The organism is Pseudodesulfovibrio sp. S3 (genome assembly GCF_004025585.1).
Taxonomy (GTDB): domain Bacteria; phylum Desulfobacterota; class Desulfovibrionia; order Desulfovibrionales; family Desulfovibrionaceae; genus Pseudodesulfovibrio.
On the sequence record NZ_QTZO01000010.1, the window covers coordinates 1 to 111,983 of the forward strand.

103 protein-coding genes and 2 tRNA genes are annotated in these 111,983 nt (G+C 57.0%); 39 read left to right on the plus strand and 66 right to left on the minus strand.

What is annotated here, in order from left to right; genetic code table 11:
• The 4 genes from DWB63_RS11560 to DWB63_RS11575 all read left to right on the plus strand — a co-directional run.
• On the plus strand, positions 1-260 hold a 260-nt coding region (locus DWB63_RS11560; RefSeq protein ID WP_164879866.1), incomplete at its 5' end, for a biopolymer transporter ExbD.
• A gap of 6 nt (positions 261-266) precedes the next feature.
• Positions 267-1,724 carry a hypothetical protein gene (locus DWB63_RS11565; protein WP_128328999.1) on the plus strand — a complete coding sequence of 486 codons (1,458 nt, stop codon included), beginning with the start codon at positions 267-269 and terminating at the stop codon, positions 1,722-1,724.
• Between the two features lie 121 nt (positions 1,725-1,845).
• Positions 1,846-4,701, plus strand: coding sequence for a PAS domain S-box protein (locus DWB63_RS11570; RefSeq protein ID WP_241648819.1), 2,856 nt, complete (start codon positions 1,846-1,848; stop codon positions 4,699-4,701).
• A gap of 1 nt (position 4,702) precedes the next feature.
• Positions 4,703-5,368, plus strand: coding sequence for a response regulator transcription factor (locus tag DWB63_RS11575; protein ID WP_128329000.1), 666 nt, complete (start codon positions 4,703-4,705; stop codon positions 5,366-5,368).
• Positions 5,369-5,449: 81 nt separating this feature from the next.
• Here the strand turns inward: DWB63_RS11575 and DWB63_RS11580 are convergent, their stop codons facing one another.
• The 3 genes from DWB63_RS11580 to DWB63_RS11590 all read right to left on the minus strand — a co-directional run bounded on the left by DWB63_RS11580 (position 5,450) and on the right by DWB63_RS11590 (position 6,566).
• Positions 5,450-5,818, minus strand: a complete 369-nt coding sequence (locus tag DWB63_RS11580) for an Hsp20/alpha crystallin family protein (protein ID WP_128329001.1) — start codon at positions 5,816-5,818, stop codon at positions 5,450-5,452.
• A 12-nt stretch (positions 5,819-5,830) separates the two neighbouring features.
• The gene (locus DWB63_RS11585; protein WP_128329002.1) at positions 5,831-6,244 is read right to left on the minus strand and encodes an Hsp20/alpha crystallin family protein; all 414 of its coding nucleotides are present in this window, start codon (positions 6,242-6,244) and stop codon (positions 5,831-5,833) included.
• Positions 6,245-6,377: 133 nt separating this feature from the next.
• Complete coding sequence (locus DWB63_RS11590) at positions 6,378-6,566, minus strand: Trm112 family protein (RefSeq protein ID WP_128329003.1); 189 nt, start codon at positions 6,564-6,566, stop codon at positions 6,378-6,380.
• 187 nt (positions 6,567-6,753) lie between these two features.
• On the opposite strand from DWB63_RS11590, the gene DWB63_RS11595 reads away from it, so the two are divergent.
• Complete coding sequence (locus DWB63_RS11595; protein ID WP_128329004.1) at positions 6,754-7,614, plus strand: PHP domain-containing protein; 861 nt, start codon at positions 6,754-6,756, stop codon at positions 7,612-7,614.
• A 134-nt stretch (positions 7,615-7,748) separates the two neighbouring features.
• Here DWB63_RS11595 and DWB63_RS11600 read toward each other — a convergent pair whose 3' ends face one another.
• Positions 7,749-9,143: a peptidase U32 family protein gene (locus DWB63_RS11600; protein ID WP_128329005.1), complete on the minus strand. Its 1,395-nt coding sequence runs from the start codon at positions 9,141-9,143 to the stop codon at positions 7,749-7,751.
• Positions 9,144-9,415: 272 nt separating this feature from the next.
• Here DWB63_RS11600 and DWB63_RS11605 point away from each other — a divergent pair, with 272 nt between their 5' ends.
• Positions 9,416-10,780 (plus strand): NAD-dependent succinate-semialdehyde dehydrogenase, encoded by a 1,365-nt coding sequence (locus DWB63_RS11605; protein WP_128329006.1) that lies wholly within the window; start codon positions 9,416-9,418, stop codon positions 10,778-10,780.
• Between the two features lie 165 nt (positions 10,781-10,945).
• Here DWB63_RS11605 and DWB63_RS11610 read toward each other — a convergent pair whose 3' ends face one another.
• Both DWB63_RS11610 and DWB63_RS11615 read right to left on the minus strand, forming a co-directional pair.
• Entirely contained in the window at positions 10,946-14,182 is a 3,237-nt protein-coding gene (locus DWB63_RS11610; protein WP_128329007.1) for an efflux RND transporter permease subunit, read from the minus strand.
• Positions 14,182-15,318, minus strand: a complete 1,137-nt coding sequence (locus DWB63_RS11615) for an efflux RND transporter periplasmic adaptor subunit (RefSeq protein WP_128329008.1) — start codon at positions 15,316-15,318, stop codon at positions 14,182-14,184. Before DWB63_RS11615 ends, DWB63_RS11610 begins: the two co-directional genes overlap by 1 nt.
• A gap of 167 nt (positions 15,319-15,485) precedes the next feature.
• Between DWB63_RS11615 and DWB63_RS11620 the strand changes: the two genes are divergently transcribed.
• Entirely contained in the window at positions 15,486-16,436 is a 951-nt protein-coding gene (locus DWB63_RS11620) for a hypothetical protein (protein WP_128329009.1), read from the plus strand.
• Between the two features lie 410 nt (positions 16,437-16,846).
• Here DWB63_RS11620 and DWB63_RS11625 read toward each other — a convergent pair whose 3' ends face one another.
• From DWB63_RS11625 to DWB63_RS11700, 17 genes are all read right to left on the minus strand, one after another.
• Positions 16,847-17,506: a hypothetical protein gene (locus tag DWB63_RS11625; RefSeq protein WP_128329089.1), complete on the minus strand. Its 660-nt coding sequence runs from the start codon at positions 17,504-17,506 to the stop codon at positions 16,847-16,849.
• 7 nt (positions 17,507-17,513) lie between these two features.
• Positions 17,514-17,837 carry a hypothetical protein gene (locus DWB63_RS11630; RefSeq protein ID WP_128329010.1) on the minus strand — a complete coding sequence of 108 codons (324 nt, stop codon included), beginning with the start codon at positions 17,835-17,837 and terminating at the stop codon, positions 17,514-17,516.
• Positions 17,827-18,786 carry a metallophosphoesterase gene (locus tag DWB63_RS11635; RefSeq protein ID WP_206613159.1) on the minus strand — a complete coding sequence of 320 codons (960 nt, stop codon included), beginning with the start codon at positions 18,784-18,786 and terminating at the stop codon, positions 17,827-17,829. Before DWB63_RS11635 ends, DWB63_RS11630 begins: the two co-directional genes overlap by 11 nt.
• A complete protein-coding gene (locus DWB63_RS11640; RefSeq protein ID WP_128329011.1) occupies positions 18,776-20,134 on the minus strand; it encodes an AAA family ATPase in 1,359 nt (452 codons plus the stop codon). Before DWB63_RS11640 ends, DWB63_RS11635 begins: the two co-directional genes overlap by 11 nt.
• A gap of 3 nt (positions 20,135-20,137) precedes the next feature.
• The gene (locus DWB63_RS11645) at positions 20,138-21,043 is read right to left on the minus strand and encodes a C-GCAxxG-C-C family (seleno)protein (protein ID WP_128329012.1); all 906 of its coding nucleotides are present in this window, start codon (positions 21,041-21,043) and stop codon (positions 20,138-20,140) included.
• Positions 21,044-21,062: 19 nt separating this feature from the next.
• A complete protein-coding gene (locus DWB63_RS11650; protein WP_128329013.1) occupies positions 21,063-21,803 on the minus strand; it encodes a methyltransferase in 741 nt (246 codons plus the stop codon).
• The gene (gene murJ, locus DWB63_RS11655; protein WP_164879868.1) at positions 21,803-23,356 is read right to left on the minus strand and encodes a murein biosynthesis integral membrane protein MurJ; all 1,554 of its coding nucleotides are present in this window, start codon (positions 23,354-23,356) and stop codon (positions 21,803-21,805) included. Before murJ ends, DWB63_RS11650 begins: the two co-directional genes overlap by 1 nt.
• A gap of 249 nt (positions 23,357-23,605) precedes the next feature.
• Positions 23,606-24,424: a bifunctional DNA-formamidopyrimidine glycosylase/DNA-(apurinic or apyrimidinic site) lyase gene (gene mutM, locus DWB63_RS11660; protein WP_128329015.1), complete on the minus strand. Its 819-nt coding sequence runs from the start codon at positions 24,422-24,424 to the stop codon at positions 23,606-23,608.
• An 88-nt stretch (positions 24,425-24,512) separates the two neighbouring features.
• Positions 24,513-24,956, minus strand: coding sequence for a hypothetical protein (locus tag DWB63_RS11665; protein WP_128329016.1), 444 nt, complete (start codon positions 24,954-24,956; stop codon positions 24,513-24,515).
• Positions 24,957-24,961: 5 nt separating this feature from the next.
• On the minus strand, positions 24,962-25,108 hold the full coding sequence (locus tag DWB63_RS17335) for a hypothetical protein (protein WP_164879869.1): 147 nt from the start codon (positions 25,106-25,108) through the stop codon (positions 24,962-24,964).
• Positions 25,109-25,118: 10 nt separating this feature from the next.
• Positions 25,119-25,898, minus strand: coding sequence for an SDR family oxidoreductase (locus DWB63_RS11670; protein WP_128329017.1), 780 nt, complete (start codon positions 25,896-25,898; stop codon positions 25,119-25,121).
• A 129-nt stretch (positions 25,899-26,027) separates the two neighbouring features.
• Positions 26,028-26,351 carry a metalloregulator ArsR/SmtB family transcription factor gene (locus DWB63_RS11675; protein WP_206613160.1) on the minus strand — a complete coding sequence of 108 codons (324 nt, stop codon included), beginning with the start codon at positions 26,349-26,351 and terminating at the stop codon, positions 26,028-26,030.
• Positions 26,352-26,425: 74 nt separating this feature from the next.
• A complete protein-coding gene (locus DWB63_RS11680; RefSeq protein WP_128329018.1) occupies positions 26,426-27,142 on the minus strand; it encodes a DUF6125 family protein in 717 nt (238 codons plus the stop codon).
• 324 nt (positions 27,143-27,466) lie between these two features.
• A complete protein-coding gene (locus DWB63_RS11685) occupies positions 27,467-28,009 on the minus strand; it encodes an acyloxyacyl hydrolase (protein WP_164879870.1) in 543 nt (180 codons plus the stop codon).
• 70 nt (positions 28,010-28,079) lie between these two features.
• A complete protein-coding gene (locus DWB63_RS11690; protein ID WP_128329020.1) occupies positions 28,080-28,556 on the minus strand; it encodes a hypothetical protein in 477 nt (158 codons plus the stop codon).
• A complete protein-coding gene (locus DWB63_RS11695; RefSeq protein WP_128329021.1) occupies positions 28,553-29,812 on the minus strand; it encodes a ChaN family lipoprotein in 1,260 nt (419 codons plus the stop codon). Before DWB63_RS11695 ends, DWB63_RS11690 begins: the two co-directional genes overlap by 4 nt.
• 417 nt (positions 29,813-30,229) lie before the next feature.
• Complete coding sequence (locus DWB63_RS11700; RefSeq protein WP_128329022.1) at positions 30,230-31,495, minus strand: AMP-binding protein; 1,266 nt, start codon at positions 31,493-31,495, stop codon at positions 30,230-30,232.
• Between the two features lie 198 nt (positions 31,496-31,693).
• Between DWB63_RS11700 and DWB63_RS11705 the strand changes: the two genes are divergently transcribed.
• Positions 31,694-31,769, plus strand: a tRNA-Lys gene (locus tag DWB63_RS11705).
• A 4-nt stretch (positions 31,770-31,773) separates the two neighbouring features.
• Positions 31,774-31,849: transfer RNA gene (locus DWB63_RS11710), tRNA-Glu, on the plus strand.
• 113 nt (positions 31,850-31,962) lie between these two features.
• Here the strand turns inward: DWB63_RS11710 and DWB63_RS11715 are convergent.
• A complete protein-coding gene (locus tag DWB63_RS11715) occupies positions 31,963-32,967 on the minus strand; it encodes a site-specific integrase (RefSeq protein ID WP_128329023.1) in 1,005 nt (334 codons plus the stop codon).
• 168 nt (positions 32,968-33,135) lie between these two features.
• Entirely contained in the window at positions 33,136-34,032 is an 897-nt protein-coding gene (locus tag DWB63_RS11720) for a hypothetical protein (protein WP_128329024.1), read from the minus strand.
• A 347-nt stretch (positions 34,033-34,379) separates the two neighbouring features.
• Here DWB63_RS11720 and DWB63_RS11725 point away from each other — a divergent pair, with 347 nt between their 5' ends.
• On the plus strand, positions 34,380-34,820 hold the full coding sequence (locus DWB63_RS11725; RefSeq protein WP_128329025.1) for a hypothetical protein: 441 nt from the start codon (positions 34,380-34,382) through the stop codon (positions 34,818-34,820).
• A gap of 56 nt (positions 34,821-34,876) precedes the next feature.
• Here the strand turns inward: DWB63_RS11725 and DWB63_RS11730 are convergent, their stop codons facing one another.
• A complete protein-coding gene (locus DWB63_RS11730; RefSeq protein ID WP_128329026.1) occupies positions 34,877-35,452 on the minus strand; it encodes a hypothetical protein in 576 nt (191 codons plus the stop codon).
• Between the two features lie 17 nt (positions 35,453-35,469).
• A complete protein-coding gene (locus DWB63_RS11735) occupies positions 35,470-35,757 on the minus strand; it encodes a hypothetical protein (protein WP_128329027.1) in 288 nt (95 codons plus the stop codon).
• 170 nt (positions 35,758-35,927) lie between these two features.
• Here DWB63_RS11735 and DWB63_RS11740 point away from each other — a divergent pair, with 170 nt between their 5' ends.
• The gene (locus DWB63_RS11740) at positions 35,928-36,176 is read left to right on the plus strand and encodes a helix-turn-helix transcriptional regulator (RefSeq protein WP_206613161.1); all 249 of its coding nucleotides are present in this window, start codon (positions 35,928-35,930) and stop codon (positions 36,174-36,176) included.
• A 32-nt stretch (positions 36,177-36,208) separates the two neighbouring features.
• Here DWB63_RS11740 and DWB63_RS11745 read toward each other — a convergent pair whose 3' ends face one another.
• The 3 genes from DWB63_RS11745 to DWB63_RS11755 all read right to left on the minus strand — a co-directional run bounded on the left by DWB63_RS11745 (position 36,209) and on the right by DWB63_RS11755 (position 37,854).
• Entirely contained in the window at positions 36,209-36,454 is a 246-nt protein-coding gene (locus DWB63_RS11745; protein WP_128329028.1) for a hypothetical protein, read from the minus strand.
• Positions 36,455-37,111: 657 nt separating this feature from the next.
• Positions 37,112-37,324, minus strand: coding sequence for a hypothetical protein (locus DWB63_RS11750; protein ID WP_128329029.1), 213 nt, complete (start codon positions 37,322-37,324; stop codon positions 37,112-37,114).
• A gap of 206 nt (positions 37,325-37,530) precedes the next feature.
• A complete protein-coding gene (locus tag DWB63_RS11755; RefSeq protein ID WP_128329030.1) occupies positions 37,531-37,854 on the minus strand; it encodes a DUF2958 domain-containing protein in 324 nt (107 codons plus the stop codon).
• 302 nt (positions 37,855-38,156) lie between these two features.
• Here DWB63_RS11755 and DWB63_RS11760 point away from each other — a divergent pair, with 302 nt between their 5' ends.
• Genes DWB63_RS11760 through DWB63_RS11780 form a run of 5 tightly spaced genes read left to right on the plus strand, consistent with a single transcriptional unit; the run spans position 38,157 to position 46,922 of the window.
• Complete coding sequence (locus DWB63_RS11760; RefSeq protein ID WP_128329031.1) at positions 38,157-39,635, plus strand: class I SAM-dependent DNA methyltransferase; 1,479 nt, start codon at positions 38,157-38,159, stop codon at positions 39,633-39,635.
• Positions 39,632-40,807, plus strand: a complete 1,176-nt coding sequence (locus DWB63_RS11765; protein WP_128329032.1) for a restriction endonuclease subunit S — start codon at positions 39,632-39,634, stop codon at positions 40,805-40,807. The genes DWB63_RS11760 and DWB63_RS11765 overlap by 4 nt, the downstream gene beginning before the upstream one ends.
• Before the next feature lie 12 nt (positions 40,808-40,819).
• Positions 40,820-42,634, plus strand: a complete 1,815-nt coding sequence (locus DWB63_RS11770; protein ID WP_128329033.1) for a DUF4209 domain-containing protein — start codon at positions 40,820-40,822, stop codon at positions 42,632-42,634.
• Between the two features lie 35 nt (positions 42,635-42,669).
• Complete coding sequence (locus tag DWB63_RS11775) at positions 42,670-46,029, plus strand: DEAD/DEAH box helicase family protein (protein WP_128329034.1); 3,360 nt, start codon at positions 42,670-42,672, stop codon at positions 46,027-46,029.
• 38 nt (positions 46,030-46,067) lie between these two features.
• A complete protein-coding gene (locus DWB63_RS11780) occupies positions 46,068-46,922 on the plus strand; it encodes a GIY-YIG nuclease family protein (RefSeq protein ID WP_128329093.1) in 855 nt (284 codons plus the stop codon).
• 147 nt (positions 46,923-47,069) lie between these two features.
• Here DWB63_RS11780 and DWB63_RS11785 read toward each other — a convergent pair whose 3' ends face one another.
• Positions 47,070-47,348, minus strand: a complete 279-nt coding sequence (locus tag DWB63_RS11785; RefSeq protein WP_241648822.1) for a type II toxin-antitoxin system RelE/ParE family toxin — start codon at positions 47,346-47,348, stop codon at positions 47,070-47,072.
• Positions 47,335-47,580, minus strand: a complete 246-nt coding sequence (locus DWB63_RS11790; RefSeq protein ID WP_128329035.1) for a ribbon-helix-helix protein, CopG family — start codon at positions 47,578-47,580, stop codon at positions 47,335-47,337. The genes DWB63_RS11785 and DWB63_RS11790 overlap by 14 nt, the downstream gene beginning before the upstream one ends.
• Positions 47,581-48,111: 531 nt before the next feature.
• Here DWB63_RS11790 and DWB63_RS11795 point away from each other — a divergent pair.
• Together DWB63_RS11795 and DWB63_RS11800 are read left to right on the plus strand one after the other, a co-directional pair.
• Complete coding sequence (locus DWB63_RS11795; RefSeq protein WP_128329036.1) at positions 48,112-48,999, plus strand: alpha/beta hydrolase; 888 nt, start codon at positions 48,112-48,114, stop codon at positions 48,997-48,999.
• Positions 49,000-49,086: 87 nt separating this feature from the next.
• Positions 49,087-49,254 (plus strand): YqaE/Pmp3 family membrane protein, encoded by a 168-nt coding sequence (locus DWB63_RS11800; protein WP_128329037.1) that lies wholly within the window; start codon positions 49,087-49,089, stop codon positions 49,252-49,254.
• Between the two features lie 251 nt (positions 49,255-49,505).
• Here the strand turns inward: DWB63_RS11800 and DWB63_RS11805 are convergent, their stop codons facing one another.
• The 10 genes from DWB63_RS11805 to DWB63_RS11850 all read right to left on the minus strand — a co-directional run bounded on the left by DWB63_RS11805 (position 49,506) and on the right by DWB63_RS11850 (position 64,805).
• A complete protein-coding gene (locus DWB63_RS11805; RefSeq protein ID WP_128329038.1) occupies positions 49,506-50,429 on the minus strand; it encodes a polysaccharide deacetylase family protein in 924 nt (307 codons plus the stop codon).
• 574 nt (positions 50,430-51,003) lie between these two features.
• Entirely contained in the window at positions 51,004-54,459 is a 3,456-nt protein-coding gene (locus DWB63_RS11810; protein ID WP_128329039.1) for a response regulator, read from the minus strand.
• A gap of 236 nt (positions 54,460-54,695) precedes the next feature.
• Positions 54,696-55,784 carry a hypothetical protein gene (locus DWB63_RS11815; protein ID WP_241648823.1) on the minus strand — a complete coding sequence of 363 codons (1,089 nt, stop codon included), beginning with the start codon at positions 55,782-55,784 and terminating at the stop codon, positions 54,696-54,698.
• 19 nt (positions 55,785-55,803) lie between these two features.
• A complete protein-coding gene (locus DWB63_RS11820; protein WP_128329040.1) occupies positions 55,804-57,060 on the minus strand; it encodes an alpha/beta hydrolase in 1,257 nt (418 codons plus the stop codon).
• A 9-nt stretch (positions 57,061-57,069) separates the two neighbouring features.
• The gene (locus tag DWB63_RS11825; RefSeq protein ID WP_128329041.1) at positions 57,070-58,791 is read right to left on the minus strand and encodes a prolyl oligopeptidase family serine peptidase; all 1,722 of its coding nucleotides are present in this window, start codon (positions 58,789-58,791) and stop codon (positions 57,070-57,072) included.
• A 54-nt stretch (positions 58,792-58,845) separates the two neighbouring features.
• Positions 58,846-59,997 carry an ABC transporter permease gene (locus DWB63_RS11830; RefSeq protein ID WP_241648825.1) on the minus strand — a complete coding sequence of 384 codons (1,152 nt, stop codon included), beginning with the start codon at positions 59,995-59,997 and terminating at the stop codon, positions 58,846-58,848.
• Between the two features lie 26 nt (positions 59,998-60,023).
• On the minus strand, positions 60,024-60,692 hold the full coding sequence (locus DWB63_RS11835; protein ID WP_206613162.1) for an ABC transporter ATP-binding protein: 669 nt from the start codon (positions 60,690-60,692) through the stop codon (positions 60,024-60,026).
• Between the two features lie 8 nt (positions 60,693-60,700).
• A complete protein-coding gene (locus DWB63_RS11840) occupies positions 60,701-62,440 on the minus strand; it encodes an efflux RND transporter periplasmic adaptor subunit (protein ID WP_164879872.1) in 1,740 nt (579 codons plus the stop codon).
• A gap of 2 nt (positions 62,441-62,442) precedes the next feature.
• The gene (locus tag DWB63_RS11845) at positions 62,443-64,053 is read right to left on the minus strand and encodes a TolC family protein (protein WP_128329044.1); all 1,611 of its coding nucleotides are present in this window, start codon (positions 64,051-64,053) and stop codon (positions 62,443-62,445) included.
• Positions 64,054-64,403: 350 nt separating this feature from the next.
• Positions 64,404-64,805: a hypothetical protein gene (locus DWB63_RS11850; protein WP_128329045.1), complete on the minus strand. Its 402-nt coding sequence runs from the start codon at positions 64,803-64,805 to the stop codon at positions 64,404-64,406.
• 307 nt (positions 64,806-65,112) lie between these two features.
• Here DWB63_RS11850 and DWB63_RS11855 point away from each other — a divergent pair, with 307 nt between their 5' ends.
• A complete protein-coding gene (locus DWB63_RS11855) occupies positions 65,113-66,189 on the plus strand; it encodes a hypothetical protein (protein WP_128329046.1) in 1,077 nt (358 codons plus the stop codon).
• 74 nt (positions 66,190-66,263) lie between these two features.
• On the opposite strand, the gene DWB63_RS11860 is transcribed toward DWB63_RS11855, so the two are convergent.
• From DWB63_RS11860 to DWB63_RS11870, 3 genes are all read right to left on the minus strand, one after another.
• Positions 66,264-66,647, minus strand: coding sequence for a hypothetical protein (locus DWB63_RS11860; RefSeq protein WP_128329047.1), 384 nt, complete (start codon positions 66,645-66,647; stop codon positions 66,264-66,266).
• 15 nt (positions 66,648-66,662) lie between these two features.
• Positions 66,663-67,034 carry a hypothetical protein gene (locus DWB63_RS11865; RefSeq protein ID WP_128329048.1) on the minus strand — a complete coding sequence of 124 codons (372 nt, stop codon included), beginning with the start codon at positions 67,032-67,034 and terminating at the stop codon, positions 66,663-66,665.
• A gap of 71 nt (positions 67,035-67,105) precedes the next feature.
• Positions 67,106-67,666: a DUF1566 domain-containing protein gene (locus DWB63_RS11870; protein ID WP_164879874.1), complete on the minus strand. Its 561-nt coding sequence runs from the start codon at positions 67,664-67,666 to the stop codon at positions 67,106-67,108.
• A 271-nt stretch (positions 67,667-67,937) separates the two neighbouring features.
• Here DWB63_RS11870 and DWB63_RS11875 point away from each other — a divergent pair, with 271 nt between their 5' ends.
• Entirely contained in the window at positions 67,938-68,363 is a 426-nt protein-coding gene (locus tag DWB63_RS11875; protein ID WP_128329050.1) for a hypothetical protein, read from the plus strand.
• Between the two features lie 140 nt (positions 68,364-68,503).
• Here DWB63_RS11875 and DWB63_RS11880 read toward each other — a convergent pair whose 3' ends face one another.
• From DWB63_RS11880 to DWB63_RS11920, 9 genes are read right to left on the minus strand one after another with little or no spacing between them, the layout of a single operon-like run.
• Positions 68,504-69,802 carry a (Fe-S)-binding protein gene (locus DWB63_RS11880; protein ID WP_128329051.1) on the minus strand — a complete coding sequence of 433 codons (1,299 nt, stop codon included), beginning with the start codon at positions 69,800-69,802 and terminating at the stop codon, positions 68,504-68,506.
• Between the two features lie 45 nt (positions 69,803-69,847).
• Positions 69,848-70,756, minus strand: coding sequence for a universal stress protein (locus DWB63_RS11885; RefSeq protein ID WP_128329052.1), 909 nt, complete (start codon positions 70,754-70,756; stop codon positions 69,848-69,850).
• Positions 70,749-71,699 carry a CoB--CoM heterodisulfide reductase iron-sulfur subunit B family protein gene (locus tag DWB63_RS11890; protein WP_128329053.1) on the minus strand — a complete coding sequence of 317 codons (951 nt, stop codon included), beginning with the start codon at positions 71,697-71,699 and terminating at the stop codon, positions 70,749-70,751. Before DWB63_RS11890 ends, DWB63_RS11885 begins: the two co-directional genes overlap by 8 nt.
• On the minus strand, positions 71,696-72,265 hold the full coding sequence (locus DWB63_RS11895; RefSeq protein ID WP_128329054.1) for a 4Fe-4S dicluster domain-containing protein: 570 nt from the start codon (positions 72,263-72,265) through the stop codon (positions 71,696-71,698). The genes DWB63_RS11890 and DWB63_RS11895 overlap by 4 nt, the downstream gene beginning before the upstream one ends.
• 33 nt (positions 72,266-72,298) lie before the next feature.
• The gene (locus DWB63_RS11900) at positions 72,299-75,730 is read right to left on the minus strand and encodes a 4Fe-4S binding protein (RefSeq protein ID WP_128329055.1); all 3,432 of its coding nucleotides are present in this window, start codon (positions 75,728-75,730) and stop codon (positions 72,299-72,301) included.
• 16 nt (positions 75,731-75,746) lie between these two features.
• Positions 75,747-76,895, minus strand: coding sequence for a 4Fe-4S dicluster domain-containing protein (locus DWB63_RS11905; RefSeq protein ID WP_128329056.1), 1,149 nt, complete (start codon positions 76,893-76,895; stop codon positions 75,747-75,749).
• A 24-nt stretch (positions 76,896-76,919) separates the two neighbouring features.
• Positions 76,920-77,345: a hydrogenase iron-sulfur subunit gene (locus tag DWB63_RS11910; RefSeq protein ID WP_128329057.1), complete on the minus strand. Its 426-nt coding sequence runs from the start codon at positions 77,343-77,345 to the stop codon at positions 76,920-76,922.
• A gap of 10 nt (positions 77,346-77,355) precedes the next feature.
• A complete protein-coding gene (locus DWB63_RS11915) occupies positions 77,356-79,389 on the minus strand; it encodes a CoB--CoM heterodisulfide reductase iron-sulfur subunit A family protein (RefSeq protein WP_128329058.1) in 2,034 nt (677 codons plus the stop codon).
• A 22-nt stretch (positions 79,390-79,411) separates the two neighbouring features.
• Positions 79,412-79,681, minus strand: a complete 270-nt coding sequence (locus DWB63_RS11920) for a transposase (protein ID WP_128329059.1) — start codon at positions 79,679-79,681, stop codon at positions 79,412-79,414.
• A 573-nt stretch (positions 79,682-80,254) separates the two neighbouring features.
• On the opposite strand from DWB63_RS11920, the gene DWB63_RS11925 reads away from it, so the two are divergent.
• The 7 genes from DWB63_RS11925 (at position 80,255) to DWB63_RS11955 (ending at position 89,026) form a co-directional block, all read left to right on the plus strand.
• Positions 80,255-81,661, plus strand: coding sequence for a sigma-54 dependent transcriptional regulator (locus DWB63_RS11925; protein ID WP_128329060.1), 1,407 nt, complete (start codon positions 80,255-80,257; stop codon positions 81,659-81,661).
• Positions 81,662-81,849: 188 nt separating this feature from the next.
• A complete protein-coding gene (locus DWB63_RS11930) occupies positions 81,850-83,136 on the plus strand; it encodes a hypothetical protein (RefSeq protein ID WP_128329061.1) in 1,287 nt (428 codons plus the stop codon).
• A gap of 298 nt (positions 83,137-83,434) precedes the next feature.
• A complete protein-coding gene (locus DWB63_RS11935; RefSeq protein ID WP_164879875.1) occupies positions 83,435-84,190 on the plus strand; it encodes a GntR family transcriptional regulator in 756 nt (251 codons plus the stop codon).
• Positions 84,178-84,453, plus strand: a complete 276-nt coding sequence (locus tag DWB63_RS11940) for an apoptosis regulator Bcl-2 (RefSeq protein ID WP_128329063.1) — start codon at positions 84,178-84,180, stop codon at positions 84,451-84,453. The genes DWB63_RS11935 and DWB63_RS11940 overlap by 13 nt, the downstream gene beginning before the upstream one ends.
• Before the next feature lie 68 nt (positions 84,454-84,521).
• A complete protein-coding gene (locus tag DWB63_RS11945) occupies positions 84,522-85,940 on the plus strand; it encodes a hypothetical protein (RefSeq protein WP_128329064.1) in 1,419 nt (472 codons plus the stop codon).
• A gap of 18 nt (positions 85,941-85,958) precedes the next feature.
• Positions 85,959-87,116 carry a twin-arginine translocation signal domain-containing protein gene (locus DWB63_RS11950; protein ID WP_128329065.1) on the plus strand — a complete coding sequence of 386 codons (1,158 nt, stop codon included), beginning with the start codon at positions 85,959-85,961 and terminating at the stop codon, positions 87,114-87,116.
• Positions 87,117-87,187: 71 nt separating this feature from the next.
• The gene (locus DWB63_RS11955; protein WP_128329066.1) at positions 87,188-89,026 is read left to right on the plus strand and encodes a GTP-binding protein; all 1,839 of its coding nucleotides are present in this window, start codon (positions 87,188-87,190) and stop codon (positions 89,024-89,026) included.
• Between the two features lie 111 nt (positions 89,027-89,137).
• On the opposite strand, the gene proX is transcribed toward DWB63_RS11955, so the two are convergent.
• The 9 genes from proX to phnF all read right to left on the minus strand — a co-directional run bounded on the left by proX (position 89,138) and on the right by phnF (position 97,622).
• Positions 89,138-90,142 (minus strand): glycine betaine/L-proline ABC transporter substrate-binding protein ProX, encoded by a 1,005-nt coding sequence (gene proX / locus DWB63_RS11960; protein WP_128329067.1) that lies wholly within the window; start codon positions 90,140-90,142, stop codon positions 89,138-89,140.
• A 23-nt stretch (positions 90,143-90,165) separates the two neighbouring features.
• On the minus strand, positions 90,166-90,996 hold the full coding sequence (locus DWB63_RS11965) for a proline/glycine betaine ABC transporter permease (protein ID WP_206613163.1): 831 nt from the start codon (positions 90,994-90,996) through the stop codon (positions 90,166-90,168).
• 2 nt (positions 90,997-90,998) lie between these two features.
• Positions 90,999-92,216: a glycine betaine/L-proline ABC transporter ATP-binding protein ProV gene (gene proV / locus DWB63_RS11970; protein ID WP_128329069.1), complete on the minus strand. Its 1,218-nt coding sequence runs from the start codon at positions 92,214-92,216 to the stop codon at positions 90,999-91,001.
• A gap of 616 nt (positions 92,217-92,832) precedes the next feature.
• The gene (locus DWB63_RS11975; protein ID WP_128329070.1) at positions 92,833-93,942 is read right to left on the minus strand and encodes a DEAD/DEAH box helicase; all 1,110 of its coding nucleotides are present in this window, start codon (positions 93,940-93,942) and stop codon (positions 92,833-92,835) included.
• 575 nt (positions 93,943-94,517) lie between these two features.
• A complete protein-coding gene (locus DWB63_RS11980) occupies positions 94,518-94,661 on the minus strand; it encodes an Hsp20 family protein (protein WP_241648826.1) in 144 nt (47 codons plus the stop codon).
• A 105-nt stretch (positions 94,662-94,766) separates the two neighbouring features.
• Entirely contained in the window at positions 94,767-95,333 is a 567-nt protein-coding gene (gene phnN / locus DWB63_RS11985; RefSeq protein WP_128329071.1) for a phosphonate metabolism protein/1,5-bisphosphokinase (PRPP-forming) PhnN, read from the minus strand.
• Positions 95,333-96,034 carry a DUF1045 domain-containing protein gene (locus DWB63_RS11990; RefSeq protein WP_164879876.1) on the minus strand — a complete coding sequence of 234 codons (702 nt, stop codon included), beginning with the start codon at positions 96,032-96,034 and terminating at the stop codon, positions 95,333-95,335. Before DWB63_RS11990 ends, phnN begins: the two co-directional genes overlap by 1 nt.
• Positions 96,034-96,675: a DapH/DapD/GlmU-related protein gene (locus DWB63_RS11995; RefSeq protein WP_128329073.1), complete on the minus strand. Its 642-nt coding sequence runs from the start codon at positions 96,673-96,675 to the stop codon at positions 96,034-96,036. The genes DWB63_RS11990 and DWB63_RS11995 overlap by 1 nt, the downstream gene beginning before the upstream one ends.
• A 230-nt stretch (positions 96,676-96,905) precedes the next feature.
• A complete protein-coding gene (gene phnF / locus DWB63_RS12000; RefSeq protein ID WP_128329074.1) occupies positions 96,906-97,622 on the minus strand; it encodes a phosphonate metabolism transcriptional regulator PhnF in 717 nt (238 codons plus the stop codon).
• Between the two features lie 88 nt (positions 97,623-97,710).
• On the opposite strand from phnF, the gene phnG reads away from it, so the two are divergent.
• From phnG to DWB63_RS12055, 11 genes are all read left to right on the plus strand, one after another.
• The gene (gene phnG / locus DWB63_RS12005) at positions 97,711-98,190 is read left to right on the plus strand and encodes a phosphonate C-P lyase system protein PhnG (protein WP_128329075.1); all 480 of its coding nucleotides are present in this window, start codon (positions 97,711-97,713) and stop codon (positions 98,188-98,190) included.
• Between the two features lie 10 nt (positions 98,191-98,200).
• The gene (phnH, locus tag DWB63_RS12010) at positions 98,201-98,800 is read left to right on the plus strand and encodes a phosphonate C-P lyase system protein PhnH (protein ID WP_241648829.1); all 600 of its coding nucleotides are present in this window, start codon (positions 98,201-98,203) and stop codon (positions 98,798-98,800) included.
• Position 98,801: 1 nt separating this feature from the next.
• A complete protein-coding gene (locus tag DWB63_RS12015; protein WP_128329076.1) occupies positions 98,802-99,896 on the plus strand; it encodes a carbon-phosphorus lyase complex subunit PhnI in 1,095 nt (364 codons plus the stop codon).
• Positions 99,893-100,855, plus strand: a complete 963-nt coding sequence (locus DWB63_RS12020; RefSeq protein ID WP_128329077.1) for an alpha-D-ribose 1-methylphosphonate 5-phosphate C-P-lyase PhnJ — start codon at positions 99,893-99,895, stop codon at positions 100,853-100,855. The genes DWB63_RS12015 and DWB63_RS12020 overlap by 4 nt, the downstream gene beginning before the upstream one ends.
• Positions 100,852-101,634 carry a phosphonate C-P lyase system protein PhnK gene (gene phnK / locus DWB63_RS12025; protein WP_128329078.1) on the plus strand — a complete coding sequence of 261 codons (783 nt, stop codon included), beginning with the start codon at positions 100,852-100,854 and terminating at the stop codon, positions 101,632-101,634. The genes DWB63_RS12020 and phnK overlap by 4 nt, the downstream gene beginning before the upstream one ends.
• A gap of 8 nt (positions 101,635-101,642) precedes the next feature.
• Positions 101,643-102,341 (plus strand): phosphonate C-P lyase system protein PhnL, encoded by a 699-nt coding sequence (phnL, locus tag DWB63_RS12030; RefSeq protein WP_128329079.1) that lies wholly within the window; start codon positions 101,643-101,645, stop codon positions 102,339-102,341.
• 2 nt (positions 102,342-102,343) lie between these two features.
• The gene (locus DWB63_RS12035) at positions 102,344-103,504 is read left to right on the plus strand and encodes an alpha-D-ribose 1-methylphosphonate 5-triphosphate diphosphatase (RefSeq protein WP_128329080.1); all 1,161 of its coding nucleotides are present in this window, start codon (positions 102,344-102,346) and stop codon (positions 103,502-103,504) included.
• 155 nt (positions 103,505-103,659) lie between these two features.
• Positions 103,660-104,481 (plus strand): phosphonate ABC transporter ATP-binding protein, encoded by an 822-nt coding sequence (gene phnC / locus DWB63_RS12040; protein ID WP_128329081.1) that lies wholly within the window; start codon positions 103,660-103,662, stop codon positions 104,479-104,481.
• Positions 104,482-104,557: 76 nt separating this feature from the next.
• Positions 104,558-105,436, plus strand: a complete 879-nt coding sequence (phnD, locus tag DWB63_RS12045; protein ID WP_128329082.1) for a phosphonate ABC transporter substrate-binding protein — start codon at positions 104,558-104,560, stop codon at positions 105,434-105,436.
• 5 nt (positions 105,437-105,441) lie between these two features.
• On the plus strand, positions 105,442-106,545 hold the full coding sequence (phnE, locus tag DWB63_RS12050; protein WP_128329083.1) for a phosphonate ABC transporter, permease protein PhnE: 1,104 nt from the start codon (positions 105,442-105,444) through the stop codon (positions 106,543-106,545).
• Between the two features lie 154 nt (positions 106,546-106,699).
• Positions 106,700-108,094 (plus strand): class II fumarate hydratase, encoded by a 1,395-nt coding sequence (locus tag DWB63_RS12055; protein WP_128329084.1) that lies wholly within the window; start codon positions 106,700-106,702, stop codon positions 108,092-108,094.
• Here the strand turns inward: DWB63_RS12055 and DWB63_RS12060 are convergent.
• A complete protein-coding gene (locus tag DWB63_RS12060; RefSeq protein WP_128329085.1) occupies positions 108,091-108,684 on the minus strand; it encodes a LysE family translocator in 594 nt (197 codons plus the stop codon). The genes DWB63_RS12055 and DWB63_RS12060 overlap by 4 nt on opposite strands.
• A gap of 106 nt (positions 108,685-108,790) precedes the next feature.
• Here DWB63_RS12060 and DWB63_RS12065 point away from each other — a divergent pair, with 106 nt between their 5' ends.
• Positions 108,791-110,155, plus strand: a complete 1,365-nt coding sequence (locus DWB63_RS12065) for a PLP-dependent aminotransferase family protein (RefSeq protein ID WP_128329098.1) — start codon at positions 108,791-108,793, stop codon at positions 110,153-110,155.
• A gap of 51 nt (positions 110,156-110,206) precedes the next feature.
• On the opposite strand, the gene DWB63_RS12070 is transcribed toward DWB63_RS12065, so the two are convergent.
• A complete protein-coding gene (locus DWB63_RS12070) occupies positions 110,207-110,848 on the minus strand; it encodes a DUF2959 domain-containing protein (protein WP_128329086.1) in 642 nt (213 codons plus the stop codon).
• A gap of 73 nt (positions 110,849-110,921) precedes the next feature.
• A complete protein-coding gene (locus DWB63_RS12075) occupies positions 110,922-111,815 on the minus strand; it encodes a LysR family transcriptional regulator ArgP (protein ID WP_128329087.1) in 894 nt (297 codons plus the stop codon).
• Positions 111,816-111,983: the final 168 nt, after the last annotated feature.

A 111,983-nucleotide genomic window follows, 5' to 3' on the forward strand; every position in this document is an offset into this window, starting at 1 on the left:
ATTCCGAGCATCTGGTGCTCAGCGTGAAAAAGGACGGCACCCTGTTCCTTGACGAATACCAGGTGGGCCTGGACGAACTGGAAGAGCACCTCAAGCGGTTGGTATCCAAACAGAAAAAGCAGCTTTTTCTGCGCGCTGACAAGGAGGTGCCTTACGGCACGGTGGTTCAGGTCATGGGCGAAATCAAGGCCGCCGGCATCGACAGGCTGGGCATTGTTGCGGAACAGCCCATTGACCGGAAAAAGAAAGGCCAAGAGTAGGAGTCCATGCGAAAGGCGTTGAGTTGGTTTCTCTCCATCCTCTTTCACGCCGTGCTGGTGTACGGGTTGATGCAATCAATCGACCTGGAACCGTTTTCGTTGGAAAAACTCATGGAGGTGGACCTGGCCGAAGTGCAGGAACCCGAAATCATCACTCCCATGCCTGCCCCCCTGCCTGTGCCGCCCCCCGAACCCGTGGCCGACCAGGCCGAAACCGAGGAACTGCCCGCAGCCGCCCCCCTGCCCATGGACAAAACCGTGGTCCTCGACGATTCGCCTCCCCCGCCCGCACCTGCGCCCGAACCGGAACCGGTGCCAGAACCCGAGCCTGAACCGGACGTGGTGGAGATCAGCCCGGTCAAGACCCTGCCGCCCGAAGTGGAATTGGCAGAGGACGGCAAACCGAAAAAGATCATCGTCCGCAAAGATTTCACCGTACACAGAGGAGCGGAGGCCCGCTTCGGACGGGCCTTGATGGGCGACTATTTTTCCTACTCCTCCAAGGAGTTTTCCGGTCAGTTCAAGACCCGGGACAACCGCACCATCTCCATTATCGACGCCCGGAACACCAAGTACGGCCGGTTTTTGATTTACGACTCCAAGAACAAGACCCTGCGCCGACTCAAACAGGCCTTCGGCAAATACGTCTACACCATCGGGCCGTCCCTGTACGCGGACGAACCGGTCACCGGCTCCATCACCTTCCTGGCCAAGAACGACCGTATCGAACGGTTCATCCTGCTCACGGACGACGACCGCATCGCCCACTACCCCATCAAGGTGCACGTCAGGGAGGAGGAGGTCTCCTTCAAAGGGCCGGCCGGCAACATACAGGCCAACCTGTCCCGCCCCCCCTATGACGAGGGCCACGCCGGGGTGGTGGTCATTCACGGACCCGACTGCGTGGACCCGGGTCTTGTCCAGGGGTTCACCCGAACCCTGTCCATGCAGAACCTGGCCACGTTGACCTTCACACCCCGAGGGTGCAACGACGAGGAACAAGCCCCCGGCACCACTGACGAACTGGTTCAGGACACCCTGGCCGGACTCGAATATCTGACCAACCACCCCCACATTGATGCCGGACAAGTCGGCATCTGGGGCAATGGACCGGGCGTATCCGCTGCCATTGAGGTAGCCGTGCAGGCGCATCCGAAATACCTGATCTGCCTGCTCACCGACTCCATGGATGTCAAAGATGTCCCCGGCCGAAACGTCCTGACCGCTCTGGACATTCCGGTGCTGTGGCTGATCACCGGCAGAAACATAACCAGATGGGCCCCCCTTGTCCGCGATCTGGAAGCGCTGCGTGACAAGAACAAGCAGCCTTTCTCCATCATCAAGGCTCCTCTCAAAGCCAGCCAGGAAGTGCTCAACGCCCAAGGCGACCAATCGGGCTGGGTTGAACAGGTCACCGACGACCATGCCTCGGTGGCACTTTCCTGGATTCAGACCCTGAAATAACCTCCCGGCCACAAAGATGCAGGAGATTTCCTTTCCAGCCTTCCCATCGGCAAACGATTGCGGTAGGGTAATACTATTGTTGCAAATCTTCTGAAACCATTTCCACTGCGCCGGATATACCGTGAAAAAAGCGTCCAAAACCCGCCTGGAAACAGAACCCTTCGCCCGCAACCTGGACAATGATCCGCACCTCTTTCGACGACTGATCGATGCCACGGGAATGGCTGTCTCCATTCACGACAAAAAACTCGTGCCCCTGTACGGCAACGCAGCCTACACAAAATTATGGGGTTATCCCATCGAAGAACTTCAGCGCACTCCTATGGAAACCGTCTTGCCGAAAAAAACGCTGGAAATATACCGAAACGAGGTAGAGCCTGCCATTGCCGCCGGTCGGCACTGGCAGGGTGAATACGGTATCCGCTCCAAGAACGGGCAGCTGCACAACATAAGAAGCCGATTCGATCCGATACCGGACGGTTCGGGCGAAATCACCCACGCCATCTCCATCAATCAAAACGCCCCCGACCTCGAAAGGCCCAGAACCGACATGGAAGCAGCGCGGGAAAGCCTGAATTTCATCTCCAACTCCTCCAGCGACATCTTTTTCCGGCTGAAACTCCCAGAAGGAACCTACGACTATCTCAGTCCCTCGGTGGAACGCTTTTCGGGCTACAGCCTGGAGGAGTATGATGCAAACCCTCTGCTCATCAGAAACATCATTCATCCGGACTGGCAGGGCTATTTTCAGGAAACCTTCGAAGAACTGCTCAGGGGCGAGGTCAGGCCGGAATATGAATTCCAGTTCATCCACAAATCCGGTGAACCCCGATGGGCCAGCCAGAGGGTCGTCCTGCTCAAAGACAATGCCGGAAAAACCCTCGGTATCGAAGGCATTGCCACAGACGTCACCGCCCGCAAACACGCTGAGGAACTGCTCAGGGCCAGTGAAGAAAAATACCGCTTCCTGACCGAGAACATCACGGACATCATCTGGACCATGGACGACGACTACAAACTGACCTATGCCACGCCGTCCATTGTCGACATCCTGGAGTATTCCTTTGAGGAACTTCAAGATATTCCGCTGACAAAAATACTCACCCCCGGCTCCGCCAAAGCCATGGAGCGGGCCAAGGAGCAACGGCGCAAGGCCGAGGCCCGAGGCGAATTCGGCCTGATAAACCAGGTGGAAATGGAGTTCCTCCTCAAGAACGGCGAGACACTGTGGGTGGATACCGTGATCAAACGGTTGTTCGATGCAAAAGGCCAGCCCAACGGATACCAGGGAGTATCCCGCGACATTACCCAGCGCAGGGAAACCAGGATCGCCATGGCCAAGAGCGAAGCCAGGTTCCGCACTCTTTTCGAGGATTCACCCATCTCCCTATGGGAAGAAGACCTTTCCCGCCTCAAGACGTATTTCGACGAGCTCAAGGCAGGGGGCGTCACCGATTTCCGCCAATTCTTTTACGACAACCCGGACCGCTTGGCCTACTGCGCCACCCTGGTCACGGTGGTGGACGTGAACAAGGCCACCCTGGACCTGCTCGGCGCCTCATCCAAGGAGGACTTGCTCGGCAACCTGGAAAAAGTCCTGACCGACAGTTCCATGGCCGCCTTTACCGAAGAAATGATCCTGCTCGCTTCCGGGGGCTGCGAATACTGCGGCGAGATCACCAATCGCACCCTGCACGGCGAGACCATCTGGGTGATGGTCCACTTCTTCGTACCTGATGAATTCAAGGATACACTGTCACGCGTCATCGTTTCCCTGCTCAACGTCACACCCCGAAAACGAGCCGAGCAGGCACTCATGGATTCCGAGGAGCGCTACCGAGTGCTGGCGGAAAACTCGCAGGAAGGCGTTGTCGTCCAGCAGGACGGCAAGCCCATCTACATCAATGAAAGCATGGTGGAAATCGTCGGATACTCCCTGAATGAGCTGAAAGAAATGCATCTCCCGGAGCTGGTCCATCCCCAGGACAGGGAATCCTTCAACTACCAGCTTGCGGGCCTGACGGCCGGTGAGGAAAAAGAGGCATTCGCATCATTCAGGATCATCACCAGGCACGAACAGGTCCGATGGGTGATGCTGAACGTCAAGCCCATCATGTGGGAAGGCAGAGAGGCGAAGATGGCCATCCTGACCGACGTCACGCATCATAAGGCTCTTGAAGCGGAACTGCTGACAGCCCACGGACAGATGGAGGACCGGGTCAAGAAGCGGACAACGGAACTGTCCGAAGCCAACACCCAACTCAAGGCCGAAGCCGAAGAACGGAGCAAGGCCCAGGAACGCATTCTGTCCCTGACCCAAGAGATAATTCGCGTGCAGGAAGACGAACGCCAGCGCATTGCCCGCGACCTGCACGACAATGTGGCTCAAGACCTCTCCTCCCTCATGCTGAGAATGGAAACCCTGTTCGACGGTCACTCCCGCGTCGACCTGGAGCTTCACAAACGGGGTATTACCGTTATGCACGTTCTGCGCGGCGCCATCGCCTCTGTTCGGGACATCGCCTACGGCCTGCGGCCCCCTGCCCTGGACCAACTGGGTCTGGTGAAGGCGCTGGAGAACCTCTGCACGGAGGCAGGGAGCAGGCACTCTTTCGACGTTGACTTTTTTTCCACAGGAATTCAGGATATTGCCTTGGACTTTGACACGGAAATCAACATCTACCGCATGGTCCAGGAGGCGGTAAGGAACATTGCCCGGCACGCCAGGGCCAAGACAGCCACCATCCGCCTCGTCAAAAGTCACCCCGATATCCTCATCCGCATCGAGGACAACGGGCAAGGCTTCCTGGTACAGGAACGTTTGACCACAAGTGATTCTGAAAAACGCATGGGGCTGCGGAGCATGGAAGAACGGGCCCGCCTGATCGGCGGCTCAATGGAAATCCAATCCCTACCCGGAACCGGGACCCGGATCATATTTAAAGTTCCAATCGATAGCGCCAGGAGGCAGGGTTAACATGAACATCATGATCGTCGACGACCATCCCCTCTTCAGGGAGGGACTCAAGGCCATAATCAGCCGGGATGACAAATTTTCGGTCTGTGCCGAGGCCGGCAACGGATTGGAGGGCATCCAGCTTGCCAGGACGCACCGGCCCGACATCATGCTGGTGGACATATCCATGCCTGACAAGAGCGGCATTCAGATGATCCGCGAACTCAAGGAAGAGCTGCCCGAAACTCGATTCGTCATCATCTCCATGCATTCCGAGGCAGACTACATCGTGGAGGCCTTCCGGGCAGGAGCCACGGGATACATGATCAAGGAGTCGGCTTCGGCCCAACTCATTCTCGGCCTGAACACCGTGGCCACGGGAGAACTCTTTCTGGACAAGGGCCTGTCCCAGGAGGTGATCTTCAAGCTGCTCCAAAGCAAGAACGACTCCGCCAGCGAACAGGACGACCCCTACTCCACCCTGACTCCCCGCGAGCAGGAGGTGATGCGCATGTTGGCAGAAGGCCTGACATCCAAGGAAGTCGCACAACAATTGTACATCAGCCCCAAGACCGTGGAGAACCACCGGACAAACCTGATGAAGAAACTCGGACTGAAAAGCTCGGTGGAACTGGTCCGGTACGCGGCCAGACTCGGACTCATCGATATCGAGACCTGGGCCATCTAGAAATCACGGCAGACAACAACAAGCCCCCTGACAGCAATTGCTGTCAGGGGGCTTGGCTTTGGAAAAAGGGCTGACAGAATCCTATCCTGCCGAGATGGTAATCCTCTTGGGCTGAACCTTTTCCACCTTGGGCAGATACAGCTCCAGCACACCGTTTTCAAGGTTGGCCTTGATCCGTTCCCGGTCAACGATATCCGTTATGGAAATGGAGCGGACGTATTCGCACTCGCCGAACTGCATTTCCACGAATTTTTCGTCCGGGCTGCGATCCAGGCCGGCTTGGCCGGAGATGGTCAGTTCGCCCTCCTGAAGGTCGATGGCCAGATTCTCCCTGCTGACGCCGGGCATGTCCATGAATATATGGAATCCGTCTTCGCGCTCCAGGATGTCCGTGGCCGGACGGAAACGGGGCAGTTCCTGCCTGTCTTCTTTCTTCATGACTTCGCTCATGACACCCTCCTTCTATCCTACGTCGATGCTGATGGTGCGCGGCTTGATTTCCTCGGACTTGGGCAGGACCACTGTAAGGACGCCGTCCTTCATGGAAGCGGTCACCTTATCCCTGTCCACCGGCACAGCAATGTTTATAACCCTGTGGAAAACACCCTTCTGGCGTTCCTGTCTGAAGTATTTTCCTTCGGGCACATTGCGTTCGCCCTTCATGACCAGGGTCTTGTCCGTCAGGGTCAGTTCCACGTCGTCCATGGAGACTCCGGGGACTTCCGCGCGGACGTAAATATGCTCGTCGTCATTGCTTAAATTGAGTGGTGGGTAAGCCATACGCCTGTCGTCACCCATGGGTGACCGCAGGAATTCCTCAAACACACGGTCCAATCTGGACGGGAAATTATACAGCGTATTGAAATCGATAACCATGAACGGCACCTCCTTTTCATTGGTTCAAAATGAAAATAGGCACGTTTCATTTGGCGTCAAGTCCGTCTGTGGAAAAAAAATTCCGCACCCGAAATCGGGTGCGGAGCATCAAGACGTCAAGGGTGTTTATCCGCTATTTCGAGCCGGCCCACTCCTTTCCGGGAACAGCCTGGTCCACCAGCATGATCGGTATATCATCCTTGACGGGATAGACCAGGTCGCAGGCGGCACATTCCAGGCCGTCCTCACCAGGCTTGAACGTCAACGTCCCCTTGCACTTGGGACAGGCCAGAATATCCAAAAGTTCTTTCTTCAGTGTCATGATTTTCTCCTTGCATATTCCAGACTACATTTTGGTTCGCCAATTGGCAATATTCGCCCGACGATCAGGCAGGGCCCAGCGCATCCGCTCCGTGCCAGGGTTTCTCGCTTTACCTGAAGCCCGCGAGGCTGTACCATTCTTGTTGAAAACGCTTGAAAAAGACACACCAAACAACAAGACACATATCATGAGCATAGATCTGCACACCCACACCACCGCTTCCGACGGCACGCTCTCCCCCACCGAACTGGTCAAGCTGGCCAAGGAATCCGGCCTCGCCGCCGTGGCCATCACCGATCACGACACCTTTCAAGGCGTATCCGAGGCACTTGAGGCAGGGAGAAAATACGGCATCGAAGTCATCCCCGGCTCGGAACTCAGCCTGGAATCGCCCGAAGGCGCAGGCTGGATTCATGTGGTCGCCCTGTGGCTGCCCCAAGAGGCCCCGGAGCTGCAAAAGGCCTACGACTGGGTCCAGGAGGGACGCGCCAACCGCAACCATGAAATCGTGGACAAACTCCGCTCGCTGGGCGTGAACATCACGTATGAAAACGTGGCCGCCCGCGCCAAGGGAACCATCGGCCGTCCGCATTTCGCCCAGGAGATGATTGCACTGGGCGTGGTCTCCTCCATGGACGAGGCCTTCAAGGTCTGGCTCGGCGACAACGGCAGGGCCTATGTGCCCAAGCGCAAACTCACGCCCGAGCAGGCATTCCCACTCCTGAACGCCATTGGCGCAACCTCCATTCTGGCCCATCCCTTTGCCATGAACTTGAGCCATGGAGATACGGAAGAGGTCATCAAGGACCTCATGAAACTCGGTCTCGACGGCATGGAAGTGTACTACCCCGAACACTCGGACGCTGACACCAAGGCCTATGCGGAAATGGCCGACCGGCTCGGCCTGCTCAAGAGCGGAGGCAGCGACTTCCACGGCGCAAACAAGCCCAAGATACGCCTGGGGGTCGGCAAGGGCAGCCTGCACGTGCCCACGGAACTGCTGGATATCATGAAGAAGGACCGCCAATCCAAGGGACTGCCCGTCTAGAGCATCCTTTCCTTTGAAAAAGAGGAGGTGGTCTGATGTCTTTTCCCGGGATACTTGAAGAGTATGCCGGCATCGGGTGATGTTGCAGGCGAATATGTGCTCAAGGGCTTCCGTTCGAATCGATCTCCCGTTCCCTAATCCTCGCCGTCCATATTCCAGGGTTTCCTGATGAACATGCCGGCCTTGATGCCCGGATAGTCGCAAATGAACACACCGCGCTGGCCGGGATGCGATACGTCCAGGCCCGTGCCGTGGTCGTTTTCCAGACCGTAATCTTCTGCGGAAAGACGGGGACGGATAAGTCCCGGGATGAGCAGTTCAACGTCATCGGATGTGGTCCAGCGGGACTTGGTCTGAACCAGCCAGCGGCCTGAAGCCAGCGGGGTGAGGATGCGGGCCAGAACCGAACGTTTTTCGCCGGGATCGGGCGGTTGGGCGATGACACCCCGGTTTGCCGGGTCAAAGAACCCGGTGGTCAAGGGCCGGGTGGCGGCATTGACCAGCTCTGAAAGGTATTTTTCAGGCTGGAACTGGCCTGCAGCGGCATCCACCAGAGCGGTCTTGTACGCGTCCACCACCTGGGCAAGATAGGCGGAACTCTTGGTCCGGCCTTCGAGTTTCACGGAGGCCACTTTCATGCGCATGAACCATTCCAGGTAATGGAGCAGGCAGAGATCCTCCGCCGCAAAAAACTTGGTCCAGGAGTCCGTGTCCAGGGCCAGGGACAAGGCCGGGTCGGCCACCGGCTCAGGCACGGGGTCTTCATCATCGAGCGGGGAAAAGGTGAAATCCTCCGGGGCGTCAAAGATGAAATCGTCCGTCTCCGAACCGTATTCGCGGATTTCCCACATCTTTTCGCCCGGTCGGGTGCGCTCCTCAAAGGTGATGGAAGCCGGTCGATATTCGTACCGGCAGGGGTGGGAGCATTCGCCCAGATTGCCGGGTCGGTCGTTGAGCAGGGCGGACATATAGCATCGGCCGGATATGGCCATGCACATGGAACCGTGCACAAACACCTCAAGCTCCATATTGGGCATCTGTTTGCGCACCGTATCCAGCATCTCCGACAGCTCGCCGGAGCGCAGTTCCCGGGCCACGTTGACCCGTCTGGCCCCGTTCTCCCGCCAGAACCGGACAGCTTCGGCATTGGACGTGTTGGCCTGGGTGGAGACATGCACCGGGATTTCGGGCAATTCCCGCCTGAGCATGCGGATGATGCCGGGGTCAGCGGCAATGACCGCGTCGGGCTTCAGTTCGCCCAGGGCCTCGATGTGTTCCCGGACCTGATTCATGTGCGACTGGCGCGGGTATACGTTCAAGGTGTAGTAGACCTTGACATCCGCCTTTCTGGCCCGCTGAATGGCGATGGAAAGACTCTCCTTGTCAAACCCTCCGGCTCCGGCACGCAGATTCAGCCCCTCGCCGCCCAGATAGACAGCGTCCGCACCATACAGAATGGCGGTTTGCAACTTCTCCATGTCGCCCGCAGGGGCAAGGAGTTCCGGTCTGAAAGGACGAGCATTGGGCATGGGGCGAGACTACATGAAACAAGATCGATCCGCCAGAGGTGAATCGCGTTCTGCCGGGATGTTCCAATCTCCCGGGGAATGACGCCTTTTTCGGCATAAAAAGGCTTGTCTGGCACGACCGCCGTACGATACAGCCAAGCAATCGTGGACAACACCCTTGCCTCCAAGGCGGTTCCCGTCCCCATTGCGCTTCATGCCGACCGTCACCAGCCGCTCCATTCGGCAGATGACATCTGCGATCCATGCTTCTTTGACCTATACAGGAGTCCTTCATGACCATCCAAAGTTTGAACCCGGCTACGGGACAGGTGCTCGCCACCTTTGACGAATACGATTCCGCACAGACCCAAGACATCCTGGCCTCCACGGCAACGACCTGGAAAACATGGCAGGCAACGGCGTTCGACGAACGCGCCGCCTGTCTGCGGCGGGCCGCTGAAACGCTCCGCACACAAAACGGACATCTGGCCGAACTCATGGCCCTCGAAATGGGCAAACCCGTGCGCCAGGGCAAGGGCGAAGTCGAAAAATGCGCCGCCGTCTGCGAATATTACGCCGAGGAAGGCGCTGCCATGCTCGCCCCGCAGCCTGTGGAAGGGCCGGGACGCAAGGCCTTCATCACCTTCCAGCCGCTGGGCACGGTACTCACGGTCATGCCGTGGAATTTCCCCCTGTGGCAGGTCTTCCGCATTGCTGCGCCCTCCCTCATGGCAGGCAACACCGTGGTCCTCAAACACGCCTCCAACGTGCCCCAATGCGCCCTGGCCATCGAACAGGTGTTCAGGGAGGCAGACTTCCCGAAAAATGCCTTCCGCACCCTGCTCATCGGCGCGCGTCAGGTGGAAGCCGCGCTGGACCACCCGTCCGTATTCGCGGTCAGCCTGACCGGAAGCGAACCGGCAGGCAAGAAAGTAGCCTCTGCCGCCGGAGCCCGGCTCAAGAAATCCGTCATGGAGCTGGGAGGCAGCGACCCCCTGCTGGTGCTCCCCGATGCGGACCTCGACGAGGCCGTCAGGGTCGCCACCCTGTCCAGATGCGGCAACACCGGCCAGACCTGCATCGCGGCAAAACGCTTCATCGTTTTCAACGAGATATACGACGACTTCCTTTCCCGCCTGGAAACCAGCATGGCCGCCCTCAAGGTCGGTGATCCGCTCAGTGAGGACACGGACATGGGGCCCATGTCCTCGGCCGCCCTCCGCTCGGAATTGCAGGAACAGGTCGACCGCTGCGTGCAGGCTGGCGGCACCGTCCGTATGGGCGGAACCCTGCCCGAAGGCCCCGGATTCTACTATCCGCCGACCATCATCACCGACATCCCCAAAGATGCCGCGGTCTGCCAAGAGGAGCTGTTCGGCCCCGTGGCCATGATTTTCCGGGTATCCTCGGTCAACGAGGCCGTGGATCTGGCCAACGACACGCCGTTCGGCCTGGGGGGCTCGGTCTGGTCGCAGGACGAGGAAGCAGCCTTTGCCATCGCCACACGCATCACCGCCGGCTGCGTCTTCATCAACGGCCTGGTCCGCAGCGACGTCCGTCTGCCCTTCGGCGGCGTGGGCAACTCCGGCTATGGTCGCGAACTCGGCACTTACGGCATCCGCGAATTCGTCAACGTCAAACCGATCTGCATAGGCTAGTGAAGAATGCCTCCGGCGGCCAGAGGGGGAAACTCTTGAAAGAGTTTCCCCCTCCGGACTCCCCCTTCAGAACTTTTTGGTGCCGCTTCGCGGTTGGTGTGCGAGCTGGTTGGTCAAACACCCGCCCCGAACGCAGCGGGCGATGGGATGCTTGAGGCGCTCCCCCTATTCCTTCCCTCCGTACAGGGCGTAATATCCGCTGGGCACGACCACCAACGTGAACAGCGTCGATGCCACCAACCCGAAGATGAGCGCCCAGGCCAGGCCCGAGAAGATCGGATCCAGGGTGATGGGCCAGGCTCCCAGGGCAGTGGTCAGGGCGGTCAGCACGATGGGGCGCATACGCACGGCCCCGGACTGGACAATGGCTTCCTTGAGCGGCTTGCCCGCCTGGACTTCGGACTGGATGAATTCGATGAGCACCAGCGAATTGCGGATGACGATGCCGCCCAGCGCGATCATGCCGATCATGGACGTGGCCGTAAAAAAGACCGGATCGCCAAAACCGCCCACAGTGCCGCCCGCAACAAGATTGAGCAGCCAAAATCCGGGCAGGATGCCGAGCATGGTCAAGGGGATGGCGGACATGATCAAAAGCGGCATGACAAACGAGCCGGTCTGCCCCACCAGCAGGATGAAGATGCCTATCAGGGCGGCGGCAAAGGCCAGGCCGAGATCACGGAACACATCCAGGGTGATCTTCCATTCTCCCTCGCCAGCCCATTCGGCCTCGACGCCGGGCGGCAAGGGGTCAGCCTTCAGCCTGGCCTTGAGGTCGAGCACGGCCTCGCCCGGCGGCACCCCGGCGGTGTCGGCGAAAACATAGGCCACGCGCTTCAGGTTCTTGTGGTAGATGGGCTGTGCTGACGGAACCTCGCGAAAACTGCCCAGTTCGGCCAGGGGGACCATGCTCCCTGACGCGGTCTTCATGCGCAGCTCGCCCAGGGCGTCCGGGCCGGTACGCAGGGAAACAGGCAGGACCATGCGCACGGGCAGGGCCTGGCGTTCATGGGCCATGTGCACCGAAGCAGGCGAGGTGCCGGTCAGGGCCAGGCGCAGGGTTTCCACCACATCGGCCGTGCTGACTCCATGCAAGGCTGCCTTTTCCTTATCTAAAACAAAATCGATCATTGTCCGATACGTTTCCGATGAATCGTCCAGATCAACCAGGCCGGGCAGGGTCTCCATGAGCGATTCCACATGCTTGGCACCGAGTATGAGCGCCCCGTAATCCAGACCGGGCCGACCGTATATCTCGGCGGTCAGGGTGGCTATGACCGGCGGGCCGGGGGGAGCCTCCACGAGCTTGAGTATCGCGCCATGGTTTCGGGCAATGGCCTGCAAATCGCTGCGTAACCTGAGCCCGATACTGTGGGACTGCATGTCCCGGTCGGCCTTGTCGGCCAGATTGACGCGAATGTCGGCAAAATTGGGTTGTTCGCGCCAATAATAGTGACGGACCATGCCGTTGAAATCCATGGGCGAGGGCGACCCGGCATAGGTGACGAAGTTGGTCACCTCGGGCACCGAGCGGAGGTACGCCTCAAAATCACGCACGGCCCTGTCGGTCCGTTCCAACGTGGTGCCTTCAGGCATGTCCACCAGGAGCTGAAGCTCATTCTTGTTGTCAAAGGGCAGCATCTTGAGCGGCACCAGGCGCAGGAGCACCAATCCCGCGCACAGGCCGAGACCCGCAAGTATGGCAAACAACAGCAAACGGCGATGACGCGCCTTTTCCAAAAAAGGCGTAATGACCTTTGCATAGGCAGCCTGGAGGCGGGAACTGACTTTCTTTTCGGGTTTTTTCTGCTGTCCAGCCCGGTCAGGGGCACGATTTCGAAGCAGCAGATAGGCCATCCACGGCACCACGGTCAGGGCGGCCACGGTGGAGAAGGTCACGGTCAGGGGCACGTTGGCGGCCATGGGAGCCATGTAGGGTCCCATCATTCCGGTAATGAAGAAGAGCGGCGTAAAGGAAACGATGATGGCCAGTGTGGACATGATCACCGGCGGCAGGACCTCCTTCACGGCATGGAGGGTGGCCTCAAGGGGGGTGCGCAACCCCATGCGGATATGCCGCTGGATGTTGTCCACATTGGTGATCGGGTCATCCACCACCAACCCCAGCGACAGGATCAGGGCGAACAGGGTCACCCGGTTAATGGTGTAGCCGAAGAGATAGTTGACAAAGAGCGCCAGGGAAAAACTCATGGGCACGGCCAGGGCCACTACCAGGGCTTCGCGCCAGCCCAGGGTAAAGGCGAGCAGGGCGATCACGGTGATGACGGCAAAAAACAGGGAAGAGAGCAGTTCATTGACCTTGGCGTGGGCGGTTTCCCCGTAGTTGCGGGTCACGGTGGCGGTCACCCCCTGCGGCAGGACCTTGCGCTCCAGTTCCCGCAGTTTGGCAATGACCGCATCGGCCACGGCCACGGCATTGACCCCTTTCTTCTTGGCCAGGCCGATGGTCACGGCCGGACGCGACACGGTCTCGGCCTGCTGCTTGATGTCCATCATATAGACATCGGAAAAGCCGATGCGCGAATAGCTTGCCGGTTCCTGCGGGCCGTCGATGATCTCGGCCACGTCGCGCAGGTAGACCGGTTTGTTGCCGAACACGCCCACCACCAGGGAGGCGGCATCGTCCGCCTTGAGCAGGAAGGACTGGCTGACCACCTGGGTCTCCACGTCGCGCACCACGAAACGGCCTGCGGACAGGGAGCTGTCAGCCCCCTTGAGCGCACGGAATATTTCCTGCGGCGACACGTTGAAGCCGGCCATGCGATCGGGCTGCACCTCCACGCGCACCTCGCGCGACCGCCCTGAATGCAGGGAAATGCGCGAGACATCCTCCACCTCGGCCAGCCGGTGGAAGAGTTCCTCGGCCATGCGCCGCAGATCATAGTCGGAATAGCGGTCCTCATATCCGTGTTCCGCATGCAGGGTCAGGGCCACGATGGGAACGTCGTCGATCTCCACGGGCTTGACCACCCAGCCGGATACGATGGTCGGAGCAAGATCCTGGTTCTTGAGGATGGTGTTGTGCAGTTTGATGAGCGAATCCTCGCGGTCCTCGCCCACAAAAAACCGGACCGTGACCGCAGTCCGGTCCTTGCTGGACATGGAGTAAACATACTCCACCCCGTCAATCTGCCAGAGCAGCCGCTCCAGAGGCGTGGTCACAAGCTTTTCCACCTCCTCTGCGGAAGCGCCCGGCACCTGGACCAGGACATCGGCCATGGGAACCACTATCTGCGGCTCTTCCTCGCGCGGGGTGACCATGATGGCGGCGATTCCCATCAACAGCGCGGCCATGGCCAGGATGATCGACATCTGCGAAGTCAGGAAATATCGGACAATGGCCGGCAGAAAACCGGTGACCTTCGTGGAATCCGCACCCATCACCGGCCTCCGTCAGCAGCCGGACCGATGCCCACGACCTCGCCGCCGGACAGGCCGGACAGGATCTCCACCCGGTGGTCCACGAGTTGGCCCGTGCGCACGTACATCGGCTGCCAGCCCTGCTCGGTCTTGACCATGACCGTCTCCAGTTGCCCCACGCGGACGACCGCCCCCTCGGGAACGAGCACCGTCTGTTCCTCGCCCAACGGAACCATGAGCCGTCCGAACATGCCGGGATACAGTCCGGGGCGCTCGGGCAGACGGACCTTGACCAGGAAGGAACGGGTCAGGGGATCGGCCAGAGGCTCGATCTCCTCCACCACGCCGGACAGGGGCTCGTCACCGGACAGGGCGTCCACCCTGACGGCCAGGGCCTGGCCCAGCCTGATCTGGGCTATGAGCGATTCGCGCACCATGGCCTCCAGGTGCAGGGAACCGCCCGTATGCAGCGTCAGCAGCTCCTTGCCGGGAAAGGCCAGATCACCTGGCTCGGCCAGCCGTCTGGCGACCTCTCCGGAATCCTGGGCCGTGACAGTGGTATACCCCAAATCAATCTCGGCTTCCTGAACCAGTTTGCCTGCTTCGCGGGCCCGTGCCTGGGCAGCGGTCACGCCCTGCTCGGCCTGATTCAACCCCGCCTTGGCCTGAAGGTAGTCTGATTCGGCCTTTTCCACTTCCTCGGCCGTGACCACCTTCTGCTCGAAAAGCTGGCTCATGCGCCTATAGGTTGATTCGGCCTTGTCATGGGCGGCCTTGGCCGAGGCCAGGGCGTCTTTGGCCTGCCCCGTCATGCTGGTTGCAGAAGCCTGGGCCTGGCGGGAACGTTCAAGACGGGTTCGGGAGGCCCGGTCATCCAGCACCACAAGCTGGTCGCCCTTGGCAACCTTGTCGCCGGGCCGCACCAGAACCTCAAGCACCCTGCCGGTCACCTGAGCCTCCACCCGGACGTCGGTCTTGGCCTGGACCGTGCCCACGGCATCGTACAGCCGGGGCAATGTGGTCAGCTCGGCTGTGGCCGTGCTTTCCGGTTCAGCCAATATCCCCTTCTGTCCGGTGGGGGCCGGGTCCGAACCGCAGCCCGCCTGCAAGGCAACAACCACGACAATCGACAACATGTTCATGATTATCTTTCTCATGCGCCTCTCTTAACACAAAAGGCTTTGCGTCCGCCACGGTCAACTCACGCGAGCCAAGGTTTTCACGGCCAGGACCTGTGCATTGAGACCGCGGGGCAAATTGCCCTGGCCCGAAAATAAGGCTATTGAAGATATTCCGACAACCAAATCACTCCGCGAGGGACTCCATGGACCATTTTTCCGTCACCCTGAATCAGGTACTGCCCATCCTGCTGCTGATCATCCTCGGCAACCAGCTCAGGAAACGGCAGTGGATCAAGGAATCCACGGTGGAGGACCTCAAATGGCTGGCCGTGAACATCGCCCTGCCTTCGGTCCTGTTCACTTCGTTCCTCAATCTGGAACTCAAAATATCCTACCTGGCGGTCATGGGGGTCATCTTCGGATTATGCGTGGTCATGTACGGGCTGGGCTGGGGAGTGCAGCGTCTTTTCAAGATCAACCACCCCTATTTCCCGCTGCTGGTCACCGGGTTCGAGTTCGGCATGCTCGGCGTATCCCTGTTCGGCACGTCCTACGGCATGGAGGCTATTGGCTATATCGCGGTCATCGGCCTGGGGCACGAATTCTTCATCTGGTTCCCGTTCTTGTCCATCCTGTTGATAAAGAGGGACAATGTCCGGGACGTGACCAAACTGGCCACGGCCTTTCTCAAGGCGCCGCCCATCATCGCCATCATGCTCGGCGTGGCCCTGAACCTGCTGGGCGCCCGCGAACCGCTCTACGCCTGGCCCGTGATGGGCGGGGCCATGGCCACCCTGAAATTTACCGGCCAAATGACCATCCCCCTGATCCTGATCATCGTGGGGTACGGATTCAGGCTGGAGGCCCACGGATTGCGCGATGTCCTGGCCACGGTGGCCTTCCGCATGGTCTGCCTCATCCCCCTGGCCCTGATGCTCAACGCCTGGTTCCTGCGCGACATGCTCCACCTGCACCCCGCTTTCCAGGCCGGGCTGTTCACCATGCTCATCCTGCCGCCGCCGTTCATCGTCCCGTTGTTCATGCGGCCCGAGGACCGGGAGGAACGGCGGTACGTAAACAACGTGCTGACCGTGAACACCGTGGTCTCACTGGCGGTCTTCGTGGTGTACCTGACCTTCAATCCCACGCTGTAGCCATTCGGATGTAAGGATTTTTCCAGCCGGGAAGGGGCTGACGCAAGGCGCAAAAAAAGGCCAGTCCCCATGCGCATTCCGCAGCCGGAGATGGCTTTCCGCGGCACTGGCTCATGGCCCAAGGCCGCAAAAAAAGTGCGCTGCCCGATTTCCCGGAGATCCCTGGCTGTTTTCCCCTCAGCCGTGGGTATCATGCGCACACTAATGTTTTGCTAAGAGCGACTCGTTTCGCTGATATATGGTTTTATGTGGCTTAACGGGTCTCACCCTCCGTTGAGGTTATCCTGCAATATGTCATGGGCCAATCCCTTGCGGGCTTTTTCCTTATGGTCACTTTTGGACATACATAAGATAAGCATCCAAAGGCGAATGTCCATACCCGGCAAAACGAAAACCAAGGATGAGGAGGGTTATTTGACCCGTTTGATGACGGCCCCGGCCTCTCTGTCGGGCACCAGTTCGAAGATACGGTCTGCTGACCCGGCGAACAGGTCCAGGGGGTGGTGGCTGATGATCAGGAGCTGCAAGTTCAGCCGCACGGCGATTTCCTGAATCAGCTTCATGAATTTGGGGATCAGTCCGGGCTTGAGCCAGCAGTCCTGCTCGTCCAGGACCAGGAAGGGGCGGTGATTCGCTTCCGGCAGCTGGGACAGGGCAATGAGCCGCAACCCCACGGACAAGATGTTGCAGACAGAACCGCCCTGGCCGGTCATGATGTCCTCTATCTCATCCTCGCGGCCCTGGTTGCGGATCAGGAAATGGATGTGCAGCCGATTGGACTTGACCTCGCGCTCGGACACGACCACCCGGTCCTGACCGAGGATTTCTCGGATGGCGTGGGTTAGGTTGGCCTCCACCTCGTCCAGGATCTTGCCGAACAGGGCCGTGGACAACTCTTCCAGGGTATCCCGCGCCTTGGGAGCAAGGACCAGAAAGTCCCGTACTGAGGCAAGGGACCGGCGCACCCGCCCGTGTTCGGAGTGCAGCCGTTCTGCCAGGGCGGACAGGCGGTGTATGCGGCCCTGGGCCTGCCTGCGCGCCTCGCGAAGGTCAATCAACTCCTGACGCAGGGGCACGCTAGTCTCCCTCCACCGCGTTCTCAACCTCGGCGAGATCGGTTTGAATCTGTTGGATATGCTTGCGGTACTTGGCAACAACCTCTTCATTTTGTTGCCTCTTATCCTCCAACAACTGTTGCAGAGCCTTGATATCGCTGGTCCCGTACTCGGCCTCGGCCTGGGTTTTCAAGGCCTGCAACTGGTGGGAGAGCTGGGCCACGGCCTCCTCGGTGCGGACCTTGCGGTCACGCAGTCGCTCATACTGCTCCCGCAGCTCATTAAGCTCCCGTTCCACCTGGGAATCCCTGTTTGTCCCTGTTTGGTTGGGGTTGTTATTCACCATGTATGACCTCCTCATAGAGTTCCCAGATGAGTTTGCCTTCCGGGGTCTTGTTGCTCAAATTTTCTTCCAGAAATTGCTTCAGGCCGGTCCCCTCATGGGTCCGCTGCCACGCAAGCCGCTCCAACCCCTTGATGAAATTGGATTCTCCTTCGATCTCCTGCTCCTCCGGCGGCAGCTCCTGATCCGGGAAGACCTGATCAAAGGGGAGAAAGGGCACGACCCACCGCTCCAGCTCGGAGCATCCGGGCGTCCAGATGGCGGCGGCTGGCTCGCGCTCCATGGACCGCCGGGAAAAGGTCAGCCGGGTGATGTTGCCGGGGTTGGCCCAGACGGTCTGTCCCTTGACCACGGTCGGCTGGGGGCGGTGGATATGCCCGTTCACCAGCCAGTCGATGCCGGGCAGTTCCTTGATGGAATAGGCCCGCTCGATGAACTCGGGAAACTGGATATTATGATGGGTGAGCCAGATGACCGTTTCCGGATCACCCTCCTCGCGGTCATACCCCTTGGGCAAAGGGGTGCCGTCCGGGCTGGCGCAGACCATGACCGGTCCTTGCCCGGTCTCAAGCACGAACTGAGGGCCGCCTTCCTTCATGAGCCGGACCACGCCCGCCGTCTCCAAGACCGCAAGGGACACGTCATCGGTAAACCGGGACTGGTACTTGTCATGGTTGCCGACCAGTATCCAGACCGCCCCATCGCCGGTGCGCGCAGCGAAAAGCCGGATCAAATCCACAAGCATCTTGTTGGAGTTGTCGCGGGGCCAGTGAAAGAGGTCCCCCAGGATGACCGGAACCATGCCGAGCGCCTCTGCACGGTCCAGGCAGGCCGCAAGCTTGCTCATGATCTGCTCGAGATAACCAACAAGGCGCTGGCCCGGCGGATGGTCCGCCAGATGCGGGTCCGCGACCATGAACAGTCCTTTGCCCCGTATCCTGTCAAGCATCATGTCGGCACCCGTGATCAAGGAAGGTTGCGGTTGTCAGATCGCCGCCGCAGGTGGGGCAGCAGCCGAACTCCTTGATGCGCCTATCCATGGCATCCACAATTTCCCGCAAGTCTTTCTCCAATCCATCCAGCATCTGCTGTCGCTCACCCAACCCGGCTTCGAGAGCAGCCAGTTCGGCAACGGTTGCGCCCAATGCGCCGACCGGTTCCGGCAACGGTGGTTCCGCAACATTCCGCAAAAGCTCGTCCCATCGGGCCAGACGGGTGTGGCGGTAGTACATGGCTATGAATTCATCCAAAAAATCAGCGAGTTCCTTTGATTCTTCCCTGGCGGGAACATCAACCAGACCATCCAGGACGGTCTTCTGATCCGCAGCCTTCCGCAAAACCCGTCCCTTGGCAGAGACGGATTCAACAAGCCGGAGCAGGGAACCGGTGTCCTCGGTCTCGGGCAGACCTGCCAGGGGAGCCAGAACGGCCCTGGTTTTCCGGGCCGCTGCAAGCTGCCGTTCCGCAAAGGACATGGAGTGAATTGCACCATTCAACGAACTGACTTGATTGAGTTTCGGCGGCGCGCCGGTCTTTGCAAGAACCCTTGCGGCAGCCGAAGCTCTCTGCACGCTTACGGTCAAATTTCCACGCTCGGCCAATACTGATTCAAGAGCCGGAACCGCACTTTCAAGGGTGATGGCCGCCTGTTCCAGCTCCTGGACCGTTTCCATCTGCAACTCGATGTCCGGCAGGGGCGAGAGTTCGTCGACTTCAGCGAAAATCCGCTGAACCCGAATCTCCAGATCGCGCTCCTCCCGCTTGGCGTCCTGGGTCCGGCGCTTGAGCAGGTTCTGCATGGCCAGCAGATGGGCGCTTTCCGTGGACGCAGCGAAAAAGGCGGCCATGGCCGAATCGGACTTGTTGAGCAAAAAAATAGGTTCACGCTGATTGCCGATATGGATGTCCACGGGATCCTTGCCGTTCTCCAGTTCCACCAGATCGAGCCTGAGGGCCTTGGATATATCTTCGGGCACCCTGCCCTGGAGCTTGTGGTACTCCTCCGGTTCCTCGGCACCCGGCGTCCACAGCTCATACATGGCCCACCGCTTGGTACGGACCCAGGCCACTCTGGTGCCGTCGTCCAGCACGACCTCCACCCGCGCCTCCTTGGCACCGTGACGGATGTACAAGGCGGGGTTGGGATTGCGGGCAGGGTTGGTGGCCACGCAGCGCAACGCCTCCACCACAGCGGATTTCCCGGTGTTGTTGCTGCCTGTCAGGATGGTCACGCCCGGCCCGAGTTCCATCTCGGTGTGTTCGTGAGCCATAAAATTATCGATTATGATTTTTTCAATCATTATTTATGGATATCTTGGCTTATCTTTGAGTTTCCGAAACCATTCGTCCACGCCGGACGTTTGCATTTTCTCGTTGTTCCCACGCCAGATTCCGGCCAGCCTCTCCGGCATGCCATGCTGGTCGCAGGGGAACTCCTGGCACTGAAAGCAATACGTCACCCCGTGCTCTTTGACGCAAGGGGCGACCTTGCAGGCCTGGAACAGACATCCCTGCTCCCGACATCCGGCGCACGACCCCGAGGCCAAAAAGTCGAGCAGTTCGGCAAAGACGGGATACTTCTTGAAAACCGGGTTCATCCCCTCGAATCGCCGGGCGTACCCGCTGAAGTTCGGTCCCAGTTCACGCCGCAATTCCGAACCCAAGTGCCGGACCGGACCGTCCGAAAAGGCGACACATTTGCCGCACATGAGCCCACATGGCGCCAGCCGTGACCGGATGAAAGCATCCTCTGCAGGAAGGTAGCCGTGTTCCCGGAGAATGGAAAGGGCGGATTCAGCGGCGTGAACGGCCATGCTGCGACATTCCCGCTTGAGATCATTGGCTTTATAGCGCTCCTTGCCCTCCACCGTGGTGAAGTCGCATCCGATCAGCTCAAAACAGTTGCTGGAACCGTATTGCTCGCTGAACCGCGCCAGGAATTCCTGGACCATGGCATAGCAGGATTCGTGATCCCCGCCCGGTTCGGCCCGGCCCGCATACAACCCGATGCCCATGACGGCACCACTTACCACGCCGCACTGGCCGCAGGTACGCGAGACACCGCTGCAAAATCCGGTGGCCGCACGAGTAAGGTCGTCCGACTCCCTGCCTCCTGCTTCGGCGATCACCTTGACCACGGATTCTGCGCACAGCAACCCGCCATCGCCAAACAACTCGTGTATCCTGTTGTTCACATACTCGCTCGCCATACCCTTTTTCTCCGGCTTATCACTTCAGAAACGGACAGAATTCCACGGCCTGTGCGGTCAACCGGGTCTCTTTCCCCCGGCCTTCATGCAGTATCAGCGGCGGCTCCACCTTGAGGCCAGCGCCCCCGGCCTTCATTGTTTCCACCAGCACAATCTTGGCGTTTTCATCCGCCCGGCCATGGACCAGGCGCATGCGCTTGGGCGTCAACCCGGCTTCCGTCACCTGGACCAACAATTCGGGCAACCGCTCGGACAGATGCACGAAGGCAAACCTGCCTCGGGTCTTGAGGGCCAGGGCCGCGCACCGGGCAAACTGGGAAAAGGTGGCCGCGTCCTCGAAGCGCGCGGTCTTGCGGTCCTGATCCCGGCTCGACCGCCCCCTGCCAAGCTCACGGTATGGAGGGTTGGACACCACAAAATCCACCACCCGTTCCGGCCGCCAACCCGCCACATCACCCTGCTGCACCGTAAACTTATCGGTAAGATGCAAATTAACCGTATTCTCTTCGGCAACTATTACAGTTTCTGGATTAATCTCCAATCCAGTTATTGACAAATCAGGCTGACGAAGCACCATTCCCAAGGCAACCACCCCGCAACCGCAGCCCAGGTCCACGCCCTGCTGACCCCGACCGGCATGGGCGAAACAGGCCAGAAGCAGCGAATCCTGAGAGAAACGGAAGCCGTTTTCGGGCTGGACCAGACCGCGCGGAAAAAACTCACGCCGCTCAAGGATTGCCTGGGTATCAATGGAGTTCATCACGCGCCCCTGAGCTTACGCCGCACCCTGGACCGAATCAGTTCCACGAACAGGCGGGCCTCATCCAGCCTGAGCAGGAAGGCCAGAAGGACATACACGACGATCCACACAGGGATGAGCAACAGCCACCAGGGGTGCCACCCGGCACTTGCATAAGCTCCCCAGCCGACGAGCGTTGCGAGCGCCCCTATCTTGAGGGCGGCAACCACAGGCAGTATTCGGGAGCCTCGCTTGCGGGCCAGAAGCAGATACAACAGCGTAAAATTGAGCAACGATGAGAGACTGACGGCCAGGGCCAGGCCCACGTGGGCCATGAACTGCATAAGCAGAACGCCTATACCGATGTTGGCGGCCAGACAGGCCACGGCAATCTTGACCGGGGTGCGCGTGTCCTCCAGGGCATAGAAGCCCGCCACCAGGGGACGGGAGAGGGCTATGAAGGGAAGGCCCACGGCATAGGCCACCAGGGCCGAGGCCGTGGCCGCCACGGCTTCACTCGTGAACGCGCCCCGCTCGAAAAGCAGGCCGATGATCGGTTCTGCCAGCCCGACAAGCCCTGCTGCGGCAGGCAGTGCAATGAACAGCGTCAGCCCCATGGCCGAGGACATGGTCCCGTCGAACTCCTCCATCTCGCCCTTGGCCGCCAGCCTGGACAGGGACGGCAGGGCCGCAGTGCTGACCGCGATCCCGAACACCCCGAGCGGGAATTGCACCAGCCGGTCCGCATAATAGAGATAGGACACGGACCCGACCGGCAGAAACGAAGCCAGCAGGGTGCCGAGCAGGATGTTGATCTGATAGACCGCGGCCCCGAACACCGTGGGCAGCATGAGCAGTCCCATGCGGGCCACACCCTTGTTGTGCCAGGACCACGAACCGCGCCAGGAGAAACCCACCTTTGTCAGGAAGGGCTGTTGCAGGAACCACTGGGCCACGCCACCGATCAGCACACCGTAGGCCATGGAATAAGCCACATTAAAACCGGTGAAATAACCGAACAGCGCGGCCCCGATCAAAGCCGCATTCAAGGCCACCGGGGCAAGAGCCGGAGCAAGAAAATGGTTGCGGGAGTTCAGGATGCCCATGCACAGGGCCACTCCGCAAATGAATATGACATACGGGAAACAGATGCGGACCAGGTCAACGGTCACCCTGAACTGTTCGGCATTGTCCAGAAAACCGGGGGCAATGGCCATGGTCAGAGGCCGGGCCAGCAACTCCACCAGCACGGTGATGCCGACGAGTACCGCCACGAGCCAGATCATGGCCGAACGGGCCATGGCCTGGGCAGCCTCTTCGCCCTCGTCCTCCATAATCCGCGAATAAATAGGTATAAACGCCATGGTCAGCGAGCCTTCACCAAAGAGCCTGCGCAACAGGTTCGGAATGCGGAAGGCCACGAAAAAGGCGTCGGCAAACAACCCGGCCCCCAAGGCAAAGGCCACGATGATGTCTCTAACAAACCCCAAGATACGTGAAACCAGGGTCGCGCCAGCCACCACAGCGGCATTTTTCACTATGCTTCTACCGTGCTTACTCACTTTTATTCCCATTTTGAGCTGTTTTGCAACCCATTGAAATCATACATGTCCAATTGTCTAGATCTTTTATAGAGATTTCCATTTCACTCTGGAATAATTCATTATTCATTCCATAAATCCTGAAAAGCCCCCTGGTCGGCAAAACCACCCATCAGCCCGGTTTGAGCCGAACCGAAAGCATACGGCCCAAACGCCATCGGTCCGGCCGAATGACCGCCCCGAAACCGCAACCGTCTACAAAAGTGATTGCGGTTGAAAGAATCAGCGCTTGGACTGGCATTCCGGACAAAAGGTGGAGGTTCTGCCCGCCACTTTCACGGCCTGCAACGTGCTTCCGCATTCTTTACATTTCTGCCCTTTCCTGCCGTACACATTGAAACTGTTCTGAAAAGCCCCGGCATCCCCATGGGCGTTCACATAGTCGGAAATGGAACTGCCATTTTCATTGATGGCCTGCTGCAACACCGCCTGCAATTCGGTGAACAGCCTCACGGCCCGGTCCTTGCCGATGCGGCTTCCCTTGGTCTGCGGGTGTATGCCCGCCCGAAACAGGGATTCATCCGCATAGATGTTGCCCACCCCGGCCACCACGGACTGGTTGAGCAGCAGCCCCTTGACCGCGGTGTTGCGTCCCTTGATCCGCCCGGCCAGATCCTCGGGCGATGTTTCCAGCGGTTCCGGCCCGACCTTGGCCAGGAAATCCCAGTCCTCCAGTTCCTGCGGCGTGAAGGAACAGACATAGCCGAATTTGCGCATGTCGGAAAACGTGAGCTGCGTTCCGTCGTCGAGCATAAACAGGATGCGATCGTGCTTATGCACAGGCCGACGCGGGCCATGGACCACCCGTCCGGTCATTTTCAGATGAAAGGCCATGGTCGAGCCGTCATCCATTTCAATGAGCAACACCTTGGCCCGGCGGTACACGCGCGCGAAAGTGCGCCCCAATGTCTTCGGCACCAGGGTTTCAGCGCATTCACTGAGCCGCGTCAGTCCCGGGACTTCGGCTGTTATGACGGATCGCCCGTGCAAGGTCCGGTCAAGACCGCGGGCGATGACTTCCACTTCAGGCAATTCCGGCATGGTTTGGTGAGTACCTGAAAACGGCAGACGTGAAAAGCTCCCGACCGCTGTCTGCGGTCGGGAATTTTAATGAAGGGTGTTGGTGAAATCAATTCCGTCCGGACGAACAGCGGCAACACGGAAGCAGGGTCAGGGCCGCAGCAAAAAGCAAAACACCGCAGGTCACCAAAACCATGGTCATCGGCGGCCGGGCCGTAGTATGTTGCATGATGGAGCACATCATGACAACCAGCATGCCCGACACGGCCAACCCGATACCGGGCAGGGTAAGGTCTGCCCATCGCTCTCCCCGTCTGAAGGGAACAAACAGCATGACGAGCATGGCTGCGGACACGCAAATAAAACCGACGCCCACACCGTTCATGAACAGCAGAAACATGAACCGAAGCGTTTCCGGCAGGGTCTCCCACGGAACGCCGATGGCCTCCAGATGATAGGGCATGAGCTCCCCTCCGAAATAGTACCTGATCCCGAAGCCCATCAGCAACAGGCTCACGCCCAGGTAACAGACAAAGGCTATTCTGCGTTTCATCGTCATCATGATGCTCCTTTCACGGAACGGCATTTTCCCGCCCCGGCCAAATTGAATCGTGAAGTGTCGGACACAACAAACAAGACGGACAACCATTGCAGCAAGGCAACAACGGCTATGCCCAAGATGGCGATCAAAATGATATCGGTCATGAATACCCTCCTAGGCGTTCATGTAAAAACGGGTCACAGCATGAACAACGCAACGGGGCAGCATGGAAACCAGGCGCATCTGCAAGGCGTTGAAGCACCCCGCAACGACCACGGAACGTTTGCGGACATACGCCCTGTACCCGATCCGGGCCACGTCTTCGGCTGTCATCGGCATGTATCGGGCCACGCGCGTTTGTCCTGTGCCGGCCCTTGAGGAAAAGCCGGTGCTGGTGTTTCCGGGCAGAAGGGCCGTTGCCTGCACCCCGGATCCGCGCAATTCCACGGACAACGCCTCGGAAAAACTGAGCACGTAAGCCTTGGCCGCACAATAGACCGCCAGATTGGGGCAAGGGAGCAACGAACCTGTGGAGCCCACGTTGATGACGCCCCCCCGACCGCGTTCCAACATGCCGGGCAGGAAAAGGTAGGCAAGCTGCGTCACCGACGCGACAAGAACCCGAATCATGGCCTCGCTCTCTTCGGCATCGATTTCGATGAAACGACCGTATGCACCGAACCCTGCGTTGTTGACCAGAAGGTCCACCTCCATGCCTGCATCGGAGCAGGCCTGCTGAATCCGCCCGGGGGCATCAATGTCCGCCAGATCAGCGGCCACCCAACGGACCTCCACCCCACTGTCCCGCCCCAGAGCCCCTGCCAGTTCGGCAAGCCGCCTTTCGCTGCGCGCCGTCAGCATCAGGTCAAAGCCCTTCCCGGCGAGCAGCCGGGCAAACGCCGCACCTATGCCGTTGGATGCGCCAGTGACCAGCGCAACTCGTCTGTTCTGCATCGACTTCTCCTTTGTACACTTCGACAACTGTCGAATGGTTTGCCCACACGCATTCGCCACATTTACAAATGCGCCTATCTTACAATGACATTTCGACAACAATCAAACTGTTTGGCAAAAAAAGGGGAGCTACAGTCTGCAACCGAGATTCTCAAGCAGGTCCTGGACCTCGCCCACCACCTGTGTATTCACACGGGCCACCAGGAACTTTCCCTGACGCTCCGTTTCGATAAGCCCGGCATTGCTGAGCTCCTTGAGGTGGTGCGACACCGTAGGCGCGCCGATCTTCATGCGCTTGACTATTTCGCTGACAAAACAATCGCACTCGCACCCGGCCTCATAACTGCGTTCCCCGCTCCCGTTGGCTATTTCCAGAAAAAGTTCCAGCCTGTTGGGATTGGACAAAGCCTTCATCACGGCGGCCATCCGCTTTGTGTCTACCACTGTCTTCATTGCGTCCTCGTCATAACAATTTGATACCTGTCGAATTGAACCCCGTCAAGCACAGACTCAGATCTCTTGCCGGCCTATTCGACATCCGCCAGGGAAAAACGCCAGGCACAGGCAAAAGTTTCAGGATGCGGGTCGGGCGGACAGGCAACACACTCGCAACGCAAACGGCTGTCAATCTCACGGGCAAAACCGGTATATTCCGTGGTGCCGCCGGATTTGCATGGGTAATCGTCAAGGCCGCGTCGTTTGCGCGCCGTCTGCACACGACAATCCGTCATACGAAAAACAATACTATCAATAGTCTCTTCTGCAAACTCCCACTCATTGAGGTGGCCGTACATGCGCGCGGCCAGCCCGGCCTTCAGGGCCGGGATGCCCCCCAAGTCCGGAAGCCCCAGCCGGGCCTTGATCCGCCGGGCCTCAAGGGGCGCGAACCGGGCCCAGCAGGTGTCGTTCACCCGCTTGGCCGCATCCATGCCCGCCTGCCGCTCAACGGCCTGGAACCAGACTCCGTCCGCAGCCAGCCAGGCCGTGCGCAACGCCTGGGCCGTCTGCTCCAGAACCTCGAGGTCCACATCGGCAAGGAGCCCCCCCGGCTCATGCCCGAGCGTCCGTTCCAGCTTGCCGGTCAGGATACCCACAAGCCTGTCCCCTGCCACGGCCTCGGCATCCAGGGCCGCATCCAGACCGAGCTGGTGCACGGTTTCAGCCAGCCACAGGCCATAATGCGCCGCCAGTTGACGGATGATCTCGGCCAAAACAACGGCTTGCTCCTCATGTGTGTCTGCCATGCATACTCCTTGGGCTTTCCGGGAGCACTACCCGGAATCAACGCCCCAAGGCAAGGGGTGATCCGATCAAAGGGCATCCGACTCGCACACGTTCGGAGAATTCCTTTTCGGGAGCCAAGGCGCAAGGGGCATCGACCCGCAACATTATTTGCGCGGGGACGCGGATTGCCCGCAGCAACGCAGGCATCACCATTCTGCCGATGAATTTTAGCGAGCATAAATTCGGGAGGCCAAGGCGCAAGGGGAATACGAACCGCAGCGTATTCTTTTATACGCGAGGATGCGGATTGCCCGCAGCAACGCAGGCATCACGGATTTATGCCGCTAAAACCGGTAGCCCAGGCGGAGGCCGACATTGTCCATGCCTTCGTTCTCGTTGGCGAGATAGGCGTTTGACATGTGCTCGAACTGGATGGATACGTTGACTTTTTCCGTCACATTATACCCCAGGGCCGCGCCCAGGCGGAAGAGGACGGGCGAGCCCAGGGATTTGCGATCCGGGTCGTCGGTGTCACGCCGGCCGTCGTTCACGGACAGGCCGAGGTTGCCGTCCACAAAGAAGCCGCTCGAAAACAGGGGGTATTCCCAGGTCAATCCGGCATAGGCGTGGGAGGTGTTGCCCGAGGTATTGACGGTAGCCCCCAGGTGGGGACGCGGCGACCAGAGGCATTCCAGAAAGGACGGAGACACGAACAGGACTTCGCCATTGACGTCAATGCCATCCTCACGATGAAAGCTCCAAAAGCTTATGTCGTGGGCATAGAGACCGCCACGGACCTCCGAAACGATCTTTTCCCCGGCAAGAACCGGAGAAAACATGAGGGTTACGATCAACGCCAGGGCGCATGTGACAACGCTTTTTTTCATGTCGGCCATCCTTTCTCACGAATTACGCCATCATTACAGAGAAAAGCAGCATGCTGTCAACGTGGAGCGGTCAGCGGCAAAATGCGTCCAGAAGGCGCTGCCCGTCACCCGGTTGCGCGCTCACCCACCAGGCCAGATCGCCGCTGGCCCAGAGGAGATGGACCTGGCCCATGCCTGAAAACCGGTACACGGCTACGCCGTTGTGCTCCAACCGGGCCGGATTCCTGAAGGGCGACTTCGGATTTTCATACATCCTGTGCACCATAAGCCCGATCTGGCGCCGCGCCTCGGCTTCTGATTCCACACGGGAAATCCAGACCTCGGCAGGACGCTCCCCGGAACGGGCATACCGGCCGACGGCGCTGGCCTCGGCCTGAAGCGCCTTGCCGTGCAGTTGATCCACCTCGGCCTGGGCCGCAAGCCCGGTCAGGAGTTGCGTCCGGCTGAGGTCGCCCACGTTGTCAGGCAGCAAACCGGAAAGATCGTCTGCGGAGACAGGAGTGCACAAAAACAACACGCACATCGCGGCAAGAAAGACTCGTTTCATCTACTCCCCTCCGCTGCCGGGGCAGTGTCCGGTTTTTTCTCGGCTGCGGGCACTCCGAGTTTGCCCACGTTGGCCAAAAAGGCCTGATCGCCCCGTTTGACCGTGAAAACCAATTCTTCATCCGCTTCATGCACCTTGGTCCCGGCCATGTGCAGGCTGAAAAGGTGTTCGAGGGGCACGCCCGAGGCATCCACAAGGATATCGCCGGGGCGCAGCCCGGCCTCGGCCGCACGCGATCCCCGCTTGACGGACTCCACCAGGATGCCCCCAGTGGACAGGCCCGTCAGGAGCGCGCCCATGCGGGACTGGTACGAATCCGGGGAATAGAAAAAGACGTCGCCCTCCTCGGGATCGAATTCGCCTCCGCGCCAGGGCATGACGGTCAGGACACGCGCGCCCGGGTCAAACCACTGTATGCGCTTGGCAATGCCCCAACCCAACTCCACATGGGCGGACCCGGCAACAACCAGGACCGGCCAGTCATACTTGCGGCGAATCCGCACAGCCTCCTCGGCCATTTTGGAATCCCATATGGACTGCACCAGATAAAATCGCTCCCGCTGCTCGGGATCATCCCCATCCAGTCCCTCATGCTGCCCGAAAACCGTATCCAGAAAGGTCCGCTGCCCGGTTGAAGGCGGGACTATCTCATTGGGAAGAAAAGCTTTTTCCTCATCGGAAAGGCTCTCTATACCATCCTTGGATATCTTCCGGGTGATCTTTGTCGGCACGTTCAACCCGGCCACAGGCACACTGTAGCGCAGGGCAATGGCAAAATGGTCGCGGAACTGGGAAAAGTCGTATCCCCACCTTGAAGTCCATTGCAGCTCCTCCGCCAGATCGTCCAGCTCGACCTGGCCTTGGCCGAAATCATCGAGCACCGGCTGCATGTCCACGGCCACCATCTCCAACCCCAGCGAGACCCCGTTCCCGGACTCGGAAAGCGCCTTCAAAACAATTTGCTGAACCTTGTGGTCCCATGGATTCCGATGCCCTTCTCCCATAAGGATATAATCGTAACCATCTGCCATCGTTGTGATCTCTTCAATTGTGAGTTGATCACCATACTTGGAGATGAATTCGCCCTTCTGCGGGAGGAAAGTCACGGTCAGCGGCGGGTGGTTCACCACCTCGGGCGCTGTTTCGGGCATGGTTTCTGGCGCATTTTTCACACACGCCCCCAAAAACAGCAGGCACAGCAGACCAAGCGGGATCACGCCGCACATCTTTGCGGTTCGAAGATTGTATTTCATCATGGCGTCCTCGGATACACTCTTAATGTCATCTTTCCACGGGCTGTACCCCCAAGGCTCAACCCGTGCTGTCCCATTACATATACTCCATACGCGCCCAAAACGCATTATGTCAGCACCCATCTCCCCGTCTGCCCCAACAGGATAAAGATAACCCTTTAAAAAAAACAGCAACACCTCAACATAAAAACTCATTTGACCAACCGCAAAGTTACCGATCATAATAAATCATCCAGCTCGCTCCCTGCCAAGCGGAAAGAAAAAGTTTCGGAGGGGAAAGGGGATGGGGTACGGGGAAGGGGAGAGCGGGACCCCTTCGAAAAGGGCTTCCACACTCCCCTTCCCCGGCCGCCGGAGGCATATAAAGACCCCGCCCGACACATGCCGGACGGGGTTAATACCTTTTAGAGCGCGGGAGGGTTAGTCCCAGGTGCGCTTATCTTCGATGGGCCGGATCTGCGGAGGCAGGGTTCCGGGGGCAAGCACCTTGAGGATGGGACGCAATTTGATCTTTTCGCGGAACAGATGGAGCAGCTCGTCTTCCTGGTTGAACTGACCGGCCTCGATGGACAGAATCATCTCGTCGATGCCACCGGGGTTGGTGACTTCGATCTGCCAGCGCTTGACCTCTTCAAAACGGGCCATGACCTGCTCGACCTGATGCGGGTACACGAACATGCCCTTGATGCGGGCAGTGGTGTCCACGCGACCGACAATGCCGCCCAGGCGAGGGCTGGTACGGCCGCAGGCGCAGGGCGAGCGGTCCAGATACCCGAGATCGCCGGTAGCCAGACGGATGAGCGGATAGGTGCGGTTGAATGCGGTGACCACGATTTCGCCGACCTCGCCGTCCTTGAGCGGAATGCCGGTGTCGGGATGGCAGATCTCCACAAAGGCGCGGTTGGACAAATGCAGACCATTTTTGTGGAAACATTCGTAACCGATACAACCCACGTCCGCCGTGCCGTAACCCTGGCGCATGATGCAGTCGAATTTCTTTTCCAGTGTGGAGCGCAGCTTCTCGGAGAACTTCTCGCCGGTGACGAACGCCACTTCCAGAAAGAGGTCACGGCGCAGGGACAGGCCTGCCTCCTCGGCCTTCTGGGCCAGATGCATGAGATAGCTCGGCGTGCCGACATAGCCGGTGACGCGCAGTTTCTGCATGATCTCGATCTGGGAGTTGGTGTTGCCGGGACCGGCGGGCACCACGGCACAGGAGAGGTTGCGCAGGGGTTCTTCGAACATCAGCCCGGCGGGTGCCAGATGATAGTTGAAAGTGATCTGCGCCAGATCGCCGGAACGGAAGCCGGCGGCATAAAAGCCTTCAGTCCAGCCCCAGTAGTCCTCGGAACGGTCTTCGGGGTCGAAGATGGGGCCGGGAGACAGGAACACGCGCTGGAGTTCACCCAGATCCTTGGTCAGCAATCCGCCGAGGCGGGGGCCCATGGACTGGAGGAAAATGAGTTCCTTTTTCTTGATGATGGGAATATGCTTGAGGTCGTTCAGTACGCGGAACTTGTCCACGTTGAACTGCGAACGGTCGAACCGCTTCTTGACGTCCTCGGAATAACGGTAGGCATAGGAGAGCAACTCCTTGAGCTGTAGCTGGCAATACTGGCGGCGCTCGGATTCATCGAGCACTTCGCGGCGGGAATAAATCCCCTCGGTGCGGTCTTTTCTGGTCATATGTAGACTCCTTGGTGACTGATTTCCCATTCAGGACAGGGAGCGGGACTATAACACGGCAGACGAATTTTGCAAGAAATATTTTATTTCGACTGGCATTCCAAGCGTTTATCTGGCATTTTACCATCCCTGTGCCAAATTCCAATTTGTACTTGACACTTGAATTTCAAATGGATAGTGATACCCTTCTTTGAACGCGGGTCGTTAACTCAGTTGGTAGAGTATCTGCCTTTTAAGCAGAGAGTCACTGGTTCGAGCCCAGTACGACCCACCAAAGTGTCCCCATCGTCTAGTGGCCTAGGACTCCGGCCTCTCACGCCGGCAACAGGGGTTCAAACCCCCTTGGGGACGCCATTGAATTTCAACGGGTTACAGTTAACGCTGTAGTCCGTTTTTCTTTTGCGTGTCGATTTACGTGTCGATAGACGCGAAAAAGCCCCGGAATCCAGTGACTCCGGGGCTTTTCATTATTCTTCGTCTTCACCGAAGATGTCTTCAAGATCATTTTCCATGATACCCAATCGGTGAATGTAGATGGTAGTGGTCATTAGGTTCTTATGTCTCAGAATCGCCTGAATCTTCGCCATATCCTTACCCCCCTCCGCCATTAATGACGCTGTTAGGTGACGAATTGCGTGAAAGGTGAAGTGTTTAACCCCGGCCCTCTCACACAGGATCTTCATGAGATGCTGCCGCCACTTGTACGGAGAGCCATCAGAACGGCAAAACACCAACTCGGACGTCCTATCCTTGAAGTGTTCCTCAAGCTCACGCCGGAGACGCTTAGTCAGAGGTAGCCAATCGTACTCCTTGCCACCTGTGCGCTTCCGGGTCCAAAGACGAATCTTTCCATTATCAAGGTCCACGTCATCCCATTTGAGTTTAAGCAGTTCTCCGCGCCTTGCTGCTGTATGAAGCATGGTCAACAAGAACACCTGATCTTTGGGACGTGCAACCGCGTGTGTCTTCCAGAAGTCCTCAAAAGGCGGTACATACTTGGGTTGTTGCTCCACCGGAAACAGGTCCACGTCAGCGAAAGGGTTGTCCTTTGGCAACTTCAATACCTTTATACCCCAATTCCAGGCCGCCAGCAGGTTCTTGCGGTCCTTATTAGCTGCATTGCCGCTCCGGTGCTTGGCTTGGGTCATAAGCATTCTCTGACAGTCGGCCACGGAAAGCCTATCCACAGTAAGGGCTGATGACACAAACTCAAAGAGCCGATTGAACGCTGGAACCTTTTCCTCTTTTAAGGTCTTCGGAACGAACTTCTCTTCTGCATATTCAAGATATTCAACACTCCATTCAGCCAGAGAGGGATAACTTATATTTTCTTGCTCGGTCTTCCAGAGTTCGACGGTCTGATCTTCTTCCCACCGGATTGCCTGCCTTTCGGTTTTGAAGGTCTTTGTTCTTTTTTCGTAATCGATTATCTTGACTCCTCGCCACTTTCCGTTCTTTTCTCTGTAGGCCATTATTATTCCTCATGTATTCCTTAATGTCGTTTTCAAAGAACAAGATTTTACCTCCCTCACAGGCCTGGAAGCCGCCAAAGAGGTTCTTGTATTTATAGACGTAGTTCGTGGACACCTCTAGAAATGCTGCCACTTCCTTGGCTGTCAATATAGCGTCAGAGGAAGTCATCATTTCTTCCTCCTTTTTGACTGCTTGAGTCGGGCCAATTTGCGCTTGATCTTTTTAGCTAGGGTCGGATCATTAATGATGTGCAGACCAGAGCCAGCATTCATTACCTTATGGTCGTGGTCGCACAGGTATGAATCAGAAGTGCGCTTGCTATCCTCGTGGGTGTTTAAGGCTATGAGTTTCCGAATCTCTGGGAAATCACCCAATGAGACATTTAGGCTCTCAGACCGGGCGTATTTAACATTGTGCTTATTGAAACACCCAAAGGAATGCTTGTTTCCCAAGTGACTCGTAACGCGAAGATGGTCGTTAAACTTATCGCCTTTGAGCAGGTATGAGCAGGCCTTATGCGAAGCCTGCATAGTGCGGAGACGGCCAACTTTTATTAAATGCTTCTCAGTGGATTGAAGACGACTCGTCCACCATTGAGGAAAGGCCTTCTTAATTCGGAGCTTTTTGAGCTTACGTGGAGCCTTTCCGGCCCGCCCGAATAGATGGATGTGAAAACCAGCATCACCAGAGTAGTCAATCAGATAAAAGAAGTAGCCCTTGGGGTACTCTTTCCGGATTTTTCTACCAAGGTACGCAAGGTCGCTTTTGATTTTCTCAGGCGTGACTTCATACGCTATACTGTATGGGTACACGAGCGAGATCATCCAAAAAGGTCTCCTTTTTAGTGCGAACAGACACTTGAGAAGTCCCTTGCGTCTGCGCTTGGTTTTCAGAATCATTTTTACAGCGGCAGGATGGTTCGCATATTCACCACCACCCGCAGGGACGCATGGGCGTTTTTTACGAGATTTCTTGTAGTACCAAGTTAAAACTCTCCCACGGGTTTCAACCACAAAACTCTCAGATTCGGGTTCAATAATCTTCCATGGATTTTTCCAAGCCATATTGGGCCTTTCACACATGAGTAAAAGTGACGAATGCACGACCCACACCTCAGTGTGCGAGGTGAAAATCTACATCGCTACCCACAACAATTGTGAACAGGCGCATTCAAACGAAACGGCTTGAGTGCGGATTTCAGGTCAAAATCCGACTAGAATGGGTGATTCCGTGGAAATTCATTATTTATATATTCATGCAAAACCTCTAAGAATTGGCAATGCACCCTCTCTTAGAGCCAGCCCTTACCTTCCACCCCTTAGAACTGCACAAAGAGCACATCTTAGATATAAATATTGACAGACAACATTCTAAGAGAGACAATAAGAGAGATTCTAAGAATGGAGAAACTATGAAAGAAATGAAACCAACCAAGAGCTACATATTAACCCCGGAAGCGATCGAAGCGATTAATGCCCTTGATGAGAAAATTGAAGGAAAATTCAAATCCGAGATCGTCAGTGAGGCCATTGTCCAATACGCCCTTGCCCATAAGATCAAGGTAAAAGGGCGTAAAAAGAAGGATACAATCGAGGGGGTAGCCAAGCGAGCTGCGGAGCTTGAGCGGACAGTTCGGGCCTTATGCAGAGTAGTCTTTGATTACGAATGCGATCTTCAAAAACAACGAGACGAGGCCAAAAGAGTTCTCACTGAAGCAGTCGATTCGGACACTCCACGGAATGCAGAAGTTTTGTGGAAGGAAAAGGAGGAATATCTCCCCGAGTGTATGCAGGATAAAAACATATTCATGATCTACCTTGGTGGCTACGGCATACCCAAAAAGAAGAGCTGAAAGAAGGACCTGCGCCGGGGCAGCCAGCACAGGCCCCATTCGATACTGTCGCCTAGTTATTTATATATGGCATTGAGGATGGCTTCGTCATTGTAGACGTAGTTCTTGTCAGCACCATAGGGACGGACGAGAGGTCCCCACACATCGTTGTCAATGTATGCTAGGGAGAAACGTTCACCGTCTGGTGTGACAAACCACTGGAAAACCGCTTCCTGCCCAACAACCTTGCGGAGGGCAGCGTCAAACAGAATTCGATACACTTCATTTACTGGCGTAGTCCCTTCCCCTGAAGACCCCTCATATATTTGTTGGTACTCTGGTTCAGACAGTACCGCCTGTGCATAGCTATGCTGAATGTTCGGGTCATTTGCTATGCCTCCCATCAAGTCCAACAGAACCGCTTTCGTGATCTTCCCGGAAAACTCCACGACCCTTTTGCCTTTTTCACCAACAAACTCAGACCATTTCGGGTTATCGAAACTGGCATCAAATGCAGCCCCGACCGTAGTTGCCTGGTAGCCGTTCATAGTGCCGTCTTTGACAATATCGACATCATTCTGGGTGCAGGCCACCATGAGCAGGACGAGCAACGAAAACATGAGAACATTTCGTTTATTATGAAAAGTATTCATATCTATAAGTCTCCAGATCATTTAACAATAATGGCGATTATTCCAAGCGTAGCCATATACACAACGGCGTGGACAAATGCCACGCAAATGGCTTTGGGCCAATCAAAGGGCTGCTTTCCAACAGGAAGGTCTTTCTTCCCCTTGATTCCTGCAAACAGGTGCACAAACAATCCCGGAACCAGGAATAGTCCGGTGATTGCCCCCATGATGATGCCTTTGCCTAACTCACCATATCCGGCGTAGTAGGCCCCGCCGAAAAGCAGTCCCATCCAACTGAACCCTTTTTTCTCCTCAACCTGAGTCATAAAGCCTCCTTTTGCCCCGGTCACGCAGCCGGAACATGATTAATGATACGTCGAGACTGCCCCGCACCATGCGGGACATTCTCTATAGTTTTGATCGTTATGTAGAATATATTCTGTAGTTATATATTCTACAAGTCAAGCACAGTGAAACCCTTAGAAAAGGAGTCACGGTGCCTACCAACAATTCTCAAAAATACTCTGCGAAAGAGCAGGAAGTGATGAAAAGGCTTGGGATTCGAATGCGCCAGCTTCGGGACGAGGCCGGCCTGTCCCAAGAAAAACTCGCGGAATTGGCCGAAGTTCATCGAACCTACATCAGCACGATTGAACGGGGGCAACAGAACATCTCCCTGACCGTGATGATCAAACTCGCGAATGTGTTCCAAATCAGCTTAGATGAACTCTTTGCGGAAATATAAAAGAAGGGGAAGCCGGAGCCTCCCCATTCTGATTAGATGATTTCGAGGTCTTCAAGCAGTGACTCTACAGCATTACGAACAGCGGTAGCAACGGCTCTGTCCGGCTGTTGTTCGCCAATGACCAGAGCATTTTCAAAGCTATTGGCAATAATAGTATTGCCCGGACTAGTGCCTTGCCCCCGGAGTTTCGCCAACCCACGTTGCAGAGTTTTCACGTTTGAACCTTTGTCTTGCTGACCGACGGAGATGTCGTCAGCGGAAACAGAAACCATTTTCATAGCTCCTCCGTTGTTGTCGATGAATAACAAGTATGTCCGTCACGCTATGCAACCGACATGCGACCACTTCACGACAATAAACTGCCGCCAGTCAGAATAAGGACCGTGCTGTACACGAAGAGGAAAGGGTTAAAGCTTTATAATGTTCGCGTAACTAATTGGACGGAGCCTCCACCAATCACGCCGCCGCTCGGTTTTCACGTCTGGAAATGGATCAAGAACGTACCTGTCGAGGGCGCACTTGATAAGCAACACCCAATGATTGTAAATGCCAGATCGTTCAATCTCCAACACACATAAAGGGCTGACCGAATCGTATGACTTGAAAGGTGTCCACCGAAGCACCCCATACCCGTACCAATCAAGCATGTATCGAAGGTCGTCCAGATCAGTGTAGAATGGACCGATCGAATCAAAGCCTAGATGTTCGACGGCAAGACTGCGGACCTCGGCATAAGGCACCCTCGCCACCATCGCCACACAAGCAAGGCCGCATCCAGTAGCATTTTCTTGAATTACGCGCTCCATGACCATCGCAATCGGCACGTTGCCAGATTCTCGGCGTTCTTTGGCGGGGCCAACGAGTCCTTGCACCAACACGGCGGCATGACAGCGAGGACTGACCAACACACCCTTAGGACGCAAATACGGCACATTTCATCTCTCTCCGGGTATGATGATCAACCGGAACGCACTACCATCCAGAAATTCAACCTCAACGCCATCAATGGCTACTGCGCCACCACTATCACTAAGGCACCAAGCGTATCTAATTTTCCCGGCATCCATGAGGATATCAGCCTTCTCAGAGTCCGTAATTTGCGGATCAAACAGACTCACCAGAAGGTCTTCCATGTCGCGTATTTCCATGAACTTTCTCCAAATATCGGGCAATTGCTTGTTTTCATACAATATTCACAATGCGGCATTGAGCTAGAGTGCTGCAATTTCCATCTTTTCCAGAGCCAGGCGCACCTACCCCTACCAGCACTATTTTTTACAATTTCGATTTTCATAAAATCCGGAAACTGAACATCAAAACGGCTTTTCTGGCAATTTCCACGTTCCAACATTCATCATGAATCCCTCCAAATATCGGGGATTTCACTGGCACGCTTCACGGCCCAGATCTGCTCAGTTTCACAGTCGACCTCGACCCAGCCAACCCGTAGCCGCTTAAGTTCTTCGAAAGAGATGTATCCCCACTCAGCATTCCAATAGTCACCATTGAGGATGGCGTAGCCAAAGAAGATATCCTCACCATCAAACTCGGCCACGTACCAATCGCAGCCGCCAATGAAGAAATGCAGATGAATCGACTTGTTTTCGAGCAAAATATCCTCGGTTGCATACAGCCGGGGAATCTTATCCAGCCGCGACTGTGAAGGTTCGTTCCACATGGGAAGCCTCCTGTTCGTAGGACGCAACAAAGCCCACGGCTGCCGCAGCAGGTCGAAGAGTGGTGTTCGTCCGGGTTATGGAATGGGATGCCGAACCGTGTTTATGGTTCGGTGAAAAATGACGTATACATTATAGCATAAATTCAAAAAAAGTCAATGTGTTTAAACACATCAGAGTGGTGTCGTGGTGAGATATGACGGCAGACGCCTGCCTATACGATACGACATCACCTGTTTCCTTCCGTTGCTATTCAAGCTACAACCTCCCCCAACATTCATTCACAAGCATACAGGAAACTCATATGGTTACCGGGACACTGAAATCCAAGATAGATAACGTTTGGAATGCCTTCTGGTCGGGGGGCGTTACCAATCCGCTGACGGTTATTGAGCAGATTTCGTATCTGCTGTTTATTCGCAGGCTTGATGAAATGCACACCGCGAAGGAGATGCAGGCAAGCATTCTGGGCGGTGAGATCAAGAACCCCATCTTTACGGGCGATCAGGAGGAATTCCGATGGTCCGCATTGAGGGATAAAGCTCCTGCCGAGATGTTCGACATCATGATCCGGCCGGAAGGATTGTTCCAGTTCATCAAGACCATGAACGGCAATGGTACGGCCTATGCCCGGTTCATGAAGGATGCCGTGTTCGTCATCCCCAACGCGGGGCTGCTTTCCAAGGTTGTGGACCTCATCGACGATATCCCCATGGATGACCGGGACACCAAGGGCGACCTTTACGAATATCTGCTTTCCAAGCTGACCACGGCCGGAGTGAACGGGCAATTCCGCACGCCGCGCCATATCATCAAGATGATGGTCGAGATGCTGGAGCCGACGCCGGAAGACACCATCTGTGACCCGGCCTGTGGCACGGCTGGTTTCCTCATGGCTGCCGGGGAATATATGCGCGAGACGCACCCGGAACTGTTCCAGGACGACCGGCTGCGCAAGCACTTCAATGGCACAATGTTCGCGGGTTTTGATTTCGACTCATCCATGCTGCGCATCGCGGTCATGAACATGGTCCTGCACGGCGTGGAAAATCCACACATTGAGGCGCGGGATTCCCTGACCCAGGAAAGCGAAGGCATCAGCGGTATCTGCACTAAGCTCTATGCCAACCCGCCTTTCAAAGGGTCGCTGGATAACGACATCGTGGCCTCGGACCTGCTCAAGCCGGTGTCGAGCAAGAAGACGGAACTCCTGTTCATCAACCTGTTCCTGCGCCTCTTGAAGATCGGCGGGCGTTGCGCGTGCATCGTACCGGACGGCGTGCTGTTCGGCTCGACTAAGGCGCATATGGCTATCCGTAAGCGGCTAGTGGATGAACAAAAATTGGACGCGGTCATCTCCATGCCTTCGGGCGTGTTCAAGCCGTATGCGGGCGTATCTACGGCCATCTTGATTTTCACGAAAACCGACTCCGGGGGCACGGACAACGTCTGGTTCTACGACATGCGGGCCGACGGATTCAGCCTGGACGATAAGCGCACCCCGCTCACTGGTGGCAAGCATGAGAACGACAACATCCCTGATATCCTGACACGCTGGAAATCACTGGTAACCGAAGCGGAGCGGGCGCGCACCGAGCAGAGCTTCCTGGTCCCGCATGAGGAGATCGCCGGGAACAAGTACGACTTGTCCATCAACCGCTACAAGGAACTGGTCTACGCGGAAGAGAAGTACGACCCGCCCAGGGAGATTCTGGGACGAATGAAGGAGTTGGAGCGCGAGATTCTGGCAGACCTTGATGAGCTTGAGGGGATGTTGGGATGAAGATGGTTGAGCTTGGAAAAGTTATAGACATCAACCCCCGGCTGCCGCGTGGGACAGACCATAATACCGAGGCCTCCTTTATTGCGATGGCAGATGTTGGGGAGGACGGCAGTTGGAGCGTTTCCGAAACCAAAACAGTAGGCGAGTTGAAAAAAGGATACACGTATTTTGCCAAGAATGACGTTGTATTCGCTAAAATTACCCCTTGTTTCGAGAATGGTAAGGCTGCCTATTTTTCAGGCCTTCCAACAGAAATAGGATTTGGTTCTACAGAGTTTCATGTACTACGCCCTAACAAAGACGTGGATGGACAATATCTTTATTATACGGTTTGGAATCCAGACTTTAGAGCTTACGGTACATGGCGGATGTCTGGAGCCGTTGGGCAAAAACGAGTAACAACTGATTTTCTCAAGAAGTACGAAATCCCCCTTCCGCCGCTCTCCGAGCAGAAGCGCATCGCGGCCATTCTGGACAAGGCGGACGCTATCCGGCGCAAGCGAAAAGCCGCGCTGGACATGGCGGACGAGTTTTTGCGGGCTACCTTTCTGGATATGTTTGGTGACCCTGTGACGAATCCCAAGGGGTGGGATGTGAAGCCGTTGGGGAGACTCATAAAGTCTAACCCTAAAAATGGCACTATCACCCCGGCAAAAGAGGGTGGTGCTTTGCAGGTGGTAAAAGTCGGCCAGCTTGGAAGGTACTGGATTGATCAAGAGAACTGCCAAGAGATTGATTTGTCGGATAAAGATCGAGACCGATTCTCCCTTGAAATTGGAGACATCCTGCTGGCACGAGCAATCGGCAGCCAGAGCCATCTTGGGAAAGCGTCAATAGTATCAGAAGATGAAACAAATTTGGTCTTCGACTCACATGTTATGCGAGTCCGTTTTGATCATGAACAAATTAATCCAAGCTATTTTTGGTTCTGGCTAAAAACAAATGGTGGTCGGACCCTTTTCCTGAAGCAGTCGAGTCAGACAGCAGTGCAATTTAATATCAATGGGAAGCAAATAGCTAAACTCCCGGTGACAACACCTCCAATGAGAGAGCAAGAAAAATTTGTTGGCATCCTGAATAAGGTTTTTGAAAGATTCAATGTCGGCGAATCAGGAGAAGAGGATGACCTCTTCGCCTCCCTCTCTCAACGGGCATTTCGCGGCGAACTCTAACCTCTTCAAGCCATGGATCACATCATCACAAAAGCAGAGCTTGAAGCCTGCCCCTGGAAAGACATCTTGTCGGAAGCTGATGAAGAGCTTTCCGACTACTTCCACGCAGCCTTCAGCGCAAGATTCAACGATTACAAAGGCACAGATCACGAAGGAGCCGTGCACCTATTGATGCACATAGCTTCCATGATGCTCCAACGAGACGATGATGGGGCGCCGCACCTTGGCCCAATCTGGATCGGCCCCAAAGGTCGCTCTTTCCTTCCTGAAGACCTGAGCGAAGAACAGGCTCTCGCACTCCATGAGTTCTTACCTTCCGTTGACATACCGGAATTCAAAGCTCGAATCGCAGACACCCTCTGGACCGCCAAGGTCCACAAAGACAAGCATCTCGCCGCAATTGAAGCGGCAAAATCCTATGTTGAATCTGGAATACTGTTAGCCAAGAAGCATCAGTTTGGTTTTCCTAAACGCTTTGCGCGCGCAACAACAATTGCCCTCCAATTAGGCAAAGGAGCAGCGGACGAGTACAAGGCTGCCATAGCTGCAATCGAAGAAGCCCTGGATGATTATAAATCCCAAGAGCCAAGTGCGACTCAGATTCAACTGTTGCAGGAGATGCTCAAACGGCGCGAAGGTGATGTGGGCAAGTACATCGCGTACTGTGACGGCATGGCAGAACAAGCTGAAAAGGATAAACACATACACCTCGCTCGGGACTTCTGGGAGCTTCATGCAAAATGGTGTGTGCGAGCATCAAATGAGGAGTGTGAAAAATACGCACGCAAAAGAATCGCTGAAACGTATCTCACAGAAGCCAGCATGGCAGGGAATGCCATAGTAGAAGCCAAGGCTCTCCAGTCTGCAATTGAATGCCTTCGTCAATTAGGACAGGAGACCGAAGAGCTACATAAGCGTTTATTGTCCGTTCAGAAGAAGGCCGTCGGCGAGATGCAGACTCATGAAAGCGAGCCAATCGACATTTCAGAAATCGTCTCTCGGTCTATCGCCCAGGTCGCGGGGAAAAACATACGCGATGCACTTGTTGCGCTTGCCATTATCACGCACCCAGAAGACCCGACACGCTTACGGGCACAAGTCGAAGAGCTTGCATCGAAATATCCACTGTCTCGAATTGTCGGTGCTACGCATATGACAGGAAAAGGGAAAACGGCTGCCACCACTCCCGCGATAGGCGATGATGAAGACGCCAATGAAACAGCCACACTGCACGATATGCACAAGCATTTCGGAATACACGTTGGCCTTGCTGTCCAGGGTGGCATTCGGCCAGCACTAGATCAGTTTAATAAAGAACACGCCATACAGGTGGGCGACCTCTTTCACATTGTGTCCAACAATCCATTTATACCTGAGGGTAGAGAGATCATTTTCGCCAGAGGGCTTAAAGCAGGGTTTGATGGGGACTACCTTGTTGCATGCCACTTACTGATTCCACAAATCGAAAATTGCTTCCGACACGTTGTTGAAAGAGGAGAAGGCATCACATCATCCCTCAACTCCAATGGGACCCAACGCGAGCAAGGCCTTGATGTCATGCTAGAAAAAGATGTCGTTAAGCAGCAATTCGCACCCGCGACTTTATTCGCCCTGAAAACTCTTCTTATTGAGCAAACAGGATCAAACCTCAGACACGAAACCTGCCACGGCCTATTACACCAACAGGCTTTCTACTCTGATCCAGCGATATACACATGGTGGCTCGTCCTGCGAATTTGCTGCTTGCCTCTCATCAATCACGCGACCCAAGAGCAGGAAACGGCGGAACCTGCAACATCTATTGAAAAAAACGGGGAAGACGGGTAGACACTTCTTAAACTGTTTATTGAAAGGTCGGTATAGTGTCGAACTTCTCCTTCCTCAAATCTGAATGGCCAGACCTTTTTGATGCCGCCCGCGAAGCCGAGCAGCAGGTGCAAACCGCCCCTCGTTCTTGCCTTTTTTCCTGCCGTTACGCCCTGGAACGCGCCACCCACTGGCTATACAAGCACGACGACTACCTGAAACAGCCCTACAACGACAATCTGGGCGCGCTCATCCATGAGCCGACGTTCCGCGAGAACATGCCGCCCGAATTGTTCGCCAAGGTCAAGGTCATCCATACCAGCGGCAACCTTGCGGCCCACAGCGGCAAGCAGCCCTCTGCGCTGGACTCCTACCGTTGCCTGAAAGAGCTTTTCCATTTCCTGTACTGGCTGTACCGCAGCTATTCCGAGGTCGAACCGCAGGAATTCGAATTTCGCTCCGACCTGTTGCCAGTCAAGGATACGGCCAAGGCTGACCGCACTCAGGAGCAAGTTCTAGCCCTGAAAAAGGAGATGGAGGAGCGGGACAAACAACTCGCTGAAAAGGAAGCCGAACACACCGCCGCCCTTGAGGAGCTGACCGAACTCAAGAAGCAGATTCAGGCCGCTAAGGAACGCAACGCCGAAATCCCGGACACCCACGACTATTCCGAGGCCGATACCCGCGCCTACATCATCGACCTGCTGCTCCGTGAAGCCGGATGGGACATCGAAGCCAAGGACGTGCGCGAATTCCCCGTGACCGGGATGCCCAACCAGAGCGGCAAGGGCAACGTCGATTACGTGCTCTGGGGCGATGACGGCAAACCGCTGGCCGTGGTCGAGGCCAAGCGCACCACCGTGGACGCCAAGAAAGGCAGGACGCAGGCCGAGCGGTACGCCAACTGCCTTGAAGCCATGTATGGACGCCGCCCGTTCATCTATTACACCAATGGGTATGAAACGAATTTCTGGGACGATACCGCCTACCCGCCGCGCCCGGTGCAGGGTTTTCACAAAAAGGTCGAATTGGAGCGGCTCATGCTCCGCCGCACACAGGTCAGGGAACTGGCTAGCGTCGAACTGAACAAGGATATAGCAGGCGGCAAGCGGCCATACCAGGAAGAGGGCATCCGCCGCGTTACCGAGGATTTCACGGACAAACGTCGCAAGGCTCTGGTGGTCATGGCGACCGGAACCGGCAAGACGCGGTTCTCCATTGCCTTATCCGACATCCTGCAACGCGCTGGCTGGGCTAAGCGCATCCTGTTCCTGGCCGATCGCAACGCATTGGTGAAGCAGGCCAAGAACGCTTTCCTCCAACACCTGCCGGACAGCAACCCCGTGGACATCCGTCAGGCTCGCGGCGAAGGCCAGACCGCCCGCGTGGTGCTTTCCACCTACCCAACCATGATGGGCGTCATTGACGAAATGGAAGACGGGGAACGGCGATTCGGCATCGGTCATTTCGATCTCGTCATCATCGACGAGGCGCACCGCTCGGTCTATCAGAAATACCGCGCCATCTTCGAATATTTCGATTCCCTGCTCCTCGGTCTGACCGCTACTCCGCGCGACGAAGTGGACCACAACACATACTCTCTTTTCGAGCTGGAAGACGGCGTGCCGACCTTCCACTATGAACTCGATAAGGCTGTGGATGAAGGCTGGCTCGTCCCGCCCAAATGCATATCCGTGCCGCTCAAGTTTCAGCGCGAAGGCATCAAGTACGACGATCTGAGCGATGAGGAGAAAAAGGAGTTCGAAGCGACCTTCTGGGACGAGGAAGGCAACGGCGTCCGCGAAGTGGACAAGTCCATGCTCAATAAGTGGCTGTTCAACAAAGATACCGTAGACAAGGTGCTCAAACACCTGATGAGCAACGGCCTCAAGGTTGAAGGTGGCGACCGGCTCGGCAAGACCATCCTCTTTGCCGCCAACCATAAGCACGCCGAATTCATTCAAAAGCGGTTCGACGCCAATTTCCCTAAACACGCCGGAAAGTTCGCTCGCGTCATCGACAGTCACGACGCCTGCGCCCAAGACCTGCTGGAAAAATTCGAGGTGGCAAACAATGCCCCACACCTCGCCATTTCCGTGGACATGCTCGACACTGGGGTGGACGTCCCCGAAGTGCTGAACCTCGTCTTTTTCAAGCGCGTCTACTCCAAGGTCAAATTCCACCAGATGATAGGACGCGGCACCCGGCTGTGCGAAGACCTATTCGCACCGGGCGAGCACAAAGCTGAATTCCTGATCTTCGATTTCTGCGAAAATTTCGAGTTCTTCAACGCGCAACCCGATGGTTTCATCAACACGGCCAGTGCGCCCCTGCATCAACGGATATTCCTCAAACGACTGGACCTGTTGCTCTCCCTGTCACGCCAAGATTCAGAACCTGAATTCAAGAAGTCCGTGAAAGAGTCTTTGTACCGCACGGTCAGCGGCATGAACCTCGACAGCTTCATGAATCGCCCGGCGCGCGAATACGTGGAGCGATACGCTGACCTGTCCCGCTGGGACTCCCTGACTCAAGAAGACGAGGCGAACATCGTGGAGCACCTCGCCCCCCTGCAATCGGAGTTAGCCGAGGGTGACATATTCTGCCGCCGCTTCGATCTACTCATCCTCAACGCCCAGACCGAACTGCTTGCGGGAGACAAGGCTTTCGAAGGCCGTAAAGCCGCACTCATGGGTATTGCTGAAAAGCTGGTCGAAAAGCGCACTGTCCCGCAGGTTGCGCAAAATATCGACTTGCTCGAAGCCATGCAGGATGCAGATTTTTGGGCCGAACCGTCATGCAGCCTGTTGGAGCAGATACGGCTCATCGTCCGGGAACTGGTCCGCTTCCTCGACAAGTCCGATCAAAAGCCGGTGTATACTGACTTCGAGGACAAAATCGGCAAGGGTAACGAGGTAGAACTTCCCGGCAATGCGGGCAGCATGGCTCGCTACCGTCTGAAGGTGCAGCAGTATCTCCGCGAGCACCAGGACCACATCACCATCCACAAGCTCCGCATGAACAAGCCCATCACAGGCTCGGACATCAAGGAGTTGGAGCGTATGCTCGATGAGGCCGAAGAGGTGGGTGGCAAGGATCGCCTGGAGCATGCGTTTAAAAACGGGAGTTCACTTGGAGAATTGATACGCGGTTTGGTCGGTCTGGATCGAGCTGCGGCTCAGGTGGCTTTCGCCGACTTCCTGGAGGATGGCCGATACAACTCCAACCAGATTCATTTCGTCAATTTGATCATCGACCATCTGACCCAAACCGGTACTATGGACCCAAAACTGCTTTTCGAGTCTCCGCCGTTCACTGATGACCATTCGTCCGGGGTGGCCGGGGTATTCCCGATCGAGGATGCCAGAAAAGTGGTGGAATGCTTGCAAAACGTGAACAGTAACGCCGTAGCATAACTATATCTTCTCGTGAGGTTTCTGTGCACAATACCCCCCTGATGCAACCTTATTCAATCAAAATATTCTTGCCGGATGGAGACCCCGATGGCCTCCGGCTGATCGAAAAATCAAACTGGACAGGCCTCGGCGTGGTGTTTTCCCGGTCTGGGTATAAAGATGCATTAAAACGGGAAGAGTTCCAGCGTACAGGCGTATACGTTTTGGTCGGCTCGTCTGAGGACAGTAGCTTGCCAACCCTCTACATTGGTGAAGGCGATCCCGTGCGTCCGAGACTGGATAACCATTATGCAAAAAAAGATTTTTGGAACTGGGGCGTATTCTTCGTAACTAGCAATCTAAGCCTGAACAAGGCACACGTTAAATACCTGGAAAGCCGCCTCATCCAGTTGGCCAAGGACGTCAAACAGTGCAACTTAGATAACTCCAACGACTCAAGCCAACCGAACCTGTCCGAAGCCGATGTTGCGGACATGGAGAGCTTTATCCAAGATATGCTCAAGGTCTTCCCTCTCCTAGGCCTGTCAGTTTTTGAAAAGCCGGACCAGGTGCAAGGGGAAAGGCATCTGCTTTACATCAAGACCAAGGGAATCAAGGCAAAAGGCTATGAGACCAGTAAAGGCTTTGTTGTCCTTGAAGGCTCGGAGGGAGTGATCGAGGAAGTACCGTCCATCCACCAATATCTCACCAGCCTCAGAAGCGACCTCGTCAAGAAGAATGTCCTGCAAGTTCAGGATGGACACTACATTTTCACTGAAGATTACGCCTTCTCCTCTCCTAGCACCGCAGCGGGGGTTATCCAAGGCCGAAGCTCAAACGGTAGGACATGCTGGAAAGACTCAAAGGGTAACACCCTTAAGACAATCCAAACGGCGAGCACAATGGAAAGCTAGTCACCGAGAGTTCCCTTGTGTGTAAATCTACGTGTAAAACACTACGCCAGAATATGGACGATTTAGATTCACAAGACCACAAATCCCTTGCAGCAAGCCGCTTAACGCCTGAGCTACCGTAAAAATCCGGTCTTTCTTCTAAGCCGACTATCGCTTCTGCGCAGAATGAAAGATATTCAGAATCTCAACGCAATCGTCTTTGATTCGGTAAGGGATGATGTAGGGAAGAGCCAGCACTTCGCGGGTCATGGGGACTCGGCCGGGACGACCGCTTTCGGGGAACTCTTTGAGGCGTTGGCAGCCATCCCAGATGCGTTGAGCTTCGGAGAGGACAACATCCTCGCCCGCACTCTCTGCTAGGTAGACTCGGACTCGATCAAGGTCTTGGAGGGCGTTGGGAGTCCACTTAATTCTAGTCAGCGTCAACGGTCAGCCCCCACTTGGCGAAGGCTTGCTTGACCTCAGAGTCAGTTGCAAACTCGCCAGCATCGGCTTGGGCAACACTTTCATTGATTCTGGAGACCTGCCATGCCTGTTCGTCAAGGAATTGCTCCAAGGCGTTGGCAACAAGAAATGACTTGCTGCGATTGGTGGCCTTGGCCAGATCGTTCAACTTAGTGGCTGTCTCTTCCGGGATACGGGCTGTAACTGTACTCATGATCAACTCCTCGAATACAAGATAAACATTGTGTACATTGTAGTCAACGCCTTTCTGCTTCGTTCACTTGAGATCGGTCACGTGTCGATTACGTGTCGATCAGACTCAAAAAAGAAGGGTAAAACGGCAACACAAGATTATAAAACCCTTGCAGTAAGCCGCTTAAGGCCGTGAGTGCCATCCAGAGCGACAGTTCTCTCACGCCGGCAACAGGGGTTCAAACCCCCTTGGGGACGCCAAGCTATTTCAACGGGTTACAGTGAAAGCTGTAGCCCGTTTTTCTTTTGTGTATAAAAATCCCGAGAACCAATACCCACGCGGCTTCTCTCTTTATTTGTCTCGCTTGATAAAATCAGGAAGGTCTCCCCATTTTTTGCCATAGAATGACATCGCTCCGGCCAAGAGGTTGCAGAATCCTAGAGAAAGAGGCATGGGGAAAGCCTGCGCCAGAGAGCGGAGCCAAGCCAGGAAAGGCCGCCGCAAAATCAAAAGAAGCTGGAAGGAATTCCAGCACAAGATGGGCCGTTATTCATGAATAAAATAATAAAAACCGAATCTGTTGAAATCTGCGCCAAGGCATTCGGCAACCTTGACAACACCCCCGTATTATTGATCGCAGGGGCAATGGCGCCAGCAGTTTTTTGGGAAACAAAGTTTTGTGAATCACTGTCCGCCCGTGGATATTGCGTAATACGATTTGACAACAGGGACATTGGAAGATCAACACATTTTCCTCAAAATGCGCCCGGAAGTGGGATTGAATTGCCATATACGATTTATGATATGGTTACTGATGCAAAAAATGTTCTTGAAAGCATCACAGACAAAAGCTGTCATATCATTGGCCACTCTTTGGGTGGGGCGATCGCACAATTGTTTGCAGTAACATATCCGGAAAAAATCATTTCGCTCACAGCCATTTCCAGCCCAATACTGGCGAAAGGAAATATCCCTTTTGTCGAAACCGACCCACGCATTACAGAGGAGCTATGGGGTATATTGATGGCAAACCCGATGTATCAAGACGTTAACAAAGGGCTTCGAGAATTCCAAAAAATTTGGCGGGCATTAAATGGTGATTGGGTTTTAGACGAAGAGATGGCTGAAAAATATACCCGCACCATTTACGAAACGGAAATTATTGGTCCCGCATGGAATCATACCAATGTTCAGTCGGGGATTCGAGATATTTTCCAAGAGCTAAAAGAAATTGATAAACCACTTTTATTTATACATGGAGAAAAAGACTATTTGCCATCAAATCCAGAAAACACAAAAAGACTTGCCAAGTCTTTGCCAACTGCCGATTTTTTTCTCCTGAAAAAAGCTGGCCACATGTTTTTCAGCAAGGATATTTGGCTAATTCTTATTGAACGAATCCATGAACACCTGCAAAAAGGGCATAACAAAACCAATTAAATCGGATGCGAATTTCGCTACGCTCCATTTACATCGTTTTTTACGGTGTTAGTGGAGATATTCCAATAAGCAAAAGAAAGAGGGAACATGAAAGATCTTGTGAAAATCATATGCGCAATAATATTCCCACCTGTGGCTGCTTTCATCCAAGTCGGTTTTGGAAAACATTTTTGGATAAATATTATCTTAACAGTATTGGGCGTTGTCCCTGGAATAGTTCATGCTGTTTGGATTATTGTTAAAAACAAAAAATGATTTAACCAAACCCTTAACGCACCTTTGCTTAAATTCTCATCAGAAAATCCAACCATCAAAAGCAATCTGATGCCGCTCGAATGTACCATCCATGCCGGGCAATTGCCCGGCATGGATGGACCTGAAAAACAGGGAACCTGCATAAAGCCCTGGCCCTAAAAAAGGAACCCATCAAAGCCAAGGATCTTAAAGGACTTCCTGTTTGTTGGGGCGCCAAATCTCCAAATTAACTGCTGATTTTGATAAGCCTCCTACAGCCCAAGCTTATCCATCAATGGTTTTTCGTATTCGTCACTTTCTGCAGGATAACGCAATCCATTAACACCCTGTTGTTTTGCCAAAGCCCAAAGAATACTCTCGCCTGCAGGTAACCCTGTCAATTCCATGGCGTAAAGAGGGTCTTCGTATGCTGAGTCTGGAGAGATAATCTCCCATCCATTTGATTTGTACATAGTAATGATATCGGGCAAAAATGCAGCGTTAATGGCGTTGGTATGTAAAAGAATAATATGTTTTACGCTTCTCTTCAGCGTTTTTTCAGATAAAGAATCGTAATACATAGTACGGTTCCACAAGTGTTTTAGATAGGCAGTGCGAAACGAAGACACATCTTCGTCAGGGTGAGCTTTAATCCACTCCAGATATCGTTTGTTGTAGTACCAGTCGCTGGCGTCAACACTGACAGCTCCTGATTTATATCCGTGATTCGTCAACCAACTTTTGAATCCGTCACGTTTCGATGCCGTTTCGCCTTCTTTAAGATAAGGAAAACGAAATCGCTTTGTCCAACCTGGAATACCTTTTAACAACACTTCATTTTTTTCTGTGTCAGCAATGAATTGCTCAAGCGTAACCTGCTTTGATCCAAAGTTTGCATGGGAATAGGTGTGATTGGCAATCACGTGACCTGCATTGCCCCAGTCTTTTACCAACCTGAGGCCAGCGGGGGAGTCGACTCGCTTTCCTGCAGCAAACAAGATGGACGTAACTTGTGCTTTTGACAACGCTGTTAAAATGGATGAATTCCACGAAGCGGCCATCGGCTGACTCCGTGGGTCCAGGCCGTCATCGAATGAAAGAGCTATACTCTTTGCCTGACCAATTGCGGGCAGGCAAAGTGAGAGAACTGTCAGGAATGTGATCAATAGTCTTTGTGGAATATGTACTTTTTTCATTTTTTCCTCTTGATAGGCTCTGCTGAATCTCACAAGTACGGAGCACTGTGGAATTTATCTTCGAGTAAATCCTGTCCGGTTGGCATTAATGAATTATGTGTTCTCAAAAAAATGAATGTTATATAAACACTCTCTTGAATAAGCATTCCTCCCACTTTGAATGTAGATTCATCACATCACCTTAAAGGTGAAGGGGCATTTCAACTCAAGAATTCGCGAGTTCGATTTTATCCAGATCAACCGCATAAAATCATCAAGGGCATGGAATATAATAAAAAACGAAACAAGTCTAACAACGTGAACGGTGTCCCCCCCGCAAAAAAGTAGTTCTGAAAAGTAGAATTTTCTCGCAATCAAAATGCAGGAGATTTTACAGGAAGATGACAGCCAGATTCTGAGTATTCTGAAACAAGCCGAAAACAACGTACCAGTGGTTGCGCTTCGGATTAGGAGGACACACTACCGAATTCAAATTTATCAATAATATCAAAAGAATTTCCCAATCCCATTTTCCTCAGGCACTCCGCATCAGTTCACGGACAGAAGCATTCTACCGTATGCCAAGGGGGTGGCGTTAAAAAAATGCCCGCAAGGTGGTGGCGGCGGCTTCCAGTTCCCGACGGAGGGGCGTGTCTTCAAGGCAGTTGGCCAGTACAAAGTCAGCAGTGACCAGGACCTTCTGCCAGCGGGGTTTTTGGGGCAGAAGCTCGGAGTCGAGGTACTTGTCCAGGGTTTGCGTTCTGAAGTATCCGTCCCGTTCCATATAGACATTCCACAAGCCGGACTGTTCTGCCATGTCGGCCTTGGTTGTTCCGGTGGCTGCCGTCCAGCAGTTCACGGCAAGGTTCACCACATGGACAGCCATGGAACGTTTGTCCTGCATGTCCGCACGGGAGCCGAGGCGTGAACTGAGGCTTGCCAGAAGCTCGTCGAACGCCTTCACATTCTCCAGGACATGATGCTGGCTTTCGAGGTCCTTCGAATCCAGCGAAAGCATGGTCTCTTCCAGGCTCAAAATCCGCTGTCGATTCTCGCTCAGCTCACGGATCAGTTTCGAAGAGAGCGCGCCCCCGCCATCCCTGTCACGGATTCCCTCGGGATATACCGACAACAAGAACAGCGTTTCTTCCTCAATCTCGACCACATTGCACCAGATGGAGGCCTCAATCTCTTCCTTCTCGGAAACCAGAGGGACCTTGTCAAAAAGCGCCGGGCTTCCGTCCCCTTCGAATCCGCCCGCCATGAACTCGAGAAAGGCCGCTGTCTGCCGTTCTCCGGCGTCGATCAATATGGATGTCAAGGGATTGCCGAGAAGGGATTCACTGTCTCTGCCCACAAGGGCTTGAAGGGGCTTGTTGCAAAAGGCGATTTCATTGCTCAGATTCACCCCGACAATGGCTTCGTCGAGTGAATCGAGAATCGTGGCCAGCCGCGCCTGCATGAAACGAAGGCCGCTCTCCGTCTTCCTGCGCAGCTCCAATTCCCGCTTGAGTTCCAGGTTCTCTTCCAAAACCCCATAGGCTTCCTTCAGTTTCAGCTGGATTGCGACACGCGCACCGAGCTCTTCCCGTGCGAACGGCTTGGTAAGATAGTCGTTGGCCCCGGCAGAAAACCCTTCCACAATATCTTCAACGCGGTTCTTCACCGTCAAAAGGACCACGGGCAGGACCGAAGCCGGGTATTGCCTGCGCAGTTCCCGGCAGACCGCATAGCCGCTCATGTCCGGCATCATCACATCAAGCAGGACCATATCCGGCCGGTCGCCGTTCTCAATCATACGCAGGGCCGTGGAGCCATTTTCCGCAGTGCGAAAGGAAATGCCCTCGATATTCAGTATGGAGGCCACCACTTGCAGGTTCACCGGCTCGTCGTCCACCACAAGCACTTGGTATTCACCGTTTGCGGTATCGGCTGAACTCGACAACGATTCAGCGGAAACAACGGAAGACAGATTGTCCCTCAAGGAAGATTCGTGGAGGGCCGAAAACGGCACGGAGGAAGTACCCGAAACGACGCACTGCTCAACGGAATCCGGCACAAAACCTTCCGCCGGAGGAAGTGTAAAGAAGAACCTGCTCCCAACGCCCCTTTCCGACTGCACGCCAAGTACGCCGCCGTGCAACTCCACAAGATAACGGGAAATGGAAAGCCCCAGGCCGGTACCGCCGGCGCCCGGAGATGTCCCTTGCTCATAGGCGTTGAAAATGCGTTCCTGATCCTCCGGGGCAATACCGCATCCGGTGTCGGTGACTGCGACCTCCACGCGGCCACCCTGACTGGCTGCTGCAATGGCAATATGCCCGCCTTCCGTGCACTTGAGACTGTTCCCTATCAGGTTGAACAACACTTGCTCCAGACGATCCGGGTCAGCCATGACCTTGGGGAAATCCACAGGAATCTCGTTGATGAGGAGCGTGTTCTTCCCTCCCATCATCGCCTGGGCCAAGGCCAGGACGCGCTGGGCGGAAGCGTAGAGACTCACGACCTCCAATTTCAAGGCAATGTCCTGATGCTTCAACCTCGAGAGGTCCTGCACGTCGTTGATAAGGTTGGAAAGACGTTTCCCGCTGTGGGCGATGACATTCAGATGGGCGGCGGCAGCCTCGGACATCCCCCCTTCTGCCCCTGCTATCAGGGACTCGGCAATGCCGACCATGCCTGCAAGGGGCGTCTTCAGCTCGTGGGTAGTGTTCGCCAGAAACTCGTCTTTCAGCCTGTCGAGCTGCAACAGACGGATATTCTTCTGTTCCAGCTCCCTGGACAGGGTTTCCGTCCTGGTAAAAGCACTGGAAAAACGGAACGCAAGGTAGAACGCATAGGAAAGGATGAAAATGAACACCCCGAGCGGACGAAGCGATGCAACATCAATGATGTTGAGGTCAAAGAACATGTCATCCAGCTCCGCGAACCCAAGCGCCAGGTATCCCAGCATAAGGATGGCAATGCCCCTCTCCCCTCGGACCAGGTCCAATGAATAGCAGGCGAACATGTACACCAAAGCCAGGCCGCTGACACTAAAATAGGCAAGCAGAACCACATCGTATGCATTGGGCGGCGTCGCGAGGATATAGGCCATGTACACCAGGCCGAAGCCCAAATACACCCGCTCCACGATCTTCCCGTATTTTTTGGGGAACAGGCTGTGGTAAAACAAGAGCATGAACGGGATGGTCACCCCATACGGCAAGATGGACCAGGTGATATACCAATCCCACGGGATTGCCGGGACAAGAACCGTCATCAGGAACCCGGAAGACGGACTGAAGAGAATAGCCATGCACCAAAACAGACAGAACAGCCCGAAGTACAGATTCTCTCTGCTCGAACGACGCATGTAGAAAAGGGTGACATACAAGAGGGCCAGACAAAACAATGCCCCGCCCATGCACGCCCCGAGGAGTCGCGGTATGCCGTAAAAGCCGTTAATCTGCGGGGACAAACCGAGCAGGACATCGCCGTTCAGCCCGCCCTGCACATTGTGGTGATTCGAAACCCGGAGCATGATATCCATGAGCCGCCAGGATTCCGGGCATTCTGCGATCACATAATGGTCTCGAGGCTTTTCACTCTGTTCATCAAAACCGACCGTCCCGCTGGCCGCCATTTTTGAACCGTTGATCCATATCTCGCAGGTCGACAGCCCACCGGCCACCAACACCGCCATCTGCTCGGGATGATTATCAGGCATGCGAACCCGCAAACGATACACCGCACTCCCCATGGGAGCCAGCTCGCGACCCTCGGCGGTCCGCCCATGCCACAGGCTCGGAACCGGAAAAAAGTCTTTCTTCTCGCCGTCTTTTGCGAGCCTTGCAGGGTCGGCTTGCGCATCCCACTGGAATTCCCACTCACCGAAAAGACGCACCGGCCCACTGGCACTGAAATCCCAGGAGGAAAAATCAATCACTCCAGCCACGACTCGCGGGGGATTCTCCTTCGGGGAACAACCGACAAGAAAAAGCGTCATGCTCAAGACGAGCAGGATGAAACAGATTGAGGGCAGCCGAGACTTCATTGCAGACAGGATCATGAATCGTTCCGATGGTACTCCGTTGAATCTTCGCAACAGTTTAACTCCATGGCGTGCAAACACAATAAAGTCCAGTTTTTCAAATAGAAAAATGATAAAAAAGTGAAATGAACCATCCCCTGCCGCGTACTCGGTGCACAAGAGCCACCGGACATTCGCCCGGTGGCTCCTACTCTTCACTGACAATCCGACACGGTTATCCGTTTCATGGAAAAGATATCCACCATCGACCCAACTTACTGCGTCGGAACAGTCAGTTGGAGTTGCGAATCTTGCGAACCTTTGTCCATCAAAGTAAAAGCGAGCATAATAAATGAGAATACCTTTTTTGTTCTGAGATCGAAGTCATCGACCCAAAACCAGTTTCCTCGATATTGCACCGATACGAAAGCTTCTTCAGGCTTGATCTTCGATGACCGGACCATACCCTCTCTGAACAGTCCGTCATCTTCCGATGTGGGCATTCCTGGCAACGCCCTATGTGAGGCCACATCGCCTTCGGGCATGTCCACCCGCCCGGAAACCGAAGCAAGCACCTGCGCAAGCGAATACGTTTGCAACATAATCGTCTTGTCGCCATTGGCGGTTGCCCCGAATCCTAAAACGAAACTGTTCGTGTCCGGATCCAGCCCAAGAAGCCCTTTGAGATCTTTCACCTGAGCCGCTTCCACAAGGTCTTCATTATTCGATCCAAAACGGAGTCGAAGGCATGGAGGGGCACCAGGTTCTGAGATTGCCCGATCCACATGCAGGGCATTGGCACTTTGCAGGCTGGCAAGAAGCTTCACGGCCTGGACGAATCGGGAATCAACCGCCCGATATCCAGTCGAGGTTATGGTTTCATTGCGCAGTCCGTTAATGCTGCGAACGCCCAAACGGAGCAGGAACTCTACAGAAACGCCGGACTCGATGCTCATAAGCACGTGCAGCAGCGGCATGGGCGACATTATTCCCCTGAAAAATGCCAGCCCTGTCAATGGACGATATGTGATGGTAGGCCGATCCGTGTATTTTGCTGTGGCGCCAAGGTCAAACAAGGCGGTGTCACCCGCTCCCGAGAACAGATTAAACGAGCTTCCGGCACTTCCCCCGGTCTCCAAGGAATACGCTGAGACTATTTCACCGACATCAATGAATGAAAGAGGTTCAACATACCGAATCCTTACAACATTCAGAAGAATCTGTCGCTTCCAGGAATCAGCCATCGACAGAGTGTATTCGATGCGATCTCTTTCCACATGCTTCGGGCCAAGTCCGGCACAGCCGGCCACCAGGACCGACATCAGCATTCCGAGCAAGGCAATACGAGAGAGACGTTTCATCATCCGACTTCCCCTTCAATGGCTATTGAAATACCGTATCCAGCCAGTCGAACAGAACCAGGCCAACCATGCTGCGATTCTCCATAAGACAATGGTTTGTAGCCCCTTCATCGGAAGGAGTGACAATTATTGTGCTCCGGGGATCACGGAAACCAACCAATGCAATCTTCTGCTGACGTTGTACTTCCTTGCTGCGGTATTCCCCTTCACCCATCAGGAGCAGGGCCGGTGCCGCGATCTTCGTTGAATCAAAGACATTGCCTCGATTGGCTTCAATGAGCTGCGATGGCTTGTCCACGCCGTATCGCCAGCAGATGGAGCTGACAACGCCTGCATGAAACGGGGTCCACGACTGCATCTCTTTTTGCGACGCAAAGGCCGCAGGCATGGTGGCAAACAGAGCATGGGCATCCACAACCGCAGAACTCATGGCTATGGCCTTGAAGCGGGAGTCGTGCATGGCCGCCTGCGGGATGAACAGTCCTCCACCGCTGAAGCCATAGGCAGCGAATTTGTCCGGATCGACTTCAGGACGACTGAGGGCATAGTCCACAACCGCCTTCATCGGAACATTCGTATCGGTGCGGAAGACATGACCGGAATGTGGCAACATGCCCTGGCCCGGCAGATCGACAGTCATGAAATTATACCCTCGATCATGCGATTGCGGGGCGATGTAGAAGAAAAGATCTTCGATGTATGTCTCGCCCCCGCCAATCATCAGCAGTGTTTTTGCGGGTTTGCCGGAATTATCCGCCTTGCGGAAAAACCCCGGAAGCACCGTATCCTCGAAAGGTATTTCAAAATACTCAAGGGGCGGATCAAAAAGCGCTCCTGCCTGTTTCATGAGGCTGCGGCACTTCAGCCCCCGCTTCTCCATCTCGGGGTTGTCCGCCTGCATGGCCAGCAAGGAAATACGGTAGTAATAGGCGGCTCGAAGCAATTGGTCACGCGCGCTCACGGTGTGACCGTCTTTCAGCGCCTTGGCACCACGGGCTTCCACTCGCCCTGCAAGCTCATACCATGCAGACTGCCAGCTTGCCGCATCGCCGTCCTTGATCTGCGAGGCGGCATAAAAGGCCTCGCCGATCTCGACGCCCCCGTTCTTGGCTGACCCGAGAATGAGATTGCCGAAATGAAAATCCATATCCGCATCTTTGAAGAAATAGCTGAAACTGGTGGCGTGAGCGTCAAAGGCCTTGCCGCCTTCCTCTGCCCGAACACCGCTCAGGGGCATGAGCAGGACCGCAACGCTCGCTATGAACAGGATTAACCTCATGGTGCCCTCCTACCGCAACTGCGGCATGGCCCGTTCATCGAGCCAGTTTAAAATGCGTTCGCTGGAAACAAAAGGCGCGCCGGACTGACAATGGAACTGCGCCCCCTGGTCGGCGGTGAATTCATGGTAGGTCTTCATGGATTCCAGGCCGTTATAGAATTTCTTTGCCTGTGCATTGGACCCGGCTATCTGGTCGTCACTTGAATTGAGCACGAACATTTCAGTGTCTATTTCTCCAAGGACTTTTCCCATGCTGTATTTCTTCAACTCGGTGAACAACTCGAACGGGGAATCCGCATCAAAGGTCCAGAGCATCTGGTTGATGAACTGCTTCAGGTCGGGATGCTTTTCCATTTCCGCATAGGCCAGCGCGTTCACCTTCTCCTTGCGACTTGCTTTGCCGACATCTTCTTTCAATTCTGCGGGAAACTTGGTCATGGTGCCGTCAAATACACTGTAGACGCCGCCGTCGACAATGCCCCAGCGGATACGCTTTTCATGGGCAAGAGCGCGTGGCACAAGGTACCCGCCCATGGAGTAGCCGATAATGGCGAGACGATCGGCATCGACTTCTGAACGGGTCAGGGCATAGTCAACCACAGGGGTGACGACCTTTTCCCAGTCGTGACGGAACGGCAGTTTCTGCACGGCGATGGCTTCACCCTGCCCCGGCCCTTCGTAGATAAGACAATTGTAGCCACGCTTGGCGGCGTGCACACCAAGAACCAAATAGAGGTCTTCGGCAGTACCGTCGAGCCCGGTCTGGATGAGCAACAGCGGGCGTTTCCTGCCGCTATTGTCTGCCTTGACAAAATATCCGGGAAGTGTGGTTTTCTCGTAGGGAATTCGAACTGGTTCGATCAAACCACCCGACAGCTTGGCAGCCTTGAGAAAGGTATTTCGCCCCTGTTCCCAGGCCACATGTTTGCGCGGATCATTTGGCGGGAGATAGACTTCACTGGCGCGATAGTAGTTGGTTGCCCGGAAATACGCCTCCCTGGCACTGCGGGCATGCAGTGTTGATGCAAACTCATCACCCATGGCACGCACTTTATCTGCCATGGAAGTCCACGACGTGTACCAGCTCTCCTTGTCGAAATCCTGGATACGGCTGGTGACGGTCAGAAGTTCGCCAAGGTCGGCTCCCCCCGAGGCAATCACGCCGAACCGCCAGAGACACTGAAAAACAAAGGAAGCATCGTTGAACTGAAATTTGTTCAGGGCACGCTCTTCAATGGCACGGGGGGCATTGCTGGGCTTGCCCCGATACGTATCCCAGTTGGTGACGGAGCCACTGATGTAGACCTGTCCCGGCAACGGGAAATGCGTATGGATAAACACCCAATTCCGCTCGATGCCAGCATGCTTCACAAGGGCGTCCGCTATGGCATTGAGCATGCCCCGGACGTCGGCGTCACTGAAAAAGCCAGGGACATACAGATCGACGAACAACGGCTTGGTTCTTTCCTTGCCTTCATACACGATGTGATCGAACGTCTGCCAATAGTAGGTTATGAAGGATTCCCCGATACCCGTGTCTCTACTGACGTCCTTGCTGACAGCGGCCAAAACCTTGTGGATATCCAGATCACAGGGTGCCGAAGTGACCCTCACCATAGGGTCGGCAGGGTCGATACCCCCGGACGCCAGGACCACTGCGTGGCACAATACGACTGCGACGCACAGCACAAGAGGCGCAAGCCATTTCCCTGAAATATTACGATGATCCATTTGGAATCTCCTCTTCCGTAAAAAACATGTTTAACAAATTTTTATGAGTACTTATTAAGACCGCAGGGCATCAATGGGACTCATGCGAGCCGCCTGTCGGGCCGGATAATACCCAAAGAACACACCGACAGCCGCAGACACGCCGATGCCAAGAATCGCCGCTATTCGGGAAACAAAGAATTCCCATCCTGTAAAACGGCAGATGATGGCGACGGCCCCGACACCCAGCGCCAGTCCGATGATCCCGCCCGCAAAGGACAACAGCACGGATTCGATGATGAACTGGAACTGGATGTCACTTTGCTCGGCCCCGATGGCCCTGCGAATGCCGATCTCCCTGCGCCGTTCGGAAACAGAGACCAGCATGACGTTCATGACCCCCACCCCGCCGACAATGAGTGAAATCGATCCGATGGCCCCCAGCAACAGCGTGAACATGCGCATCTGCCGATCCATCTGGGCCACCAGTTCCTCGGCACTGGTCATGCGAACACCCTGCCGGGAGGAATACTGAAAATACTCCTTCAATTGACGGTCGGCCTCACTGCTGACCCCATGCCCGGTCATGCGCGCGCCGAACATATTGACCTGTGGACGATCCGAACTGCGCATGGCCGCACCGATGGGCACCATGACACCTTCATTGATCTCATAGGGGCTGAATGTCCCTGAGGGGACCGCTCCGGCAACGCCGACCACAATGAACAACTTGTCGGCAAACACGACCTCTTTACCGACGGGATCATCCACCCCTTGTTCTGCCAGCCACTGGGCCTTGCTGCTGCCCAAAACACAAAAATTCGCATTCCCGTCAAGATTGGAAATGAACCGGCCCGACACAACAGGCACCTTGAATATATCCTTGAACTCTTCCGTCACCCCCAATCCGGGAGAAGAGGTCCTTTTGCCGCCATAGGTCAGCCGGGAATACAGCGAAACATAGGGAGCCGTGGTCTTGATCGTCGAGCATCGCTCCGGGACATTGAGAACAGCCTCAAGGTTCATGCCTTTGCTTTGGACACGCTGCCCACCCGCCACTGCCAGCCGAACCAGACAAACATCCGTGCCCATTTCTCGAAACTGCCTGATGGCTTCGTTTTCAACGATCTGCCCTACCGTCACCATGGCGATGACCGAACCGATACCGATAACAATACCGATCAGCGCAAGCAGGGAGCGCTGCTTGGCGCTCCACAGCGAACGCATTGACTCCTGTACGTTCTCACCGAAAATCATCGTGGTTCCACCAATCCATCCTGCATGAGCACGGACCGACCGCACAGCCTGGCGAGTCCCGGGTCATGAGTGATGATGATGACGGTGATGCCTTCATCGGCGTTCAGCGAAAGAAACAATTCCATGATTTCGGAGCTGGTGACAGTATCCAGCGCCCCGGTAGGTTCATCCGCCAGAATGAGCGACGGACTGCCGCACAAGGCGCGCGCGATGGCAACCCGCTGCTGCTGGCCGCCGGACAACTCGCCGGGCCGGTGGTCCTCCCTGTCGCTCATGCCCACCTTGGAGAGCATTTCACGCCCCCGCTCCACGCGATCCTTCATGCGTATGCCCCGATACAGCAAGGGAAGGCAGACGTTATCCAGGGCCGTCAGCTTGGGGAGCAGGTTGAATTGCTGGAAGACAAAACCGATCCGGCTGTTGCGGATACGCGACAGCTCGTTGTCGGCAAGGCCGTCAGCGCAACGCCCTTCAAAAAAATACTCGCCGGATGTCGGCTGGTCCAGGAATCCGAGGATGTTCATCAGCGTGCTCTTGCCGCAACCGGATGATCCCAGAACAGCCAGCATCTCCCCCTGGTCCACGCGCATGTCCACGCCTTTGAGGATCTCGACATCCATTGAACCAAGCCGGTACGATTTATGGATATTCTTGAGATCAATCACGACAATCCCTACTGTGCCGGACCAATGAGGATGGTCGCACCGGGCTTGAGTCCGGAAACGATTTCAACCTCGGTCAGTGTGGTGTATCCCGTCTCCACGGCCGTCTCCGCCACGTTTCCGTCACCCTCCACAACGCGGACCATGCTGCCCTCACCGGCCCGATGGACAGCAGTCAAAGGCACAAGCAGCGCCTCCGGATTGGAGTAGGTCTCAACCTGCATATTGGCGGTCATGCCCAGGCGTACCGTCTTCTCCACGTCGTCGGGAAGATCACGCAGCCGTATGGTCGTGGTAAAGGTCGGCACCTGCCCATCATTGGCCTGTGAGGATATCTGCGAAATACGCCCCTTGAGTTGGATGCCGGGAAAGGCATCGCCCGACACCAGCACAGGCTGCCCTTTCTCAAGGTTGTTGATATCCAGCTCATCGACTTCGGTGGTGATGGAAAGCCCCTCAAGACTGCCGACGGAAAGCAGGGCCTGCCCCTCGTTCACGGACATCCCTGCAGTAACGTTGTTCGCATCCTTGTCCTTGGAACTTGGCCGAATGGCTATCCCCGAAACCGGCGCCCTGATCTCGGTCTGTGCCAGCTTTTCTTCTGCCGCCTTCATCTTTGCCTCGGCGTTCTCCATTTCCATTTGGGCGATCTCGCGATATTCGTCGTCCCCCTTGTCCAAAGTCGACTGCAGGCTCTCCTCACTGGCCACATATTGCATCTTCTTGTCCTGCACATCCTCAACCGAAGAATCGTACTCGCTTCTGGGTATGATTCCCTGTTCATACAGCGTCTTGTCCTCAAGGACCTTGTCCTGCGCCTTCCTGAGCTGACTTTTGGCCTGGCTCAAGGCCCGTTTGGCCTTGGCGACATCAGGCGTCCTGTCCCACCCTTCGAGCTCCAGGGACTTCTTTTTGGCCTTGATATACGCTGCGCGTGCATCCCGAACCTTGGCGGCCATATCCGCTGTATCCAAAACAAGGAGGAGCTGATCACGCTCCACCCTGTCGCCATAAAAGAACAGCTTGCGCTCGACCTTGGCCTGAAACGGGGCCGCCAGGATCACTTCTTCCAAAGGAGCCACGATCCCGGAAAGGGAAATGCTCCGCGTCACTGGACGGGGGTTGACGATCATGGAATTCTGCTGCCCGGAATCGCCGCTTCGCGCAGCGGTCAACGCCCCGGAACCAAAGGTGGAAGGACTGCCTACCCAATAATATATCCCGAGGCCGAGAAACAGAATCAGGATGGCCGCAGTGAGCCAATTGCGAATCTTTTGCCCCTGCTGGAGAGATGCCTCCAACGCTTTTCCGTTCTCATCGGCCTGGCGCAGGGCGGCTTTCAGTTCGTCGTTCAAGGCACACTCGCTCGCCTTGAGTTTCTCCATCTCCGTGGCATCGCGCAGGACCAGGAAGGCGCCCTCTATTTTCCCGGTCTCATTGCGCAGGTGGGAGGCGGTCACGGCGAGAAAACGCGTTGAGCCGTCCGGGCGGACATAGTCGAGAAACCGGTCGCGTATCGCGGTCCCTTCGTAAACAGAATCCAGCAGAACCTGCAAAAAGGCGTCGTTGCCTTCTTCTTCAAGGACTATCCTGGCAAGGGTCAGGTTGCCCTCTCCCAGGTCGATCCCCATAATCGAGGACGCAGCGGCGTTCCCCCCGACGATCTCCCCTTCGGCGCTGAGGACCATGACCCCTTCACCCATGTGTTGCAGGATGCTGTCTGTAACAACTTTTTTCCAATCAATTCCCATTATTACCACCATGTCCATACGAGCGGTCTGACCTCGTCGTTCAACTCTTTTTCCAACGCGGCATCGTCATGTTTGAATTCTACCTTCCACGTATCCATGGTCGTGCCGAGCAATTGATCCAGTTCCAGAAGGGACTGAAGGTAGGAGATGGAACTGGCGACTTCATCCTGTTGCGCCTGAACCAACTGGTCCTGATAGGTGACCACCTGAAAGTTGGTGGAACGCCCTGTCATGAGCTTGGTGTTCTCATTGTCCAACTGCTTGGCCTTAAGTTCGGAATTGCGTTTCGCCAACGTGATGAACTTGAGCCGCATATTCACATTGCGGACCGTGTTCGCAACCGAGGTTTGAAGGTCGGTTTCCGCTTTTTGCAACTCGATCTTGGAACGGCGCTTGTCCGAAACGGCCTGCAGGAGAGCCTGCTTCCGATTCAGGTAGTCTTCGCCCCACAGGTTGATGGGAGCACTGAGCTCCAGGCCCGCCTTGAACTCGGTGTCGGTATGGTTGTAACCGGGGTTGTCATTGGAATAGGCTTCGCCATACCCGCCCTTGAGCGACAGGTCCCACATACGTTCGTTCTCGGCCATCATGAACCGGGTTTCCGCCTCGGTCACGGCAAAGACCTTATCCAGATAGGCCTGATTGTTCTTCACGGCCACGACCATGCACGCGTCCAGGTCAGGAGTGACGATCCGGTAGTCCGTCTTCACCGGATCAATGACAAGGTTCGGTTCAAGGTTCAGAAAATTCAACAGATTGCGCCTGGCATCATCAAAGCTGTTTCGGGTCTGCTCCAGGGACAGCTCCTGCGAGGCCTCATCGGCTTCGGCCTGGACCACGTCGCTTTGCGACATCCGCCCCAGCTCCATCTTGAGACGGTTGGTCTCCAGCAGCCGTTTGGATCGTTCAAGCGCCTGTCTCTGGATTTCCAGGTTTTCCTTTGCCTGAACAAAGGTAAAAAAATGATTTACGCCTTCATTTATCAAACCGCTCAGGGAATCGCGCAAACTCAATATGTTGCGTTGCTCCTGGATACGAGCAAGCTGGATGGAGGCCATGTTATAGTCGATACCGCCTCCCTTGAGGAGGGGCTGGGTGACATTGATGCTCCAGGAGGACTGTTGCCCGCCCGACCTGCTGCTGTCGCGGTCGATCTTTCCGGCCGCGCTGTCATAGGAAAGACTTCCGTCGGTGTTGTCATTGTGGGTATTGTCCCAAGTGAATGTCAGGGTGGCCCCTGTCGGAACCTTTTGGTCCACGGTCGCCGTGGCTCCGACACCCGCCGTTGTCGAAGATGCCCTTTGGGACTGTCCCCGCATCCGCTTTCTCTTCTCGATGGCTTCAAGATTGACCGTGCCGTCGACATTGACATTGGGCTCGAACTTGGCTTCAGCCTGTTCAAGATTGAACTTCTGCAGGACACGGCTCAAATAAGAGGTCTGCACATTCAGGTTGTTGCGCAGCACCAACCCGACCACATCTCCCATATTCAGCTGCAGCACCACAGGTTCCACGGCGTCGGGCGTTTCCTCTGCCAGAGATTGCCCGGCACTGGCCAACGTCAAAAGTACACAGCTGACAATGATCCACACTGACCGCTGATATTCTTTCAAAGCGTTCTCCTCAAAACCAGTCAAAGTGAAATGGCGGCTGCAGGACAAGTCCCCAAAAGGAGTTTGGCTGATTACAACCCAATATCCTTAGGGAAAATGTCTATTCAAGTACATTGCAGCTTCAAAAGAGAGTGTAGAATTGTCAATTCCATTCCACGTGAATTAACGTGAATAAGCCAACAACACCCCCATATTGTTCGCCATATCCACAACTCTCGTGAACCTCGCCGACAAAAGAAAAAAGAGAAGGACGCAGAGGAATTGATTTGAAAAAGGCAATCTCAACAAACCTTGAGGAGCCCCCAAGTGCCATCCGGCCGGGGGCTCCCTTGCGTCACCAGGCAACAATTCTATTTCGTAGGGCAGCCCCTCTCGGTCATGGCCGAAGAATACCAGGAGAAATTGTCGGCGTTGTTGGAGTAAACAACGCAGTACTGATAGCCGCTCATCCCGATATTTTCATAACAGGGCTCAAGCTCCCGCCGATTGTCCCAGATGACCTTGCCCACTATGGTGGCCACCTCGATCCCGCAGAGCACTTCCGTTACTTTGGGAAAGGAAGCAGCATTCACCCCGCCAGCCTCTCTGATCTTGTTGGCATTCGAATCGCTCGCAGGCGCATTCTTGAGATACTCCTCCACGGCACTCCTCAACTGGGCCCCGGAAGGGTCTGTATCGCCCGCCAGCGCGGAAACAGAAAAAAGCAATCCGGCCATAGCCACCGCAGCAACCAGTAACGTGATACTCTTCATAACGAACCTCCTTGGAATTAAGGCATGCACCAGGATGGTTTAGGCCTGATATGCACATCACAAGAGAGGCTGTTGCTGTCAATTCCATTCCACGTGAATCAGTGTGAAAAAAGGCTCTAACCACTCGTTTTAATGCATAACGAGACAACACGGCCCCACAATAAAAAGAACATTTTCACGGGTATTCACATGGTTTTTTTTTGACTGCCTGGCCAGGTTGCGCCACCGTTCCTCATCGTTTTGCAACCTCCGTGCGCTCGCCCGTCACCCATCGCGGGCCTGCTGCATTAAACCCCCTGGAGCTGGCGTGACATATCGAACCGGGATTCTGCTCATCATAGCCTTGGTCGGAACCCTCGTCCCCGGCAGCCTGAAAGCGGCGGAACAGCCTTTGGCCGCCGGGCATTACCAAACAGACAACGTGGCGATGCGCCTCGACGAGAAGGCGTTTCGATCCAACCTTGCCGCCCACTTTTCCCGAATCCTCGCCTCACAGGCGAGAGACGGACTCCAAGCGAAACCCATGGCGCTGGAACCGGCGGATTTCACCATTGAGGAAAAACAACCTGTCCAACTCGGACCGAACGTCTACTTTGCCGTCAAGATCGCTCTCAAACAGGAAACGGGACACGGCCTGGACCGGCATTTTCCCTTCAAAACGGTCACTGATCCGACAGGTACGCTCCTGTTCGGACCGATCCTCGACATTCGGGACGGAAGAGAGGCTATCCTGTCCAGGGCCCCGGCCGTCACCCGCATTAAATTCCCCCAGTCGGTCACACCGGCGACCTTCCTGACCGGCGCAGGCACCACGGATATCATTTTCATCTCCGATCCGTTCTGCCGATACTGCCGCAAGGGGTATACCTTCCTGAACGAAAACATGTCGAAAATCCGCAATATCAGAATCGCCCACAATCCGCTCTCGCCGCAGACAGGTTCCGCCATTGCCACCTGGGTCATGGAGTATGCGCTGGACAACAATATCCGGCCTGCGGAGATCCTGCGGTTTTCCTACACGGACCTCAAGCCGGTCAGCCCGGTTCGCGACGATGGAACCCGGCTGAAGCCTGAAGAAGTTTCGCTGGAGATTCTAGCCCAGTACAAAGAATTCACGCCGGAGTTGTTCATGGCGACCCAAGGCGAACTCATGCCGTTCTACGAAAGGCTGATCAGCGAATACGCGCCCGCCATGATAGCCGACCAGTCCGCATTGAAAAACGCCGGATTCACCTCAAGTCCTTTTTTCATCGTCAACAACACCGTCATTACCGGGTTGGATGAAAAAGCCTTGCGCGAGGCCCTGGGGAGCACGGAGACGACTGCTGCGCCTCTGCAAGGCGACATGTGCAGGGACGGAGACAACGCCAACTGCGACCAATAACAAAACCGCCCTGCCGACAACATCGGCAGGGCGGAAAGGCTCTCCATAAACACCGCTGTCAAATGGGAAAAGCCTTATTCGGCAACGATAAACCGGAGGGAACAGGAGTCTCCCATATCCGAGATATTGGCGCAACTGGACTTCCCTGTCTGCACAGGACATTGCCCATCCTTTGACGTGATCATGTATACGCATGTACCATGAAATGTTATTTCCCACGTGGGAAGCAGAGCGCCCTCCTTATGCATGGTCTCACTTTTCGCAAAATGAACTGTTTCATCCTTTGCCACAGTACGATTGATTTCCCGGGAACCGTCCCAAGAGCTGATGACCATCTTGACTGTCAGTTCTTTTCCCGTCTTGTTCACCACTTCAAGCGCAATGCCGTCGTCCGCACAGGCCACGACACCACTCATGAGGAGCAGCAACGCGACTACAATAAATTGCAACTTTTTCACAACAACCTCAGCATGTTACTCTTTACAATAATTGTCCATCAAACCCTGCTGCCAATTCCAGTGATCATGGTTCCTGGAATAGATCTCGCAATAGTACCCTGGTGTGGATATCATCTTCGAAGGGCACGAATCCGCCCTCATTCTGCTATCCCAGATGAGAAAGCCAACTCCGGTCGCAATTTCAATGGAACACAGCAACAAGTAGTCATTGGTTGCGTCCATTCCGCCCATCTCCTTGACTTTCTTTGCAGTCTCGTCAGAAGGCGACGCTGATTTCAGGTAGTTCTCAACGATGGACCTGAGTTGTCCTCCATTCGGATCAGTCTCTCCAGCCCGGGCAGGACAACTCAGCAACACGAGGATCACGATCAAAACAACCATTCTCATGAAAATCTCCTTGAAGGCCAAACACGAAGGTCAATGAAGACACTCTGGAGTCGAGGTCGCGCCAAGACAACTCAATTGGCGTTTCGAACCGGCCAGATATAGGAATATACACCGACATCAATGGGATGAGTCTCCGACTTTCCCGTCTTCATGTTGACAAGCTCTCGAAGCAGGGAACTCCAAGTGCCAACCGTGCTGGACCAATGGGGAACCCCGCCCACAAAATCCATTCTGAAAGGCCCCTTGCTCCCTCCCAGATGCGCATAGAGTTCCAGAAGTTCACTCTTGGTCGGCATCCGCCACCCGGACTTCCCACCAAAACTGCCGGAAGAGGCTATGGCCACCGCATCGGTCCACTGGACATAACCGCCGGGGCTTCCGTTCTTCGACCACATCAACCCCGAGAGCGTATCGGTAACCGTGTCATCGCCGTTATCGACGAAAGTCTCTGCATATACACTTCCTGCACAGGCAAGAAACACCACCGTGCACACACAAACAGCCTGAGCCACACGTCTTGCATTCTTCAACGAAATACCTTGCATGCCATCCTCTGCTTCTCTTAAAAATTGTACTCGCCGGTCGGGCGGCAGCGCCATCCGCCCCGAAGTACCCGGGCCGAACGGCTTCATTCCGCACATCAAGTAGATGTCTTTGCGACCCCTGCGTCAATTTGATTCCATGTGAATCCGTGTGAAAACAGGCTGCCTCAAGGCAACAAGCTGTATTTCATCGGGATAGGCGTTTCCCGACCCCCGTGAAGAGGCACGGTTTTTTCTGCGGTCTGCGGCGCAAGAAACTATTGGTTCACGGGAATTCACGTTCTTTCACGTAAACACTCTTTGACAATACGCATGACCTGAAGTCCTTTAACACCATGTACATATCGGTGGAGGCAACGGCATGACAACAAAAGGACTGAGCGTGATATTCTTCACCCTCCCCGTGCTCCTGTTGGTGGTGGGTCTTGGCAACCCGGCATGGTCTGATGAAACCGATCCGAGCGGATCGGCTCTCCGGGACTATGTGGAAAGCTATCTCGACACCGCGCCCCAAAACGATGGGCTGGCGAACAAGATTCAGGCGGCGGGAGGGATCAACGCCTGGGGTATCAACGAGTGGCTGTGCAGCCTTGAGGTCGCGACAACGCTCTCCACCGGCTACAAGATATGGGACGCACGGATGCGCTCCGATGCATACTACATGGCCCACTTCACCAAGAGCCAGTTCATCCCGCTGAATATCACGAATTATTGCATTATTTACTCCAACACCTGCGACCACTGGACCTGGGACCAGACCTGCATCCAGAAAAAATACGAAAAATAGCCCCAGAGACGCTATTCTCCGACACCATGCCTGCCTGTATGTTCACCTGTCTTGCTGCCGTCGACAGGACCAGCATCCATTCAATCCTCCTGCAATGAGCCCAAGGCCCGGCCGCGCCCCGGGCTTGATGACCAGGTCATTCACAGTCCCACGTTCTTAAGATCATCGCCCAGATATTCCCGCTCGTTTTCACCCAGAATCCCCAAAGAAAGGCATATCAATGTCCAAAGGTGCACCACAGGGAAACCTGCCCCGGAGTGTTCGCTCAGGTCATGAATCTGGGAATGGCAGTTGTGACAGGGCGCTATGCAATAGTCGGCCTTGGTCTGGAGAATCTGGTTAAGCTTGATGTCCCCGTATGCCCGACGCTCCTCGGAATAACCGGACTGCAGGAAACCTCCGCCGCCTCCACAGCAATAGTTATTGGACCTGTTGGGCCACATATCGATGAAGTTTTCCTCACCCACCACGGAACGAACCACGAAGCGCAGATCCTCTGCCACCGGGTTTCCCAGGGATTTGCGCACCAACTGGCAGGGGTCTTGAACCGTAAAGGTTACGCCCAAATCTTTGTTCCAATCGGAATTCACAGGCAATTTTCCCTCCCGAATCCAGCGGGCATACAAACTGATGATGCTTTCCATCTCAAAGTCATGCTCAATATTAAATTTTTGCAGTCCAGCCCGGACTGCGTAAAATTCGTGTCCTCACTCCGTGTTGAGCCAGACTTTGCAGCCCAGCTCCTCCACGGCCCTGGCCTTGTTGCGCACAACGTTTTCCCACGCCTCGTCGTCCGCCAGGAACATGCAATAATTCTCGGCAGCCCATCCCCTGGTGCTGTAAGTCCAATCCGCGCCGACCATGTTCAGGATCTTCCACAGGGGAACCATCTCGTCAGGTTCGGTAACGGGCTCTCGCGAATTCTGATTCAGGAAGTAGCAGGCCCCCTTCTTGTCAATGGGCGCCTCCAGGTTTTCCTGCCCGGGTTGTGACTCCCGGACCTCCTCCAGGACATCCTCCACCACGAACTTGAAGTCTTCACTGGACGCCCCCATGGCGCTGTTTCCCGGCGTATTCAAGGCCTGTTCGCAGGACCCCAGTATGCCCTTTGGGCGATCCTCACGCGGCCAGGATTGGCGGCAATAGTACACCAGTTGCGGTATATCCACCCCCATGGGACATGCGTACACGCAACGGCGGCACATGGTGCACAACCAGACCCAGGGGGTGGACCGTATGACCTCTTCCTGGCCCATGAGGGCAAGTCGAAGGAACTTGCGCGGGTCCATGCCTTCCAGACCGGTGGCCGGGCAACCGGCGGAACATGCGCCGCATGTGAGGCACATGTTCAGGTTGCCGCCTCCCGGCAACAACTCCTTGACCTTCCGCACCAATGCCGACTGCTTTGGTTCGACAACAAGTATGGCTGACTCACCCATGGCATCCTCCCGGACAACAGGTGTTACTGAACTCGGCCTTGGCCGCTAGACAACAGCCTCGGATTCCACCTCCACCACCTGACCGGTCTGGTCGTACATCAGGCCGCACCTCAGATCGAAGTACCGGTTGACACTCATGGTCGGACACAGGGAATTCAGGGCCACCTGAACCACGGTGGAACCCAAAAAGGCCTTGTCCGGATCCTTTTCCCTGGTGTGGTGGGCCATGATGATCAGGTCCGCCTTGGTCTGCTGCGCCATCCGCAGAATCTCCATGGCGGGCTTGCCCAGACTCGCCAGATAGGAAACCGAAGACACGCCCTGCAAACGCGGCGCACACTCCTTTTCAAGCCGTGCCAGGATCTCGGCCTCGGTGGCGCCGGATTCGGCAACATGGGTCACGATCAGGTTGGCCTTGTACTGACGGGCCACCTGTCCCCCATAACTCACGGCACATTCGGCCTGCTCGGAGAAATCGGTGGCCACCAGGACGTTTTCGAACAAAGGTTCCTTGTGAATCACTTCCTTGCGCACGATCATGACCGGGCAACGGGCCTTCTGGCTCACGCGCTCAAGGGTGCTGCCCGCCATACCCCACATCTTGGAACGCTTCTCCTCAAACTCCTTGGTATGCGGCCCCATGATGATCAGGTCGGTGTTCTTGTTCCGTGCCAAACGGAGGATTTCACTATGAGGAATGCCAGCAACCACCGATATCTTGGCATCCTGGACGCCGTTCAGCACCTCCCCGTACATTTCCTCGAGCTGGTTCCTGATCCGGTCTGTTTCGCCGGACGGTTCCAGGGTTTCGATCGATCCCCAACCCTGCTCCATTCCGGCCACATGGGTCAGATACAGCTTTGCCTCGAACTTCCTGGCGAATTCCGCAGCCGCATTGACCGCGTAATCGTCGATTCCGGTCGGTGTCACACCAACAATGATGTCCTTAAACATGATGTACCCCCTTGCTTGTTTCCATGGTTTCCTCACCCGCTCGGTCGCCCCCCGCACTCTGATCTTTCCACCTCCAGGCCTTGCTGCCCAACTCATCAAGCATCCTGTCCGTCAGGGTCATGTTTTTCCCCAGCTGCATGGCCTTCTCTCCCATGCCGAAAGCCACCCCCATCAGTTGCGACAGATACATGACCGGTACAAAGCGTCCCCCTGCCTTGACCGCCCGGCCCTGATAGGCCTCGAGATTCATCTGACAAAGAGGACAAACGGTAACGATGACGTCGGCACCTTCGGCCCCGTTCAGGATGTCCGCCACGGACCGGATGGCCACATCGCGGTGCCCCATCATCAGGGATGCGCCGCAGCAGCGGTTGCCGTAGTCCCACTCGTGGACGGTCGCGCCAAGGGCCTTGAGAATCGGTTCCATGGACCGAGGTTTGCCCGGATCGTCGAAAACCGGATACGGCCTGAGAATCTGGCAGCCGTAATACGGCGCGACCTTCATTCCCTGCAGGTTGTCGGTCACCTTCTGCTCCACTATCCCGGCCCCCACATCATTCAAGAGCACGTCGAGCAGATGGCGGACTTGAACCGTTCCCCCGTAGATCAGACCCGATGCCGCCAGCACTTCGTTGACCCGGCCGTGAAGGCGCCTGTTCCCGACCACCTCCTTATTCACCTTGAGCAGATTGAGGTAACAGGCGTTGCACGGTGCGAGCACGTCCACCCCGCCCATGTCCTTTTCGGCAATGGCCAGGTTGCGTGCGGGAAGCGCGTAGTTCATGAGCTTGCTGACCGGTTCGGCAGCGCTGGCTCCGCAGCAGGTCCAATCGGGAATCTCCTCCAGTTCGACCCCGAGCCTTCCCATGACCGCCCGCACGGAGACATCGAATTCCTGCGCGCTCTCCTGAAGCGAACATCCCGGATAATAGGCGTATCTCATGTCAGCCCCTCCATCTCACGAGCCTTGGCAAACATGGGCGCGAGCACCCCGCGCTGCTTTGCGCTGGGCATATGCAGCTTCCCCTTTGCCAGCATCTTCATCCCCACGGGAACAAAGCTCAGAGGCAACGTGGGGTCTTTTCGCTTGAAAAAAAACCGGTTCATCAGGCTCATTTCCTGCACCCGGCCAAGGGCCTCGACGTCCTCCATGAAAGCCGAATAGAAGGCCCCGTTCTTCCTGGCCTGACGACTCCCGTTAAGACTCGCCAACCGCTTGAGCGCACCCATGGCCGCCGTCAGCTTCAGACCGCGAGGACACCGAAGGGTGCACATGTAGCAGGAGGAGCAGAACCAGAATGTCCGGCTCTCCAGAATCTGATCCAGCATGCCGAACTGGATCATCCGCCACATGCGCCGGGGGGTCACATCCATGGCAAATCCGTTGGGGCAGGACGCCGTACAGGTTCCGCACTGCATGCACGCCCCGACCGCTTCCTTCAATTCCTTGAGCACCGACTGGAATTCATCCGTCGCCGGACTCCATGTCTGTCTGATCGCCTGGCTCATGGTTCACCATCCTTGCAATATCCAACCCCCGGCCTAGGCCGGTTCTTCCAGCACTGCGTCAATGACGGACATCATCGGCCCGTCATGGAATCCCTTGAGCACGGTGGCGCTGTTGGGACAAACCGCCGCACACGCACCGCACCCCTGACACAGGATTTCATCCACCACGATCTTTTCGGCCTCCATGTCCACGACCCGGGCACCGTAGGGACAGGCGGACACACAGGCCTGGCACAGGGAGCACAGGGAGTGCCGGACCGAAGCCACCACGGTTTCGCGGGCGATCTTCTCGGCGCTCAGGATACGCAACGCCCGCTGGGCAGCGGCCTTTGCCGAGGAGATCGTCTCATCCATTCGCCGCGGCGAGTGCGCGACCCCGCACATGTAGATGCCCTGCTTGAGGAAATCCACGGGCCGCCACTTGCAATCAGCCTCCTGGTAGAATCCGTCTTCATTGACCTCCACCCCAAAGACTTCCAGCAGGTCTTCCACATCATTGGGCTCCACGCCGCTGGACAGGGACAGGATGTCGACCTGAATCCGTATTTCGCTGCCGAGCACGGGATCAAAGGCCGTGATGACGGGCTTGCCTTCCTGGAACTCCACCTTTGGCTTGTTGTCCACATCGTACCGGATGAATGTGGCCCCGGCCTTGCGGGCCTGCGTGTAATAGGTCTCCAAAAAACCCTGGACCATGATGTCCCGATAAAAGACATAGATGGGCAGATCCGGATTACGCCCCTTGAGGGTGAGCACGTTCTTGAGCATCTCGGGACAACAGACCCGGCTGCAATACGTGCGGTCCTCATCCCGCGAACGCCAACACTGGATCATGGCAACCCCTGTCAAAGCACCTGCGTCAAGGACACCCGTGGCAAGCTGCTCCTCAAGGGCAAGATGCGTCATCACCGACTTGTGGACGCAGAGTCCGCTCTCGTAAACCTTGACCTCATGGCCGCCGGTGGCGAGGATCGAAACACCGTGTTCCAGAGGGAACACCCCGCGGGGGCTGGCGATGACGGACCGGAACATCCCGGCGCTGCCTCTGGACAGGGCCACGCGGGAATCCTTGAACACCCTGATGTTGGGATGCTTCTCCACCTGACCGACAAGCTCCTCCATGTATTTGCGCGGGTCGGAACCGTCGAGCTGCGTATGCAGCCGCATGGCCATGCCGCCGAGATCCTCCTCGGTTTCCACCAGACAGACGCCATACCCCTGGTCGGCAATGGACATGGCCGCAGTCATTCCGGCCAGCCCGCCACCAACGACCAAGGCGGACCGGGCCACCTTGACCATCACCGGGGGAGGCGTCGGATCAGCGCCCTGCAAACGGGCAACGGCCGAGGAAAGGACCGCATAAATCTCCTTTTCCACCTTGCCTTCATCTGCGGCCTCAAAGGTGGCGCTGTAGATATCCGCCACATCCATGAGCGCCGGATTCAGGCCAATGGTCCGGCCCAGATCCTTGAGCCGGGGAATGTAGGCGTAAGGCATGCACGCGCCGATCAGAATCCGGTTCGGCTTGAACTCCATGGCGGACTGTTCGATGGCCTCCCACCCTTCCCGGGTACAGGTCGAACCGACCGAGACCACCTTGCAGACGGAATGCACTCTGGACATCTTCCGGCTCAGGGCCTCCAGGTCAACGGCCTTTTCCAGGGTGGGGCAGGACGTGCACACGGCCACCATGGTCCGGGGCGACTCCCTGGACACATCGGGATATTCCGTGTCCGGATCGGCCTCGATACCGGCAAGCACATCGTAGACCTTGATGATACGTGAAGCGGCCTGGGCGGCGGCTCCCGCCTGGATCACGGATTCGGCGATGTCCTTTGGTTCGCCGAAAGCCCCGGCGGCAAAGACGCCCAAACGGCTGGTCCTCTCGCGCCTGTAGGGCTGCGTCTGGGCAAAACCCCATTGGTTGAGGTCCAGGCCGGTGGTCAGGGCGAACTTTTCCATGCCCTGCGGCGGACGCGCGCCCACGGCCAGAACCACCATGTCGAACGTCTCGAAGAAGATCTTCCCGTCCTCGCGCATGTACCCGACCTTCAGCCCCGCCCCGTCGTCCGAAGGCATGATCGTGTGGGGCCGGCTGCGCACGAAGCGAACGCCCTCCTCAAATTCCGCCCGATTGCGGTATCGCTGGTACTCCTTACCGGATGTCCGCATGTCCATGTAGAATATGGTGGCGTCGACCGCACCTCCGGTGACCTTCTTGGCAAGAACGGACTCCTTGATGGAAAACATGCAACAGATGCCGGAACAGAAATCAGCGTTCTTCTGGACATCACGGGAGCCGACACACTGTATCCAGGCGATGCTCCTGACCGGCGCGTTGTCGCCGGGACGAAGCAATCGGCCGCCCGTGGGCCCCGTGCCGCTCAGCAGACGCTCGAACTCCACTGCCGTGAGCACGCCGGGATGATTGTAATTCCAGATATCCTCGCTCCCCTCGGGGTTCATCCTGGGATTGTAGCACTCGAACCCGCCCGCCAGGACCACGGCCCCGACTTCGAGTTCCTCGGTGGTGTCGGACATGATGCGCATATACAACTTGTCCAGCCAGGCCACGAAACGCTTGGCCGCAAAGGACTTGGTCAACGATTCCCGCGCGCCCTGCATGACCAGGTCGTTGCCCTTGTCCTCCTGTCCCGCCTCAGTCATGACCACCACAGGCATCTGCGCACGCAGTTCAAGGACACGGGTCAACACACGCTCGGCATCCATGTCCTCGATATTCGTGCCCAGAAGCACCAGGCGGATTCTGTCGTTCGAGGCGACCATGTCCACGGCCTCCTGCCCGGTCACGACACAGTGGAGGGGGAAATTCTGTTCCTTCAGACTTTCCAGCATAAAACCGACCAGACCGGCATCACTGTCCACGATGAGAATATGGAAATCCTGACGCTGATCAAACTTGAAATCGATGGCCCCGGTGGGGCAGGCTTCATGGCATTTCCAACACCGCTGGCAATTGTCCAGGTCAAGGACATAATGATTCGGGATGGCATGGGGCGTGGGCAGGTACACTGCCGTGCGCTGGGTCAATCCGGCGTTGAATTCGCTGGGAACCCGCACCGGACAGACTTCGGAACACTTGCCGCAACTCACGCACCTGCTCGGATCGATCAGGGGCGACTTGCGCTTCAGGGAAACAAGGAATTTTCCGGGCTCGCCTTCCAGTGATGCCACTTCCGTGGAGAGCAGGATGTCGATATTGTCGTGGAACAGCCCCTTGCGCAGGCAGAACTGACTGGACGAATCCCGCGCCATGAGCGGCAGCATCCTGCACATGCCGCAATGGTCGGTGGGAAACTGATAGTCCAACTGACTCAAAATGCCGCCATGATTCGGCCGCCTGTCGATAAGGGCGACCTTGTGCCCGGTGACGGCCAGGTCCAGGGCGGCCCGGATGCCGCCTATTCCGGCGCCGACCACCAATGCCCCATACTGCTTTCTCATAGCGCCCTCCCGGAGATCAGATCATGTGCGACACCGTGTCCTGGAACTCGTCTTCCTTGAACACGGACAGCGGCGGCGGTTCGTCGAGGCTTCTGCCTGCTTCGTACTCGAAGCTTTCCTGCGTCCGGGCCGCCACGGACCGGAACAGCTCCATCACGGGGATATCGTTGGGACAGGCGTTGGAACACTGCCCGCACCCGACACAGGCCGTACTCATGTGCGCCATGCGGGTCAGATGATAGAAGATGGTGTCCGTGGGCATCTTCAGACTGCCCTTGCGCTTGGCCCACTCCATGTACTGCCACGGCTTGTGCTCGAAGACGTCGGTGTTGAACACGCACTCCTTGCAGTAGCAGACAGGGCAGGCCACCCGGCAGTTGTAGCAATTGACGCAGGCAGAGAGATATTCGGAGAGATCGGTCAGCGTGCCGGTGGCCGCCCTGGTCTTCTCCAGCATGGCGTCCCGGTAGGCCACCCGGTTCGCAATCAGGGATTCAAGGGCCTTGTCCCGGCCATTGGCCGAATCCACGGCGGGCAGGCCCATCCCGCTGAGCAGGGCTTCCCCCCTGGCGCTGGTGGCCAGGACAGGAATCGCCATGTGCAGATTGGCCCCGGCTATGCCGATGACGATGTCCGCATTCTGGGGATCGGGATGCTCGCAGGCCCGGCAGGCCGGTGTAATGTCGACACCGTTTCGCGAAGTGTCCGGGCCGCTTCCCGTCGGACCATGGAATTCAAGCGTGGCCTCGACCGCATCCCCGTCGCCTCGAAACGTCTTGTAGCTGACGTTGTCATAGGCCCCCATGCAATCCATGCCCACGATGACGACATCGTCGAGACTGCCCTGGTTGAGCTTGACCAGTTCGACAAAGGCCCTGATTTCGCACGGCCGCATGACCGCGGCGATCCGCTCGCCCGACTGACCGCGGGTCAGGCGGGCCAGGAGCTTGGCGCTGTTCATGGGGTAGGCCGGGGCCAGGGGGTCCGCTCCGGTCAACTGGACCGGATTCGTCACCAGCGTCGGCATCGGCATTCCCTTGCCGAAAAGATGCACCGGCACCAGAATGCCGCCCAGGGATTCGTCATCCAGAAGCCCCTTCAGGAAGCCCTGGAGAGCCAGCACCGGATTATCCCCTTCAACCTGTATTTTCGCTGTGGTCGCCATGTCGCACCCTCCCTGTGAATCAAATCAGACCACGGCCATGGAACGGACTTCCATGGGGCCGAGTTCCCTGATCTCGTTGATGAAATTGTTCACGGTCGCCGCGAATTCATTGCCTTCGCTGGCCCCGACCCAGGTCAATTTCACCCGCTCCTTCTCGATGCCGAACTGCGGCAGGATCTCGTTGAGGAGCTTCACCCGCCTGCGCGCCTTGTAATTCCCGTTGATGTAGTGACAGTCGCCGGGATGGCAGCCGCTGACCAGCACACCGTCCGCCCCGGACAGGAGCGACTTGACGATATACTTCGGGTCCACCATGCCGGTGCACATCATCCGCACCATCCGCAGGTTGGGCTGTTGCACCATCCGTGACGTCCCGGCCAGATCCGCTGCGGTGTACGTGCACCAGTTGCAGACAAAGGCCAGTATGGTCGGCTCGAATTCAGTATGCATATCCGCCTCCTCAGGCCGATGGATTGGGCCGGGTTGCTGCGGAAGAGTCATCCGGCATTGTGCCTGGCCTGCCGATGTCCGGCGGGATGTCTTCCATCATGCCCAACAGTCCATCTATCTCGTTGAATATCTGGTTCTCGTTGAAATGCTTGATCTGGGCCGCTCCGCTGGGACAATACCCGGCGCAACTGCCGCACCCCTTGCACATGGCCTCGTTGATCACGGCCACCTGCCTGCGCTCGTCGAACTCGATGGCGGAATAGGGGCACAGCCCCACGCACACCTTGCAGCCGACGCAGACATCCGGATTGATCCATGACGTGGTCGGCGAAATGGACACCTTGCCACGGGCCGCCAGGGCCAAGGCCTGTGCCGCACCGCCCGATGCGTGGGCCACGGCGTCCGGGATATCCTTGGGTCCCTGGCAGGCTCCGGCCAGGAACACGCCGTCCGTGGCCGTGGAGACCGGCCCGAGCTTGGGGTGCTCTTCCAGAAAGAAGCCGTCCTGGCCCTGGGCGACGCCGAAGACACGGGCCACCTCGGTCATGTCGGGCTGCGCCTCCATGGCGGTACAGAGCACGACCATGTCCACCGGCACCCGCACGTTCATGTCGAGGAGCGTATCCTCGCCGATGACCACCAGCTTGCCGTTCTCCTGGACGATCTCTGCGGGACGGCCACGGATGAAGGTCACGCCCTCTTCCTGCACCCGCTTGTAGAATTCCTCGTACCCCTTGCCGAAGCACCGCATATCTATGTAGAAATTATATACCTTGGTGTTGTGCCCCACCTTGTCCTTGATCAGGTGATCGTACTTGAGGGCGTACATGCAGCAGGTTCGCGAGCAGTATTCGTGGTAATTCTTGTCACGGCTGCCCACGCAATGGATGATGGCCACGCTCTCGGGCAACTTGCCGTTCTTCATGAGAATCTTGCCGCCGGTCGGACCCACAGCGTTGTTCAGCCGCTCGAACTGGAGGGCCGTATAGACCTCGTCGAACCTGCCGAACCCGTATTCGGCCATGGGCGTCGGGTCCATGGCCGCGTACCCGGTGGCCAGCACGATGCTGCCCACATGAAAGACCTCAAGGCTCTCCTTCATCTCGTAATCGATGGCCCCGGTGGGACAGATCGTCTGGCAGACGCCGCACTTGCCCTTGGTGATCATCTTGCAGATGGTCCCGTCAATGACCGGCGTGTTCGGCACGGCCTGCGGTGAATTCCTGAAAATGGCCTTGCGCCTGGTCAGCCCTTCATCGAACTCGCTGGGTGCCTTGGTCGGACACTTTTCCAGGCAGGCACCGCACCCAGTGCAGATATCCGCATTGATGTAGCGGGGCTTGTGCCGGACCGTAACCGTGTAGTTGCCCACGAAGCCGGAAACCTCATCGACCTCGCTCCAGGTCATGAGGTTGATGTTCGGTTCCTGGGAAACCGCCACCATCTTGGGGGTGGAGATGCAGGCCGCGCAATCCAGGGTCGGAAACGTCTTGTCGAACTGGGCCATATGCCCGCCGATGGACGGTCCCTTTTCCACGAGATGCACCCGGTGCCCTGATTTGGCTATGTCCAGCGAAGCCTGGATACCGGCAATTCCGGCACCCACCACCATGACATCCGGCAGGACGTCGACTTCACGGGAAAAGAGTTCCTGATGCTGCCCCACCCTCTCCACGGCGGCCTCCACGATGTGCATGGCCTTGGCCGTGGCCTCGACCGGATCCGCAGTGATCCACGAACAATGCTCCCGGATGCAGGAATGCTGCAACAGATACGGATTAAGACCAGCCCGGGCGCATGCCCCCTGGAACGTCTTTTCGTGGAGCCTGGGGGAACAGGAGGCGACCACCACGCGACTCAGGCCATATTCCCTGATATCCTTGATGATCATCTCCTGACCGGGGTCCGAACACATGAACTGGTAGTCGCGCGAAACCGCAACGTCCTTGAGCCCCCTTGCGTAGGCAGCGACACCTTCACAGTCGACCTTGCCCGCGATGTTGGACCCGCAATGACATACATAGACGCCTATCTTCTTGGCCATGGCTCGCCCCTCCCGCAGGTGGTCAACGAATGCTCTTGCCGCTGTTCAATTCCAGGGTCAACTCACCGACAAGTCGCTTGAGCTTCTCGTTCTCCACTGCCAACTCCGACTCGTCCTGGGCGTTCGGGGGTCTCTCGAAAACCTGATGGCAGTGCTCCAGAAAATACCCCCGCCACTTGTAATATTGACCGGGCCGAAGATCGTGGGACCGGCACAGCTCGTTGACGCACCCCCCCATGAGCCCTTCCAGCACCAGCCTCGCCTTTGTCCTTGCATCCCATTTCCTTCGCATCCGCCCACCTCCTGCCGACCGTCCCCTCGTCTTCTCATTTCAGGGCCTTTTCATGGTGACCTTGAGAAGGCCTGCATCGGCCTGCGCTCTTGTTCCTCAAGGCTTTCCGCGGCAACCTGTTGTCATTCAGGAGAAAAAAACACACACCTGTTTTCAAACCACGCAACCAAGGGTGTCTCTTCTTCTCAAGATCAATATCCGTACCGTTATGAATATGCGCAGTAATCTTCTGCGATTGCTCATGGAGAACCACTGTGAAACGGCTGAAATGCAATCGGAAACAAGGGATTTTCGTCTTGTGCTGCTGGATTTGTCTTGTCTGACAAGACCGGGCGCAGAATGAGGTGACACCCAGCGCCGATAAAGGAAACGATTGTGCTCCCATAGGTCCACCGGCACTCTCTTGGATACCGGCCATGCAGGGTCTGCAGACCATCTTGTCCGGCGATATTCATGGGAGCACTGCTGTTATTAAATACTTTTTGCCAATGAATTCATAAGCAACGGTTTATTGACACATCCGTACAATAACGTGATATGATATGACGGATTAATTATCGTGGGGCGAACGCCATGGCTGACATCCTCATCATAGACGGCGACATTTCCTTTGCCACGCAATTGGAAGCGGACCTCCTGCGCCATGGGCTGCCTGCGGCATCCTGCAATTGCCTTGCCCGGGCCATGGGCATGCTCCACATGGGCAATTATAAGATCGTGCTGATCGGCGACGGCCTCCCGGACGGCGATTGCCTGGATTTTCTTGCCACCATAAGAGAAATCCCCTCCTTTCCCGAAGTCATCATCATCTCCCGAAACAGAGACCCGGACGTGGTGGAAAAGGCCATAGAGAACGGGGCGTGGAACTACATGATCAAGCCGCCGAACATGCAGCGGCTGCTCGTGCACATACACAGGATCATTGAGTACCAGACCGAAAAAAGCACAACGGGTGTTCCGATTTCCCTGCGCAGGGAAGGGATCATAGGGAACAGCCGCCTGCTCCTGGCCTGCCTGGATACCGTGGCCCAGGCGGCGGCCACCGACAGCAACGTGCTCCTCTTCGGGGAGACCGGAACCGGCAAGGAGCTCTTCGCCAGGGCCATCCACAAAAACAGCGCTCGGGAGAAAAAGCCGTTCGTGGTCGTGGACTGCGCGGCACTGCCAGACACCCTGGCAGAGAACCTGCTGTTCGGCCATGAACGGGGCGCATACACCAGCGCCGACCATCACTCCATTGGCCTCATCAAGCAGGCGGACGGAGGAACGCTCTTTCTCGACGAAATCGGCGAACTGCCGATCTCCATGCAAAAGGTCTTCTTGAGGGTCCTGGAGGGACGAAGCTTCAGACCGGTCGGCGGCGTCAAGGAGGTCACCAGCAATTTCCGACTGCTCGCGGCAACCAACCGCAACCTGGAGGAAATGGTCCAGAGAGAGGAATTCAGGCGGGATCTCTTCTACCGGCTCCTCGGAATCCAGATCCAACTCCCGCCGCTCAGGGCCATCGCCGAAGACATCAACGAACTGGCCTGCAATTTCATCCGCCGCCATTGCCAGCGGATGAAAATAGAAGGCAAGGGGTTTTCATCGGATTTCCTGGACGCGCTCATGCAATATGATTGGCCCGGCAACATCAGGGAACTCATGAACACCATAGAACAAGCCATTGCCCAGGCCGGAAAGGAAGCCATCCTCTACCCGCGACATCTTCCCAAGACCATCCGGGCACAGCTCGCCCGCCGGGCACTGGGAAATGCAACAGACACACAGTCCGAACAGGAAACGGAAATACTCGATGCAGACACTTTTCCCGATCTGAAATCCCATCGCAAACAGCAGATACTGGAACTTGAAACGCAGTATCTCAAGAACCTGATGCGGATCACTCTCGGCGACATGGAACAGTCCTGCCGGATAGCGGGACTCTCACGTGCCCGGCTCTATGCCCTGCTCAAACGGTATGCCATCACCAAACCATAAAGCGCCCGGGACCGACGGCCTCGACAGAGGTTGGCGCATGCCGTATACGCCCGGCATCGGCAAAGTGGAGGGCAACCTGGAACTCGAAATCCGCCCACTGCCGTCCCCACTGCGGAGAGTTTCCCGATTCCCAGCGTTGACCGTCCCTACCAGTTGCAGTACTTAGCCAAGGGACAAGAGGACATGAGATGATACGCGATACCGACATAGGCGGCCAGGACAGGGAAAACGCCATACCCGTGGAAGACCTGCGGAGTTTTGTGGATGATTTCCCCGCTCTGCTTTGGCGTATCGAAATAGCCCGCTCCCGTATCGAATTCCTCAACAACTATCCCCTGCTGCCGCTCGGCGACAGCGCCCAGCTCTTTTTGAAGAACAAGGCCTTCCGCAAACAGATGCTTCTCCCTGAAGACGCCCATCTGCTGGACACCTTTCTGGACGCGGTCAGCCAGGGCCGCACCATGGCAACGGCCTTCAGGGTGTACACCCCGAACGACTCCATCATGTGGCTCAAGCTGACAGGAGCGGTCAATTCGTCGGACCCGCGCTATTATTACGGGTATCTCCTGGACATCGGCGACACCGTGCATGTCATCCGGGACATCCAGAAAAACGAGGAAGCGGCGCGATTGCGCATCAATCACGTACCGACCCCGGTCCTCCTGATCAATCACCAGTCCCTGCGCATCAGGCAGGCCAACGCCGCCGCCAGGAATCTCTTCAGCCTGCCGAGGTCATCCAACGGAAGACTGCCGCATTTTTCCGAAGTGTCCCCGAAAACCAACGAAACGAAACTCGAAGCCATACTCAACGATCTGCCTGACAAACCCTGGGCCGGCCTGCTCGATTTCAACACGACACAGGGCGAACCCTTCAAGGCCGAAACGAAACTCCACTGGGTCCCGTGGAGGCAGACCGCGCTCATCAGGATGTCGGTCACCCCGATCAACAAGGAAAATGACGCCGACGCCCAGACGCAGACCAAAAACCTGAAAGCCGGATTCAAGGATGCACCGGACCTTGCCGCCATGCTCGAACAGGCGCTGAAACACCCCTCCATCAGCACACGGTGCAACGCGATCATGCTTTCTGTCATCCATGCCCGCAGCAACAAGGTCTTTGTAGCCGGAGCAGGCGCCCCCCTTGCCAACATGCCGCAGGGAGAAGAGTTCTCATACAGGGGAACCATTGCCGAAGACATCGTCCGCTTCAATCTGGATCACCTGGTGGTAGACGACACCCTGGACAGCATCAAACCCATTGATTGGGCCCTGTTCATCCCACGCGGCATCCGCTCCTACTTCGCCAAACCATTTTATGAACGCAAGACGCTGCGCACCGTCCTCATCCTCTGTTCCACCGAACCGGATCAGTTCGCAGGGGTAAAACCCGATGCCTTTGACGACATCCTCACCCCCCTGAACGACGCCGCCCGCACCCTCCGCCCCAAACGGGCCAAACGAAACCGCTCCTAGGGATCACCCGCTCCGAACCATCTTGCGAAGCACGGCGCCCTGCCATGTTTCGTACTCCTGCACTGCCTCAGGCAAACGCCCCTCATCGGTCAACTGTCGTTTTCACCCCGGACCGGGTCACCCGGTTATCACGACACATACGCCTTGATTGGTTCTACCAATTACTATATTGGGTCAATATAGACCTACAATTGGCTCAACGACCCCCTTTTTCTACAATTTTGTTGGCACCACTGTTGTCGGGCGGCTAATTGGTAATTCCAATATGGCTGTAATTGCCCGAGGACCATGGTGCATCATGAACAAAAAAGACAAGGCGCTCGAAAAACTCGGACAGATCATCCAGGACATGGAGCTCAAGGCCGGCGACAGGCTGCCCTCCGAACGGCGGCTGGAGACCATGCTCGAGGTGAGCCGGAACACCCTCCGGTCCATCCTGCATTCCCTGGAGGCTCGGGGGCTGGTTGCCATCCGGCCCGGCAGCGGTTGCTACATGCGGGTAGGCATATCAACGGCCCACGACAACCCCCTGGACCTCAACCTGAGCCCGGAAAAGGTCATGGCCGACCAGTTGGAAGCGGCCTACCTGCTCCTGCCCATGATTGCCGAACACGCCGCGGACCGCATCGGAGAGCGTCAACTGGAAGAGCTCAAACGGTGCAGCGTGGACATCTCCCGCTCCATCTTTCAGGAGTCCCCGAAACGGGTCTGGAACCAATGCCTGACTTTTTTCCGGCTCATCGCCATTGGCACGGGCAACGATTTCCTGGTGCGCACGGTCGAGCAGGTCTGCTCTGCGGACATGGCCGCCTATGACATCTTCTTCACCCTGCGGCGGGATGAACGCGAGGCCATTTTTGCGGACCATATCAAACTGATGCATGCCCTGCGCGCCCGCGACAGCGAATGGGCCAGGGCCATCACGGCCAACTATTTCCTCCGCATGTGCAGCATTCTCGAAGAGCGGGAACAGATCCCCATGACGGATCTGGTCTTCCGTTCGCTGAGGGAAAAAACCGAACAGCGGGACAGAGGTGGAACATGGCCTGTCTGACACGAAGAGATTTTTTCAAGGGAACATTCTCGGCAGAGAAGCCAGCCGCCTCCACGGACGGCAACGCGCCCTCCTCCCTTCCGGAAAGGACACCGTTTTCCTGGAACGAACTGGAGGCCATTGCCGGGGACTTTCCCCCTGAGATGCTTTCAATGGAAGCAGAACGACTAGGGCTGGACCCGGACTCCCCGGACCGCGAAACCCTGCTGGCAGCCGTATACAGGGCCATGACAGGAAGCGGACCGGAGAAATCCGGGCTGTAGAACCGAACGAACCGGAAAGCAGGTTGGGGCCTGAGATCCGGAAACCCCCTCTTGAAAGGAGGCTACTTATGGAACGGTTTGGCGAAGGCTACTTAGAAGAGCGCAAACTCGTCAAGCGCTGGTCGGGACCAATTCCCGCACTGGTAAGCTTGGTGATCACGCTCGCCGTGTTCTATCTGTCCTGGTGGATATTCCAGGACCCGCGTGGCGTCATGCGCATGTACACCCCGTATGTGGGATACATGTACTGCCGCTGGTGGCTCATCATGATGATCTGGATGGTCTACATCTTCAACTTCTGGCCGTTCAAGCGCAAATGGCTTGAAACGGCCCACCCCCTTTTGAAGGGAGCCGTGCTGACGACCATTTCGGCGGTCATTCTGGTGGCGCTCATCAAAGGATTTTTCGAAGGCCTCATGGGCAACTACGGCCTGGCTTACTTCAACCCGGATCAACTGGAAAAGCTGCCCGGCGTGACCAGCTTTTTCGCCATCGAATATTCGGCCCTGGCCATTTTGATGTTCGCGGCCATCGCCAGTTGGCTCTCACCCGCATGGGTCGTGGCCTTTGAAGAAGCACCCTGGCAGAAACTTTCGCAACCAGCCAAGGGCTTCTCCATCCTGATCATGACCTTTTTCCTGTCCCTGGTGGTCTACTTCGTGACCATGCATCCGCACATGGGCATCCTGTACCATCCGTGGCAGTACTTCACCTCCATTGCGCCCCCGTACTGGGAACAGTTCGCGGACACCGTGTCCGGCAACTTCCACATCTCGTGGATCATGTGCTGCACCGTGGTCGTCTGGCTGGTGGAAACCATCTGGGAGCGGTATCCCTTCAACCTGATCAAGAACGACTGGGCACGCCGTTTTGCCTGTTTCTTCGGCATCATCGGTATTGCCCTGGCCATGCACTTCTTCCTCTACTTCGCTCAGGAACTGACCTGGGGCGAAGCCATCCGAGGCACCCGCCGCGCGTTCGCGCCCGACTGGCGCTGGCTGCACGTGGGCGAAATGGCCATCTTCTTCCTGGTCCCGGCCCTGTTCGTGACCTTCTACTGCGACAACTGGCCCAAGAAATACTCCATGCCAGTAAACGTCCTGCTGCGCACCGTGGTCACCCTGATCGGCGCCATCGCGCTGTACATCGTTTACTACAAGACCTCGCACATGTTCCTGGGCACCCAGAAAGGCTTCTCCCACCCGCAACAGTTCCCGATGATCCCGATGATCTGGCTGGTCAACATCTGGTTGGTCCACCATTGGTTCATGGACAACTGGCCCGCATGGAAGATGGTTCCCAAGACCGCTGAAGAGATCGAAGCCGATCATGCTGCCAAGAAGGCGGCCATCGAGGACGTCCGCTGGTCGCCGAAGTTCGGCGTGGGCCTGACGGCAGGCGTGGCCATGGGCGTGGTCTTCTACTTTATCACGGTATGGGCACTGCCAGCAGTGTATGCAGCCGTCAACATCATCCCCGGCAACTAGCCCGGAAAGGAGTATCGCATGTCAGACAACATAAACAGACGCGACTTCCTGAAGGGAGCCGCCACCGGCGTGGGCGTGGGCCTTCTGGGCGCAATGGGACTGTATTCGTATTCGCCCATGCGCAAGAGCCACTTCACCCAGGCAGAACGCAAGATGACCGACATCGGCGTCTGCAAAAGCGTCAAAGTGACCAACATCTCGGAGACCAGCTGGTTTGAAAACGGCGTTCTCATGGGCGACATCAAGGGCGCTGGCGGGTTGCTGGTCAACCAGTACGATTACAACTGGCCGCCGTTCGGCAACGGCAAGGGCCTTGGCAAGGGCTCCTACGAAGAGGGCATCGCCCAGATCAAGCACCTGCTTCCCAACCGACTGGAAGAAGCCTGGAAAATAATCGAGGGCAACTCCGTGCATCCCGAGAACGCCGGCGGCTACGCAGCCCTGGTGGAAGTGGAGCAGATGGACGGCAAAAAGACCAAATACCTGCTTGATGTCGGCTGGTCCTACAAATGGTGCGACGAGGCGTTCAAGCGGGAAGGCATCGACAAGATGCTCGAAAACAAGGAAATCGAAGCCCTGTTCTTCTCCCATGAACACTTCGACCACTTCTGGGGGCTTCCGGTCGCGCTGAAATACGACCCGGAAATCACCATCTACATCCCGGAAGGGTTCTACCCGGAAGGTTTGCAGTACATCAAGGACTGCGGTCACAAGGGCAAGTTGATCACGGTCAAGAACGGCCTGAACAAGGTCATTCCCGGCATGGCGAGCTACGTCTTCGCCATCCCCATCATCTGCCGCGTGTACGGGGAACAATCCCTTTACTTCAACGTGGCCGACAAGGGACTGGTCAGCGTCACCGGCTGCTGCCACCAGGGCATCATCCGGTTCGCCGAAACCGCCTACAACGAAATCAAGTACGAAAACGACAAGTGCTACGGCATCTACGGCGGCCTGCACATCTCGCCCTTTGACGACTGGGACCCCAAGTACGACGACCTGGTCATCTCCCTGGGCGACTATGGATTCGAACGCATCGGCTGCAACCACTGCACGGGCGTACTGTGTGCCAAGAAGTTCATCGCCGCCGGGTATCCGGTGGTTGAAGGCACCGCCAAAAACCGTTCCAAGGACAAGGCCTACCTCGGCAACGGGGACACCATCACCTTCGGCTAACCCACCCCAACCTCATAAACGCCGGCCGCTTCCGCCTTACGGCGGGGTGGCCGGCACCTTCGGAGCCGCACATGTCCATCACCCTGAAAGCATTGCTCCCTCCAGCGTTGCTGGATAATCCCAAACTGGTCGCCGTCGAACTGCCCCGCGCGCTCATGACACGGGCCAACTTCATTCCAGGCGTCCGCCACCGGCTCGGCTGGCGCGGCGTGAGAGACTGCGCAAAGGGCGGGGGAGGATTGACCGTGCGCGTCACCGGCATGCCGGGCGTATACGGTGTGGAAATCCTGGCTGCGGACGGACAGAAGGATGCCGGGCGGGCGACCTTCGGCATTTCCTATTTCCCGATGCCGGACGAAGACCTGATCGAATCCTTCAGCATTGACGCGGGACTGGCCGCCCAGGCCGGAGATTATCTCGAAAGGGTGCGCGAATTCACCCTGCATCCCGATCTGCGCGTCCTGTTCCACATTGCCGGACTGGAGACCTTTTTCACAGCCGCCCCCCAGGGCGTGGGCATGGCTCTGTCCGCCCCGGAACACGACGTGGTCATAGCCAGGGACGGACTGGAAATTCAAACCCCGAACGGCCCGGTGCAAGCCGTTCCGCCCGGCGGAACGGACCAGGATTTTCCGGCATGGGACACGGCGCTGCCCCTGTTCAATGCCCTGGCCGCCTCCGCATCATTTTGCCTCGGCGACAGCCCTGATTCGCTGACCAGCCACAGCATGGCCTCCACACGCAGGACCTATGGCGCGAACGCGCGGATCACCTCTCAAGCCTGCCCCCATTCGCGAACATGGCGCCTCGGGCTGGGCTGGAACACCCCTGTTCCGGCAGACCCGCACTTCACCGACACGAAAGACCTCTGGCAACGGCCCGCCCCCATTCCCGAAGACTGGGCCGACGCCCTCTGGCTGAACCCGAACATCCAGGGCGCGGGCAACAGCATCGACAAACGGACAATGGGCATCTCGGACAAGCCGCGCCTTATCGTCCTGACCGGCTTTCTCGGGTCCGGCAAGACCACGTTCCTGGCCCGTTTCATCGAAGAACAGGCGGCCAAAAACGGCTTTGTGGCCGTCATTCAGAACGAAATCGGCCAAAAAGGGCTGGACGGCAAACTCATGGGGCAACACTACGCCGTCACCGAAGTGGACGAAGGATGCGTCTGCTGCACCCTGGCCGGAAGCCTGCGGGCCGCCCTCTCGGGCATCCTCTCGGAATTCCAACCGGATTTCGTTGTTCTCGAGACCACCGGACTGGCCAACCCGGCCAACCTGCTTTCTGAAATAGCCGACCTTGACGACCTGCTCGAATTCGCCTCGGTGACCACGGTGGTGGATGCGGCCGGAGCCGCCCGCGCCCTGGACAATCACGAAGTGGCCCGGAGCCAGGTTCGATTGGCCGATGTGCTGCTCGTCAACAAGGCCGACCTTGTTTCCGAATCGGCCCTCAACGAACTCGAAACCCGCCTGCGGACATTGAACACCGCAGGGACCATGCACCGGGTGGTCCAGGGGGACATCCAGGCCGCAGCACTCTACGGGGTGAACTTCCGCAACACGCCGAGCCGCCCGGCCCCGACTCTGCCCCTGATGGGCGCACAACCCACCCACATGGACGACAACATCCAAAGCTCCCTCATTTCCCTGGACGCACCCGTGGACCGCGCCGCATTCAGCCAAGGTGTGGCCGCACTTCCTGACAAGGTCCTCCGGGCCAAGGGTATTGTCCGATTCCTGGACACCGACATCCCGGAAGTATTCCAATTCGTTCCCGGACACACCTCCCTGACGCCGATGGACCAGGAGCCAGGCGGCAGCTTCATGGTCATCATCGGCCAGGACTCCCCACAGGTCGCTGAAGACTTCCGGTCCGCCCTCGGCATCGGGGCGTCCGCCTCCTGACCGCTCCTTTGTTGAAGCGTCGGCTCGACTGAGCGTCTTTTAACGACTGACGCAAAAAGCCCCCGAAAAGCTTCTGCTTTCGGGGGCTTTATTCATCTGTGGAGAAAGACGCTACTTGGCGGCTTTCCGAGCTGCATCAAGCCAACCATTCCAGGTAGCCTGATTCTTGGCGATCCACTCATCCACATGCTTGGCGATATCCTTGTCGGACTTCTCTCCTTCGTTCATGCGGGTGTTCTGCTCGCTGACATCGGCCAGGGGCAGGGTGAACACATCCAGGAACTTGGCGGCAGCCGGGTTGGCGGCCAGGAATTTCTTGTTGGCCACGACAGCGATATCGTACACGACGAATCCCGGACGAAGCGGATCGGAAACCGCCCCTTCAATGCCGGAGACTTCGCCGTTCACATCGCCTTCAGCGGGTACGTTGATCCACATCACGTCCTTGCCGGGCTTGAGTTTGTACACGGTCCAGTTGGGCGTCCAGGTGTAGAAGAAGACCGGCTTGCCGGACTTGTATGCACCCAGAGCAGAGGCCATACCGGCCTCGTACGCGGCCTTGATGGGCTTGATATACTCTCCCAGGCCATAGATCTCCATGTGCGTGGCGATGACCTTTTCACAACCCCAGCCCGGAGGGCAGGCAACCAGATCGGCCTTGCCGTCGCCGTCCTGGTCGAACGCCTTGATCACCTCGGGACGCTTGAAATCGTCGAGGGATTTGATGCCGAATTGTTCCACTTCCTTTTTGGATACCAGGTATCCCTGCATGCCGCCCGCCTTGATGATCGGGGAGAGAATGGCCGCCTTCTCATCAAAGTTCTTGGGCAGCTGGGGAGTGTGCAGAGGGAAATTGCCGTTGCACCAGTAGTCGATGTCGCCCAGGACGATGGACTTGTAGGCAATGGGATTTGTCAGGTCCTTGGGTTTCTGAACGTCATAGCCGAGTTCTTCGAGACCGCGGCGGGCCAGGGCTTCCTGGAAAAAACCGGTGTTCCAGGTGGCGCGGGCGGGCTTCAGGGTCACGCCCTCGCCGGGCTTCATGTCCGTGGCCAGCGCGGCCGATGCGATCATGACCGTGCAGATGACGGTAAGGAAGATTTTCATGAATTTCATAGGACCTCCTAGGGTTCTGTTTTTTATTTCTTTTGAGCCATGGATTGGGTGATGCGGTCCAGGACAATGGCCATGAGCACGATGCCCAGGCCGCCGACCACGGCGCGTCCAATATCCAGGGTGTTCAAACCGAGGATAACAGGGGAACCGAGTCCGCCCGCACCGATGAGCGCGGCGATGACGACCATGGACAGGGCCATCATGATGGTCTGGTTCAGGCCGGCCAGGATGGTCGGCATGGCCAGGGGAATCTGGACCTTGAAGAGCACCTGCCAGCGGGTGGCCCCGAAGGCCTGTGCCGCTTCCACCAGTTCGGGATGCACGCCCCGGATGCCGAGGCTGGTCAGCCGGACGATGGGGGGCAGGGCAAAAATGATGGTGGCCAGCACGCCCGCCACGTTGCCGACGGAAAAGAGCATGACGATGGGCACCAGATAGACAAAGGCCGGGGTGGTCTGCATGGCGTCAAGCACGGGCCTGAGATATGTCTGAAACCGGTCGCTGCGCCCGGCCATGATGCCGAGTGGAACGCCGAGCAGGCCGCATATGACGACCGAGGAAAGGACCATGGCCAGGGTGATCATGGTGTCCTCCCACAGGCCGAGAAACCCGACGAGCAGCATTGATGCCATGGAAAAAACCGCCAGCCGCTTGCCGGAGACTCTCCAGGCGATCAGGCAGACCACACCGATGATGATGGCCGGGTGCATGGCATTGAGACCGTGCTCGAACCCGGTCAGGAGCTGTTCCACCGGCCATTTCAACATCTGGAAAAACTCTCGGTGGTTGTCCACCAGCCAGTCGACAAAGGTGCTGACCCATTGGTCTAGGGGGATTGTTGCGTCATCGAACATGATCATTCGCCTCCTTCGGTCAACGTGACCTCGGTCTTGTGCAACGTCCTGAGAAAACGGTTCTTGGAGACGACGCCCAGATACTTGTCGGCATCGTTCACCACAGGAATCGGCCAGGTCGCGGTCGCCACAAGGGGCAGTATGTCCTGCATGGACTCACTCGCGTTGACGGCACAGGCCTCGGAGAGGAAGACTTGGCTGAGCGGTCTCTCGGGCAGGCCCGCCTCAAGGGCATTGCGGATACCCTCGGTGGAAACGACCCCCAGGAAACGGCGCTTGGAATCGACAACATAGGCATATTCCAGTTCGCTGCCGCTGAGTATCTCGTGGGCCGTGCGCAGACTGCCGCCCTTGGTCGCCACGATGGTTGGATGGGTGTCGCGGACAATATCGCCCGCGCTGATGACGTTGGTCGGATCAACGCCACGGAAAAAGGCGCGGACATACTCGTTGGCAGGGTTCTGCAGAATCTCGTCGGGTGTGCCCACCTGAACCACCTGACCGCTCTCCATGATGGCGATACGGTCGCCGATGCGCAGGGCCTCATCCAAATCATGGGAGATGAAAACAATGGTCCGTTGATGCTCTTCCTGCAACGTGAGCAGTTCGTCCTGCATCTCGGTACGGATGAGCGGGTCCAGTGCGGAAAAAGCCTCGTCCATGAGCAGGATTTCCGGGTCCACCGCCAGCCCCCGGGCCAGGCCGACGCGCTGTTGCATACCGCCGGAAAGCTGTGTGGGATATTGATCCTCCCACCCGGCCAGTCCGACCTGTTCCAGGGCCTCCATGGCCCGCTCGTGCCGCTTGGCCTTGTCCACCCCGGCCAGTTCCAGGCCGAAGGCGGCGTTGTCCAGCACGGTCAGGTGGGGCATGAGGGCAAAGGACTGGAAGACCATGCTCATATTGTGCAATCGAAATTTGACCAGTTCCTCGCTGTTCATGGCCGTCACATCCTGGCCGTCAACAATGACGCGCCCGGATGTCGGCTCGATGAGTCGATTGAGCATACGGACCATGGTTGACTTGCCCGAGCCGGACAGTCCCATGATGACGAAGATTTCACCGGCTTCGATGGTGAACGAGGCATTGTCCACCCCGACGTTCATGCCGGTCTTTTCCAGGATGGAGGTCTTGTCATGCCCTGCCTTGATCATTTTCAAGGCTGCATCCGGTTTGTTCCCAAAGACCTTATAGAGGTTTTCGACGCGAATTTTATCCATATTTACTCCAATAAATGTGACGCCCCTCCTTTGCACGCGGCAAAGAAGGAATCAAAAAAAAGATGATGGGAAAAGGGTCTAAACCAAAGGCACCCGATCACGGAGCCCACAAGGAGTCGTTATCCTCGGCTGTCCGTTAATAGGGGAATTATGTGACCGGATATGGCACTTTGTGGGTAAAGACATAATAGCTGATTTAGAAACACCACTGCATAGTGATTTTCTCAAGTTATAGAAATTTGCAATGGTAGTTTTAATTAATACATCAATAAAGAACTGCAAAAAAATAGTAATATTGATGTATACTGTGTTTTAAACTGCAACATAATGAAAACAGCGGCACAGCACCTATATGCAATAATTGCTATGGAAGAGCATACAGGATAGCGGAGACCATGTCAAAAATGATTATTTTGATACAATTATTACATACTTCTGCAATCGCCATGGCGCTGCGATTCAAAAAAATAAACTCATTGTACAAACTCGGAACCACCCTCTCCCCCCTCTCAAGGCGGGCCAAGGGAAGCCGCCGGCCAGGACGGCGCACACGAAAAAGGTCACGGCACATGCCGTGACCCTTTATTTTGTATCGCAGTCTCTGGCGACGGAGTCTCTAAAGGGAACGATGCTGGAGCTTGATGCGCATGACGCGCTCAATGGATTGCACCTGGGTCTTGTCTTCGTGGGTGACCAGGCTGACGGCCTCTCCACCCCGTCCGGCCCGGCCGGTACGGCCGATACGGTGGGTGTAGGTCTCCACAGTGTCCGGCATGTCAAAGTTGATGACATGGGAAATGCAGTCGCAGTCGATGCCGCGCGCCGCGATGTCCGTGGCCACCATGATGGTGAACTTGCCCTGGCGGAAACCGTCCAATGCCTTTTGACGCTGGCTCTGGCTCATGTTGCCTTGCAGGAACGTGCAGTTGTAGCCGTCGTTGCTGAGCTTGCGGGACAGGTTCTTGGCCTTGTGCTTGGTCCGGGTAAAGATGAGCACGCTCTGGTGATCCGTGGTGTCGAGCAGCTTGCCCAGCAGACCTATCTTGAGGTGGTTCTGGGTGGTGTAGAAGGCGTGGCCCACGCTCGCCACCGCAACGGTGTTGGCCACCTGAACCGTTTTGGGATTCACCAGGATGGTATTCGCAAGCTTGCGGATGTCCGCAGGCATGGTGGCGGAAAAGAGCAGGTTCTGACGCTTGGCAGGCAGCTTGGCCAGGATGCGCTTGATGTCCGGCATGAAGCCCATGTCGAGCATGCGGTCCGCTTCGTCCAGGACCAGGGTGTCGATATGGTGCAGGTTCACGGCGCCCTTGCTCATGAGACGAACAAGACGGCCGGGGCAGGCCACAATGACCTGACAGGTGCTGAAGGCCCTGATCTGCGGATTCATGCCCACGCCGCCGATGACCACATCACTGCGGACGGGGGTCTGCTTGCCGAGATCGCGAAAATTCTGGTTGATCTGCAGGGCCAGCTCGCGGGTCGGTGCGAGCACCAGGACGCGGGGGATGGCCTGGGTCGCCTTCTTGCTTTCAAGGAGACGCTGCAGGATGGGCAGGGCAAAGGCAGCGGTCTTGCCGGTGCCGGTCTGGGCCAGGCCCATGACATCATGCCCCTCCAGGATCAGCGGAATGGCCTGATCCTGAATGGGGGTGGGGGTTTCATAGCCACAGGCTTTGATGCCTGAATTGATACGCTGATCAAGGGAAAAAGTAGAAAAAGTCATATAAACCTTTGGTAAAAAGGAGTTAATTTCGACGGCGCGCGACAGCGGTCGGGGTCCGGTTGCCCGGGTGTATTGGGGGTGGCTCTGGTACGGGAGTAAATCTTGGTTCGACTGATGTGGAACGTGGTTGCCCAAATGGGGCTAAGAAGTATTCGTGCGTCCAGTCACGCTGAGCTGCACCGCTTATCAATCATTACCAGAACAAAGTAAAGCGTTATTTATGCGGCAAAAATCAGACCTTCCAAGGCAGCGCCCCCGCACTCGCAAGCAGTGGGGGGACGATCATTGAAGCCTGTCCGACCTCGCCATGAGGACGAGAATGGTGTCGGGACCGAGTACCGGCCGTCACGGAAGTGAGGTTCCCGGAGTCGCCGAGTGAAGACTGTTTCCTTCCTTGTCAGACGGATGCACGCTGCTCCGACACAGGGGACACATTGTTTCCAGTATTAATGCATCCCAGGTTCCGACCCAGTCGCATTTGTCACATTGATACCTCATGCTTCCTCCATATTGCCGGAAGACCCCGGCCGAAACCAGGGTCAACACATTGAATGGGCAGTTCGAAATACAGGGGGCTAGGTGCCGATGGCTATCTTCCTGGACTCGCTTTCGGCTCTCTTGATCCTCGGCATGGAGATGCACAGGACCCCCTTGTTCAACTTGGCATTGACCTGTTCCCTCTTGAACCAATTCCAGGGGTTCAGCTTGGAAACGGTCATAGCATCCTCCTTGAATGGGTAAAAGTTGCCACTGGTATTCCATGTATAAATCGCATTCCAGGGCTGTCAAGATTCCTCGCAAACCCATGCCCACCGGCGATCCGGTCATACGGCCCGGCGCATTTTGGCGGGTTTGCCCCTGATGATGCCGAGCAGGCTCCGGCCCGCGAAGGAGAGTTCTCCGCTGTTGTCGACCAGCTCCAAACAGGGGTGGTTGACCGCATAGGCCTCGGCCCGCTCCAGGCGGCGCTGAATCTCCTCTGTCGACTCCCGGCCGCGCAGGATAAGACGCTGGTGCAGGATGTCGCTGTCCACCGAGATCAATACGGGGCGGATGTCCGGGTACAGCCGGGACGCCTCGGGAAGATAGGCCCTGGAACCGTTGACCACCACATTGAGACCCGCCTCCATCCAGGAGTTGACTTCCACGCCCAACCCATAGCGGAATCCGTGACTGTCCCAGTGCAGGGCAAAAAGACCGCGCTCCAGCCGGGCCTGGTATTCATCGGGCTGCAAGAAAACGTGATTCTCCCCCCCGGCATCGGCCGGTCTCGTAATGTACCGGTGAGCAAAGGCGGCTTCGTTGCCCGGACAATGCCTGCGGGCGTATTGCATGAGGCTGTCCTTGCCGCTGCCGGACGGTCCGATCACGTAGATCAATCTTCCTGTCATTAATAATCCCTCCCGGTTCCGAGCCTGGACCGGTGCATCAAGGTAAACGGAGCCTGCCTGTCATGCTGGTGGAAAACGCACAGCTCGCGGACCGGCCAGGGACGCCCGGTGACACCAATGGCATACCGGGTAACAATGTCAAAGAGTTCGGCCCGCCGGGCTTCCTCCTCTACATGGCCGGTCAAGGTGACATGAAACCGGAATTCCTCCAGGACATAGGGATATCCCCACATTTCAAGGAGCCGCTCCTGGTTCCCGGTCAACCCCTTGGCGCGCCGGGCTTTCTTTTCAGCCGACAAAGGAGGCGCGCGAAATGGGTGCAGGGCGCGCAGGGCCGCTTCGGCCAAATGCGCCAACCCGGCCTGATCTTCGGGAACAAGGGCGAGGAACGAGCCTATCGGCCTGACCGACAGCGGAGCCATCTCAAACGGTTCCTGCGTCCGGGCAAGGGCTTCAATGTAGCCGATAAATTCCTGACGAGTACACCCGCCGCCGAGCGCCATCGGCGGAACCAGGGTACCGTGAAACCCGTAGTGCCTGGGTGTGGCGGTCAGATCGCTCAATGCCTCATGATCCAGGCCGGGCGGGCTGGGCTGGGCCACAGGCTTGCCATCCGGGTTGCGGCCGAGCCAGGCCGCACCGAAGCGCTCAAGTTCGCTCCCCTGTTCCGGGGCGTAATATACGGCGTATCGTTCCGGCATCAGCATCCCTCGCTTTCGTACTTGTCCAGAAATGCCTCCACCGGCAATCGGCGGAAATCCGGGACTGCCCGACCAAGGCGGTCATGGGACCAGTCCCACCAGCAGAGACGGGCCAATCGTTCCCGGACGGCCTGCGGGAACCGTTCCTTGATGAATCCGGCCGGAACCCCTCCCGCGATGGTGTAGGAGGAGACATCCTTGCTGACCACGGCCCCGGCCGCGACCACAGCACCGTCGCCGACGGTCACGCCGGGCAGGACAATGGCCCCGTGCCCCAGCCAGACGTCATTGCCGATGACCGCCCGCTGTTTGCGCCGCCAGTCAAAAAGCCACTCGTCGTCCGGGCCGAACCCGTAGCGGCTGCTGCGGTAGGTGAAATGGTGCTGCGCGGTCCGCCACATGGGATGGTTGGTCGGACCGATGCGGACCATGGAGGCCACGGACACGAACTTGCCGATGTCCGCGTGGGCCACGTCGCAACCGGGGCTAAGATAGGAATAATCCCCCAGGGAACTCTCCAGCATGAGGCAGCCTTCGAGAACCTCCGTATACATGCCGAGGGAGCAGTCGTTGATGTCTGCCGAGGGATGGACCCTGGGCCTGGGGCCCAATCCGCTGTTCGTGTTCATATAGGTGTTCATGCCTTCCTGACTTACAGACGCGCCCGGCTTGAAAAAGCACGGGAGCGCATCATTTGTGAGACGAAAACGACAGCAGTGTTACAACAAGTTGAAATTCCATCCAAAAGCGCACAAGTCGAGGACTTGTCTAGTGCCTCGTTCCACGGCTTGGCCTACCACGGCCTCAACACGCCACACCCGCACCGGGTACAGGGCGGACAACCAAGGAACAGGGCATGACATCAATCGGTCTACTCCACCAGGATCTGCACCCAGTCGCTGGCAAAGAGGCAGACGCCGAATTCCACCGGCACGCCGGACTCGTCAACATTGACGCTTTCGGTGATCAGCACGGGTCTGGTCTTGGGCTGGGCCAACTCCCGAGCCTCCTCGGCAGTGGGCATACGGGAGATGATCCGTGTCCGCTTCCTGGAATAGTCGCCGACCCCGAAGTGTTCCAAGGTCCGGGTCACGGAACCGTACTCCCGATAGACGCGCACCATGCCCGGGAACAAGGCCCGCGGGAAATAGGACTTGGAATAGCTTATCCGGCGGCCGTCCGCCTCCCCGGCACTGGTGATGCGGGTCACGACCTCGCCCGGCCTGATGCCAAGAGCCTCGGCCACCACTCCGTCCGCCTCGGTATCCACGGCCATGAGCAGGATGTTGCCGGGTTCTCGACGCTGGCGGGACAGGTTCTCGCTGAAGCGGGTCCGCCTGCTGACCGGATAATGGATGACCGGTTCGCGCACAAAGGAACCTCGCCCCTGCTCCACGCGTATCAATCCGCCCTCCTCCAGAACGGCCAGGGCGCGGCGGATGGTATGCCGGTTGACGCCGAACTCTGCAGACAGACTGCTCTCAGACGGCAGCCTGTCACCCGGCCCGAACCGACCGGAGGCAATGTCCGCCTCCATCTGCGAATATATCTGACGCCACAGGGCGACACCGTTTCCCCGGATGAGCATGGCTCTCCTCCCTTTGTTGCTTTCCAGCCAGGCATCGACACCACATACAACTGCGGTTGTCTAGACAACCCCCAAGGATTTCACAGAAATGAAACCTGACAGTGACACTAAAGACCCCATGCATCCGCAAACCCGGGACAGAAAGAACTGGATGGGAGTGCTCTCCCGTACCGGAACGGACCGGCTGGAAGCGCTCTTGGCCGACCTCGGCCCAGTGCTCACGTTCGAGCACCTCCGACCGCCGGAAGTCGGCATGGCCATGGTCCGTGCCCGGACCGAAGCCAGGGGCGGCCAGTTCAACCTCGGCGAGATGACCGTGTCCCGCTGTTCCGTCCGCCTTGAAGACGGAAACGTCGGCCACGGGTACGTGATCGGACGCGACAAGCGGCATGCGGAGCTGGCAGCCGTCTTTGACGCGCTGTTGCAGCACCCCGAACACGGACCGTCCATACGGGAGACCATCATTACTCCGCTCGCCTGCGAACTGAGCAGGAAGCAGAAAGAACACGCAGCCAAGACCGCGGCCACCAGGGTGAACTTCTTCACCATGGCCCGCGGCGAAGACTAAGGGGTACACCATGCCAGGATACGCCATGGACTCGACCTTTCAGGACAAGAGAGATCCTGCCCACGACAACCAGAGGATATTCCGGGCAATACTGCTCACCATGTCCCACCCCGGCACGGTGACCGTGCTCGGCAACTGGCCCAATCCCCCCAAGGGATTACACCCGGCTGCGGCCGCTGTCTGCCTTGCCTTGGTGGACATGGACACACCACTTTGGGTCAATACGGGTACGCCGCTGGATGTCCAGACCTACCTGAGATTCCACTGCGGCTGCCCCATCACGAGAAAACCGGAAAACTGCGCCTTCGGCCTGGTCCTCGACGGCAACGCCCTGCCCGACCTGGACCAATTCAACCCCGGCGACATCGAATATCCCGACCGTTCAGCCACCCTGATCATCCAGGTTGCCTCCCTTGACGTGGGCAAAGGCGTCAGACTCAGTGGTCCGGGCATCAAAGAGGACACCCAGCTCCACGTAGCCGGGCTGCATACGGATTTCTGGCGGGCCATGCAGCGGAACAGCCTGCGCTTTCCGCTCGGGTTCGATGTGATTCTGACAACGGAAACAGAGATCGTCTCGCTCCCGAGAACGGTCCAAGTGGGGATATAACGTGTACGTAGCCGTCAAAGGTGGCGAAAAGGCCATCGACAATGCACACCGGCTCATGGCCGTGGAGCGGCGGGGAGACCCGGCCGTCCCGGAACTGACCGTGGAACAAATTCTCCAACAGATGCGGCTGGCCGTGGACCGGGTCATGAGCGAAGGGTCACTGTATGATCCCGAGCTGGCCGCCCTGGCCATCAAACAGTCGCGCGGCGACCTGGTGGAGGCGATATTCCTGCTCCGGGCCTATCGCACTACCCTGCCCAGGCTGTACACGACCCTGCCCCTGGACACCACGGCCATGCAGGTCCGCCGCCGCGTCTCCGCCACTTTCAAGGACATACCGGGCGGGCAGATGCTCGGCCCCACCTTCGACTACACCCATAGGCTCCTGGATTTCACCCTGGCTGCGGAATCCCTGCCCTCCAAGGCCGCAACCACGCCCGTCGAGGCTCCCGATGCCCCCCTTTCGAGGATCATGGACATTCTCGGCAGGGAAGGACTGGTGGACAGCCCGGACCCAAACGACGCGCGGGAAGTGGGCGACATCACCAAGGACCCCATGACCTTTCCCGCCGAACGCGACATCCGCTTGCAGAACCTTGCCCGCGGCGACGAGGGATTTCTCCTCGCCCTGGGATACTCCAGCCAGCGCGGCTTCGGTGACAACCATCCCTTTGCCGGAGAAATCCGCATGGGTGAAGTAAGTGTTTCCGTAATACCTGACGAACTCGGTTTTGAAATCGAAATCGGCGACATAACCGTGTCCGAATGCGAAATGGTGACCAGCTTTGTCGGCTCGAAAGAAGAGCTGCCCAAATTCACCCGTGGTTACGGGCTTTCCTTCGGCTACAACGAACGCAAGGTCATGGCCATGTCCCTGGTGGACCGATCCCTCCAGGCCCGCGACCTCGGGGAGGACATCACGGCTCCGTCCCAGGACGAGGAATTCGTCCTCTATCACAGCGACAACGTCGAAGCCCAAGGGTTTGTCCAGCACCTGAAACTCCCCCATTACGTGGACTTCCAGGCCGACCTGGTCATGGTCCGTGCCATGCGGAAAGAAATCACGAACAACACCAAGGCCGAGGAGGCCGCATGAGCTTCACCACAGGGGCCGCAGCCGTGGAGGACAAAACTCCCGGCAGGGCCGAAACAGGATACAATTACGGATATCTGAACGAACAGACCAAGCGGATGATCCGCCGGGCCATTCTCAAGGCCGTGGCCATACCCGGCTACCAGGTGCCCTTTGCCGGGCGCGAAATGCCCATGCCCTACGGATGGGGCACAGGCGGCATCCAGCTTTCAGCCAGCATACTCGGGTCCGACGACGTGTTCAAGGTCATTGACCAGGGCGCGGACGACACCACCAACGCCGTATCCATCCGCAAGTTCTTCGCCCGCGTCACCGGGGTGGAAACCACGGAAAAAACCACTGAAGCGAGCGTCATTCAGACCCGGCACCGCATCCCGGAAACGCCCCTGACCGACGGACAGATCATGGTTTACCAGGTGCCCATCCCGGAACCGTTGCGCTGGGTCGAACCCCGCGAGACAGAAACCCGGAAGATGCACGCCCTGGAGGAATACGGCGTCATGCACGTCCAGCTCTACGAGGACATTGCCCGGCACGGACGCATCGCCACCAACTTCATGTACCCGGTCAAGGTGAACGGCCGCTACATCATGAGCCCTTCGCCCATCCCGAAATTCGACAACCCCAAGCTCGACATGAGCCCGGCCCTGCACATCTTCGGCGCGGGACGCGAAAAACGCATCTACGCGGTTCCGCCCTACACCGAGGTCAAAAGCCTTGATTTCGAGGACCACCCCTTCGCCGTGGAGACCTGGGACGACTGCTGCGCCCTGTGCGGAGCCACGGACAGCTATCTCGACGAGATTGTCCTCAACGACCAGGGCGAACGGATGTTCGTCTGCTCGGACACGGACTACTGCACCACCCGGCGCGAACAGGGGCATATCGGCCCCATGGGCGAACAGGAAGATATCGCGGAGCTCAAGGGCCACAACCCGATAAACGCACAGGAAAACCCATGACCACTTATACCGAACCCATGATCCGCGCCCTGGGCGTGACAAAGAGATACGGTCAGATGATCGGCTGCCGGGACATCAGCTTCGACCTGTGGCCCGGCGAGGTCATGGGTATTGTCGGGGAATCCGGTTCCGGCAAGTCCACCCTGCTCAGCTGCCTGTCCGGCAGGCTTGATCCCACCGAAGGGTCTGTCGGATACAGGTCCAACGAATTCGGCGACATCGACGTGCACGGCTGCCCGGAAGCGATCCGGCGCAAGCTCCTGCGCACCGAGTTGGGCGTGGTTCACCAGAACCCGCGCGATGGGCTGCGCCTAGGTGTCACGGCCGGGGCCAACCTGGGCGAACGACTCATGAGCGTAGGAGCGCGGCATTACGGCAACATCCGGGCCACGGCCATGAAGTGGCTGGGCGAAGTGGAAATCAGCGCAGACCGCATCGACCACTTCCCCAAGACCTTTTCCGGGGGCATGCAGCAACGGCTGCAGATCGCCTGCAACCTGATCACCTCGCCCAGAATCGTCTTCATGGACGAACCCACGGGCGGACTGGACGTGTCGGTCCAGGCCAAACTCCTGGACCTGCTCCGCAACCTGGTTTCCCGGCTCGGCCTGTCAGTGATCATCGTCACCCACGACCTGGCCGTGGCCAGACTGCTGGCCCACCGGCTCATGGTCATGCAACAGGGTGAGGTGGTGGAAGCCGGGCTGACAGATCAGGTCCTCGACGACCCGCAACACCCCTACACCCAACTGCTGGTGTCCTCCATCCTGCAGGCATAGGAATCGCAATGACACTCATGATATCCGTCAAAAACCTGGACAAGACCTTCACCCTGCATACCCAGGGAGGCACGGTCATCAACGTTTTCTCGGGCCTCAACCTGGACGTGCGGGCCGGGGAGTGCGTGGCCCTGGCCGGTTCTTCCGGCTCGGGAAAATCCTCCCTGATCTGCTCGCTCTACGGCAACTACCACCCGCAATCCGGTTCCGTTCACATCCGGCACCACGGGGAGATGGTCGACATCGTCAGCGCCACACCGAGGCAGGTCCTCGACATCCGCAAGCAGACCATGGGCTATGTCAGCCAGTTCCTGCGGGTGGTGCCGCGCGTGTCCGCCCTGGATGTGGTGGCCGAACCCCTGATCAACCTGACCGGCGACACGGTCACGGCCAGGGACAAGGCCGCCTTCCTGCTCAAACGCCTGAACATCCCTGCCGCCCTGTGGAGCCTGCCCCCAGCCACCTTTTCCGGGGGCGAGCAGCAGCGGGTGAACATCGCCAGGGGGTTCAGCGTGGATTATCCCGTGCTGCTTCTGGACGAACCCACCGCATCCCTGGACGCGGACAACCGCCAGGTGGTGGTCCAGCTCATCAGGGAGGCCAAGAAACGGGGTTCGGCCGTGGTCGGCATTTTCCACGACGAGGAAGTCCGCGACCTCGTCTCCGACAGACTCTTCGAAATGCGCAGCTTCAAGGAGGCCGCATAATCATGAACATTACCATCAAGAACGCCAGGATCGTGCTTCGGGACGAGATCGTGCACGGCTCCATCAGGGTGGCCGACGGAATGATCGAATCCGTGAATCAGGGCAGTTGCAACGTGACCAACGCCATCGACCTCGACGGCGACTACCTGCTGCCCGGTTTCGTGGAATTGCATACCGACAACCTGGAACAGGAGCTGGAACCCCGGCCCGGCGTGTTCTGGCCCGACCCCCTTGCCTCGGTACTGGCCCACGACGCCACCATGGCCAGTTCGGGCATCACCACCGTGCTTGACGCCGTATCCCTCGGTGAATTCCACGACGGCCCCAACAGGTCCAGAATGATGGACATGTCCATCCAGGCCCTGCGCAAGGCCCGCGCCACCGGCATACTCAAGGCGGACCACAAGCTTCACCTGCGCTGCGAATACTCGGACCCCAGGGTTCTTGAAATGCTCAGCCCGCACATCGACGACGCCGTCCTGCTGCTCATCTCGCTCATGGACCACACGCCCGGCCAGCGCCAGTTCACGGACACGGACAAGTACCGTGCCTACTACAAGAAAGGATGGAGCGACGAAGAGTTCGCACAATTGTCAGAGCGGATGATCGCCACGCAATGCGCCTGCGCCGCAGACAACCGAAGACGCATCGTCGAACTCTGCCACGAACGCGACATTCCCATCGCCAGCCATGACGACACCACGCCCGAACACATCGAGCAGGCCGTGCAGGAGCGCATCTCCATCTCGGAATTCCCCACCACCAAGGAAGCCGCCTCCCTGGCCCGCCGGGCAAACATCAGGATCGTCATGGGCGGCCCCAACGTGGTCCGGGGCGGTTCCCATTCCGGCAACGTGGCGGCCCAGGATCTGGCCGAAGCCGGACTGCTCGACATCCTGTCCTCGGACTATGCGCCTGGCAGCCTCGTTTCAGCCGCTTTCACCCTGCACAAGAAGCTGGCAGTCCCCCTGCCCGAAGCCATCGCCATGATCAGCCTGAATCCCGCTCACACCGTGGGGCTGAACGACCGCGGCCAGATTCGGGAAGGGTTACGCGCGGACATGGTCCGGGTGCGGGAAATCGAAGGTATCCCGGCGGTGTTACGCACCTGGAGTGTCGGCACTGCAAACCCTGTTGAAATCACGAGAAAAAACGCGGCCTGAATGTTACAGCCCGCCCGGAATATTCCATAAAACCGTTACATGGTCACAATACCCCTGTTGCAAGGGGGGTGTAGACCGTCGAGTGTGGGGAGCAGTTTTCTCTGTAAAACGCCGTCTCCCGATCACAACGACCTGCTTACAGTCGGGAGGCTGCAATGAAATCCATAAACATTCGAGGCAGGCAGGGCCGGGAAGCCGTCAGGGCTACCAATCTCTGCAAGGTCTACCCCAACGGGACCGTGGCCCTCAAAGACGTCTCGGTTACCATCAACTCAAGTGATTTCTGTGTGGTCATCGGCCTGTCCGGGGCCGGGAAATCCACCATGCTCCGCTGCATGAACCGGCTCATCCGCCCCACCAGCGGACAGGTGGCTCTGTTCGGCGAAGATGTCACCTGCGTCAACGGCAGCCAACTCAAGCAGGTGCGACGCCGGGTGGGGATGATCTTCCAGCAGTTCAACCTGGTGCGACGTCTCTCCGTCATTGACAACGTACTGGTGGGCCGCCTCCGTTTCAACGCCCATCCGGTGAAGCGATGCCTGTCCATGTTCCGCCAGTTCTCCAGGCAGGAAAAGGAATTCGCATTTGACTGCCTGCAACAGGTGGGCATCGCGGACCTGGCATTCCGTCGGGCCGACGCCCTGTCCGGAGGCCAGCAGCAGCGCGTGGCCATCGCCCGCGCCCTGGCCCAGGAGCCCGAGGTTTTCCTGGCCGATGAGCCCATTGCCAGCCTCGACCCCCGCAGCTCGGAAACGGTCATGCAGATCTTGTCCAAGATCCATGAAGAAAAAGGCATCCCGGTGCTGGTCAACCTGCACCATATCGACTTTGCCCAGCGCTACGGCAAACGCATCCTGGGCATGTCCAAAGGCGAACTCATGTTCGACGGCACGGCACGCGAGCTCGACACCGAGACCGTGTCCCGCATTTACGGCGACAAGGCGAGAGAAGCTCTTGAAGAACTTTCCGCCGCCTAGATTCATAACGGAAAAAGTACGGCACGATATGGCAGCAATGAACTGCAACAACCCCAACAATCACAGGAGCTTTTCCATGTTCAGCAAACTGACCAAAGCCTTCATGGTGGCCGCACTGGTGCTGGCCTTCGCCCTTCCGGGCCTGGCCAACGCCGGAACCAAAGACTGGCCTTCGACCATTAAATTCGGCTTCATCCCCACCGAGGGCGCTGCCGATTCCGCCAAGCGCGCCAAACCCATCGCCGACAAGCTGGAAAAAGTCCTTGGCGTGAAGGTCGAAATCTTCACTGCTTCCGACTACAACGGCATCATCACTGCCATGGCAAACAAGCACATCGATTTCGCATACTTCGGACCCAAGAGCTACACTGAAGCCTCTGAAAAGGCCAATGCCGAAGCCGTGCTGCTCGAGCTCAACAAGGAAGGCCAGCCCGGTTACACCGGCATCATCATCGCCCGCAAGGATTCCGGCATCACCAACATGGAACAGGCCAAGGGCAAATCCTTTGCCTTCACCGATCCCAACTCCACCTCCGGCTACCTCGTCCCCAACGTCATCTTTGCCCGCGACATGAACATCAAACCCAAAGAGTATTTCAAGGAAGTCCGCTTTTCCGGCTCCCACGGCGCTTCCATCCTGGCCGTCAAGAACGGTTCCGTGGAAGTGGCAGCCACCAACAACATCGACCTGGACCGCATGATCGAAAAGGGTTCCGTCTCCCTGGCCGACTTCATCATCCTGAAGAAGTCCGACCTCATCCCCGGCGCTCCCATGGCCGCCCGCAAGGATCTTCCCGAGAGCCTGAAAGCCGCTTTCGCCGGTGCCCTGCTCCAGATCAACGACGATCCCGAGGCGCTCAACGTCCTGCAGAACGGCGGCTACGCCCACACCAACGACAAGAACTACGACATCATCCGCTACATGAAGCGCCTGAAAAAGCAGCTGGCTCAGTAGGCGTCATGAGTCAGGAACTGACACTAGAACAGGTCACTCCCAGGAAGAGCTTCCTTGAGAAGCTCGCCCTGGGGGGCCTTCTGATCCTCGTTTTCGCGGTCCTCACGGCCTCGTACATATCCACGGACATTGATCCGTTCAAACTGTACGACAAACGCCAGAACGCCTTTGAGTACCTCTTTGGCAGGCAACTCAACGACACCGACAAGCAGGACGCCATGGCTCAGGCCGGACGGATGCCCGAGATCGTCGCCTTTGAGGAGTCATACCAGGAAGTCAAGGCCGAACTCATCGCCGCAGGCAAGGAAGCAGACCCCGTCGTTATCCAGCGCGAAGCGGCCATCCGCGCCGAAAAGCGCATGCTCGCCATGGACCCGGCCCAGCGGGAAACCCTGGTCCAACAGGAATATGCCCGTATCGCCGATGAAAAGACGGGCGGATATTTCCCGCCCGTGACCGCGTGGTCCCACCTCAAGGAATACCTGACCGCACTCATCGAAACCGTGGCCATCGCCATATGGGGTACGCTGATCGCTTTTGTGCTGGCCATTCCCATGGCCATGTTCGCGGCAAGGAACACCCTTGAGATGATGGTCCAGGGCGACGGCCTGCACCAGCGCATCATCCGCTGGTTCGGCCAGTTCGCGGCCCGGCGCATGCTCGATTTCTGCCGCGGCTTCAACGAATTCGTCATGGCCCTGATCTTCGTGGCCGTCATCGGGCTCGGACCCTATGCGGGCGTCCTGGCCCTGGCCATCCACACCTTCGGCATCCTCGGCAAGGTCTTTTCCGAGGCCATCGAACAGATCGAACCCGGCCAGGTGGAAGCGGTCACGGCCTCGGGCGCAAGCCCGGCCCAGGTCATGGCCTTCTCGGTCATCCCGCAGGTCATGCCGCTCATCGTGAGCTACACCCTGCTGCGCTTCGAATCCAATGTCCGGTCAGCCACCATCCTCGGTTTCGTGGGCGCGGGCGGCATCGGTTTCCTCATGTTCGACAAGATCAACGGCTACCTCTACCGCGAAGTCTGTACCATGATGATCATGGTCATCCTCTCCGTGACCCTCATCGACTACATGTGCGGCATCCTGCGGCGAAAATTCGTCTAGATCGACCTGACCACAGAGACAACGAAACGGCCCCTGCGACAACGCAGGGGTCTTTTTCATGGGCACTGCCCCGCTTGCTCCTTGGTGTCACTCGCGGTGGTTGAGCCGGACCGGAACATGAGATAGTCTTCAAAACAGAACCCAAGGAGAAACCATGGCATCATACAGAAACGAGACCGACAGCATGGGCACCGTCCGAGTCCCGGAGAAGGCCCTGTGGGGAGCGCAGACCCAACGGGCCATGCTGCTCTTCGCCATCGACCTTGAACCCATGCCCCGGGAAATGATCCATGCCTATGCCACCCTCAAGAAGGCATGCGCCCTGGCCAACGAAAAAGCGGGAAAACTGCCGCAGGAAATCGCGGCCGTGATCATCGGGGTCTGTGAGGAAATCATGGCCGGACAGCACGCCGACATGTTCCCCCTGCCGGTCTGGATATCGGGCAGCGGCACCCAGTTCAACATGAACGTCAACGAAGTCATCGCCAACCGCTGCTCCCAACTGGCGGGCCACCCCCTTGGCTCCAAGAAGCCGGTCCATCCCAACGACCATGTCAATCTCAGTCAGTCAACTAACGATAACTTTCCGTCAGCCATGTATATGGCTGTAGCAAATGAAGTTATCAACAATCTGTTCCCTTCTATCGTCTCCCTGAGGAATGCGCTTTCAGCCAAATCCGAGGCATGGCGGGAGATCGTCAAGATCGGGCGCACGCACATGCAGGACGCCACGCCCCTGACCCTGGGCCAGGAATTTTCCGGGTACGTCGCCATGCTCGACGACAACGGCATCCGGCTTACGGACGCCATGGAGGACGTGTACCGTCTTCCGCTGGGAGGCACTGCCGTGGGCACCGGCGTGAACTCCTATCCGGGTTTTGCCCAAGACGCCATAGGTCACATAGCGGACCTGACAGGCCTGCCCTTTGCCCCGGCCCCGAACCGGTTCGCGGCCCAAGGCAGCCACGACGCCTTGGTGCAGTTCTCGGCCACCCTCAAGACCCTGGCCAATTCACTTCACAAGATGGCAAACGATATCAGGTTGTTGTCCTGTGGACCACGGGCAGGTCTGGGAGAGTTGATCATCCCGGCCAACGAACCCGGCTCGTCCATCATGCCGGGCAAGGTCAATCCCACCCAGTGCGAGGCCCTGACCATGGTCTGCCTCCAGGTCATGGCCAACGACATGGCCGTCACCCTGGGCGGCACGTCCGGCACCCTGGAGATGAACGCCTACAAGCCACTCATCATCCGCAATGTCCTGCACTCCATACGGTTGCTGACCGACGCCATGCATAGCTTCCGCGCCAACCTGGTGGAGGGGCTTGAGCCAGACCATGAACGGATAGCCGACCACCTGGGCCGGTCGCTGATGCTGGTCACGGCCCTGGCCCCGGTCATCGGGTATGATCAGGCCGCCAGGATCGCCCACCATGCCCACAAGACCGGACAGAGCCTGCGGGAATCCGCTCTGGAGCTGGGATTGGTCACGGCTGAAGAATTCGACCGGACAGTGGTGCCGGAACAGATGACCGAGCCCAAAGCCTAGACGAACATGGCGTAGGCGGTGGCCCCCACCATGACGGCCACCAGCACGCAATTCACCCCGACCAGCACGCTCTTGGATTTGAGGGTGCGCATGATGACCGCACCTGCCAGCCCCCAGGTTGAGTGAAAAGCCACCTGAAAGAACATGAAGGTGAGCACGAACACGGCCGTCTGTTGCACCACCGGCACGGACGGATCGGCCAGCATGCTGTACCCGACCACGGCCATGGCCCAGCTCTTGGGGTTCAGCGGATGCAGGACAACCCCTTCGAGAAAGGTGAACCGCCGGGTTTCAGACCCCTCAGCCAGGTTCATGGTAAGCAGTTTCCAACCGAGATACAGAATGTAACACATTCCGCAAATCTTCATGGCCCACGCCAGTTTTGGAGAGGCCACAAACAAACCGCCCAATCCGAAACTGACAAGGGTGTCAAGGGTGACCGCGCCCACCGTGGCCCCGACCAGAAAGGGACTCGCTGACTTGAACCCGGTGGTCTGGCCGATACCCATCATGGTCAGGTTGCCCGCGCCGGGCGTACCGGTCATGACCACGACAAAAAGGACGAAAGCAGTGTAGGTTTCCATGTTCATGGCATTCTCCACGGACCGCCGCAGGCGCGGCCGCTCGGTTCAGGGGATTTTCGATACAAGATGGGTACGGTTGACATTGTGTGGCGTCAACGAATATATTGTCTGCATGACAATATATTCGCCCGCACTCTCCAAGGAAAAGGAGCCGCTCTACATGGGGCTGGCAGACGCCATCGAGCGGGATATCTCGGCCGGCGTCCTGGCGCCTGGAACCCGGTTGCCCACCCACCGGGACCTGGCCGACTCCCTTGGCCTGAACGTGTCCACGGTGACGCGCGGATACCGGGAAGCGGAGAAACGCGGCCTGGTCTCCGGCACCGTGGGACGCGGCACCTTTGTGGCCTCGGATGCAACCACGTCCACCTCCCTGGTTTCCTTTGAACCGTGCCCGGCCGGCATGCTGGAAATGGGGCTGATCGAACCGCTGGACCATCTCGACCCGAGCGTGACTGAAGGATTCAAACGCATTTCACGGCGCAAGGACCCGTCCACGTTCATGCGCTACTCTGACCCGCGCGGTCAGCTTGAACACCGCAGGGCGGGCGCGGAATGGGCCAATCGGTTCGGTATGGAGGCAGAGGCGGAGAACATCATTGTCAGCGCAGGGTCGCAACACGCCCTGACCTGTGCGCTGAGCGGACTGCTCAGGCCCGGGGAGCGCATCGCCACGGACGAACTGACCTATCCCGGCCTGAAGACCCTGGTGGCCATGCTCGGCCTCCGGCTGGTGCCCATCCGCATGGACGAGCACGGCATGGTCCCGGCCAGCCTTGACGCGGCCTGCCGAAGGGACGAGATCAAGGCGGTCTACCTCATGCCCGGCGTCCACAATCCGACCACCATAACCATCCCCGAGGCCCGACGGGATGAACTCGCCCGGTTGGCGGACAAGCACGACCTGATCATCATCGAAGACGACGCCTACGACCTGACCGACCCCGGCAGGCTGGAGCCGGTGGGCAACCGGGCCAGGCACCGCAGCATCTATATCGCGGGCATGTCCAAATCCCTGGCTGCGGGACTGCGGGTGGCCTTTGTGGTCGCGCCCGCCTCCATGCTCAAGCCCCTGGCCCAGGCCGTGCTCAACACCATCTGGATGGCCCCGCCCCTGAACGTGGAGCTGACCTCCATGTGGATCAACGACGGCACTGCCGACCGGGTGGTGGAGCAGAAGCGGGCCGAAGCCGCCCGCCGCTACATGCTCGCCTGTGACCTGCTGGACGGCTTCCGTTTCCGGGGCAAGCCCAGCGGTTTCTATCTCTGGTGCGAACTGCCCGAACCGTGGACCGGCCAGGCCCTGGAAAATGCGGCCAGGGAGCACGGGGTCAATGTGTTCGGCGCAGAAAAATTCGTGGTGGGCGACTCCCCGCCCCCAAGGGCGGCCCGCATCTCCCTGACCGGCACGAGCACCGTTGATCAGTTGGAAAAAGGTCTGAGGATCATCCGGGACATCGTGGAGGACAGGCCATGAAAAAAGGCTTGCAGCCAAAGCAGCAAGCCCTTTATTTCATATGATTCCGATCTATTCCAGAGACTTGATAAAAGAATCGGCCTCGGCAATGGACTTGTCCATCTCCTTGATGAGTGCGTCCACGTCCGTACGGATGGAGGTCAGTTCTCCCTCCAGGGCAGCCACGGCCTTGGCATTGAGATTATGCTTGAGATAGAGCACCTGATCCTCGAAGGCCTCCAGGACCGGATACATTTTCTTTTCGGCCTTGCGCATGGCCTTGATCAGCCCGCTGTACTTTTTCTTGGTCTCGGTCAGCTTTTCCTGGCTGGACTGGCGCAGCTTGGCGCTTGAGTAGAGCTTGATCTCCTCGGTCCATTCGTCGAACAGGGCCTCGGCCACATCCTCAACCTTGTCGATACGGTTTTTCACATCCTCGGCCTTGCCCTTGCTGTCCTCGTACTCGTCATTCAACTGCTCATAGACGGTCTGAAGCTCGCCGCCATCAAAGGCGACTGCGGACTTGAACCGTTCCAGGGCGGACGCAAACTGCTCCTTGGCGTCTTCCTGCGATTCGCGGGCCTTTTCCACCCTGTCGGAAAGGATCTCACGCTTGTCGTATCCCATGGACTCCATGGTGGAATAATAGGCCTTCTGACACCCGTAGGCAAAAAAAAGACTGAACAGGGACAGGACCAGGACAAACCGTTTCATGAACAACTCCTTAAACTGCAGATCATGCGTATTTTCACAGGTGCTTACAACAAAGCCGGTTGATGGGCAAACCTCAGCCGTGCTGCTCCAGCAGGGTTCGAGCACCCTTGACCAGGGCTTCCGTGAACCCGGTCAGGCGGTCGGATTCCAGGTTCCAGCAATGCCAGTGCAACCGCACTGTGAACACACGGCCGGGCAGGAGATCGACCAGTTCGCCCCGCTCGATATAGCATTGCGCCTGCTGGTCCGGCAGCATTCCGCAGACCCGCCCGGAGGCGATGACCGGCGCGAATTTCTCGGAAGAAGGCAGGTAAAAGGAGGTCAACCGGTCCGGCCGCTGCCCCAGCCTTTCAGCCAGGAGCACCTCATGCATGACATCCTTGCGGTTGAAGACAAGCATTGGAGCCTTTTCCACTTCCTCCAACGTGCCGCCGTTACTGTACCATTTTGTTTTGTATGACGGAGTCGAATACAACCTGTAATCCATATCGCCCAGGTATTCCACTCGGCAGCCCTGCACCGGTGCGGCCCGGTCGCTGATACATCCGAGTACCTCGCCAGCCTTGAGTAATCCCAGTGTCGCGGCCTGGTCGTCCACACTCAGATCGAGAAGCACGTTTTCCCGGTCCAGATAGGGATCGACTGCCGGGAAAAACCAGGTAGCCAAAGAATCGGCATTGATACCCACAGGCAGGGTGGTGAACCCGTTGGCGTCCTGCCCCAAACCAACGCCGAGATCCTGTTCCAACCGTTTGACCTGCTTGAAATGCTTGAGCATCTCCTGCCCGGCCAGGGTCGGTCCGGGCGGGGAGGAGCGCACCAGCAGCACGCATCCGGCCTGCTCCTCCAACAGCTTGACCCGCTGGGACACGGCCCCCTGTGTCAGATGCAGGACGCGGGCCGCCTTTTCGAACCCGCCCTCGCCGACCACCGCGGCAAACGCTTCCACCAACTTGTAATCCAACATGAAGACTCATTAGCATTTCTAATGCCTAATGAAAACAATTAGTTTTACACGTCACACCCCCTGGACTACGCCAACAAGAACAAAAAACTACTGCCCCTCACCAACAACCCCGCGAAGCAGTAACAAAGAGTTTAGGAAAAGGAGGGGATGGGGGGCCGGGTGAAGGGG

What these genes read in the sequence shown, in the direction of transcription:
- DWB63_RS11950 (WP_128329065.1), top strand. Translation starts at nt 85,959, where the DNA reads ATGTCAGACAACATAAACAGACGCGACTTCCTGAAGGGAGCCGCCACC.
- DWB63_RS11700 (WP_128329022.1), bottom strand. Translation starts at nt 31,495, where the DNA reads ATGACCAGAAAAGACCGCACCGAGGGGATTTATTCCCGCCGCGAAGTG.
- DWB63_RS11670 (WP_128329017.1), bottom strand. Translation starts at nt 25,898, where the DNA reads ATGCAGAACAGACGAGTTGCGCTGGTCACTGGCGCATCCAACGGCATA.
- mutM (WP_128329015.1), bottom strand. Translation starts at nt 24,424, where the DNA reads ATGCCGGAATTGCCTGAAGTGGAAGTCATCGCCCGCGGTCTTGACCGG.
- proV (WP_128329069.1), bottom strand. Translation starts at nt 92,216, where the DNA reads ATGGATAAAATTCGCGTCGAAAACCTCTATAAGGTCTTTGGGAACAAA.
- DWB63_RS11690 (WP_128329020.1), bottom strand. Translation starts at nt 28,556, where the DNA reads ATGAAACGAGTCTTTCTTGCCGCGATGTGCGTGTTGTTTTTGTGCACT.
- DWB63_RS11695 (WP_128329021.1), bottom strand. Translation starts at nt 29,812, where the DNA reads ATGATGAAATACAATCTTCGAACCGCAAAGATGTGCGGCGTGATCCCG.
- DWB63_RS11870 (WP_164879874.1), bottom strand. Translation starts at nt 67,666, where the DNA reads ATGAAGCCGTTCGGCCCGGGTACTTCGGGGCGGATGGCGCTGCCGCCC.
- DWB63_RS11665 (WP_128329016.1), bottom strand. Translation starts at nt 24,956, where the DNA reads ATGAAACGCAGAATAGCCTTTGTCTGTTACCTGGGCGTGAGCCTGTTG.
- DWB63_RS11630 (WP_128329010.1), bottom strand. Translation starts at nt 17,837, where the DNA reads ATGGTGAATAACAACCCCAACCAAACAGGGACAAACAGGGATTCCCAG.
- DWB63_RS11995 (WP_128329073.1), bottom strand. Translation starts at nt 96,675, where the DNA reads ATGAACACCTATATGAACACGAACAGCGGATTGGGCCCCAGGCCCAGG.
- DWB63_RS11830 (WP_241648825.1), bottom strand. Translation starts at nt 59,997, where the DNA reads ATGCGTTCGCTGTGGAGCGCCAAGCAGCGCTCCCTGCTTGCGCTGATC.
- DWB63_RS11955 (WP_128329066.1), top strand. Translation starts at nt 87,188, where the DNA reads ATGTCCATCACCCTGAAAGCATTGCTCCCTCCAGCGTTGCTGGATAAT.
- DWB63_RS11895 (WP_128329054.1), bottom strand. Translation starts at nt 72,265, where the DNA reads ATGAGCCAGGCGATCAGACAGACATGGAGTCCGGCGACGGATGAATTC.
- phnG (WP_128329075.1), top strand. Translation starts at nt 97,711, where the DNA reads ATGAAACCTGACAGTGACACTAAAGACCCCATGCATCCGCAAACCCGG.
- DWB63_RS12020 (WP_128329077.1), top strand. Translation starts at nt 99,893, where the DNA reads ATGAGCTTCACCACAGGGGCCGCAGCCGTGGAGGACAAAACTCCCGGC.
- DWB63_RS17335 (WP_164879869.1), bottom strand. Translation starts at nt 25,108, where the DNA reads ATGACCGATATCATTTTGATCGCCATCTTGGGCATAGCCGTTGTTGCC.
- DWB63_RS11645 (WP_128329012.1), bottom strand. Translation starts at nt 21,043, where the DNA reads ATGGCGAGCGAGTATGTGAACAACAGGATACACGAGTTGTTTGGCGAT.
- DWB63_RS11990 (WP_164879876.1), bottom strand. Translation starts at nt 96,034, where the DNA reads ATGCCGGAACGATACGCCGTATATTACGCCCCGGAACAGGGGAGCGAA.
- phnF (WP_128329074.1), bottom strand. Translation starts at nt 97,622, where the DNA reads ATGCTCATCCGGGGAAACGGTGTCGCCCTGTGGCGTCAGATATATTCG.
- DWB63_RS11865 (WP_128329048.1), bottom strand. Translation starts at nt 67,034, where the DNA reads ATGAGAATGGTTGTTTTGATCGTGATCCTCGTGTTGCTGAGTTGTCCT.
- DWB63_RS11820 (WP_128329040.1), bottom strand. Translation starts at nt 57,060, where the DNA reads ATGAGGTTAATCCTGTTCATAGCGAGCGTTGCGGTCCTGCTCATGCCC.
- DWB63_RS11905 (WP_128329056.1), bottom strand. Translation starts at nt 76,895, where the DNA reads ATGGCGACCACAGCGAAAATACAGGTTGAAGGGGATAATCCGGTGCTG.
- DWB63_RS11750 (WP_128329029.1), bottom strand. Translation starts at nt 37,324, where the DNA reads ATGGAAATACGCGACATGGAAGACCTTCTGGTGAGTCTGTTTGATCCG.
- DWB63_RS11565 (WP_128328999.1), top strand. Translation starts at nt 267, where the DNA reads ATGCGAAAGGCGTTGAGTTGGTTTCTCTCCATCCTCTTTCACGCCGTG.
- DWB63_RS11945 (WP_128329064.1), top strand. Translation starts at nt 84,522, where the DNA reads ATGGAACGGTTTGGCGAAGGCTACTTAGAAGAGCGCAAACTCGTCAAG.
- DWB63_RS11840 (WP_164879872.1), bottom strand. Translation starts at nt 62,440, where the DNA reads ATGGGAATTGATTGGAAAAAAGTTGTTACAGACAGCATCCTGCAACAC.
- DWB63_RS11930 (WP_128329061.1), top strand. Translation starts at nt 81,850, where the DNA reads ATGATACGCGATACCGACATAGGCGGCCAGGACAGGGAAAACGCCATA.
- DWB63_RS11600 (WP_128329005.1), bottom strand. Translation starts at nt 9,143, where the DNA reads ATGCCCAATGCTCGTCCTTTCAGACCGGAACTCCTTGCCCCTGCGGGC.
- DWB63_RS11790 (WP_128329035.1), bottom strand. Translation starts at nt 47,580, where the DNA reads ATGAGTACAGTTACAGCCCGTATCCCGGAAGAGACAGCCACTAAGTTG.
- DWB63_RS11620 (WP_128329009.1), top strand. Translation starts at nt 15,486, where the DNA reads ATGGACCATTTTTCCGTCACCCTGAATCAGGTACTGCCCATCCTGCTG.
- DWB63_RS11795 (WP_128329036.1), top strand. Translation starts at nt 48,112, where the DNA reads ATGAATAAAATAATAAAAACCGAATCTGTTGAAATCTGCGCCAAGGCA.
- murJ (WP_164879868.1), bottom strand. Translation starts at nt 23,356, where the DNA reads ATGGGAATAAAAGTGAGTAAGCACGGTAGAAGCATAGTGAAAAATGCC.
- phnN (WP_128329071.1), bottom strand. Translation starts at nt 95,333, where the DNA reads ATGACAGGAAGATTGATCTACGTGATCGGACCGTCCGGCAGCGGCAAG.
- DWB63_RS11745 (WP_128329028.1), bottom strand. Translation starts at nt 36,454, where the DNA reads ATGAAAATGGTTTCTGTTTCCGCTGACGACATCTCCGTCGGTCAGCAA.
- DWB63_RS11725 (WP_128329025.1), top strand. Translation starts at nt 34,380, where the DNA reads ATGAAAGAAATGAAACCAACCAAGAGCTACATATTAACCCCGGAAGCG.
- DWB63_RS11760 (WP_128329031.1), top strand. Translation starts at nt 38,157, where the DNA reads ATGGTTACCGGGACACTGAAATCCAAGATAGATAACGTTTGGAATGCC.
- DWB63_RS11585 (WP_128329002.1), bottom strand. Translation starts at nt 6,244, where the DNA reads ATGGTTATCGATTTCAATACGCTGTATAATTTCCCGTCCAGATTGGAC.
- DWB63_RS11770 (WP_128329033.1), top strand. Translation starts at nt 40,820, where the DNA reads ATGGATCACATCATCACAAAAGCAGAGCTTGAAGCCTGCCCCTGGAAA.
- phnC (WP_128329081.1), top strand. Translation starts at nt 103,660, where the DNA reads ATGAAATCCATAAACATTCGAGGCAGGCAGGGCCGGGAAGCCGTCAGG.
- DWB63_RS12075 (WP_128329087.1), bottom strand. Translation starts at nt 111,815, where the DNA reads ATGTTGGATTACAAGTTGGTGGAAGCGTTTGCCGCGGTGGTCGGCGAG.
- DWB63_RS12065 (WP_128329098.1), top strand. Translation starts at nt 108,791, where the DNA reads ATGACAATATATTCGCCCGCACTCTCCAAGGAAAAGGAGCCGCTCTAC.
- DWB63_RS11910 (WP_128329057.1), bottom strand. Translation starts at nt 77,345, where the DNA reads ATGCATACTGAATTCGAGCCGACCATACTGGCCTTTGTCTGCAACTGG.
- DWB63_RS11650 (WP_128329013.1), bottom strand. Translation starts at nt 21,803, where the DNA reads ATGAACTCCATTGATACCCAGGCAATCCTTGAGCGGCGTGAGTTTTTT.
- DWB63_RS11900 (WP_128329055.1), bottom strand. Translation starts at nt 75,730, where the DNA reads ATGAGAAAGCAGTATGGGGCATTGGTGGTCGGCGCCGGAATAGGCGGC.
- DWB63_RS11875 (WP_128329050.1), top strand. Translation starts at nt 67,938, where the DNA reads ATGACAACAAAAGGACTGAGCGTGATATTCTTCACCCTCCCCGTGCTC.
- DWB63_RS11720 (WP_128329024.1), bottom strand. Translation starts at nt 34,032, where the DNA reads ATGGCTTGGAAAAATCCATGGAAGATTATTGAACCCGAATCTGAGAGT.
- DWB63_RS12060 (WP_128329085.1), bottom strand. Translation starts at nt 108,684, where the DNA reads ATGAACATGGAAACCTACACTGCTTTCGTCCTTTTTGTCGTGGTCATG.
- DWB63_RS11640 (WP_128329011.1), bottom strand. Translation starts at nt 20,134, where the DNA reads ATGATTGAAAAAATCATAATCGATAATTTTATGGCTCACGAACACACC.
- proX (WP_128329067.1), bottom strand. Translation starts at nt 90,142, where the DNA reads ATGAAATTCATGAAAATCTTCCTTACCGTCATCTGCACGGTCATGATC.
- DWB63_RS11975 (WP_128329070.1), bottom strand. Translation starts at nt 93,942, where the DNA reads ATGACTTTTTCTACTTTTTCCCTTGATCAGCGTATCAATTCAGGCATC.
- phnK (WP_128329078.1), top strand. Translation starts at nt 100,852, where the DNA reads ATGACCACTTATACCGAACCCATGATCCGCGCCCTGGGCGTGACAAAG.
- DWB63_RS11615 (WP_128329008.1), bottom strand. Translation starts at nt 15,318, where the DNA reads ATGAGAAAGATAATCATGAACATGTTGTCGATTGTCGTGGTTGTTGCC.
- DWB63_RS11965 (WP_206613163.1), bottom strand. Translation starts at nt 90,996, where the DNA reads ATGTTCGATGACGCAACAATCCCCCTAGACCAATGGGTCAGCACCTTT.
- DWB63_RS11890 (WP_128329053.1), bottom strand. Translation starts at nt 71,699, where the DNA reads ATGAGATACGCCTATTATCCGGGATGTTCGCTTCAGGAGAGCGCGCAG.
- DWB63_RS11715 (WP_128329023.1), bottom strand. Translation starts at nt 32,967, where the DNA reads ATGGCCTACAGAGAAAAGAACGGAAAGTGGCGAGGAGTCAAGATAATC.
- DWB63_RS11580 (WP_128329001.1), bottom strand. Translation starts at nt 5,818, where the DNA reads ATGAGCGAAGTCATGAAGAAAGAAGACAGGCAGGAACTGCCCCGTTTC.
- DWB63_RS11980 (WP_241648826.1), bottom strand. Translation starts at nt 94,661, where the DNA reads ATGACCGTTTCCAAGCTGAACCCCTGGAATTGGTTCAAGAGGGAACAG.
- phnD (WP_128329082.1), top strand. Translation starts at nt 104,558, where the DNA reads ATGTTCAGCAAACTGACCAAAGCCTTCATGGTGGCCGCACTGGTGCTG.
- DWB63_RS11800 (WP_128329037.1), top strand. Translation starts at nt 49,087, where the DNA reads ATGAAAGATCTTGTGAAAATCATATGCGCAATAATATTCCCACCTGTG.
- DWB63_RS12055 (WP_128329084.1), top strand. Translation starts at nt 106,700, where the DNA reads ATGGCATCATACAGAAACGAGACCGACAGCATGGGCACCGTCCGAGTC.
- DWB63_RS12035 (WP_128329080.1), top strand. Translation starts at nt 102,344, where the DNA reads ATGAACATTACCATCAAGAACGCCAGGATCGTGCTTCGGGACGAGATC.
- DWB63_RS11765 (WP_128329032.1), top strand. Translation starts at nt 39,632, where the DNA reads ATGAAGATGGTTGAGCTTGGAAAAGTTATAGACATCAACCCCCGGCTG.
- DWB63_RS11925 (WP_128329060.1), top strand. Translation starts at nt 80,255, where the DNA reads ATGGCTGACATCCTCATCATAGACGGCGACATTTCCTTTGCCACGCAA.
- DWB63_RS11940 (WP_128329063.1), top strand. Translation starts at nt 84,178, where the DNA reads ATGGCCTGTCTGACACGAAGAGATTTTTTCAAGGGAACATTCTCGGCA.
- DWB63_RS11575 (WP_128329000.1), top strand. Translation starts at nt 4,703, where the DNA reads ATGAACATCATGATCGTCGACGACCATCCCCTCTTCAGGGAGGGACTC.
- DWB63_RS11610 (WP_128329007.1), bottom strand. Translation starts at nt 14,182, where the DNA reads ATGGGTGCGGATTCCACGAAGGTCACCGGTTTTCTGCCGGCCATTGTC.
- DWB63_RS11735 (WP_128329027.1), bottom strand. Translation starts at nt 35,757, where the DNA reads ATGACTCAGGTTGAGGAGAAAAAAGGGTTCAGTTGGATGGGACTGCTT.
- DWB63_RS11920 (WP_128329059.1), bottom strand. Translation starts at nt 79,681, where the DNA reads ATGCGAAGGAAATGGGATGCAAGGACAAAGGCGAGGCTGGTGCTGGAA.
- DWB63_RS11605 (WP_128329006.1), top strand. Translation starts at nt 9,416, where the DNA reads ATGACCATCCAAAGTTTGAACCCGGCTACGGGACAGGTGCTCGCCACC.
- DWB63_RS11850 (WP_128329045.1), bottom strand. Translation starts at nt 64,805, where the DNA reads ATGAAGAGTATCACGTTACTGGTTGCTGCGGTGGCTATGGCCGGATTG.
- DWB63_RS11590 (WP_128329003.1), bottom strand. Translation starts at nt 6,566, where the DNA reads ATGACACTGAAGAAAGAACTTTTGGATATTCTGGCCTGTCCCAAGTGC.
- DWB63_RS11680 (WP_128329018.1), bottom strand. Translation starts at nt 27,142, where the DNA reads ATGGCAGACACACATGAGGAGCAAGCCGTTGTTTTGGCCGAGATCATC.
- DWB63_RS11595 (WP_128329004.1), top strand. Translation starts at nt 6,754, where the DNA reads ATGAGCATAGATCTGCACACCCACACCACCGCTTCCGACGGCACGCTC.
- DWB63_RS11915 (WP_128329058.1), bottom strand. Translation starts at nt 79,389, where the DNA reads ATGGCCAAGAAGATAGGCGTCTATGTATGTCATTGCGGGTCCAACATC.
- DWB63_RS11675 (WP_206613160.1), bottom strand. Translation starts at nt 26,351, where the DNA reads ATGAAGACAGTGGTAGACACAAAGCGGATGGCCGCCGTGATGAAGGCT.
- DWB63_RS11730 (WP_128329026.1), bottom strand. Translation starts at nt 35,452, where the DNA reads ATGAATACTTTTCATAATAAACGAAATGTTCTCATGTTTTCGTTGCTC.
- DWB63_RS11885 (WP_128329052.1), bottom strand. Translation starts at nt 70,756, where the DNA reads ATGTTTAAGGACATCATTGTTGGTGTGACACCGACCGGAATCGACGAT.
- DWB63_RS11825 (WP_128329041.1), bottom strand. Translation starts at nt 58,791, where the DNA reads ATGGATCATCGTAATATTTCAGGGAAATGGCTTGCGCCTCTTGTGCTG.
- DWB63_RS11755 (WP_128329030.1), bottom strand. Translation starts at nt 37,854, where the DNA reads ATGTGGAACGAACCTTCACAGTCGCGGCTGGATAAGATTCCCCGGCTG.
- DWB63_RS12070 (WP_128329086.1), bottom strand. Translation starts at nt 110,848, where the DNA reads ATGAAACGGTTTGTCCTGGTCCTGTCCCTGTTCAGTCTTTTTTTTGCC.
- DWB63_RS11635 (WP_206613159.1), bottom strand. Translation starts at nt 18,786, where the DNA reads ATGATGCTTGACAGGATACGGGGCAAAGGACTGTTCATGGTCGCGGAC.
- phnL (WP_128329079.1), top strand. Translation starts at nt 101,643, where the DNA reads ATGACACTCATGATATCCGTCAAAAACCTGGACAAGACCTTCACCCTG.
- DWB63_RS11685 (WP_164879870.1), bottom strand. Translation starts at nt 28,009, where the DNA reads ATGAAAAAAAGCGTTGTCACATGCGCCCTGGCGTTGATCGTAACCCTC.
- DWB63_RS11935 (WP_164879875.1), top strand. Translation starts at nt 83,435, where the DNA reads ATGAACAAAAAAGACAAGGCGCTCGAAAAACTCGGACAGATCATCCAG.
- DWB63_RS11815 (WP_241648823.1), bottom strand. Translation starts at nt 55,784, where the DNA reads ATGATGAAACGTCTCTCTCGTATTGCCTTGCTCGGAATGCTGATGTCG.
- DWB63_RS11810 (WP_128329039.1), bottom strand. Translation starts at nt 54,459, where the DNA reads ATGATCCTGTCTGCAATGAAGTCTCGGCTGCCCTCAATCTGTTTCATC.
- phnE (WP_128329083.1), top strand. Translation starts at nt 105,442, where the DNA reads ATGAGTCAGGAACTGACACTAGAACAGGTCACTCCCAGGAAGAGCTTC.
- phnH (WP_241648829.1), top strand. Translation starts at nt 98,201, where the DNA reads ATGCCAGGATACGCCATGGACTCGACCTTTCAGGACAAGAGAGATCCT.
- DWB63_RS11805 (WP_128329038.1), bottom strand. Translation starts at nt 50,429, where the DNA reads ATGAAAAAAGTACATATTCCACAAAGACTATTGATCACATTCCTGACA.